Source organism: Burkholderia pulmonis, from assembly GCF_984667975.1.
On the sequence record NZ_OZ480187.1, the window covers coordinates 1588563 to 1702466 of the forward strand.

General features: G+C 68.1%; 100 protein-coding genes (1 of these 100 cut by a window edge). 35 read left to right on the forward strand and 65 right to left on the reverse strand.

The window, feature by feature from the left end:
- The 18 genes from AC5LXK_RS23875 to tssJ form a co-directional block, all read right to left on the reverse strand.
- On the reverse strand, positions 1-1883 hold the start of the coding sequence (locus tag AC5LXK_RS23875) for an RHS repeat-associated core domain-containing protein (RefSeq protein ID WP_493393937.1). It extends 2746 nt beyond the left edge of the window; 1883 of the gene's 4629 nt are visible here — the first part of the coding sequence; its start codon is at positions 1881-1883; its stop codon lies off the left edge, out of view.
- The gene (locus AC5LXK_RS23880; protein ID WP_493393938.1) at positions 1880-3178 is read right to left on the reverse strand and encodes a hypothetical protein; all 1299 of its coding nucleotides are present in this window, start codon (positions 3176-3178) and stop codon (positions 1880-1882) included. The genes AC5LXK_RS23875 and AC5LXK_RS23880 overlap by 4 nt, the downstream gene beginning before the upstream one ends.
- A gap of 16 nt (positions 3179-3194) precedes the next feature.
- A complete protein-coding gene (locus tag AC5LXK_RS23885) occupies positions 3195-3818 on the reverse strand; it encodes a hypothetical protein (protein WP_493393939.1) in 624 nt (207 codons plus the stop codon).
- A 56-nt stretch (positions 3819-3874) separates the two neighbouring features.
- Positions 3875-6148 (reverse strand): type VI secretion system Vgr family protein, encoded by a 2274-nt coding sequence (locus AC5LXK_RS23890; RefSeq protein ID WP_493393940.1) that lies wholly within the window; start codon positions 6146-6148, stop codon positions 3875-3877.
- Positions 6145-8802, reverse strand: coding sequence for a type VI secretion system ATPase TssH (gene tssH / locus AC5LXK_RS23895; protein ID WP_493393941.1), 2658 nt, complete (start codon positions 8800-8802; stop codon positions 6145-6147). Before tssH ends, AC5LXK_RS23890 begins: the two co-directional genes overlap by 4 nt.
- Before the next feature lie 12 nt (positions 8803-8814).
- Positions 8815-9918: a type VI secretion system baseplate subunit TssG gene (tssG, locus tag AC5LXK_RS23900; protein WP_493393942.1), complete on the reverse strand. Its 1104-nt coding sequence runs from the start codon at positions 9916-9918 to the stop codon at positions 8815-8817.
- Positions 9915-11786: a type VI secretion system baseplate subunit TssF gene (tssF, locus tag AC5LXK_RS23905; RefSeq protein ID WP_493393943.1), complete on the reverse strand. Its 1872-nt coding sequence runs from the start codon at positions 11784-11786 to the stop codon at positions 9915-9917. The genes tssG and tssF overlap by 4 nt, the downstream gene beginning before the upstream one ends.
- 4 nt (positions 11787-11790) lie before the next feature.
- A complete protein-coding gene (gene tssE, locus AC5LXK_RS23910; protein ID WP_493393944.1) occupies positions 11791-12339 on the reverse strand; it encodes a type VI secretion system baseplate subunit TssE in 549 nt (182 codons plus the stop codon).
- A 16-nt stretch (positions 12340-12355) separates the two neighbouring features.
- Positions 12356-12847 (reverse strand): Hcp family type VI secretion system effector, encoded by a 492-nt coding sequence (locus AC5LXK_RS23915; protein WP_027791618.1) that lies wholly within the window; start codon positions 12845-12847, stop codon positions 12356-12358.
- Between the two features lie 71 nt (positions 12848-12918).
- A complete protein-coding gene (gene tssC, locus AC5LXK_RS23920; RefSeq protein ID WP_493393945.1) occupies positions 12919-14427 on the reverse strand; it encodes a type VI secretion system contractile sheath large subunit in 1509 nt (502 codons plus the stop codon).
- The gene (gene tssB / locus AC5LXK_RS23925; RefSeq protein ID WP_493393946.1) at positions 14420-14974 is read right to left on the reverse strand and encodes a type VI secretion system contractile sheath small subunit; all 555 of its coding nucleotides are present in this window, start codon (positions 14972-14974) and stop codon (positions 14420-14422) included. The genes tssC and tssB overlap by 8 nt, the downstream gene beginning before the upstream one ends.
- Positions 14975-15047: 73 nt before the next feature.
- Positions 15048-16157, reverse strand: coding sequence for a type VI secretion system protein TssA (tssA, locus tag AC5LXK_RS23930; RefSeq protein ID WP_493393947.1), 1110 nt, complete (start codon positions 16155-16157; stop codon positions 15048-15050).
- Positions 16144-18435, reverse strand: coding sequence for a serine/threonine protein kinase (locus AC5LXK_RS23935; protein ID WP_493393948.1), 2292 nt, complete (start codon positions 18433-18435; stop codon positions 16144-16146). The genes tssA and AC5LXK_RS23935 overlap by 14 nt, the downstream gene beginning before the upstream one ends.
- Positions 18436-18504: 69 nt before the next feature.
- Positions 18505-19200, reverse strand: coding sequence for a type VI secretion system-associated protein TagF (gene tagF / locus AC5LXK_RS23940; protein WP_493393949.1), 696 nt, complete (start codon positions 19198-19200; stop codon positions 18505-18507).
- Entirely contained in the window at positions 19182-22808 is a 3627-nt protein-coding gene (gene tssM, locus AC5LXK_RS23945; RefSeq protein ID WP_493393950.1) for a type VI secretion system membrane subunit TssM, read from the reverse strand. The genes tagF and tssM overlap by 19 nt, the downstream gene beginning before the upstream one ends.
- Position 22809: 1 nt before the next feature.
- Entirely contained in the window at positions 22810-24132 is a 1323-nt protein-coding gene (locus tag AC5LXK_RS23950) for a DotU family type VI secretion system protein (protein WP_493393951.1), read from the reverse strand.
- Positions 24133-24147: 15 nt separating this feature from the next.
- Positions 24148-25554, reverse strand: coding sequence for a type VI secretion system baseplate subunit TssK (tssK, locus tag AC5LXK_RS23955; RefSeq protein ID WP_493393952.1), 1407 nt, complete (start codon positions 25552-25554; stop codon positions 24148-24150).
- Positions 25551-26066, reverse strand: a complete 516-nt coding sequence (tssJ, locus tag AC5LXK_RS23960; protein ID WP_493393953.1) for a type VI secretion system lipoprotein TssJ — start codon at positions 26064-26066, stop codon at positions 25551-25553. The genes tssK and tssJ overlap by 4 nt, the downstream gene beginning before the upstream one ends.
- Positions 26067-26696: 630 nt before the next feature.
- On the opposite strand from tssJ, the gene AC5LXK_RS23965 reads away from it, so the two are divergent.
- Both AC5LXK_RS23965 and tagH read left to right on the forward strand, forming a co-directional pair.
- The gene (locus AC5LXK_RS23965; RefSeq protein WP_493393954.1) at positions 26697-27083 is read left to right on the forward strand and encodes a TssQ family T6SS-associated lipoprotein; all 387 of its coding nucleotides are present in this window, start codon (positions 26697-26699) and stop codon (positions 27081-27083) included.
- A 48-nt stretch (positions 27084-27131) separates the two neighbouring features.
- Positions 27132-28574 (forward strand): type VI secretion system-associated FHA domain protein TagH, encoded by a 1443-nt coding sequence (tagH, locus tag AC5LXK_RS23970; RefSeq protein ID WP_493393955.1) that lies wholly within the window; start codon positions 27132-27134, stop codon positions 28572-28574.
- A gap of 58 nt (positions 28575-28632) precedes the next feature.
- On the opposite strand, the gene AC5LXK_RS23975 is transcribed toward tagH, so the two are convergent.
- The 8 genes from AC5LXK_RS23975 to AC5LXK_RS24010 form a co-directional block, all read right to left on the reverse strand.
- A complete protein-coding gene (locus AC5LXK_RS23975) occupies positions 28633-29004 on the reverse strand; it encodes a DUF4430 domain-containing protein (RefSeq protein ID WP_493393956.1) in 372 nt (123 codons plus the stop codon).
- A 346-nt stretch (positions 29005-29350) separates the two neighbouring features.
- A complete protein-coding gene (locus tag AC5LXK_RS23980) occupies positions 29351-30796 on the reverse strand; it encodes an NAD-dependent succinate-semialdehyde dehydrogenase (RefSeq protein ID WP_493393957.1) in 1446 nt (481 codons plus the stop codon).
- A 154-nt stretch (positions 30797-30950) separates the two neighbouring features.
- On the reverse strand, positions 30951-32249 hold the full coding sequence (locus AC5LXK_RS23985; RefSeq protein ID WP_493393958.1) for a c-type cytochrome: 1299 nt from the start codon (positions 32247-32249) through the stop codon (positions 30951-30953).
- A 15-nt stretch (positions 32250-32264) separates the two neighbouring features.
- Positions 32265-34484 (reverse strand): xanthine dehydrogenase family protein molybdopterin-binding subunit, encoded by a 2220-nt coding sequence (locus AC5LXK_RS23990; protein WP_493393959.1) that lies wholly within the window; start codon positions 34482-34484, stop codon positions 32265-32267.
- A 1-nt stretch (position 34485) separates the two neighbouring features.
- Positions 34486-34941, reverse strand: a complete 456-nt coding sequence (locus tag AC5LXK_RS23995; protein WP_493384351.1) for a (2Fe-2S)-binding protein — start codon at positions 34939-34941, stop codon at positions 34486-34488.
- 132 nt (positions 34942-35073) lie between these two features.
- Positions 35074-35373, reverse strand: coding sequence for a putative quinol monooxygenase (locus tag AC5LXK_RS24000; protein ID WP_006482784.1), 300 nt, complete (start codon positions 35371-35373; stop codon positions 35074-35076).
- A gap of 99 nt (positions 35374-35472) precedes the next feature.
- Positions 35473-36516: an NADPH-dependent curcumin/dihydrocurcumin reductase gene (curA, locus tag AC5LXK_RS24005; RefSeq protein WP_493393960.1), complete on the reverse strand. Its 1044-nt coding sequence runs from the start codon at positions 36514-36516 to the stop codon at positions 35473-35475.
- A gap of 235 nt (positions 36517-36751) precedes the next feature.
- Complete coding sequence (locus AC5LXK_RS24010; RefSeq protein ID WP_493393961.1) at positions 36752-37372, reverse strand: TetR/AcrR family transcriptional regulator; 621 nt, start codon at positions 37370-37372, stop codon at positions 36752-36754.
- 309 nt (positions 37373-37681) lie between these two features.
- Here AC5LXK_RS24010 and AC5LXK_RS24015 point away from each other — a divergent pair, with 309 nt between their 5' ends.
- A complete protein-coding gene (locus AC5LXK_RS24015) occupies positions 37682-39256 on the forward strand; it encodes a hypothetical protein (RefSeq protein ID WP_493393962.1) in 1575 nt (524 codons plus the stop codon).
- A 106-nt stretch (positions 39257-39362) separates the two neighbouring features.
- On the opposite strand, the gene AC5LXK_RS24020 is transcribed toward AC5LXK_RS24015, so the two are convergent.
- Both AC5LXK_RS24020 and AC5LXK_RS24025 read right to left on the reverse strand, forming a co-directional pair.
- On the reverse strand, positions 39363-40382 hold the full coding sequence (locus AC5LXK_RS24020) for a DNA-binding protein (protein ID WP_493394042.1): 1020 nt from the start codon (positions 40380-40382) through the stop codon (positions 39363-39365).
- Between the two features lie 541 nt (positions 40383-40923).
- Positions 40924-41742, reverse strand: coding sequence for a phage tail tip lysozyme (locus AC5LXK_RS24025; RefSeq protein WP_493393963.1), 819 nt, complete (start codon positions 41740-41742; stop codon positions 40924-40926).
- 308 nt (positions 41743-42050) lie between these two features.
- Between AC5LXK_RS24025 and AC5LXK_RS24030 the strand changes: the two genes are divergently transcribed.
- On the forward strand, positions 42051-42932 hold the full coding sequence (locus AC5LXK_RS24030; protein ID WP_493393964.1) for a hypothetical protein: 882 nt from the start codon (positions 42051-42053) through the stop codon (positions 42930-42932).
- A 56-nt stretch (positions 42933-42988) separates the two neighbouring features.
- Here the strand turns inward: AC5LXK_RS24030 and sctC are convergent, their stop codons facing one another.
- The 10 genes from sctC to AC5LXK_RS24080 form a co-directional block, all read right to left on the reverse strand.
- Positions 42989-44764 (reverse strand): type III secretion system outer membrane ring subunit SctC, encoded by a 1776-nt coding sequence (gene sctC / locus AC5LXK_RS24035; RefSeq protein ID WP_493393965.1) that lies wholly within the window; start codon positions 44762-44764, stop codon positions 42989-42991.
- Positions 44765-44806: 42 nt separating this feature from the next.
- Positions 44807-46270 carry a helix-turn-helix transcriptional regulator gene (locus AC5LXK_RS24040; RefSeq protein WP_493393966.1) on the reverse strand — a complete coding sequence of 488 codons (1464 nt, stop codon included), beginning with the start codon at positions 46268-46270 and terminating at the stop codon, positions 44807-44809.
- A gap of 134 nt (positions 46271-46404) precedes the next feature.
- Entirely contained in the window at positions 46405-47232 is an 828-nt protein-coding gene (gene sctT, locus AC5LXK_RS24045) for a type III secretion system export apparatus subunit SctT (protein WP_493393967.1), read from the reverse strand.
- A 6-nt stretch (positions 47233-47238) separates the two neighbouring features.
- Positions 47239-47754, reverse strand: coding sequence for a hypothetical protein (locus AC5LXK_RS24050; RefSeq protein WP_493393968.1), 516 nt, complete (start codon positions 47752-47754; stop codon positions 47239-47241).
- Positions 47754-49100, reverse strand: coding sequence for a type III secretion system ATPase SctN (gene sctN, locus AC5LXK_RS24055; RefSeq protein WP_493393969.1), 1347 nt, complete (start codon positions 49098-49100; stop codon positions 47754-47756). Before sctN ends, AC5LXK_RS24050 begins: the two co-directional genes overlap by 1 nt.
- A complete protein-coding gene (gene sctL / locus AC5LXK_RS24060; RefSeq protein ID WP_493394043.1) occupies positions 49097-49939 on the reverse strand; it encodes a type III secretion system stator protein SctL in 843 nt (280 codons plus the stop codon). The genes sctN and sctL overlap by 4 nt, the downstream gene beginning before the upstream one ends.
- A complete protein-coding gene (locus tag AC5LXK_RS24065) occupies positions 49924-50694 on the reverse strand; it encodes a type III secretion protein HrpB4 (RefSeq protein WP_493393970.1) in 771 nt (256 codons plus the stop codon). The genes sctL and AC5LXK_RS24065 overlap by 16 nt, the downstream gene beginning before the upstream one ends.
- Before the next feature lie 3 nt (positions 50695-50697).
- The gene (gene sctJ / locus AC5LXK_RS24070; protein ID WP_493393971.1) at positions 50698-51477 is read right to left on the reverse strand and encodes a type III secretion system inner membrane ring lipoprotein SctJ; all 780 of its coding nucleotides are present in this window, start codon (positions 51475-51477) and stop codon (positions 50698-50700) included.
- A gap of 70 nt (positions 51478-51547) precedes the next feature.
- Entirely contained in the window at positions 51548-51940 is a 393-nt protein-coding gene (locus AC5LXK_RS24075) for a type III secretion protein HrpB2 (protein WP_493393972.1), read from the reverse strand.
- Positions 51941-51957: 17 nt separating this feature from the next.
- Entirely contained in the window at positions 51958-52530 is a 573-nt protein-coding gene (locus tag AC5LXK_RS24080; RefSeq protein ID WP_493393973.1) for an HrpB1 family type III secretion system apparatus protein, read from the reverse strand.
- Positions 52531-52855: 325 nt separating this feature from the next.
- On the opposite strand from AC5LXK_RS24080, the gene sctU reads away from it, so the two are divergent.
- From sctU to AC5LXK_RS24135, 11 genes are all read left to right on the forward strand, one after another.
- Positions 52856-53935, forward strand: coding sequence for a type III secretion system export apparatus subunit SctU (gene sctU / locus AC5LXK_RS24085; protein ID WP_493393974.1), 1080 nt, complete (start codon positions 52856-52858; stop codon positions 53933-53935).
- 8 nt (positions 53936-53943) lie between these two features.
- Positions 53944-56037 (forward strand): type III secretion system export apparatus subunit SctV, encoded by a 2094-nt coding sequence (gene sctV, locus AC5LXK_RS24090; RefSeq protein ID WP_493393975.1) that lies wholly within the window; start codon positions 53944-53946, stop codon positions 56035-56037.
- A 13-nt stretch (positions 56038-56050) separates the two neighbouring features.
- A complete protein-coding gene (gene sctP, locus AC5LXK_RS24095) occupies positions 56051-56698 on the forward strand; it encodes a type III secretion system protein SctP (protein ID WP_493393976.1) in 648 nt (215 codons plus the stop codon).
- 69 nt (positions 56699-56767) lie between these two features.
- Entirely contained in the window at positions 56768-57934 is a 1167-nt protein-coding gene (gene sctQ, locus AC5LXK_RS24100; protein WP_493393977.1) for a type III secretion system cytoplasmic ring protein SctQ, read from the forward strand.
- On the forward strand, positions 57918-58568 hold the full coding sequence (gene sctR, locus AC5LXK_RS24105; RefSeq protein ID WP_493393978.1) for a type III secretion system export apparatus subunit SctR: 651 nt from the start codon (positions 57918-57920) through the stop codon (positions 58566-58568). The genes sctQ and sctR overlap by 17 nt, the downstream gene beginning before the upstream one ends.
- 11 nt (positions 58569-58579) lie before the next feature.
- The gene (sctS, locus tag AC5LXK_RS24110; RefSeq protein ID WP_175042150.1) at positions 58580-58843 is read left to right on the forward strand and encodes a type III secretion system export apparatus subunit SctS; all 264 of its coding nucleotides are present in this window, start codon (positions 58580-58582) and stop codon (positions 58841-58843) included.
- A 12-nt stretch (positions 58844-58855) separates the two neighbouring features.
- Positions 58856-59695: a hypothetical protein gene (locus tag AC5LXK_RS24115; RefSeq protein ID WP_493393979.1), complete on the forward strand. Its 840-nt coding sequence runs from the start codon at positions 58856-58858 to the stop codon at positions 59693-59695.
- Positions 59696-59863: 168 nt separating this feature from the next.
- Complete coding sequence (locus AC5LXK_RS24120; protein ID WP_493393980.1) at positions 59864-60979, forward strand: secretion protein; 1116 nt, start codon at positions 59864-59866, stop codon at positions 60977-60979.
- Positions 60980-61009: 30 nt separating this feature from the next.
- Positions 61010-61240 (forward strand): type III secretion protein, encoded by a 231-nt coding sequence (locus AC5LXK_RS24125; RefSeq protein WP_175042147.1) that lies wholly within the window; start codon positions 61010-61012, stop codon positions 61238-61240.
- 93 nt (positions 61241-61333) lie between these two features.
- A complete protein-coding gene (locus AC5LXK_RS24130; protein ID WP_493393981.1) occupies positions 61334-61534 on the forward strand; it encodes a hypothetical protein in 201 nt (66 codons plus the stop codon).
- Positions 61535-61655: 121 nt separating this feature from the next.
- Positions 61656-62111, forward strand: a complete 456-nt coding sequence (locus tag AC5LXK_RS24135; protein ID WP_493393982.1) for a CesT family type III secretion system chaperone — start codon at positions 61656-61658, stop codon at positions 62109-62111.
- Between the two features lie 49 nt (positions 62112-62160).
- On the opposite strand, the gene AC5LXK_RS24140 is transcribed toward AC5LXK_RS24135, so the two are convergent.
- Complete coding sequence (locus AC5LXK_RS24140; RefSeq protein ID WP_493393983.1) at positions 62161-63015, reverse strand: formyltransferase family protein; 855 nt, start codon at positions 63013-63015, stop codon at positions 62161-62163.
- A gap of 202 nt (positions 63016-63217) precedes the next feature.
- Between AC5LXK_RS24140 and AC5LXK_RS24145 the strand changes: the two genes are divergently transcribed.
- A complete protein-coding gene (locus AC5LXK_RS24145) occupies positions 63218-63847 on the forward strand; it encodes a GNAT family N-acetyltransferase (protein ID WP_493393984.1) in 630 nt (209 codons plus the stop codon).
- Positions 63848-63851: 4 nt separating this feature from the next.
- On the opposite strand, the gene AC5LXK_RS24150 is transcribed toward AC5LXK_RS24145, so the two are convergent.
- The 8 genes from AC5LXK_RS24150 to AC5LXK_RS24185 form a co-directional block, all read right to left on the reverse strand.
- On the reverse strand, positions 63852-64307 hold the full coding sequence (locus tag AC5LXK_RS24150) for an outer membrane protein assembly factor BamE (RefSeq protein WP_493393985.1): 456 nt from the start codon (positions 64305-64307) through the stop codon (positions 63852-63854).
- A gap of 52 nt (positions 64308-64359) precedes the next feature.
- Positions 64360-65634, reverse strand: a complete 1275-nt coding sequence (locus AC5LXK_RS24155) for a hypothetical protein (protein WP_493393986.1) — start codon at positions 65632-65634, stop codon at positions 64360-64362.
- Between the two features lie 61 nt (positions 65635-65695).
- On the reverse strand, positions 65696-66493 hold the full coding sequence (locus AC5LXK_RS24160; RefSeq protein ID WP_493393987.1) for a winged helix-turn-helix domain-containing protein: 798 nt from the start codon (positions 66491-66493) through the stop codon (positions 65696-65698).
- Between the two features lie 698 nt (positions 66494-67191).
- Entirely contained in the window at positions 67192-67665 is a 474-nt protein-coding gene (locus AC5LXK_RS24165) for a GNAT family N-acetyltransferase (RefSeq protein WP_493393988.1), read from the reverse strand.
- 106 nt (positions 67666-67771) lie between these two features.
- Entirely contained in the window at positions 67772-68857 is a 1086-nt protein-coding gene (locus AC5LXK_RS24170) for a hypothetical protein (protein WP_493393989.1), read from the reverse strand.
- Positions 68858-69123: 266 nt separating this feature from the next.
- Positions 69124-71793 (reverse strand): hypothetical protein, encoded by a 2670-nt coding sequence (locus AC5LXK_RS24175; RefSeq protein ID WP_493393990.1) that lies wholly within the window; start codon positions 71791-71793, stop codon positions 69124-69126.
- A 197-nt stretch (positions 71794-71990) separates the two neighbouring features.
- Complete coding sequence (locus tag AC5LXK_RS24180) at positions 71991-73376, reverse strand: hypothetical protein (protein WP_493393991.1); 1386 nt, start codon at positions 73374-73376, stop codon at positions 71991-71993.
- 123 nt (positions 73377-73499) lie between these two features.
- Positions 73500-74132 carry a CGNR zinc finger domain-containing protein gene (locus tag AC5LXK_RS24185; RefSeq protein ID WP_493393992.1) on the reverse strand — a complete coding sequence of 211 codons (633 nt, stop codon included), beginning with the start codon at positions 74130-74132 and terminating at the stop codon, positions 73500-73502.
- Positions 74133-74289: 157 nt separating this feature from the next.
- Here AC5LXK_RS24185 and AC5LXK_RS24190 point away from each other — a divergent pair, with 157 nt between their 5' ends.
- The 8 genes from AC5LXK_RS24190 to AC5LXK_RS24225 all read left to right on the forward strand — a co-directional run bounded on the left by AC5LXK_RS24190 (position 74290) and on the right by AC5LXK_RS24225 (position 81119).
- Entirely contained in the window at positions 74290-74985 is a 696-nt protein-coding gene (locus tag AC5LXK_RS24190) for an alpha/beta fold hydrolase (protein WP_493393993.1), read from the forward strand.
- 63 nt (positions 74986-75048) lie between these two features.
- Positions 75049-75903: an alpha/beta fold hydrolase gene (locus tag AC5LXK_RS24195; protein ID WP_493393994.1), complete on the forward strand. Its 855-nt coding sequence runs from the start codon at positions 75049-75051 to the stop codon at positions 75901-75903.
- Positions 75904-75954: 51 nt separating this feature from the next.
- Positions 75955-76107: a hypothetical protein gene (locus AC5LXK_RS24200; protein WP_493393995.1), complete on the forward strand. Its 153-nt coding sequence runs from the start codon at positions 75955-75957 to the stop codon at positions 76105-76107.
- Positions 76108-76191: 84 nt separating this feature from the next.
- The gene (locus AC5LXK_RS24205) at positions 76192-77658 is read left to right on the forward strand and encodes a sensor histidine kinase (protein ID WP_493393996.1); all 1467 of its coding nucleotides are present in this window, start codon (positions 76192-76194) and stop codon (positions 77656-77658) included.
- Positions 77655-78302 carry a response regulator gene (locus AC5LXK_RS24210; RefSeq protein WP_493393997.1) on the forward strand — a complete coding sequence of 216 codons (648 nt, stop codon included), beginning with the start codon at positions 77655-77657 and terminating at the stop codon, positions 78300-78302. Before AC5LXK_RS24205 ends, AC5LXK_RS24210 begins: the two co-directional genes overlap by 4 nt.
- 177 nt (positions 78303-78479) lie before the next feature.
- Positions 78480-78851 carry a DUF4156 domain-containing protein gene (locus AC5LXK_RS24215; RefSeq protein WP_493393998.1) on the forward strand — a complete coding sequence of 124 codons (372 nt, stop codon included), beginning with the start codon at positions 78480-78482 and terminating at the stop codon, positions 78849-78851.
- Between the two features lie 2 nt (positions 78852-78853).
- Positions 78854-80335, forward strand: a complete 1482-nt coding sequence (locus tag AC5LXK_RS24220; protein ID WP_493393999.1) for a S41 family peptidase — start codon at positions 78854-78856, stop codon at positions 80333-80335.
- A 118-nt stretch (positions 80336-80453) separates the two neighbouring features.
- The gene (locus AC5LXK_RS24225) at positions 80454-81119 is read left to right on the forward strand and encodes a cation diffusion facilitator family transporter (protein WP_493394000.1); all 666 of its coding nucleotides are present in this window, start codon (positions 80454-80456) and stop codon (positions 81117-81119) included.
- A 195-nt stretch (positions 81120-81314) separates the two neighbouring features.
- Here the strand turns inward: AC5LXK_RS24225 and AC5LXK_RS24230 are convergent, their stop codons facing one another.
- Complete coding sequence (locus tag AC5LXK_RS24230; RefSeq protein ID WP_493394001.1) at positions 81315-82505, reverse strand: helix-turn-helix transcriptional regulator; 1191 nt, start codon at positions 82503-82505, stop codon at positions 81315-81317.
- Positions 82506-82786: 281 nt separating this feature from the next.
- Here AC5LXK_RS24230 and AC5LXK_RS24235 point away from each other — a divergent pair, with 281 nt between their 5' ends.
- From AC5LXK_RS24235 to AC5LXK_RS24245, 3 genes are all read left to right on the forward strand, one after another.
- The gene (locus AC5LXK_RS24235; protein ID WP_493394002.1) at positions 82787-83725 is read left to right on the forward strand and encodes an alpha/beta hydrolase; all 939 of its coding nucleotides are present in this window, start codon (positions 82787-82789) and stop codon (positions 83723-83725) included.
- Positions 83722-84846 carry a bifunctional 3,4-dihydroxy-2-butanone-4-phosphate synthase/GTP cyclohydrolase II gene (gene ribBA / locus AC5LXK_RS24240; protein WP_493394003.1) on the forward strand — a complete coding sequence of 375 codons (1125 nt, stop codon included), beginning with the start codon at positions 83722-83724 and terminating at the stop codon, positions 84844-84846. Before AC5LXK_RS24235 ends, ribBA begins: the two co-directional genes overlap by 4 nt.
- A 207-nt stretch (positions 84847-85053) precedes the next feature.
- Entirely contained in the window at positions 85054-86289 is a 1236-nt protein-coding gene (locus tag AC5LXK_RS24245) for an NADH:flavin oxidoreductase (protein WP_493394004.1), read from the forward strand.
- Between the two features lie 38 nt (positions 86290-86327).
- Here the strand turns inward: AC5LXK_RS24245 and AC5LXK_RS24250 are convergent, their stop codons facing one another.
- Positions 86328-87455, reverse strand: coding sequence for a 4-hydroxyphenylpyruvate dioxygenase family protein (locus tag AC5LXK_RS24250; RefSeq protein WP_493394005.1), 1128 nt, complete (start codon positions 87453-87455; stop codon positions 86328-86330).
- Between the two features lie 357 nt (positions 87456-87812).
- Here AC5LXK_RS24250 and shiA point away from each other — a divergent pair, with 357 nt between their 5' ends.
- Positions 87813-89120 (forward strand): shikimate transporter, encoded by a 1308-nt coding sequence (gene shiA / locus AC5LXK_RS24255; protein ID WP_493394006.1) that lies wholly within the window; start codon positions 87813-87815, stop codon positions 89118-89120.
- A gap of 33 nt (positions 89121-89153) precedes the next feature.
- Here the strand turns inward: shiA and AC5LXK_RS24260 are convergent, their stop codons facing one another.
- Positions 89154-89894: an HNH endonuclease gene (locus AC5LXK_RS24260; RefSeq protein WP_493394007.1), complete on the reverse strand. Its 741-nt coding sequence runs from the start codon at positions 89892-89894 to the stop codon at positions 89154-89156.
- Between the two features lie 242 nt (positions 89895-90136).
- Here AC5LXK_RS24260 and AC5LXK_RS24265 point away from each other — a divergent pair, with 242 nt between their 5' ends.
- Positions 90137-91438, forward strand: coding sequence for a UDP-N-acetylglucosamine 1-carboxyvinyltransferase (locus AC5LXK_RS24265; protein WP_493394008.1), 1302 nt, complete (start codon positions 90137-90139; stop codon positions 91436-91438).
- 89 nt (positions 91439-91527) lie between these two features.
- Here AC5LXK_RS24265 and AC5LXK_RS24270 read toward each other — a convergent pair whose 3' ends face one another.
- A complete protein-coding gene (locus AC5LXK_RS24270) occupies positions 91528-92142 on the reverse strand; it encodes a hypothetical protein (protein ID WP_493394009.1) in 615 nt (204 codons plus the stop codon).
- Between the two features lie 116 nt (positions 92143-92258).
- Here AC5LXK_RS24270 and AC5LXK_RS24275 point away from each other — a divergent pair, with 116 nt between their 5' ends.
- Positions 92259-93029: an IclR family transcriptional regulator domain-containing protein gene (locus AC5LXK_RS24275; RefSeq protein ID WP_493394010.1), complete on the forward strand. Its 771-nt coding sequence runs from the start codon at positions 92259-92261 to the stop codon at positions 93027-93029.
- A gap of 18 nt (positions 93030-93047) precedes the next feature.
- Here AC5LXK_RS24275 and AC5LXK_RS24280 read toward each other — a convergent pair whose 3' ends face one another.
- The 5 genes from AC5LXK_RS24280 to AC5LXK_RS24300 form a co-directional block, all read right to left on the reverse strand.
- Positions 93048-95348, reverse strand: coding sequence for an ATP-dependent DNA helicase (locus tag AC5LXK_RS24280; RefSeq protein WP_493394011.1), 2301 nt, complete (start codon positions 95346-95348; stop codon positions 93048-93050).
- Positions 95345-97039 (reverse strand): VRR-NUC domain-containing protein, encoded by a 1695-nt coding sequence (locus tag AC5LXK_RS24285; RefSeq protein WP_493394012.1) that lies wholly within the window; start codon positions 97037-97039, stop codon positions 95345-95347. The genes AC5LXK_RS24280 and AC5LXK_RS24285 overlap by 4 nt, the downstream gene beginning before the upstream one ends.
- 96 nt (positions 97040-97135) lie before the next feature.
- On the reverse strand, positions 97136-98017 hold the full coding sequence (locus AC5LXK_RS24290) for a MipA/OmpV family protein (protein WP_493391239.1): 882 nt from the start codon (positions 98015-98017) through the stop codon (positions 97136-97138).
- A gap of 203 nt (positions 98018-98220) precedes the next feature.
- The gene (locus AC5LXK_RS24295; protein ID WP_493394044.1) at positions 98221-98532 is read right to left on the reverse strand and encodes an ATP-binding protein; all 312 of its coding nucleotides are present in this window, start codon (positions 98530-98532) and stop codon (positions 98221-98223) included.
- 308 nt (positions 98533-98840) lie between these two features.
- Positions 98841-99140: a hypothetical protein gene (locus tag AC5LXK_RS24300; protein WP_493391240.1), complete on the reverse strand. Its 300-nt coding sequence runs from the start codon at positions 99138-99140 to the stop codon at positions 98841-98843.
- Between the two features lie 143 nt (positions 99141-99283).
- Between AC5LXK_RS24300 and AC5LXK_RS24305 the strand changes: the two genes are divergently transcribed.
- The 3 genes from AC5LXK_RS24305 (at position 99284) to AC5LXK_RS24315 (ending at position 100867) form a co-directional block, all read left to right on the forward strand.
- Positions 99284-99532, forward strand: coding sequence for a hypothetical protein (locus AC5LXK_RS24305; protein WP_493391241.1), 249 nt, complete (start codon positions 99284-99286; stop codon positions 99530-99532).
- A gap of 339 nt (positions 99533-99871) precedes the next feature.
- Positions 99872-100303, forward strand: a complete 432-nt coding sequence (locus AC5LXK_RS24310; RefSeq protein WP_493391242.1) for a CBS domain-containing protein — start codon at positions 99872-99874, stop codon at positions 100301-100303.
- Positions 100304-100363: 60 nt separating this feature from the next.
- Positions 100364-100867, forward strand: coding sequence for a PRC-barrel domain-containing protein (locus AC5LXK_RS24315; protein ID WP_493391243.1), 504 nt, complete (start codon positions 100364-100366; stop codon positions 100865-100867).
- Positions 100868-100873: 6 nt separating this feature from the next.
- Here the strand turns inward: AC5LXK_RS24315 and AC5LXK_RS24320 are convergent, their stop codons facing one another.
- The 4 genes from AC5LXK_RS24320 to AC5LXK_RS24335 all read right to left on the reverse strand — a co-directional run bounded on the left by AC5LXK_RS24320 (position 100874) and on the right by AC5LXK_RS24335 (position 104596).
- Positions 100874-101455 carry a DUF4142 domain-containing protein gene (locus AC5LXK_RS24320; protein WP_493391244.1) on the reverse strand — a complete coding sequence of 194 codons (582 nt, stop codon included), beginning with the start codon at positions 101453-101455 and terminating at the stop codon, positions 100874-100876.
- A gap of 70 nt (positions 101456-101525) precedes the next feature.
- On the reverse strand, positions 101526-102071 hold the full coding sequence (locus tag AC5LXK_RS24325; protein WP_493391245.1) for a hypothetical protein: 546 nt from the start codon (positions 102069-102071) through the stop codon (positions 101526-101528).
- A gap of 80 nt (positions 102072-102151) precedes the next feature.
- Positions 102152-102562 carry a BON domain-containing protein gene (locus AC5LXK_RS24330; protein ID WP_493391246.1) on the reverse strand — a complete coding sequence of 137 codons (411 nt, stop codon included), beginning with the start codon at positions 102560-102562 and terminating at the stop codon, positions 102152-102154.
- Positions 102563-102610: 48 nt separating this feature from the next.
- Positions 102611-104596: a hybrid sensor histidine kinase/response regulator gene (locus tag AC5LXK_RS24335; RefSeq protein ID WP_493391247.1), complete on the reverse strand. Its 1986-nt coding sequence runs from the start codon at positions 104594-104596 to the stop codon at positions 102611-102613.
- Between the two features lie 442 nt (positions 104597-105038).
- Between AC5LXK_RS24335 and AC5LXK_RS24340 the strand changes: the two genes are divergently transcribed.
- On the forward strand, positions 105039-106013 hold the full coding sequence (locus AC5LXK_RS24340) for a sigma-54 interaction domain-containing protein (protein WP_493391248.1): 975 nt from the start codon (positions 105039-105041) through the stop codon (positions 106011-106013).
- Between the two features lie 30 nt (positions 106014-106043).
- Here the strand turns inward: AC5LXK_RS24340 and AC5LXK_RS24345 are convergent, their stop codons facing one another.
- Complete coding sequence (locus tag AC5LXK_RS24345; protein WP_493391249.1) at positions 106044-107843, reverse strand: methyl-accepting chemotaxis protein; 1800 nt, start codon at positions 107841-107843, stop codon at positions 106044-106046.
- 189 nt (positions 107844-108032) lie between these two features.
- Entirely contained in the window at positions 108033-108287 is a 255-nt protein-coding gene (locus AC5LXK_RS24350; RefSeq protein WP_493391250.1) for a DUF3562 domain-containing protein, read from the reverse strand.
- 549 nt (positions 108288-108836) lie between these two features.
- On the opposite strand from AC5LXK_RS24350, the gene AC5LXK_RS24355 reads away from it, so the two are divergent.
- On the forward strand, positions 108837-109271 hold the full coding sequence (locus AC5LXK_RS24355; RefSeq protein ID WP_493391251.1) for a hypothetical protein: 435 nt from the start codon (positions 108837-108839) through the stop codon (positions 109269-109271).
- 544 nt (positions 109272-109815) lie between these two features.
- Here AC5LXK_RS24355 and AC5LXK_RS24360 read toward each other — a convergent pair.
- From AC5LXK_RS24360 to AC5LXK_RS24370, 3 genes are all read right to left on the reverse strand, one after another.
- A complete protein-coding gene (locus AC5LXK_RS24360; RefSeq protein ID WP_493391252.1) occupies positions 109816-110751 on the reverse strand; it encodes a universal stress protein in 936 nt (311 codons plus the stop codon).
- Positions 110752-110963: 212 nt separating this feature from the next.
- Positions 110964-112346 carry an amino acid permease gene (locus AC5LXK_RS24365; RefSeq protein ID WP_493391253.1) on the reverse strand — a complete coding sequence of 461 codons (1383 nt, stop codon included), beginning with the start codon at positions 112344-112346 and terminating at the stop codon, positions 110964-110966.
- A gap of 441 nt (positions 112347-112787) precedes the next feature.
- Positions 112788-113813, reverse strand: coding sequence for a DedA family protein/thiosulfate sulfurtransferase GlpE (locus AC5LXK_RS24370; RefSeq protein WP_493391254.1), 1026 nt, complete (start codon positions 113811-113813; stop codon positions 112788-112790).
- Positions 113814-113904: the final 91 nt, after the last annotated feature.

Consider the following 113904-nt stretch of genomic DNA (forward strand, 5'->3'; position numbering starts at 1 on the left):
TCGGTCGCCCCACCATACGGATCCACAATGCGCGTCACCGTGCGCGCCTCGTTGTACAGAAACGTCCACTTGCCCCCATCGGCACGAGTCGCCACGGTGCGACCTGGCTGGTAATCGAGCGCTACGTGCCACAGCCCGTCTTGGCCACCACTCTCAACACAGCGGCCCTGGCTGTCGTATCGGTAGGAGAATGAGTAACCGTTCGCGTTTGTTTCCCGGATCATCAGGCGCCGACCGTCGTACCCGTGCGATGTCTCCGCGCCGAGGGGATCGACAAACACCGCCAGACATCCGGCCGCGTCGTAGCGGTAATGGACGATACGTTTCGTCACGCCCTGCGGGTCCGTGAGGTCAAGCTCAACGATATGGCCGCGGTCATCGTAGCGAAAGTCGATCAGTTGCCGACGACGGCCAAGGCCTTCTTCCTGGACGATGCGCATGAGCGCGCCGTTGCGGGAATATTCCAGCGTGCTCTCGACGCCGTCCCAGACATGGTTCACCGGCCTGGCCGTGCGATCGGTTTCGTTCGCGCGCTCGAAAATCATTTCACCGAGCCGGCCGTGACGGAGCACGAAGCGACACCCGTTGTGCTGCTCCAGTTCATGGCCGGCGAAGACGCCTTGATAACGGCCGGCTGCATTCCTGCGAATGGGATATTCCCGGTTGAGCGCATCGACATAGATTGCTCGCGTGCGCAGCAGACGCAACTCGTGCTGAAAGCAATGGCGAAACCCGAAGCCAAGCGCTCCATCCTGCTCACTCCAGCCGCTGCAGTAGTAGCGTTCCCACTTGAACGCTGGCGTAATCTTCGTCTCGTAGTCGACAAACTCATTCTCTGCGGTGCCTCTAACCACGTCGACGGGGTGCCCGTCCCTGCACGGGGCGACTTCTTTCTGCCTGTCTGCTCGTCGAGCTTTGACCTTCTTCCCGATCCCATGCTTGGCCCCGTGCCACATCATCTGCGAGTCCGGCAGCGGAAACCCGCCGATCAGCACCGTCGGATCACCGAGCAGCAACGTCCCCATACTCGGCTCGACACCGGGATCCTTACCCATCAGATTGCTGAGCATCATGAACACGAGATCCGCAGCCGTCTGCGCAGCCATCATTGCCGCTGCGGCAATCTCCCCTTGCGACGCGTCATCGGCCGCAGTCGCCACCCCCGACGCCGGCCCGACTGCTGCGTTACCAACCGACCAAGCCTTCCCTGCCCGCCCCAACGCTTTCGCCCGGCCGGTCACTTGCGCCGCCTCGCTCGCCACCTCCTCGCTTTTCTCGGCAGCACTCGCCGCTTCACCGCCGGACTTCCCGACATGCCCCATCGGGTTGCAGTGCCGTGTCATGTCGATGCCCATGCGCGCGGCACGCATCCCGCCGATGAACGTATTGCTCGAACCCGTCTGAATGTCGAAGTAAGGCGTCAACCCTCCGCAAGTCGGCGCATAGCCGATATCCAGCACGCGGGCGGCCGGAATTCCGCCGATCAACACGCTCAAACAACCGCTGCCGATCGTCAGGCCGACACTGGGCAACGGAAAGCCGTTGCTCGGCGGATGGGCATGCGCATGCGGCGTGCCGAGATGGGGGACCCCGATCGTCGCCGCCGGCATCCCGGGCATCTTGTCGAGCAGCGGGATTTGCGCAATACCGGTGTTGAGTAACTGCGACGGCATGCCCTGTACGGAAGCCAGCGCATTCACCGCCTCACTGACGTGGTGGAATGCGCCGCCTTCCGACGAGAACGTCTCCTTGAACGGATCGAAGGTCGACTTGACCGTACCGAGCAGCGAATCGCATGCAGTGTTCGTCTTCGATTCAGCCGACGCCGTATGGCTCTCGGCGGGTTCGGACGCACGCGTCAAACGGCTTGCCGTTTCACTCATGGTCGTACTCGCTCGTATCCAGCGGTCGCGTCGCGTATGCCCGGCGCCATGGCTCCCTGCAACCGAGCCACGTACTGCGGATCCTTTTCCAGCTCATACGCCCTCGCCTCGGTTTTCAGACCGGCGTTTCCGTAGAGCGCCACGAGTCGGTCGAGGATGGAAATGCGCTGCCGTTCGCAGCCGAACTGCTCGCACAATCCCTTCGCGGCGATCCAGCTTTTCGCGGCTTCCGCCGCCTGGCCACATGCCAGCAACGCGACACCGCCCTTCTCCATTGCCTCGATCTTCGTATGCACGAGCATCAGCCTGCCTGCCGCACCGCTCGCCAGATCGAAATAGGTCGCCGCCTTCGCATGTTCGCCAAGGGTGTTGCAACACCCACCCGTCGCCATCAGCGCATTGAGCACGACCAGCAGATTCCGGCCATCGAGTGCTGCAGGCAGTGCACGCAAGTACCAGTCCTTCGCATCGCGCGGTGATCCGTGGCGCAATGCGACGTCACCCAAACCATGCAACGCGACAGCGCAACCAGTCGAGTCCTTCCGCTCCGCATGAAATGAAAAGAGCGCGTAGTACTTGCGCTGCGCATCGGGCAGCCTGCCGTGTGCGAGGTCGATCCCGGCGATTTGCATCAAGGCACCCATGCGTTGCTCGATCGTATGGGCCGCATCGTTCGCGATGTCGACCAGATGGCGGGTTGCCTTTTCCGACGAGAAATCGACAGGAAGAATCAGCACATGCTCGGCCTTTCTATCGCGCGCAAGCGGAATCAGGCACGGATGCTTCCGGTCATCGCGGATACAAAACCGATGCCCTTCCATCCATTCCTCAAAGCCGTTCAGCGCCAGGCATTGCAACACCAGCTTCGCGAAGCCGCCGAAATCGCCAAGCGGCGACGGCAGCCATGCCCAGACGACCTTGGTGCCTTCCGGCATCAGCGTGCGAACGTGCATGACGGCATCGCGCAGCCGTGTCGCCGGCGCGCGCCTCGGGTCGGTGCAGGTCAACGGCAATGGCGGCCAGCCTGTTTCGCCGCGTTCGATACGCGCGCTGCTCGCTTCGTCGATCTGGCGTGCAAGCGCCTCCATGCATGTCTGCAAATACGCGTCGGCAGAGTCGCAAGGAAACGGAAAATTAAGGAAAACCGCATCGCCGACGCGTTCGTCAAGCGACTGCATCATCTTGAGAACCGGTACGACATCGTTGTCGGTTGCTTCGATCAACAGCGTCGGATCGTCCGGCTGATCGATGAACGCTTCGATCGACGATTCGATGGCGGAGAATTCACGATGCATGACGTCAGGCCGCCTCTCAGTTCAGACGAACGTACCGGCTGCGGACGACCGTGTCCGCTTCGGTCCGGATATCGACGCCACCTCGCCCGCCTTCCAGTTCGAGCGTCTGCGCACTCAACCTCAGCTTGCCCGCGACTTCGATGTTCACGTTCCGGTTCAACAGCGTGACGACAGGCCCGTCAGGTGATGCCCGCACCTGCAGCAGCGGGCAGCCCGTTGCATCCGCGATCTGCACGCACTTGTCGGCTTCAAGCGAAAGCGCCATCGCGGGCTCGACCACCGGTTCGACCGGTTCACCATGCCCTTTCCGCGTCAGCAACCCGGCGATCAGGTACTCGGGCCAGTTCGCCGGCGATTGCAGCAGCACGCGATCACCGATGCGGGGCTTCACGCTGTCCACGCACTCGAGCCAGCGTTCGCACTCGGTGTCGTCCTGCAAGATCCACTTCACGCGAATGAGCCCCATCGCATCGGGATGATGCGTATCGGTTACTTCGCCGATCATCGTCGACGATTCGCGGCGGTCGGCAGGTGGCGTGCGATCCGGCGTCGGATCGTTGGCGAACAACCGGCGCAATGCCTCGACCGTTTCCGCTTCGAGCGTTTCATCAACCATCATCTGATCCGATTCGTTTTCCATCGAATGTCTCCCATGCTTCGAATGCCATCGGACAGCCGGCAGGCTGCCGGTCGAAATCAATTGATGTGGGCGATCGTCCCCTGGATCGTTACGCCCGATCCGTCGAGCGTGATGGAGCCGCCGCCGGTCGACAGGACAATCCTCGTCGCGGTGACATTGACGTTGCAGCTGTCCTTGCCGTTGTCGATATTCACCGTCGGCGCCTGAAGATTGGCCGTCGACTTGCCGGAAAGATTGAGATCGTTCTCGCCGTAAATATTCACGCCCGGCGCATAGCCCGAAATGCTGACGCCTTTGCCGCGTCCGACGATGACCACACCGCCTGTCTCGCCACTGATCCCGACACCGGTATCGCTTGCGGTTCCGCCGATGGAGACGCCGATGTTGTCCTTGTTGATCGACATGCCGCTATTTCCTGCACCCATGTCGATGTAGTTGCCGGCCACCAATGACGCGACTTTGTTAACGTCCACGGAATGGTTGCCTGTATTGACCTTCGTCACATACGACCCGGTACCGACGACATGCGTGCTGTTTCCCTCGACAAAAACGTCATGCGTGCCGGTAACCACCGCCAGGTTGTGATTCCCCTTCGTCACCGTATGCGAACTGTTGCCATCGACAGACACGCTGCGATTCCCCGTCACCCCATGCGTCTCGTTCGCACCGATCTGCGACGTCCGGTTCTGCCCGATATTCAGCGTTTCGTTCTGCCCCACACTCCTCTGCCGGTTGTTCTTCACCTGCATCGTTTCGTCGTTCCCGACCGTATGCGTATGGTTGTTCCCGACGGAAAGCGTGTGATCGGCCTCCGTCTCCGCATCGAAGTTCCTTTCCGCATGCATCCACAGCTGCTCGGCGCCCTTCTTGTCCTCGAACCGGAACGCGTTCGCATGGTCGGTCGTCCCGCCTGGCGACGACCGCGACAACAACCCGCTTTGCGTCGCACTCCCCGGCAGCCCCCACGGTGGCATCTTCTCGCCGTTGTAAACCCGTCCGGTGACGATCGGTTCATCCGGATCGCCATTCAGGAAATCGACGACGACCTCATCACCTACCCGCGGAACCTGCACGCCACCGAACCCGCCGCCGGCCCACGGGCTCGACACCCGCACCCAGCACGACGAATCCTGGTTGCTCTGCCCGTACCGGTCCCAGCGAAACTGCAGCTTCACGCGCCCGTACTGATCGGTCCAGATTTCCTCACCCGGCGGTCCGACGACAGTCGCCGTCTGCGGCCCGTTGGTCCGCGGGCGCGGCGTATCTCGCGGCGACCGGTAAGGCAGGCTCGACGGTTGCACGAGCATCATCGTCTGATGTACGACGGCCTCCGCGCCCTGGTCGCTCGCATAAGCGTTCTCCTGAAACCGGTACTGGCACCGCACGATCAGGTACTCGCGGTTCTGGTCCGCTCGCGGGCAATGTGCCAGCGTGAACAGGTAACCCGGCGCAGCGCCACGCACATCGGTATCGGCACTCGCCCGCTCGTGCTCGGCCTGCTGTTCCTCGAGCCTCACGCGGCTGTAATGCGCACCGGGGGCATCGTCGCGATAGCCACCAGGCCATTCGAACGACGCAAAGCTGTCGTGGTCGTGCCCACGCGGATCGACCTTCTGCGACGAAAGATCCGCGCGCGGCTTCGTATAGTCGTAGTCGGTGGTCTGGTGCTTGCCGACGCTGACCTCCTGCGCGGGCAGCCAGCCGTCGATGTGCTCTTCGTCGGCGATCGCGGTGCGATCGCGTGCGATGTACGGAATCGTCTCGTAGCCGGGCAGCGCCGCATGCGACGACATCGCGTCGCTCAGCATCAGCGTATGCGTGTCCTCCGCATGCCGGAACCAGTAATAGATGCCCTCGAACTCCATCAACCGCGACACGAACGCGGCATCGGTCTCGTTGTACTGCACGCAGTACTCGCGCGGCACGTAGGTTTCCGCAAGGTGGTTCTCGATCGGAAAGCCGTACGTCGACAGCACTTCCTGCACGATCTCGGGCACGGTCTTGTTCTGGAAGATCCGGCAATCGGAGCGGCGGGTCGCGAGCCACAGCCACGGGCGCACGATCAGCTCGTAGCCGTAATACCGTTCGGCGCGCCGGCCGGAGAGCGATGCGCGTGCAACGATGCCGTTCAGGTAGCGCGTCGACTGGTCCTGCTGCTCGATGCTCACCGTCACGGGCTTGCCGAGCATGTCCTTCAGCGACAGGCTGTGGCTGTCCGCCAGCGCCTCGATCCGGAATTCGAACAGCCGGCCGAGTTCGTCGCTGCCGTCGAGCGTGTGGAATTTCAGGTCGTCGCCGTGCGGGCTGTCGAGGGTGAATACGCGATTCAAGTCGTGGTCTCCTCGTCGAACCGGTAGGTAAATTCGCCGTCGGCCGCGCTCACCTCGATCGACGCCAGTGCGCGCCCTTCGAGCGTGGCCTGCAGGATCGCGCGACCGATGCGCGGCATCACGGTATGTGTGAGGATCGCGTCGACCATGCGGCCGCCGGATTCGATGGTCCGGCAGCGTTCGACGATCAGCGCGGTCGCCGCATCGGTACAGTGCAGCCGGATGCCGTGATGCTGGTCGATCCGCTGCTCGATGCGCCGCAACTGCAGTGCGACGATCCGCGCGAGCGTGGCGTCGGTGAGCGGGTAGTACGGCACCACCGTCAGCCGGCCGAGCAGCGCGGCGGGAAACACGTCGAGCAGCGGCGCGCGCAGCGCATCGGCGAGCGTCTGTACGTTGGGCAGGCGCTCGGGATCGCGGCACAGCTGCATTACGCGATCGGCGCCGACATTCGACGTCAGCAGGATCACCGTATGCCGGAAATCGATGTCGCGTCCCTCGCCGTCTTCCATCCAGCCCTTGTCGAACACCTGGAAGAAAATCTCGTGCACGTCGCGGTGGGCCTTCTCGATCTCGTCGAGCAGCACGACGCTGTACGGCCGGCGGCGCACGGCCTCGGTCAGCACCCCGCCCTGTCCGTAACCGACATAGCCGGGCGGCGCGCCCTTCAGCGTCGACACGGTGTGCGCTTCCTGGAATTCGCTCATGTTGATCGTGATCGCGTTGTGCTCGCCGCCGTACAGCGTGTCGGCAAGCGCAAGCGCGGTTTCGGTCTTGCCGACGCCGGACGGCCCGCACAGCAGGAACACGCCGTGCGGCTTGGTCGGATCGTCGAGCTTCGCGCGTGCGGTCTGGATGCGTTCGGCGATCAGTTCGACTGCATGCCGCTGGCCGACGACACGTTCGCCGAGCGTATCGGCGAGCCTCAGCACGGCCTGCGTCTCGTCGCGCACCATCCGGCCGAGCGGAATGCCGGTCCAGTCGGCGACGACGGCCGCCACCGCGTGCGTGTCGACCGCGGGCAACACGAGCGGCGCATCGCCCTGCAGGTCGGCCAGCGCCTGCTGGGCGGCGGCGAGGCGCGCCTGCGCGGCGGCACGGGCGTCTGCATCGAGCGCGTGCGACGGATCATCGTCGAGCAACACGGCACGCGATTCGACGATCGACGACAGCGCATCGCGTTCGGTTTGCCAGCGCGCATCCAGCCGGTCGAGTTCCACCTGTGCAGCTGAAATCCCGGTGTCGATCGCATCGCGCCGCGCAGCATCACCTGTACCAAGCGCGCACTCGCGCCCGATCCGCTCCTGTTCGACACGCAGGCCGTCGATACGGCGGCGCGCGTCCTCGATCGGCGCGGGCACCGCGTGCTGGCTGACGGCAACACGCGCGCAGGCCGTATCGAGCAGGCTGATCGCCTTGTCCGGCAACTGGCGGGCGGGAATGTAACGGTGCGACAGCGTGACGGCAGCCTGCAGCGCATCGTCGAGCACGAGCACACGGTGGTGAGCCTCGAGCTTCGCGGCGAGGCCGCGCAGCATCGTCAGCGCGGCCGCTTCTTCCGGTTCGTGCACGTGGACGAGCTGGAAGCGCCGCGTCAGCGCGGGATCCTTCTCGATGTACTGCTTGTACTCCGACCACGTAGTTGCGCCGATCGTGCGCAGCAGGCCGCGCGCGAGCGCCGGTTTCAGCAGGTTCGCGGCGTCGCCGGTGCCGGCCGCCCCGCCCGCGCCGACGAGCGTATGCACTTCGTCGATGAAAAGGATCGCTGGCCGCTCGGCGGACATCGCTTCGTCGATCACGCCGCGCAACCGGCTCTCGAACTCGCCCTTCACGCTCGCGCCGGCCTGCAGCAGCCCGATGTCGAGCAGGTACAGCGTGACGTCGCGCAGCACCGGCGGCACGTCGCCGGCGGCGATCCGAAGCGCGAAGCCCTCCGCGACAGCCGTCTTGCCGACGCCGGCCTCGCCGACCAGCAGCGGGTTGTTCTGCCGGCGTCGCAGCAGGATGTCGACGATCTGGCGGATCTCGGCGTCGCGGCCGACGACGGGGTCGATCTCGCCGGCCCGTGCGCGGGCGGTCAGGTCGACGGCGAAGCGTGCGAGCGCGGAGCCTTCGGCGGCGGTCGTGCCGCGCGCAGTCGTGTCGCCGGCCGGTGCACGCTGCGAAGCCGGTTGCGCCTCCGGCGAACCTTCGACGATCGATTCCAGTTCGTCGGCGAGCACGTCGGGCACGATGCGCTCGAACTCGCGCGTGATCGCCACCAGCACGTTGCGCAACTGGGGGGTCTTCAGGACCGCGAGCAGCAGTACCGCGCCGCGAATGCGCGTCGCGTCGTATTTGAGCGTCGCGTAGACCCATGCGCGTTCGACGGCGTCGTCGATGTGCACGGACAGGTCCGACACGGAGCCCGCGCCGCGCGGCAGCTTGTCGAGCGCCGCGACGAGCCCTCGATCGATCGCGGCTTCTTCGATCCCGAAGCGCCGCAGTACGCGCTGCAGATCGCCGTCGGGCCGTTGCAGCAGCTGTTTGAACCAGTGCGCGAGTTCGACATAGGGATTGCCGCGCAGCCGGCAGAATCCGGTCGCCTGCTCGAGCGTCTCGTAGAGAAGCGGATTCAGTTTTCCGAACAGGTTGACGCGACCGATATCGGACATGACGGTTCCCGGTTAGGCGGTTTCGCGATGAAGGGCCGCACCGGCGCGTGGCGAGCCGCCGCGCCGCACGTCGTAGCGGACGACGAGGTCGCGCGCGGGGCCCGGTTCGAGCCGCTGCCCGAGCCATGCGGTCCGGCCGATGCCCTGCGGTGCGCCGAGCGCGGTGGCCGGCACCGCGTCGGCGGCCAGTTCGAGCTGCACGTCCCAGTCGAACTCGATGCCGACGTATTCGCGCACCCATTGCGCAAGCTGCCGCGCGTGCGGGCCGCCCGGCAGGAAGCGGCGGTACGCATCGAGCGTCAGCGGGCCGAGCACGATCCGGAAACGCGATTGCGCGTCACGCACCGCGATGCCGAGCGCGACGGCGCCGACCCGCATCGTCGGCCGCGTCGCGCGGATCGTGCAGCGCTGGGAACGCTCGATCGCGACCCATTGCGGCACATGCTCGACGATGCGCGCATCGACACCGAAGTGCCGGCGCAGGATCTGCACGAGACCTTCCGGGTTGCGCGTGTGCCGCACGAGATGGCCCGCATGGAAATAGCGCGCATGCGGTGCAAGCGTGTCGGTGTCGGCTTGCGCGGCCGGTTTGTCGCCGTGTGCCGCCCGCCCGATCAGGCTCGCGACATAACCGTCGAACCGTGCGCGTTCCGGGCGGTCGAGACTCACCGTCGGCTGTGCGTCGGCCCAGGCGCGATAGAACAGCAGGATCAGCCGGTGATGAAACAGGTCCGCGAACGCGGCAAAGGTCGGATCGTCGTGCTGCGCCGCGCGTTCGTGAGCGTATTCGGTCAGGTGCGTCGGCAGCGGCCCGTTCGGGCCGAACAGCCCGAAACCGTGGATCGCGATGCGCGGCGGAGCGGTGCCCTGGTCGTACACGCCGGCCAGCATCGACGCGGCGAACGCCAGCGACGGCTGCTGCCCGAGCCGGACGGGCTCGTCGCGCGGCCGGCTGGCCCGCCCGAGCGGCGCGCGGCCCGGCGACAGCGCATCGAGCCAGCGCAGCGCCTGGAACAGGTCGTAGCCGTGCGGCGCGGCACGCAGCCGCGCCCACCACGCATCGCGTCGCGCGGCTTCGGCGGCCGGCTGCATGCCGGGTGACGGTTCGCGTTTCATATCGCAGGCCGCCTGCCGATGCGCGCCGGCCAGTGTGCGAGCGTGCCGCGCTGCACGCTGGTCAGCACGCACTCGGCGAACGCATTGATCGACACATGGCGCGCGAAGAACTGTTCGAGCACCGCGCCGAGCAGGAACGGGCTGTCGCCGGAAAACGCGTGGTCGTCGACGGTCACGTCGACCTGCACGCCGCGCCCGAACATCAGCGGCCCGAGCGCCGGCAGCCGGCGGAACACCGGCGAGAACGCGACGCGCTGCACGCCGTCGATCTGCCGTCGCATCGCGGCGTCGGCGGGGTCCGCATGCAGGCCGAGCAGTTCGCGCAGCGCGTGCGCGCCTTCGTCGTCGTCGAGGTCGGTCAGCGTGTGGCGCGCGAGCCCGAGATGACGGATCAGCCGCCACGCGGTTTGCGCGTCGGCGATCGGCGGGCGCGGCCGCGACGGGCCGCGGATCGCGACAATGCGCTCGACCGGGGCCGACACGCGCAGCGTGAACGTATTCGCGTCGCCGGGCGGTTGCAGCAGCACGAGGTCGCGGTTCGTGCACAGCGTGTCGGCGGCGAGGTAGCGCATCGATTCGTCGTATGGCGCGCACTGGCTGTCGACGAGCGAGACGTAGGTCTCGCTGCCCACGTAGCCGGTGCGCGTGCCGTTCGCGCGGGCTTGCGCGGACACCAGCCGCGGCTCGCGCCGCACCGTGTAGTACGCGCCGTAATTGCCGTCATCGCTGGCGAACGACGCGTGAAACGGCCGGAACTCGCGCGACTGGCCGTCGTCGCGTTGCTCGCTTGCAAGCCGCTGCACCGCATAGACCTCGTAGTCGAGCGGCCGGCTGCGATCGACGACGACGTGGTGTTCGCGTGCGCCCGGCTGCAACGGAATGCGATCGGCGCGGCGCGCGAACAGGTTCACGGCCGGCGTGCAGTTCAGCGCGAGATGGCGCGCGTCGACGGCCGCTTCGAGCGCCGCGTCGTGCCGGTCGAACAGCACGGTCAGCTCGCACTCGTCGCCGGTCGCACGCGCCAGCGCGGCGCGCAGCCCGCCGATGCTGAAGAACAGGAAGCGCGCGGGAAACGCGAAATACTCGCGCAGCAGCCGGTAGCCGTGGAAGCTGCGGCCGTCGTCGGGCAGGATCGCCTGCGCGGGATCGAAACCTTCGTGGACGATCGCATCGGCGTCGAGCGTATGCAGCCAGCGCGGCGGCTGCCCCGGGTCGTGGCACACGACGCCGAGCGCATGCGCGGCGATCAGTTCGAGCAGATGCAGCGCATCGCGCTCGGGGCCGGCGAGATGGAACGTCAGCCGGTCGAGCGGCAGTTGCGACAGCTTCGCGCCGCCGCGTGCCTTCAGCCGGATGCGCAGCGCGCCGCGCACGTCCTGCCGCGCGGCGAAGGCGCCGCGCGGCAGCCACGACGGCGCGCCGGTGACGGTCGCATCGGTCAGTTCGAGCGGCCACAGCGTCAGGTCGTGCGCGGTGCGGAATTCGCACGCGGTCTGCTCGGATGCCACCGGCCGTGCGCGCAGCGCGGTGCCGGCGGGCAGCCGCCAGCCCTGCGCGAGGCTGCCCTCGTTCATCATCGGCGCGAACCGCACGATCGCCATCGACGGCAGCGGCGCGACATAGCCGGGATACACGGCATCGAGCAGCGTTTGCGTGAAGCGCGGGAATTCGGCATCCATCTTCAGCTGCACGCGCGCGGTGAGGAAGCTGAAGCCTTCGAGCAGCCGCTCGACGTACGGGTCGGGCGGCCCCGATTCATTCAGCCGCAGCCGCGCGGCGACCTTCGGGAACTGCTGCGCGAATTCGCCGCCGAGCTCGCGCAGGTACGCGAGTTCGCGGTTGTAATAGTCGAGCAGGCGCGTATCCATCGCGTCAGCCCCCCGCGACCGATTGCAGCGACATCGCGCCCGTCTCGAGATCGAGGTCGGAGCGCAGCACGAATTCGAGCGGATGCGGAATCGACCACAGCGTGCCGCGAATCTCGAACAGCAGCACGTTGTGGCGTCGCTCGCCGGCGCGGCCGCCGGGCGCATCGATCACGCTGCGGACGTCGATGCTGTCGGGTGCGATGCGCGGCTCGAAGCGGACGATCGCATCGCGGATCGACGCCTCGACCGACATCCGCTCGACGCCCGACATCGGCTTGCCGACGAGCGGCCGCATCCCGTAGTTGAGCACCGACGCCTGCGCATGCGCGAACGCCGACCAGTCGACGAAGCCGTCCTCGGCGTTGCGCGTGTTGAGCAGCCACGCGAGATCGCGCAGCACGGCCGCACGCAGCCGTTCGGTGCCGATCCATTGCGCGCCGGGCGCTTCGGCCGCGCGCTGCGGCGCGTCGTCGGTGAGCCGGTCGAGCAGCGCGGGCTGCAGCCGGTCGCGCAGGCTGCCCTCCCGGCCGTCGCGGGTTCTCGGGTCGTCCATCGTCGTCTCCGCGCCGTTACATCTCGGTGTTTTCCTTGATGTTCCAGCCGACCGTCACCTCGGCGCCCTTGCCGCCGTTGTCGTTCTGCTGCCAGTACTGCTTCTTCACCTTCGCGGCCTGGAAGCCGTAATGCATCATCAGCCGGTCGGCCACGTCGCCCGGATCGATGCCCGCGACCTGGGCGGACGTGACGAGCACTTCCTGGAGCGTCACGCGCATGAACTCGACCTGCGTGCCGCCGGTCTTGCACGCTGATATCTCGACCGACGACAGATGCTTGCCGTTCGCGCAGTTCTTGATGATCGCGGGCGCGCCTTTATCCATGTACGCGGCGACGACGAGATCGTTGAAGCTCGCCTTGCCCGCGTTGCCGCCGCTGCCGCTCGCCATCGCGCCCGGCTGGCTCGCGCCCCACGTGAACGACTGGATGTCGGTCCAGCCCTTGTGCTGCGCGTCCGCCGATTCGCCGGTCACGCCGTCCACCTTCATAAACATTGCCACGCCCATTGCCGTCTCCGTTTCGGTGCGATGTCAGGATGAATACCGCGTTGAATGCCGATCGTTGCCTGTGCCGCCGCTTACTCGTTCGTCGCCTTCGCGGTCGGCAGCCGCGAGATGAGCCGCAGCGACACGGTGAGCCCTTCGAGCTGGTAGTGCGGCCGCAGGAAGAATTTCGACGTGTAGTAGCCGGGGTTGTCCTCCACCTCGTCGACGACCACCTGCGCGGCCGCGAGCGGCTTGCGCGCCTTGGTTTCCTGCGACGAGTTGACGGGATCGCCGTCGACGTAGTTCATGATCCAGTCGTTCAGCCAGCGCTCCATGTCGTCGCGTTCGCGGAACGAGCCGATCTTGTCGCGCACGATGCACTTCAGGTAATGCGCGAAGCGGCAGCACGCGAACAGGTACGGCAGGCGGCCGGACAGCCGCGCGTTCGCGGTCGCGTCGGGATCGTGGTATTCGGCCGGCTGGTACAGCGACTGCGCGCCGATGAACGCGGCAAAATCCGAGTTCTTCCGGTGCACGAACGGCATGAAGCCGTTTTTCGCGAGCTCGGCTTCGCGGCGGTCGCTGATCGCGATCTCGGTCGGGCATTTCTGGTCGACGCCGCCGTCGTCGGTCGGGAACGTATGGCTCGGCAAGCCTTCGACCGCCCCGCCCGATTCGACGCCGCGGATCGACGAGCACCAGCCGAACTGCTTGAACGAACGGTTGATGTTCGCGGCCATCGCGTACGCCGAATTCGCCCACGTATAGCGGTCATGGTTCGCGGCGTCGGTGTCTTCCTCGAAGTCGAATTCGTCGACCGGATTGGTGCGCGCGCCGTATGGCAGCCGTGCGAGAAAGCGCGGCATCGCGAGGCCGACGTAGCGCGAATCCTCCGACTGCCGCAGGCTGCGCCACGCCGCGTATTCGGTGTTCTGGAAGATCTTCGACAGGTCGCGCGGGTTCGACAGCTCCTGCCATGAATCCATCTGCATCAGCTCCGGCGACGCACCGGCGATGAACGGCGCATGCGCGGCCGCCGCGATCTTCGACAGCTCGCCGAGCATCTCGACATCCGGCGGGCTGTGGTTGAAATGGAAATCGCCGACGAGGCAGCCGAACGGCTCGCCGCCGAACTGCCCGTATTCCTCCTCGTAGATCTTGCGGAACAGCGGGCTCTGGTCCCACGCGACGCCCTTGTAGCGCTTCAGCATCCGCGCGACCTCGTTGCGCGACGCCGGCAGCGCCTTGATCTTCAGCAGCTCGTCGGTCTCGGTGTGCGTGACGAGGTAATGCAGCCCGCGCCACGCGCCTTCGAGCGTCTGGAATTCGTTGTGGTGCAGGATCTGGTTGATCTGCTCGGACAGCTTCCGGTCGATCTCCGCGATGATCTGCTTCACGCTGCCGTATGCGTCGGTGGTCATGCCGACCGTGTGTTCGAGCGCCTGCTGCGCGAGCGTGCGCACCGCACGCTCGACCGACTCGCGCGCCTCGGCCGTCTTCGGCTTGAACTCCTTCTGCAGCAGCGCCGCGAACTCGTCGTGCGCGACGGCCGGCTGGGCGGCGTCGCGCGTATCGGCACGGGATTGGACGGGATCATTCATCGCGGGCCTCCGGTTGGGTCGCATCGCCGCCCTGCGCGGGTTCGCGCGGCTCGCGCACGAGCGTCTTCAGCAGGTCGGGGTCGTTGATCGCGCGCTCGATCAGCTGCTCGGCGCCATGCTTGCCGTCCATGTACGACAGCAGGTTCGACAGCTCGGTGCGCGCGTCCAGCAGCCGGCGCAGCGCGTCGACGTTGCGCGCGATCGCGGCCGGCGAGAAATCGTCGATCTGCTCGAACGTCATGTCGACGTTGAGCATGCCTTCGCCCGTCAGCGTGTTCGGTACCTGGAACGCGACGCGCGGCGCGACCGACTTCATCCGCTCGTCGAAGTTGTCGACGTCGATCTCGAGGAACTTGCGCTCCGGCAGGTCCGGCAACGGCTCGGCGCGCTTGCCGGCCAGGTCCGAGATCACGCCCATCACGAACGGCAGCTGCACCTTGCGTTCCGCGCCGTAGGTCTCGACGTCGTACTCGATCTGCACGCGCGGCGCCCGATTGCGTGCGATGAATTTCTGTCCGCTGCCCGCGGCCTTGGTTCTGTCCGTCATCGTCCACTCCTTCACATCGATCAGATTGCGCAGGTCGTCGCCGCCGCCCGCATGACGGCGCCGCCGGTTCGTTTCATTCGCTTCGTTCGCCGCTCAGCAGGTCCAGCTTCGGCAGGCTCTCCGGCGCGAGGTCGCGGATGATTTCGTAGAAATCGAGCGCGAGCAGCCGCTGGGCGCGCCGCAGCAGCAGCGGCGCGGGATGGCTCGGCTCGTGCAGCTCGAAATAGCGGCACATCTTGTCGAGGCCGACGCGTACGTCGTCGCGGCTCGTGACCTCGGCGTCCCGCCATGCGTGTGCGTCGTTCGGTACGGCCGACCGCACGGCCGGTGCCGCGCCGGGTTGCGGTGCGTCGCCCGACCCGGCTTGCGTCCCGGACACCGCGTCTTCCGGGACGCCTGGTCGCGGCTCGGGCAGCGGCACTTCGCGCACGATCCGCTGCAACGCCTTCTCCGTATCGCTTTCGTCGGGCGCCCATTCGCGGCCGAGCTGCCCGGTCACGCACGCACGGATCGCATCGAACGCCCGCAACGCGGCGCGCGCCGCGTCGAGCGGCGTCGTGCCGTCGTCGCGCCGGGCCGACAGCGTGGCGATCAGGCTCTCGCGGCTGCCCGTCGCCCCGCCGGTTTCGTCGCGCCCGTCGAGCAACCGTTCGGCGTCGCGCACGCTCGGGCCGCCGCCGAACAGCGGCTGGCGGCGTGCCGCGCGTGCGCAGTCGTGCGCGCCGGCAACATCGGCAAGTGCGTTCGTCCGCGGCGTCGGGTCCGGTTCGCCTTCCGCATCGAGCCGCGGGTGCAGGTCGTCCCAGCGGTGTTCGAGCAGGTGGGCGACGACCGCAAGCGCATCGGCATAGCCGGCCATGCCGTACTGCTCGGTCCAGCTGCGCGCGAGATACGCGAGGACGCGCAGGTCCTTCGTGCGGGCGGACAGCGCAAGCGCGAGCCGCTCGACCGCGTGCCAGTCCGGCGCTTCGGCCGGGATCAGGGTGTCGCCGTACTGCTGTTCGGCGCGCGGCGTCGCGCGCGCCTGCAGCTCCAGGAATTCCGCGTCGTATTCGAGGTTCGCGCCGCATGGCGCATCGGCGGCGACGTCCGCGAGCAGACGGCCGATCGGGTCGGCGCGCGGCGTCGCAGCGGAGGACGCGGCGGCGGCCAGCGCCGCCTGGCTGACGTCATTCGAATGCATAGTCGATGTTGACCGGTTTGCTGCCGAAATCGATCGCGACGGTGCGGTGCAACGGCGGCAGCGAGCCGTTGCGGATCTCGATCACGTAGACGCCCGGCGTCAGCGACACCGAGCGCAGCGGCGGGCTCGCGCCGCGTCTTGCACCGTTCACGTACACGTCGCCCCACGGCCGCACGTTGAAACGGACCTGCACGGTTTCCTGCGTCTTCGGCGGCCTCGGCACGGACTCGATCGTCGGTGCGTTGACGGCGGCGACGGCCGTCTCGGCTTCCGGCGGCGTCTTCGGCGCGTGCGCCGGCGTGGTGACTGGCGCCGCGGCAGCTTCCGACGGCGGCACGTTGACGACACGTTCCGACGCGTCGAGGCTGCCGGTGGGGGCAATGGTCGAACTGGAGCCGGCTTGCGACGGCGGCGGGTTCGTCATGGTCGTTGCGACCTGCGGCGCGGGCGTGGCGGCTTCGACGGCAGGCGCACTGGCCGGCGCAGCGGCGACGGGTGGCGGCGGAACATCCGCGGACGATCCGGCCGGCAGGCTCGACGGCGGGACGACGGTCGGTGTCGGCCCCTGCTGGGCCAGCGTGGCGCCCGGTGCGCTCGCGGGTGGCGTGCCGGCCAGCGGCTGGCTCGCGGCGGGCGGCGCTTCGTCGGCAACGCGCGCGGGACGCGACAGATAGGTCGCGGCAAGGCCGATCGCGAGCAGCGCGACGAGTGCGCCGCCGGCGTAGACGGGGATGCGCCGGTTGCGCGATCCGGCCGGTGCCGGACTGCGTTGGGCGCCGGTTGGCGTAGATGCACCGCCCGACGACGAGGCCGACGCGGCGGACGGCGGCGGGGCCGATCCGGCGGCGCCTGCCATCGCGGCCGCGCTGCCGGTATCCGCAGCTTCATGCTTGCCGATCCGGGCTTCGGCGCTTGCCGGTTGCGTGGAAGCTTGGTCGTGCGCCGGAGTGCTTGAAGCGCGTGGTGCTTGTGTTCGTTCGGCATCGCTGCCGGGCGCCCCGGATCCGGCCGGTTTCGCCGCCTGCGCCGCAGACGCTGCCAGCGTCCCCGCCGCGATGGCTGCGCCTTGTCCGCCCGCCGTTGGCGCAGACGATCCGCCAGCGTCCGGCGTGCCACGGGACGCGGCAGACGAGGCCGTCTCCGTCGGCGCCGACACCTCGTCCGTTGCCTTGCCCGAAGCGGTCCTGCCTTCGCCGATCGATGCGGCCGCGGCAGCCGATGCCGTTCCGGGCGCAGCGGAAGCCGCAGCGGCTTCGCTCTTCCCTTCCCCGCCCCTGCCCGCATCGCCGGCGGACGGCGCGACCACCGCGCCATACCCGCCCCCCGTCCGGTCGAAGTCGCGCAACCCCAGCTCCGCCGCGAACGCCGCGACCGATTCCGGCCGGTCCGCAATCCGCAGTTGCAGCGCATGATCGACCGCCGCGAGGAACGCCGGGCTGTACACCTCGCCGGCCGGCAGTTCGCGCGACGCGAGCGGCCGGTACGTGTCCTTGATGCTGCGCACGACGGCCGCGGGCGGCAGCTCGCCGGTGATCATCGCGTGCATCACCGCGCCAAGCGCATAGAGATCGGTCCACGGCCCCTGGCTGAACGCGGGGTCGTCGGTGTATTGCTCGATCGGCGCGTAGCCGGGCTTGATCATCATCGCGCCGTCGTCGACCATGTCGCCGATCCGTTTGCGCGCCGCGCCGAAGTCGAGCAGGATCGCGCTGCCGTTCGGGCGGATCAGCACGTTGTCGAGCGCCACGTCGCGATGGAAGCATTGCGCGCGATGCAGCGTATCGAGCGCGCCGAGCAGCGCGCCGACGATGTTGCGCAACTGCGTCTCGCTGATCCGCATCCCGCCGTCGAGCAACTGCTTGAGCGTGCGCCCTTCATAGAACGGCATCACCATGTACGCGGTGCCGTGGCTTTCCCAGAAGTGCAGGACCTTGACGAGCCCCGGATGGTCGAACTGCGCGAGCAGGCGCGCCTCGTTGAGGAACGCGCCGCGCCCGGCGTCGAACGCCTGCGCGAACCGTTCGGAACGCAGCGACACCGTATAGTCGCCGCCGCGCGTCGCGAGCATCGACGGCATGTATTCCTTGATCGCGACCGCGCGCCGCAGCGTGCGGTCGAACGCACGATACACGATCCCGAACCCGCCGATGCCGAGTACCTCGTCGAGTTGCAGCTCGCCGAGGCGATGGCCGAGCGGCAGCGGCCGCACCGTGAATTCGGATGCGTCGCCGCGCGTCGCGGTGTCATGCTCGTTGTCTCTCGATCCAGCGTCCTTCATCTCCACCACCTCTCGAAACTGCATGCTGTCCGCCCGCCTCGGGCGGCCCGCCGGCCTTTGCCCAGGCCGCTAGCCGCCGCCGAACAGCGTCAGGAACAGCGCGTTGTCGGGCGTGCCCGTATGCGCATGCGTGCGCAGCGGCGATCCGTCGGCGCGGTTGGTCCACCAGAAGCTGGTGCCGCCGTGCGGATCGAAATAGCCGGACAGCCCGGGCCATGCAGCCGGTGCAGGCGGCTCCGGCAGCGCCGCGGGCGTGCCGTCGACGATGTCCGCGTCCCGGCCGCCGCCCGGTGCGAGCCGCACGCGCTCGAGCGTCTGCTCGAGATCGCCCGGCGCGCGCGCATGGCGGATCGCGTCGAGCAGCGCATGACCGACCTGCCAGTAGAACGTGCCCGCGGCGTCGGGCAGCCCGTTCCAGTAATCGGCCTCGCGCATCGGCAATGTGACGATCACCGGGTAGTAGCGCCCGACGCGGTCGCAGCTCGGCGCGAGGCAGCCCGACTGCACGCACGACGCGCCCGCGCCGGCCGGGATCAGGAAATTCCATACCGGCGCGACCGTGTAGTGGCGCGCGATCTCGTCCGTGCCGCGCTGGCGCATCGCGGCCATTCCCTGCTGGAGCCAGCGTTCCCACCACTGCGCAAGCGCATGCGGCAGCCGGCTGTTCACGAAGTCGCCGGCGCCGGGGATCTTCCCGTACCAGGCCGGCGCGTCGCCATCGGCGCGCGCAAGCGGCGGTGTCGGGCTCATGGCTTCGGAGGGCATGTAAAGGACTCCATCTGGGGCAGTCGGAACGGGTTGCGGACGCTGCCCGCATTCACCTGCAGCACGATCGGTTTGCCGTCGACCGTGAAGCGCGCAATCATCTGGTCGGAGCCGCGCCCGGCGGACACGGCCGCGCGGTCGAACAGCCGGTGCAGCGCCCACGGCCCGTCGGTCGTGAAGCCGTCGGTCGCGCCGGCCTGCCCCGACACCTGCAGCCGTACCTGGTTGCTGCCGCGCGGGCCCGGCCAGTCCACCGCGCTCTGCACGAGCGGCCCGTGCGCATAGCGGACGATCTGTCCGTCGACGTCGAGCACCATCTCCGTGATCGACGGATCCATTTCGAGCGGCTGGATCTGTACCTTCAACTGCGCGGTGCGCGCGCCGCCGCCGAAATAGACGTCGCGGATCACCGCGGCCTTCTCGAACGACGCGAGCATCGCGACGGCCGACGGATCGGCGTCCGCATTGCGGTTCGCGAAGCGCCACGGGTGCGACGTCGTGTCGACGATCGACTGCAGGTTCTTCTGGAAGAAATCGTCCATCAGCCCGCCCGGCGCGAACATCTGCGCGAAATCGGCCGGCGCGACGTCGCGCGACGAGCCGCGCGCGAACGGATAGCGGCCCGCGATCGCCTGCCGGCAGAAGTCGCCGACGTTCGCGCCGGCCCGCTGCGCGACGCTGCGCTGCTCGACGGTGGCGACGCTGCCGTTCGCGACGTTCGACAGGTCGTCGAGCACTTCGCGGAACGGCGTCGGCAGGCGGCCGGCCTGAGCACGCAACCGCGCGGGCGCATCGGACGGCGGCGGTTGCGCGCCGCTTCTCAGCGCGTCGTCGGTCGCCGTCAGGTACGTGTACAGCGCGTCGATCGATTTCAGCACCGCGTCGAACGCCTGTGCCTGGTCGCCGCTGCCCGGCGCGAACGCGCGCAGCCCGGCGAAATGGCTGTCGACCACCTGTTCGGGGCTCGCGGGCGCCGCTGCCGACGGGTTCGCGTCGCTCGCCTGCCCGGCGAAGATCTGCGATAGCGAACTGCGCGCCTCGTCGACCTTGTCCTGCGCACGCGACGCGAGATTGCGCGCGCCGCCCGGCGCGTCGCCCAGCGCCGTGTCGCGCGCGAGCGCCACCATCAGCCGCGTGAGCGGCGAATCGGCAGACGACAGCGCGCGTGCGACCTGGATGCTCTGTGCGAGCGTTGCCGTGCGCTGCAGCTTGATGTCGGCGAGATAGTCGTCCCAGATCTTCAGGTAGTCGTTCAGGTAGAGCTGGCGGATGTCGCGCGCCCACGCGGCCGCATCGTTCGGCCCGGGAATCTCGGACAGCCCGAGGTTCAGCACCCACACCTCCTCGTGCCCGTACGCGTCGACCTCGCCGGCCAGGCGCGGCGCGAACACGTTGCGATAGCCGTTGCGCGTATAGAGTCCCGGTACGCCTTCCGACAGCGGCTTGCCGCTCTGGCGGCGGAACACCAGCGACGCGTCGGGGCCGACCGCGCGCGCGACGCTGAAGTCGAACGCCGCCGTCGCCGGGCGCAGCGTGCGCGTGAGCTGCCGGTACAGGCGCTGCGAGAACGGCACCTGCCGCAGCCGGTCGCGCACGTCGGCCACGAGCCGCTCGTTCATCGGATACGGCGATACCGCGACGCGGCTGCCGAACAGCGCTGCGAGATGCGCGCGCAGCGCCGAACGCTCGGCCGGCGAGAAATCGGGCGGCAGCGAGCGCTCCATTTCGAGATCGACGACGGCCTGCACGAATGCGGGATCGTAGTGCGCGCTGTCATACAGCATCAGGTACGCCTTCAGCGCCGCATACGCGTATTCGGTTTCGTCGGGCCGCGCGTCGCGCAGCGCGGCTTCCATCCGGCTCGCGGCGATCGGCAGCAGCACGTCGTCGAGCGCGCGGCGGTAAACGGCATCGACGGCCTCGTCGATCTTCTCGCCCTGGAACAGCCCCCACCGGTACGCGAGCGGCGGATGCTGCCGATCGACGCCGCCCGCGTTCGCGAGGCCGCCGAGCGCATCGAGCACGGGCAGCAGCCGCGCGATGTCGGACGCATCGGAGAATTTCGCGCCGGCGATCTGCGAATCGACGGCCGGCACGCGCGCGGCGATCTGGTCGAGATACGCGCGGTTGTTCGCATAGCTGCGCAGCCACGCGGCCAGCACGGCCACGCACACCAGCGCGAGCAGCACGTAGCCGGCGATCTGCAGCACGCGCCGCTTCTGGTGCCAGCGCAGGTCGCTGCCGGCGAGCGCGGCTTCGCGGAAGATGTGTTCCTGCAGCAGCGACTTCAGGAAGAAGCTGCGCCCGGTCGAGCCGACCTGCGCGACGGGCGGCACGCCCTCGATCTTCAGGAAGCGCTTGATGCCGCTCATCACGCGATCGAACGCGGTGCCTTCCTGCGTGCCGCTCGTCAGGTAGACGCCGCGCAGCATCGGCATCGGCTCGTAGCTCGACACGGAGAACACCTCGGCGACGAACTGGCCGAGCATGTCCTGCAGGTCGGCGATCTGCTGCGGCAGCAGGTACGTCATCTCGCGCTGGCGCGCGTCGGTCTGCGCGGCGAGCAGCTCGGGCAGCCCGTCGTTCAACCGCTGGTGCAGCAGCCGGTATTCGCGGTCGAATGCGGCACGCAGGTCGAAGCCCGGCGCTTCGCTCTGCGCGAGCGGGAACGTGAAGCCCCACACCTGCGCGCACTCCGCGCGGCCGTATGCGCCGAAATACTCGGCGAAACCGGCGAGCAGGTCGGCCTTCGTCACCAGCAGGTACACGGGAAAGCGGATGCCGAGCTGCGCGCGCAGTTCGAGCAGCCGCTTGCGCAGCACCATCGCGTGCTGCGTGCGTTCGGCTTCCGACGCGCCCAGAAGATCGGCGACGCTGATCGTCAGCATCGCGCCGTTCAGCGGCTGGCGCGTGCGGTATTTCTTCAGCAGGTCGACGAAGCCTTTCCACTCGGCTTCATCGAGCGCGCGGTTGCCTTCGTGCGTCGTGTAGCGGCCGGCGGTGTCGATCAGCACCGCGTCGTTCGTGAACCACCAGTCGCAATGACGCGTGCCGCCCACGCCGCGAATCGCCGCGCGGCCGAACTGCTCGGCGAGCGGGAAGCTGAGCCCGGAATTCACGAGCGCGGTGGTCTTGCCCGAACCCGGCGCGCCGATGAACACGTACCACGGCAACTGGTACAGGTACTGGCGCGACATCCGGTCGAACCAGCGCGGCAAGCCCTTGCGCACGGTGTCGGCCTGCCCGAAGCGGACTTTCTTCAGCAGCGTCGAGGCTTCATCGAAGCGGCTGCGCAATTCGTCGAGCTGCGCCTTCGCCGGATCGTCGGCGGTCGCCGGCCCCGGCGCGGCTTCGCGCAGCTGGTTCAGCAGTTGCGCATTGAGGCGCCCCGCGCGCCAGCTGCGCCACGCGACCCGCGCGCCCCAGGCGACGAACAGCACCGCGATCGTCAGCCCGCGCGCCCAGCCGCTTTCGAGCGGCCGGAACTCGGCGAACGCGAACAGCGGGCCCGCGAGCCAGACGAAGCACGCGAGCACGACGAGACCGGCAAAGGTCCAGATTTCCCGCGACGGCAACGGCCGGACGAAACGCGCGACAGCCTGGTTCATGTCAGTTGGCTCCCTGCGTTGCGCTGGCGGCGGTGCTGCTGCCGGGCGCCGGCAGCAGCGTGATCTCGACGCGCCGGTTCAGCGCGCGGTTCGCGGGCGAATCGTTCGGCGCGACCGGATCGAGCGTGCCGCGCCCTTCCGCCGCGAGCCGCTCGGGATGGTCGAGCCGCGCGGCGATCATGCTGCGCACGGCTTCCGCGCGTTCGCGCGACAGATCCCAGTTCGACGCGAAGCGCGCCGTGTGCACGGGGGTGTCGTCGGTATAGCCGGTCACGCGCACGTTGCCGGGCACCTTGTTCAGCGCATCGGCGACGCGCGCGAGCACTGGCGCGTAACGGTCGATCACCGACGTGGAGCCGGACTTGAACAACCCGTCGCCGCGCAGCACGATCACGCTGCGATCGGCGTCGTCGCGCACCGATACGAGGCCGGCCGCGATCTCGGGCTCGAGGAACTTCGCGATGCGCGGTGCCGGCGCCGGGCGCGGCGGCGCCTGCGCAGGCTGCAGCTTCGGCACGTGCAGCGCGTCGATCGACGCGAACAGCTGGTCCGAATGCCCGGCAAGCGCGATGCGCAGCCCGACGAACAGGCCGAAGCCGATCAGCAGCGCGAGCGCCACGCATACCCACAGCGGCACGACGAACCGGCGGGCCACATCGCTCGTGACGACGTCGCGCCAGTGCGGCGACAGCGCGGGCTCGAATTCGCCGCGCACCGAGCGGATCGTCAGCGCGAGCTGATGGCGCAGCGCGTCGAGCTGCGCATGGCCGTTGTCGAGCACGCGATAGCGGCCCTCGAAGCCGAGCGCGAGACAGAAATACAGCAGCTCGAGCAGGTCGAGATGCTGGCGCGGCTGCTGCGACAGGCGTTCGAGCAGGTGGAAGAACTTCTCGCCGCCCCATGTTTCGTTATGAAACGACACGAGCAGGCTGTGCGACGACCACACGCTGCCGCCCCACGGCGTCAGCGCGGCCGCCTCGTCGAGCGCCGTGCACAGGCAGTAGCGCGCGCCGATGATTGCCTCGGACGGCACGCCGGCTTCCTGCGCGCGCGCTTCGAACTGCCGGATCTCGACGACGAGATGCTCGCGCAACCACGCGGGATTCGGATGATGGACGGTCGAGCGGATCTGCGGCACCAGGTTGAGCAGCGGGTTCGCGGCCGCGACGAGCGGGTTCGTGCCGCTCGCGGCCCAGCGGCCGGGCCGCGGCTGCGTGGCCGTCGGCCCGGCCGCCCCCATGCTGGCGGCCGGATGCATGCCGCCCGGATTCGGCGGCACGAATCCGCCGGCGCCGGCGGAAATCGAATCGGAGGAAGAGTTCATCGCGTCGCCCCGCCCTTATCCGCGTATCGCCCAGAATTCCATCGAGAGCCCGGGGAATTCGCCGGCAAAATGAAATGCGAGACCGCCGGAGCGCGCCAGCTGCTTCCACAGGTCGCTGCCCTTGTCGATCTCGAAGTACGTATGGCCCGCGTGATACGGGATCTGTCGAGGCGCGACCGGCAGCTGGCGCATCGTGATGCCCGGCAGCTGCAACTGCACGAGATCGCGGATCCGCTCGACGGGCCCGAGCTTCGCCTGCGCGGGAAAACGCGTGCGCAGGCTGTCGGCCGGCACGTCCGCGCGCACCGCCAGCACGAAGCCCGCCGTGTCGCGCAGCGCGGGATCGGCGAGCGTCGCGACGCGAATCCCGTTGCCCGCATCACGCAGCTCGATCTGGATCGCGTTTTGTTCCAGCACGGTCGACAGCGACCGGCGCAGTTCCGTCATCAGTTCCGCGAAGCTCGTGCGCAGGTCGTCGTGCACGTACACCGCGAGCGACTGCGGGCGCCGCCCGGCCGCCGTGAACGTGCTCAGGTCGCACGCGAGCTTCAACCAGTCGCAGAACAGCGCTTCCGGATGCGTCGACACATGCTGCTGCGCATGCCAGGTCAGCGCAAGATAGCGATTCACGAGCTGCAGCAGCAGGAAATCCGCGACTTCCGACACGCCGCCGCGCCCCGGTTCCGACAGCCGTTCCCCAAGCGCCTCGCTGCGCTGCGTGAGCAGCCCGTGCAGTTCGCGCGCGTACGCGAGCAGCACGGGATCGTGCTGTGCGACGAGCCGCGGCGGAATATAGCCGTCGTCGACCAGCAGCCGTGCATCGGTGCGCCGCTCGACGATCCGCGCGACGCCGAGCGCGTGCCAGTCGCCGGTCAGCTCGGCTTCGAGCATCAGCCGCACGTTCAGGCGGCCCGTCTGCAGCAGCGCGGGTCCGAGCGCGACCGCGTTCGCATCGGCCACCTCGTATTCGCGCACCACGTAGCGTGCGACGTCCGCGTCGGCGCTTGCGCTGCCCGTCCCGCTTCCGCCGTTCGCGGCGCCTGCGCCGAACGACACTTCCTCGCCGCCGCCGCGCCACAGCGGCAGTGCGAGCACGACGAGCTGGTCTTTCGCGTCGGCCGGCACGTCGAACGGCTCCGGGAGATCGTCCGGATGCGACAGGTCGAACGGCGTGCCGTCGCGCATCACGCCCGACGCGGCACGCAGCGCGACCTTGCCGAGCGCCAGTTGCTCGCGATCGAGCTCCAGCGCGTCGAAGCCCCAGTAGAAGCCCTGCAGCGGCAGGCAGCGCAATGCGACATAGCGTTCCCAGTGCCGTTCCAGCTGCTGGAAATGCTGCGGGCGCAGGAACATCCCCTCGGTCCACACCACGCGCTGGCGGAGCGCCGCGACCGGCGTCGCGGACATCGTCGGTTCGGTCATGGGCGCCCCTGCGGAGTGTTCAGCGCGATGCCACCGTTTCTCACCGCGATCGACAGCTTCAGTTCGCCTGGCGACGTCTGCCAGAATTTGTACAGATTGAGTTGTTTCGCGCGCGGCAGCGGTACCGTCAGCCGCCAGCGGTTCTTTTCGAGCATCCGGTATTCGGCGATGACGCCGATCGCGCCGGCCTCGACATTGCCGCGATAGTGCAGCGTGCGCGATTCGCCCGGCCGCAGGATCACGCGGTCGGTGCCGAGCAGGTCCGCGCCGAGCACGTTCTCGGGCTTGTCCTGCAGCGCGAAGAAATCCGCGCTGTCGAAACTCGACGCCGCGCGAAGCTGGAACACCTTCAGCACGATCGGTGACGGCTTGCGATTCATGTCGGGATTGACGTCGGTGGCGACGTCAACCGTGATCGCATACGGGACCGCGGCCGCGTGCTCCGTCGCGCCGCACCCCGGTAACAGCAATACGCATCCCCATACGATGAACGTGCTCGACCGCCATTGCATATTTCACCCTCGCCACCCAATAGCCATCCGCCGGCTGCCGAGTTCGGAGCCGATCGACCGGATTAAAAAAGGGACAATAAATCAACCGGTAATTATGTGACTGGCATATCCTTCCATTGAAACGGGTATCGGCAAATTGTTCTTGTCTTAAGCCGGGTCAAATCATTCAGGGTTTTTGAAAGTTGATTTGGCGAGATGACAGGTAATTGAATTGAAATTGATCATTTGACGGAAAAATTAATTCGACCGGTTCGCGTGGGCGGCCCGGTTCTATTGGGTTGATGTCTTTCGGACGCTCGCGCGGGTGCGCGCCGGCCGGCCGCCTGGCAACGGGCGGGCGCGGCGCTGGCGATGTGCCAGGCTGTTCGTGTTGCCCGAACGGATGTCCCGTTTTTTTGGCATTGACACGCTCAGGCCAAACAACTGACGAATCCGAAAAACACAGCGAACTATAGGCCGTTTTTCCGGATTAACAAGCACTGAGATTCGTAGTCTATTTCCAGGCTGAAATCGAATCGGACCGGCTATATGAAACAAAACGTAACAGCCATATCGACTCCGATGATTGGCACTAGAATCCAACAGCACTTGTGCGCCCACATCCAATTACGCGAATTCTTAATTTCAATAATGAAAGGCCGTGCATCGATTGTTCTTTTCCTCGGCGCATTGCTGCTGGGGGCCGGCGGATGCAGCACGTCGCCGACGCAGTCGGCCGCGCATGCAACGGTCGACAGCGCGCGTGCCGCGTACGCGGCCGGCGATTACGGGCGCACGATCGCGCTGTTGAGCCATGCGAAGGAGGTCGACAGCGCCGACGTCGACACCCAGGTCGCGGCGCACAAGCTCCTTGCGTTCAGCTATTGCGTGACGAACCGCGTCACGCAATGCCGCGCCGAGTTCTCGAAGATTCTCGACCTCAACCCGCGCTTCGACTTGTCCCCTGCCGAGAAGGGGCATCCGATCTGGGGGCCCGCGTTCGAATTCGCGCGCCGCAGACATGCGTCGTCGTCCTGAACGAGACGACTGCCACGCAAGCGCGTCATCCACCGAGCGACGTATGACATGCAATTGATCGTGATCGAACATGCCGGCGAACCGGTCGAAAACGACTCCTACGACGCCGTCGTGTTTCATCCGCCGGGCGGCACCATCGGCCGCGCCAACGACAACCACCTGGTGCTGCACGACGACACCCGGCAGATTTCGCGGCTGCAGGCGCTGCTGCAGGTCGGCGACGATGCCTGCCTGCTGAAGAACCTGAGCAGCGTATCGACGATCGAGGTGAACCGCGAGCCGGTCGGCTATGCGCAGGAGCGCCCGCTCAACACGGGTGACATCATCCGTATCGGGCCTTATGTGTTGCGCGCGGAACGCGACGACGGCGGCGATGCGCCGGTTATCGACATTGCACCTCCTCCCGATGGGCGGGCCGACCTGCGGGACGCGCGGGCGTCAGCCGTCCCCGCGCAGCCGTCGCCTTCGCGCATCGATACGAAAGGCGCCGGCAACCGGCTGTGGGCGCTGCTCCAGGATCGTCTCGCGCCGCGCACCCGGTCGGATGCCGACACCCGGCCGGGCGGGCCTGCACGTGCGGACGCACCGCAACCTGCGCATCATGCCGCGCAGGCCGCCTCGTCCGGACCGTCGCCGCGCGACCTGAACCAGTTGTCGACCGATCCGCTCGACCTGTTCGCGCAGTCGTCGGCCGCGCCTGGTGCATCGGGTGCGGCGGCGCAACCCGGGCGCGGCAACGCGGATCGCGACGCGTCGCATGCGGCGCAGGCCGACCACGCGCCCGAGTGGACCCAGCACGTGCGCGTGCAGCCGGCGGCCGCGCGCACCGACGCACGGCCGGCCGACGAACCGGCGCCGCATGCCGCGCGAGCGACGCCTGCCCCGCCGACGCCGGATGAACTGCTGAGCGCATTCTTCGAAGGTGCGGGGCTCGACGTGGCCGCCGAATCGCACCAGTGGTCGGCCGAACAGCTGTACATCGCCGGGCAACTGCTCGCGCTGTTCGCGAACGGCACCGTCGAGCTGCTGTCGTCGCGCAGCATCCTGAAGCGCGAGGTGAAAGCGCACATGACGATGCTGCTCGATCGCGAGAACAATCCGCTGAAGCTGCTGCCCGACGGCGGCGCGGTGCTGCGGCAGATGTTCGGGCTGCCGTTGCCGGGCTTCATGTCGCCGCAGAGCGCGGTCAGCGACGCGTTCCAGGATCTGCACGCGCACCAGATCGGCATGGTCGCCGGCATGCGCGCCGCGCTGATGGATCTGCTCACGCGCTTTTCGCCGCAACGGCTGCGCGAGCGCGACGATGCGGTGCGCTGGTACGAGAAGCGCGTGCCCGCGCTGTACAAGGCAAGGATGTGGGATCGCTACGCGGCGACCCATCGCGATACGGTGTTCGCGATCGAGGACGACTTCGCGTCGGTGTTCGGCAAGGCGTTCCTGGCCGCGTACGACGCGGAAGTGGAAAGTTATCGCGGCAGCGGGCGGCATTAACCCGCGGCCCAGGCGGGAAGACGATTCGCCTTCCCGCCGGTGCCGCGCCCGTCAGCCGTCAGGCCAGCGGCGGGTGAACCGCCTGCTTCAGGCCGCTCGAATAGTGCTTGTAGTCCCAGGCCACGCTGTCGCCGGGTTTCAGGGTGTAGACGGCGCAGGAGACGTCGGGCATCTGGCCGTTGACGAAATACACCCACCAATAGCCGTTTCCGCCCTGGTTCGCTTCCACGCCGCCCAGCGCCGTCACGAACAGGCTGGCGCCTGATCCCTGCGCTTGCGGGTTGAGGGCGGGCGACACGCCGTCGGCGGTCAGGAGATCGAAGACGGTCGTCACGCCGGGCGCGATCGCGATGTTGTCGTTCGCTTGCCAGGGTGGCGCGTGAAATTCGGCCCCCCAGTCGACGAATTGATTTGCTGCGGCATTGGCCATGACGATATCTCCGTAGTGGTGGTTGACCGAACTGCTCCCGCTTCGTGTTGTGCGTTGTTCGTGGAAAGCGCAGGGTCCAGCCCCGGGTGTCGGACAGTCATGGGGCCGCGTGCCGGTCGCCCGATCACGCTCGCCGCCTTTCAGTTTTCGTACGGTCGTCGTTCTTCCGCTGCCGGCGTGCGGCTACCGTCCGGGATGGCTCGTCGCCATATTGATCAGAGGATAGGCGATGAGCCGATGCTTCGCCAGGCGTCCGGATGGCGGGCCGCGTCCGTTGCGGGCCCGAAAAAAAACCGCCGCTCCCGACGGACGCGGGAGCGGCGGCATCGCGGCGTACGGCCGGCCGTCAGACGGCCATCACCGTCACCGATTTCGTGACGAGGTACGGTTCCAGCGCTTCCGGCCCGCCTTCCGAACCGTAGCCCGAATCCTTCACGCCGCCGAACGGCATTTCCGGCCACGGCGTCGCCGGCTGGTTGATCCACAGCATGCCGACTTCCATGCGCTGCGTGAGCAGGTGCACGTTCGCGAACGAGCGCGTGAACGCGTAGCCGGCCAGACCGAACGGCAGACGGTTCGCTTCGGCGATCGCGTCCTCGAGCTTGTCGAAGCCGCGGATCGCCGCGACCGGGCCGAACGGCTCGTTGTTGAACACGTCGGCCTCGAGTGGCACGTTCGCGATCACGGTCGGGGCGAAGAAGTTGCCTTCCGAGCCGATCCGCTCGCCGCCCGTCTCGATGCTCGCGCCGACCTTGCGCGCGTTGTCGACGACCGATGCCATCGCGGTGAGGCGGCGCGGGTTCGCGAGCGCGCCGAGCGTCGTGCCTTCCTCGAGGCCGTTACCGACCTTCAGCCCTTCGGCGTGCTTGACCAGCGCACGCGTGAATTCGTCGCGGATGCTGTTGTGCACGAGGAAGCGCGTCGGCGAAATGCAGACCTGCCCCGCGTTGCGGAACTTCGCGCCGCCGGCGGCCTTCACCGCGAGCGCGACGTCGGCATCCTCGGCGACGATCACCGGCGCGTGGCCGCCCAGCTCCATCGTCGCGCGCTTCATGTGCAGGCCGGCCATCGACGCGAGCTGCTTGCCGACCGGCGTCGAACCCGTGAACGTGACCTTGCGGATCACCGGGTGCGGAATCAGGTACGACGAAATTTCGGCCGGATCGCCGAACACGAGGCCGATCACGCCGGCCGGCACGCCCGCGTCGACGAACGCGCGCAGCAGCGCGGCCGGCGATGCCGGGGTTTCTTCCGGCGCCTTCACGAGGAACGAACAGCCGGTCGCGAGCGCGGCGCTCAGCTTGCGCACGACCTGGTTGACCGGGAAATTCCACGGCGTGAACGCGGCGACCGGGCCGACCGGCTCCTTCACGACCGTCTGCTGCGCAGCGAGGTTGCGCGGCGGCACGATCCGGCCGTACACGCGGCGGCCTTCGTCCGCGAACCATTCGATGATGTCGGCCGCCGACAGCACTTCGACGCGCGCTTCGGTGAGCGGCTTGCCCTGCTCCTGCGTCATCAGCTGCGCGATCGCGTCGGCGCGCTCGCGCACCAGCGCGGCCGCCTTGCGCATCGTCGCCGCGCGTTCGTGCGCGGGCACCTTGCGCCATGCTTCGAAACCGCGTTGCGCGGCGGCGAGCGCGCGATCGAGATCGGCGATGCCCGCGTGGGCCACCTTGCCGATCGGCTTGCCCGTCGCCGGGTTCACGACGTCGATCGTCTTGCCGCTCGCGGCGTCGACCCACTCGCCGTCGATCAGCAGTTGCGTATCCGTATAAGTCACGTTAGCCATCCAGACACCCCTACATTTGCGTCGATAAAACGCGCGCTGCCGCGAACGGCCGCACGCAGGTTGACAGAAAGAGCTTTGCCGCCGGGACAGGCATGCACCCGGCGGCATCGACATCGGGCACGGCCGCCCGGCGTCGTTCCGCATCGCGCCGCGCTCAGTGCGCGGCCGCCGTTGCCTTGCGGAGTTTCGCGACGTCCGCCGCCTGCACGGCCGGCGCGCCGTTGTTCCAGCCGGCGCGCATGAACGTCAGCACGTCGGCGATCTGCCGGTCGTTCAGCTGGTTCGAGAACGCCGGCATCGGATACGCGGACGGCACGCCGCCGATCACGAGCGTGTCGCTGCCGTTCAGCGTCACGTTGATTAGCGACGACGCATCGGCCTCGAGCACGTTCGGATTGCCGGCGAGCGGCGCGAGCAGCGGCGCGTAGCCGCGCCCGTCCACCCCGTGGCAATGCAGGCAGTAAGCGTTATACACCTTCGCGCCCGGATCGGCAGCCGGCCGGCCCAGCGCCGCTTGCGTCGCCTTCGGATCGTAGCTGTAGGGCGGCGCCCCCGTGCCGCCTGCGGCCGGCAGCGATTTCAGGTAGCGCGACATCGCGGCCAGATCGTCGTCGGTCAGCCCCTGCGTGCTGTGGTTGATCACGCTCACCATCGAGCCGAACGCGGTTGCATGCCGGTTCGCGCCGGTCTTCAGGAACTGCGCGACGTCGGCGTCGCTCCAGCGGCCGAGCCCCGTGTTGTGCTCGCCGGTCAGGTTCGACGCGAACCAGTTGTCGATCGGCGCGCCCGACAGGTATGCCGCGCCGCCTTCGTCCAGCGCCTTCTCCTGGAAGCCGACGCCGCGCGGCGTGTGGCACGACCCGCAGTGCCCGAGCCCCTGCACGAGATAGGCGCCGCGGTTCCACATCGCGTCCTTCGCCGGCTTGTCGGCATAAGGCGTCGTGTCGAGGAACACCATGTTCCACAACGCGAGCGGCCAGCGCATGTTGAGCGGCCACGGGATGTCGGACGGCCGGTTCGCCTGCTTCACCGGTTCGACGCCGTGCATGAAGTACGCATACAGCGCCTTCACGTCGTCGTCCTTCAGCTTCGCATACGACGGATACGGCATCGCCGGATACAGGTTGTGACCGTCCTTCGCGACACCCTTGCGCAGCGCGCCGGCGAACTCGGCTTCCGTGTAGCCGCCGATGCCGGTTTCCGGGTCGGGCGTGATGTTGGTCGTGTAGATCGCGCCCATCGGCGTGACCATCTTCAGGCCGCCCGCGAACGGCGTGCCGCGCGGCGCGGTGTGGCACGCGATGCAGTCGCCGGCTTTCGCGAGATACGCGCCGCGCGCGACGAGCGCGCTGTCGGCCGGCACCGTTCCGGCGGCGTGGGCGGCCGTGCCGGCCAGCAGCGCGGACAGGGCCAGCAGCGAGGTGCGGAGCATGTTCAGGGTGAGGTTTTGCATGATCGTCGCCTCCCCTCAAGCCGTCTTCAGCTGGTTGCCGACCGGCAGCTTGCGCAGCCGCGTGCCGGTGGCCGCGAAGATCGCGTTCGACAGCGCCGCCGCGGTCGCGGCCGTGCCCGGCTCGCCGATCCCGCCCGGCGCTTCGCCGCTCTTCACCAGATGCACCTCGATCGGCGGCGTCTCGTTGATCCGCATCATCCGGTAGTCGGTGAAGTTGGTCTGCACGACGCGGCCGTCCTCGATCGTGATCTCGCCGTACAGCGCGCCGGTGATCCCGAAGATGATGCCGCCCTGCACCTGGGCCTCGATCGTGTTCGGATTCACGAACATCCCGCAATCGACCGCGCACACGACGCGCTTGACCTGCACCTCGCCGCCGTCCACCGCGACGTCGATGACGATCGAGAAGAAACTGCCGAACGCGTGCATCACCGATACGCCGCGCCCTTGCCCCTTCGGCAGTGACGCGCCCCAGCCGGCGGCCTTCGTCGCGACGTCGAGCACGTTGCGGGCGCGCGGCGTCTTGCCGAGCAGTGCGCGGCGGTATTGCACCGGGTCGGTCTTGGTCTGCGCGGCCAGTTCGTCGATGAAGCTCTCGACGACGAACGTGCCCCGGGTCGGCCCGACGCCGCGCCAGAACGCGGTCGGCACGTGGCGCGGCTCCTGCCGCACGTAGTCGACGAGCTGGTTCGGCAGGTCGTACGGCAGTTCGGCCGCGACCTCCACGGCATCGGGATCGATGCCGTTCTGGAACGCGGGCGGCGCGAAGCGCGCCATGATCGACGAGCCGACGATCCGGTGCTGCCACGCGACCGGCTTGCCGTTCGCGTCGAGGCCGGCCGAGATCCTGTCGTAGTAACACGGCCGGTACATGTCGTGCTGGACATCTTCCTCGCGCGTCCAGATCACCTTCACCGGTGCGTTGACCTGTTTGCCGATCTTCACGGCCTGGCCGACCATGTCCGTTTCGAGTCGCCGGCCGAACCCGCCGCCGAGCAGATGGTTGTGCACGACGATCTTGTCCGGCGACAGCCCGGTGAGCTGCTGCGCCGTGTCGCGTACCCGGGTCGGCACCTGCGTGCCGACCCAGATCTCGCAGCCGTCGCCGCGTACGTGCACGGTGCAGTTCACGGGTTCCATCGTCGCGTGCGCGAGCAACGGCTGTTCGTAGACGGCGTCGACGCGCGTCTTCGCGTTCGCGAATGCGTGGCCGACGTCGCCTTCCTTGCGGGCGACCGCGCCCTTGCCGTTCGCCGCCGCCTGCGCGAGATCCGCGAACAGATCCTTGGTCGACACCTTCGCGCCTGCGCCCTCGTTCCACTTCACGACGAGTGCCGAGGCGCCGCGTTTCGCGGCCCACGTGTGATCGCCGATCACCGCGACCGCGTTGTCGACGCGTACGACCTGGCGCACGCCGGGAATCTTCTTCGCGGCCGTGTCGTCGACGCTCGCGACCGTGCCGCCGAACACCGGGCTGTTCACGATCACCGCGTACAGCATGCCGGGCACCCGCACGTCGAGCCCGAACTGCGCGGTGCCGTCGACCTTCTCGGGCGAATCGAGGCGCTTCGCGGGCGTGCCGATCAGCTTGAAATCTTCCGGCTTCTTCAGCGCGACGTCCTTCGGTACCGGCAGCTTCGCCGCGGCGTCGGCCAGCTGGCCGTACGACGCGCGCCGGCCGCTCGGCGGATGCTGCACTTCGCCGTTCGCCGCGCGGCAGCTGGCCGGATCGACATTCCATTGCTTCGCGGCCGCCGCGACCAGCAGCGTGCGCGCCGTCGCGCCCGCACGGCGCATCGGCTCCCATGCGTAGCGTATCGACGTCGAGCCGCCGGTCAGCTGGCCGCCGAGCAGCGGATCGAGGAACAGCTTCTCGTTCGGCGGCGCGTGATCGAGCGTCACGCTCGACAGCGGCACTTCGAGTTCCTCGGCGATCAGCATCGGCAGCGACGTATAGACACCCTGCCCCATCTCGACCTTCGGCATCACCAGCGTGACCTTGCCGGCGCGGTCGATCTGCACGAACGCGTTCGGTGCGAATACGCCGGGCTGCGCGGGCTCGGTTGCGTCGCCGCCGATCACCGAGCGCCGCGCGTCGTCGCCCGCTGCCGGCAGGCTGAAGCCGAGCAGCAATCCGCCGCCCGCTGCCGCGCCGAGCGACATGCCGAGTTTCAGAAACGACCGACGCGACACGCCCGCGCCGGCCCGACCTGCTTCGATCAGTCCTCGCGACATGTCACGCCTCCTTGGCGGCTTGCTTCACGGCCGCGCGAATCCGGTTGTACGTGCCGCAGCGGCAGATGTTGCCGGCCATGGCCGCGTCGATGTCGTCGTCGCTCGGGTTCGGGTTCGACGCGATCAGCGCGGTGGCGGCCATCACCTGCCCCGACTGGCAGTAGCCGCACTGGACGACATCGAGCTCGCGCCACGCCTGCTGGACCTTGTGGCCGGCCGGCGTCGCGCCGACGGCTTCGATCGTCGTGATCTTGCGGCCCGCGACGGCCGCGACCGGCAGCACGCACGAGCGCGCGGCGACGCCGTCGAGGTGTACAGTGCACGCGCCGCATTGCGCGATCCCGCAGCCGAACTTCGTGCCGGTGAGGCCGACGACGTCGCGCAGCACCCAGAGCAGGGGCATGTCGTCGGGGGCGTCGACCGTGCGGGTTTCGCCGTTGATGTTGAGGGTGACCATTCAGCCTCCGGGCCGGTGTATTGGGGAAGCGGCGCGGACGATGCACCGCGCCGTGTTGTCATCGCCGTCGCGCGATGCGCGACGGGTGCCGCACGGCCCGGGTGGGGGCGAGCCGCGGCGGTCAAGCGGGTGTTACTCGGCCACGTCGATGCCGGACAGCACCTTGATGACCGGCGGCGCCGTGAACCAGTCGGCCGACTTCGTACGGAATTCGCCGAAATACGGGCTGGCGAGGTGTGCGTCGAACGCGGCCTGGTCGTCGTAGATCTCGTACAGGTGCAGGTTCGGCGAGCCGTCCTGTTCGCGGAACAGGTCGTAGCGACGGTTGCCCGGTTCGGTGCGCGTCTTCGCGACCATGCTGCGCAGTTCGGCCTCGGCGGCCTGCGCGTGTTCGGGTTTCAGGAACAGGGAAGCAATTACGTGAAGCGCCATCGTGTCACTCCTTTCGAAACGGAATCGGAAAAGCCGTCCGCCGGTGTCGTGCGACGCCGGCGGGCGGCCGTGTGTTGCAAGCCAGCCGGTGCCGTCGTGTCAGGCCAGTTCGTCCGGGCCCACGCGCACGACGACCTTGCCGAAATTCTTGCCGGCGAGCAAGCCGATCAGTGCGTCGGGCGCGTCGGCGAGATCGGGGATGATGTCCTCGCGCGTCTTGACCTTGCCCTGCGCGACCCATTCGCTCATGTCCTTCAGGAACGGCGCATAGCCGGTGGCATAGTGATCGAGAATGATGAACCCCTGCACGCGGATGCGCTTGCGCAGGATCGTCGACATCAGCAGCGGTACGCGATCGGGGCCGGCCGGCAGTTCGGTGTCGTTGTAGTGCGCGATGACGCCGCAGACGGGCACGCGCGCCTGCTCGTTCAGCAACGGCCACACCGCATCGAACACGGCGCCGCCGACGTTCTCGAAATAGACGTCGATGCCGTTCGGGCACGCGTCCTTCAGCTTCGCGGCAAACGCCGGATCGCGATGGTCGACGCATGCGTCGAAGCCGAGCGTGTCGGTCACGAACGCGCACTTGTCGGCCCCGCCCGCGACGCCGACCACGCGGCAGCCCTTCAGCTTCGCGATCTGGCCGACCACCGCGCCGACCGCGCCGCTCGCGGCCGCGACGACCACGGTTTCACCGGCCTTCGGTTCGCCGATCTTCAGCAGCCCGGTGTACGCGGTGAAGCCCGGCATGCCGAGCACGCCGAGCGCGTACGACGGATGCGCGAAGTCGCGGCCGAGCGGGATCAGGTCGCGGCCGTCGGACAGTGCGTAGTCCTGCCAGCCGGCACCGGCGACGACGAGATCGCCTTCGCGGAACGCGGGCAGGTTCGACGACACGACGCGGCTGACCGTGCCGCCGACCATCGGCTGGCCGAGTTCGGCCGGCGCCGCATAGGACGGCGCGTCGCTCATCCGGCCGCGCATGTACGGGTCGAGCGACAGCCAGACTGTGCGCAGCAGCACCTGGCTGGCGCCGGGCGTCGGCACGTCACCGGTTTCGGCCCGGAAGTTGTCCGGCGTCGGCGCGCCGACCGGGCGCGATTGCAGGATGATCTGGCGGTTTGCGGTCTTGCTTTGCGGCATGTAAGCCTCCGTCAACAGAAAGGGACGTGCCTCGTGGGCACGATCGGATCAGGGATGGACCAGCAGGAAGTGCGCGCCAGAGGCGGCGTCGGCGATCAGGCCGTCGCGGTCGCAGGCAGGCGGTTGGAGCAATCGGGACAGCGTAACGCGGAGCAAGGCGTTCGTCATGGGGTGATTGAGTAGACCAGTCGTCTAGAGATAGGGCAAAAACAAGGCGCGCCCAAGCGCGCCCGGATTACGACTGCGCTCCATCGTGCGCAACCGGCGGCAGGTTCAGCATGCGCCGCGTTTCGATCATCGCCCTCTCCAGCGGTTTGCGGTTGCGGTGAATCTTTTCCAGCAGCGTTGCGCCGAGCCACAGCTCGTACAGGATCGCGGCCGTGTGCGGCGGATCGTCGACCGCGCGCAGCGAGCCGTCGGCGAGCGCGGCCTCGATGCCGCCCGCAAGCCGCTCGATGATCTGGCTGGTGCCGCGCCGCAGCACCGCGCGCATCGCTTCCGACAGGTCCGACACTTCCGCGCCGAGCTTCACGGCGAGGCACTTGCCTTCCGGATCGTCCGTGCACTGCGTGTCCAGCCAGTTGCCCCAGTACGTCATCAGGCGCTCGGCGCCGGTGCCGGCCCGAGGCTTGAACAGGTTGTCGAGATGCGCGAGATAGCCTTCGAAATACGATTCGAGCAGCGCTTCGCCGAATGCCTCTTTCGAGCCGAAGTAATGGTAGAACGAGCCCTTCGGGATGCCCGCCGCGGCGAGAATCTCGTTCAGACCGACCGCCGAAAACCCCTTGAGGAGCATGATCGGCTTCGCGATATTCAGGATGTGCTGGCGGACTTCCGCGCCTGAAGATGCATTCATGATGGCGTATGGTAGCAACGATTAGACCGGTCGTCTAGTAACGTCGGACCGGCAGGTTGAGCGGCACTTTACCCGATCCCCGTCGCGCGCCCAATGCCTGGCCGGCGATCCCCCTCGCCTGCGCGTGCACGACTGCGGGCGCGGCGTCACATCAATGCCTCGGTTTCGTCGCAGGCATTTCACCGATCTCCCGCATAAATACGTGCGGCGCACGCGTCGGCGAACGCCGAAACGCAGCTGCCGTTGCACACGTGTGCAATACTCCAGACCGTCGTTGCCTCCTCCCGAACCCGTGACCAGGAACGCCCCATGACCGCTTCGAAACCCACCCGCCCGGCCGCGCCGAATCGCCGCCGCTTCATCCAGCGCGGCGCCGCGCTGACCCTGTCGCCGCTCGTCGGCACGCTGGCCGCCTGCGGCGGCGACGGCAATACGACGACGTCCGCATCGTCGTTCGCCGCGACCGGCGCCGCGAATACGTCCGCGCGCAGCTACGGCATCGCCGATCGCTCGATCACGATCAACGTCGTCAATGCGATCCCGTCGTCGACGCTCGCGTTCGGCAGCGCGGCGAGCCAGAGCGGCTCGACGCCGCAAGCGTCGCAAGCGCTGATCGCGACCGGGCAGTCGACAGCCGTCAGTGCGTCGAACAGCTGGGGCGATTGCACGGGATCGTTCAACCTCGCCGGCGGCGACGCGTCGTTTGCGATTGCGTACACGCATCCGTTCGGATCGCAACCGACCACCGTCAGCGTCACGCCGTCGGCCGGCTACGTATCGGGCGCCGACGCCGCGACGTTTCCCGGCCACGACTCGGTCGCGAATCTCAACCTGTATCGCGGCGTCGCGACCGCGAACGGCGCGTGGGTCGTCCCGCTCGCGCAGCTCGCGACGCCGCCGGCCAACAACTGCCAGGATTTCGCGAACAGCATGTTCGGCAGCAACGTGCGCACGGCCGCGGCGATTCAGTCCGCTTACCAGAGCACGGGTACGCTCGGTTACGTGCCGCCCGCCGATTTCACCGGCGGCCAGCTCGCGAGTTTCGTCGCGCAATGGGTGCGGCGCTGGCAGAACGGCGCGTCGTACACCGTGTTGCCCGGCGCCGATGCGCAACTCATCGATGCACTGAAGCAGTACGTCTCGAGCGCATCGAACGCGGGCCCGCTGACAATGTGGGTGCCGCAGATCGCGTGGCAGGCCGGCACGGACCCGGCAGTCTTCGCGCTGACGGGCTATCGCGCGTTTCCGTTCGTCGATGCGCAAGGCAACTGGGTGGCGGCGACGCTGTCCGCATTCCTGACGCTGCTGGCAGCCGGCTCGCACCTCGTCGCCATCAGCGCGACCAGCGACCTGCCCGCAGGTGTCACGATGCAGGCTTTCGACAGTTTCATGGGGGCGAGCGGGCTGACGACGTCGACGGATATCGGCAACTCGCACTACGCATCGGTGCTGAACACGACGGGCCGCTATTACCTGAGCGTCGGCAGCGATTTCGCGCCGGCGAACTGCGGGCTGATCCTGTCGTTCCTGTACGGGCGCACGGTGAACAACCTGCTCGCGGGCGCCGGTACGTACAACACGTTCATCCAGCTCGAAGGCTGGCAGGCCGGCGGCTCGCGTCACAACGCCGACTATGCGACGTATCAGCAGACGTTGTGGAACATCTCGACGTACGGCGCATCCGCATACAGCGAGAAGCGCGCGACGTCGATTTTCCTCGCACCGGCCGGCTGGACGCCGCAGGTCTATCAGACGACGCGGATGATGCCGTACGTCGGTGCGTATGCGCAGTCGAACGGGACACCGCAGGGCTGGCTGAATACGTCGCTCGTGACGATTCCGGCGGATGCGCCGCCGCTGCCTTCGCGATACGTGCTGAGCTGAGTCGAACCGGCAGGCGGGCATTCCGGCGCGCGGCATCTCGCCGGCACGGTTGCCTGCCCTGCTTCTCGCGTGCGTTGCCGGTTGACGCACGCTTTCGATTTTGTTGTCAGCGCGACGCTTCGTCGGCGCGCTTTCTCGTGCGCGCGCGGCGCTCGCTCCGTTCGGCAGCCGGCGCCGTCCTGGCGCCGCGCAACGGTGGCCGCCGCACGAGCGCCGTCATCTCCCGCCGCAGCGCATCGAGTTCCTTGCCGCGCGCGGCATCGGTCGCCAGCGCGCCGTCGAGTTGCCCCTGAAGCACGCCGCATCGATGCAGCGCGTCGCCGAGCTGGGCCTGCAGCGCGGTCGTGTCCTTGCGCTGCTGCGCATCGCGTTGTTCCGCGCGCGAGGTCGTCGCGTCGAATTCCTTTTGCAATCGCGTGGCCGCGAGCCGCTCGCGATCGATTTCCTGAAGCGCCCGTTTCTCCGATGCGCGCAAGCGCTCCTCGGCACGGCCCGCGTCGTCGCGCAGCCGGTCGAGCTGGGTGGTGAAATCCGCGCGGGCCTGAGCGAGTGCGCGGTCGCCTTCCGCGTTGTCGGCGTTCAGGCGCTCGATGTCCGCTTGCAGTGCTTGCCGCGACGCTTCGTCGGCCGCTCTTGCCTGCTCCAGCTCCTGAATGCGGACCTGCGCGGCCAGCAGTGCGGCCGTACGTTGCTCCAGCGCGGTTTCGGTGCGGGCCAGTTCGGCCTGCAGCGCGGCCACCGACGCTTGCGCCGCTGCCCGCTCGGCTTCGACTTCCGCACGCAACGCATCGAGTGCGGCGGCCGCGTCGGTGCTCGACCGGTTCCACAGCGCCGCGACCAGTTCGCCGGCCGCCGCCTGTAGATCGGCCGGCAGGTCGGGATGCTCGATGCGCACGCGGCTCTTTTCCCGCAGCTCGGCCCAGAACTCGCCGAGGACGGCCGTCGGCGTGCTCATGCTGCCCTTGCGAACGAGCTGGTACAGGCGGTTCGCCGTAGGCGTGATGCCGAAGCGGAAGAACAGCAGCGCGCAGGCTTCGCGGTACAGCTCGCGGGTTTTCGGGAAGTCGGCCTTGAGGCGCTCGATTTCCGCGGTCAGGCGGGGTTCGTCGGCAGCGAGATCGGACATGGCGGGTTTCGTCGGTAATTTCGAAAATAATATAACGTAAACCGTTAAATTTCCTATCATCCGAATCTTATGATTTGACATTATTTCTATAATGTTGAATCTGGAGTGCCCTCGGAGCCCCGCCCGTCGTTTGTGATGGTTGAGGTCGACCCAACAGGAACAGGCTCGTGGAATGGAATGCTCTTGCCGTAGCAAAAGGCATGTCAGCCAACGGGAAATGTCGGACGGTGCGACAGCTGGAAGCCCTGTCGCATTGCCGAATGGCACCGCTGCGACGGGTATGCGTCCCGTCGTTGTTGAACGGGCGCGTGTCACGCCCCTAGGCGGTCCGGCTGGGCGCCGCCGCTCTATCGGAGGATGCGGACGATGTCCCGTGTGGCGCCCGTGTGCCGCCTGGCGTCACACCGCAGGCCGGCTGGGCCGTCGCCGGTCACGATTGCGGCGGGTGTGCCGCCGCGGCAATCGCGGCTCGGGCCGAACTGACGTTGGGCGGATAAACGGGCCGCCACCCTGCTCCGGTGCACCGAACGGCGAATACGGCTCAGAGGCCTTCTTTCAGGAAGTTCTGCGCGTACTGGAGCCGGTTGTCCATCTGCGGATCGGTCGCCTGCTCGTAGTCGGTGTCCCAGACCTGGGCGGCCTGCGATACGCTCGTCGAATTCTTCAGGTCCGTGATCGTCCTGCTGTACGGGCCGTCGAGCTCCTGGTTCATGTAGCCGATGTTCGCGTCGAGGCTGCCCGGATCGAGGTTGTGCTGCTTCGCATACGCGATCTCGCCCTGCTTGCGTGTACCGCCCCATTGCGCGAGGCCCCAGCCGTTCGCGTTGTCGTCCGCGAAGTTGCCCGACGGCGCGCCTTCGGTGCCGCCCTGGTTGACGTTCGACTTCAGTCCGCTTTCCTGCTGCAGGTTGCCGAGCACGCCCGCGATCTGGGTGTCGTTCAATCCGTAGCGGCTGCGCAGGTCGTCCGCGATCGCGTTCGCCGCGCTGCCGCCGGTGTTCGCGGGTTGGGTCGACGCGTGTTGAACCGGCGGTTGCTGGCCGCCGGGTTGCCCGTTGTTTTGGACGGGCGGCGCATCGGTATTGGCCGGCGGCGCATTGACCGCGTTCATCGTGAACGGAAGCGGTGAATTGCCGTCTCCGCTGCTGTCGTCGTTCCCGAACGACAGCGGCGGGTTCGTGTTCCCGCTGCCCGCCGACTGCGTACCGTCCACGGCTGATGACTGCTTGATCGCGGCGAACACCGCCTGCAGGATCTGCTCGAGCTGGGCCAGCACCTGCATGATTTCAGCGCGATTCGAGCCGGAATCCTGCGCCGGGTCGATACTCGTCGAGCCGTTGAAACTCACTGACAAGGACATGACAGCCTCCCTCCGGGGATCGCGTGACCGGTTGTTCCCGAGCACTATAGGCAGGCGCCGCGACGACGCGCGCGAACGATGCGAAGTGCGTGACGGCTTTCCGAATCGGGATGGCCCGGCTCGCGACCGCGCGGCGCTTCGCGTCGCGTGCCGGCGTTTCGTGTCGCGCGGCCTGCGCGCGGTCGCGACGCATACAGTGGAACGATCGCCGGCGCCTGCCGCCGGCATACGGGACCGGCCGGGTTCGGCCGGTGCACACGGCGACGCGGCGGCAACGGCCGCGCCTACAACCTGTGGACACGGCGATCATGATCACCATCACACTCCAGGGGAATGCCCCGACCGGCCAGGCGGACCCGACGCGCGACACGTCGTCGGCGGATAACCCAGCGTCGCAGCAGATCGCGCAGATCATCCAGGAGCTGATGGCGGCGCTCAAGAGCATCCTGTCCGGGCAGAGCGGCGACGATTCGTCGTCCTCCCCGCCCGTGGGCCGCACCGGCCAGTCGGCGCCGCCGTTGGCCGACTACAGCGCGCAGCCTCAGTCCCAGCCATCCAATGGCCAGAACGTGCCGGTTGACCAGAACACGCAGAATCAAGACACCGGGAATCCGCCTGCCGACGGCGTACCCGCAGGCACGTCGGCCAAACGGTCCACGAACCCGGGCGGCGTGGCGCAGGCCGGCGCGATCGACGGCACCGATCCGGCGTCGACGAAGGTCGTCAACACGGGCACGGGCAATGACAAGACCTTCAACGTCACCAACAACACGAACCGGCCCGAGTCGTTCACCTACTCCGTGCAAGGCCAGAACAAGGCGACCGTCACGCTCGCGCCGGGCCAGACCGGAACCTTCGTCGCCGGCTCGCATGACATCGGCGTGCGGATTTCGCCGTCCGACGCGAACGGCAACACGCATCCGGACGAAGTGCTGTACGAGGACGGCGGCGCCGACAACGGCCAGGCGTCCGGCGCCGGCAATCCGGACGTCAGCAAGGTGGACGGCGACAAGGATTTCGCCGGCAACGACGAGAACATGACGGTGACGCTGTCCGACGGCCGCACCGCCGGCGACGGCGACGCGATCCGGCCGTACATGTATTCGACCGACGACGCGGCCGCGATGGGCCTGGCGGGCGATCCGAGCAAGACGGTCAACATCGTGATGTCCGACCGGAACAAGGCCTGACGAGCGCCCGCCGCGGGGCGCCGCCTGCATCGACGGCGCCGCGCGTATCCGCCGGGTCAGAAGCGGATGATCCGCGGCGTCAGCAGGAACACGCGTTCCATGTGCTTGTGCGACCGGTCGGTATTCCGGAACAGCGCACCGAGCAGCGGGATCTTCGACACCCACGGCACCTGTGCGACGCCGTTCGAATCGTTGTCGGTGCTGTAGCCGGCGATCAGCAGGCTCTCCCCCTCGCCGACGAACGCCTGCGTGTTGATCTCGCTGCTGGTGATCACCGGCAGCGTATCCACCTTGTCGCCGGTGAGCTGGCCGTCCTCGATGTGCACGTCGAGCTTGATCCGCGTCGTGCCGTCGTTCTTGTCATGCACGACCATCGGCAGCACGCGCAGCGACACGCCGGTCGACACCGAATAGAGATCGCCGGACGTATAGCCCTGCACGCGCACGAAGAAGCGCGTCTTGTTGTCCATCACCGCCTCGACGTTGTCGAGCGTTGCGACCTTCGGGCTCGAGTCGATCCGCGCTTGCGACGTCGATTCCATCGCCGTGATCCGCGCGAGCAGATAGCGTCCCGCGTTGCCGAGCACCGCCGTGATCGCACCGCCGACCGGCGTGGCCGAAACGGCCGTGGTGCCGTCGGACAGTGTCGTCACGCCGAAGTTGGGATTGATGTTGCCGTTGTAGCCGTTCTGCTGCAGCGTGCCGGAGCCGGTCTGCAGGTCGACGTGGCTGTTGTGCGCGCGCCAGTCCACGCCGATCTGCCGCAGCAGGTCGTCGTCGATCTCGATGATGTGCGCCTCGATCTCGATCAGGTTGGGACGCGCGTCGAGCTTCTCGATCAGCGGCGCATACATCCCGATGCGCTGCGGCGTGTCGCGCACCAGCACGGAATTGGTCGTCGGGTCGGCTTCCACGACGGGCAGGCTCTGGTCGCCCGGCCCGGGATCCGCCGCACCGCCCGGCGTGCCGTCGGACACTGCGCCGTTCTTGCCGCTGCCCGACTGGCCGCCGCCGAGCAGCCCGCTGACCAGGCTGCGCGACGCGTCGCCGCCGGCCATGCCCGGCGGCAGCGGCGGCATCGGCGAACCGCCGGTGGTGCCGCCGCTCGCGTCGGCCATCGGTGACAGCCGCTGCATGCCGCCGATCGTCTGCGGCGACAGGTTGCCCGTCGAGCCGCCCTGCTGGGGGTGATAGAGATTCGACACGACCGTCGCCACGCCCGGCACGACGACGTTCTTGCCGTCGAGCTGGACCTTGTGGTCGGCCGCCCACGCGCTGCTCAGCTTGAACGCGCGCACGACCGTCCCGTTCGAGCGCTGCATGTTCTCGTCGAGATGCTTCGCGACGCCGGCCACCATCTGCACGTACTGCGGCGGGCCGCTGATGATCACGGTCCGCGCACCGCTGTCGTAGGTCAGCGGATAGCGCTTGTCGTCGAGGCGCATGCCGCGCAGCGTCGTATTGAGATCGCTGATCGACGCGTTGTCGAGCCGGATGATCTGCCGCGTGACGTCGTTCGCATTGCTGATCGACATCACGCTGCCGTCGTAGAACCACACGAAGCCGAAGGTCGCGGCGAGCGTGTCGAGAATGCGTTGGGGCGGCATGTCGAAGCGCCCGGTCACGGTTCCGGTGACGTTGTCGGCGATCGATGCCGTCACGCCCTGGCTCGCGAGCAGGTCGCGCAGCACGTCCTTCAGGTCCTTGCCTTCGGCCGTGACGTGCGCGACGCTGCTGCGCCAGCGCACCGCGTCCGCATGCGCCGCCGCCGTCGCGCCCATGCCGATCACCCACACGGCCCACGCCGCGCAAAATATCGCCTTCGATCTCATCGCTGTCGCGCACCCCGTCGTTGAAGGAAAAAATCCGTCTGTTTATCGTTCGAGCGTGTGGGACGGCGCTTCGTCGAACTGCTTCCGATAGCCGTTGATCAGCGTCGAGCGGTTTTGCACGCCCCAGCGGCTCGCGGTGGCGAGTACGCCGCCGTCGGACGCCGAGCCGTCCACCAGCTCGGAACGGATGCGTTCCATGCGCTGGCGGCGAATCAGCTCGGTCGGGGACATGTTGAGGAATTTCTTGAACGCGCTCTGCAGCGCGCGTTCGGTCACGCCGACTTCGGCGGCGATGTCGCGCACGGACAGATCCGCGTGTTCGAGGTTGTCGAGCAGGAAGCTGTACGCGCGGCGGTAGCGCGCGGGCAGTCGCGCGCTGATGTCGTCGAGCTGCGACGTCTCGCGGATCTTGCGTTCGAGAAACGGCACGCGTGCCGACAGCGCCTCGCGCAGGCATTCCATCGAAGTCAGCGCGTAACGGCTGTAGAACTGCTGCGCATCCTTCATCCGGCCCTGTGCCTGGCGCGTCTTGGCCACGCAATACAGGTATTCGATCTGCCGGTGCCCGGCGACGCCGGCCTGCGCCGCGCCGTACAGCGGCTCGAGGATCATGTCGGCGGCCTGCGCGGCGTCGCACGCGAGCATCGCGAGCGCGATCTCGAGCCGCAGCGTGCGCTGGTAGTCGTGCAGGTGGTGGTCGCGCGCCCAGTTCACGTGCTTGAGCAGCGCGTCGACCGCGCTCCGGTCGGCGCCGGTCGCGCTGCGCAGCCGGGCCAGGTAGTCGATGCGGGCGCGCAGTACCGGCGTGTGCACGCACGCGGCGTCGATGCCGCTTTGTTCGCTGTCCAGGTACGCGTGCACCGACGCGCGCGCGGCGCGGCCGTGCATCGAGCCGGACTGCCAGTAGACGTGATCCTGCAGCGGCGCGGACGAGCGCAGCGCGCACTGCATCGCGATGTCGAGTTTCAGCGCGGCGAGCAGCTCGTGCCATTCCGGCGGCGTCGGCTCCGGTGCATGGCGGGCCAGCTCGCGCAACTCGTCCAGTTCGTCCAGTGCCTCGATCACGCGCCCCAGTTCGTAGAGCACGCATACGATGCCGACGCGCACCTCGATCACGCGGTTGACCGGAATGTCGTCCTCGTCCGCCGCACGGCCGAAGCACGCGAGCGCGGTGTTGAGCCGGTGACGGAAGAATGCCTGCCATGCCGTGTTGCGGCAGGATTCCGCGCGCATGGCCTGGCGCGATGCGCCGCTCAGGCGCTGCGCGGCGCGATAGGCCTCCTCGGCCTCCACGTCGCCGCCCGTGAGCAACTGCATGTCGGCGTGCAGTTGAAGGCCGTGCGGCGAATGGTCCGGCGTATCGGCCCCGTCCGCCCAGCGGCTCGCGAGCTGCCGGGCGACGCCGATGTCGCCGTTGAAAAGCATTGCGCCAAAACGCTCCCGTCCCGACGCGAAATCCGGGGTACCCAGATACGCGGCGAGCGGGAAATACAGTGTCGAGAACATGTCGTGCTCCAGTGCGTGCCGGCTCGTCGGGCCGCGTTGGAGAACAGCGTAACGGAATGAAATATGAAGAAACTCAATTAATCTAATATTTGCGGTTTCTTTGAGAAACTTTGAGTATGAAATGCATTCGTAAACTAATGGTTATCTGATTTCCCACGATTTGAGAAAATTCCATTCCACTGCGCCTCGAGCGAATTCAGGGCCAGCTGGCCGTGCACCTGATCGACGAACAGCCCGATGAAGGTCGCCAGCATCGCGATCGCGACCGCCGCCTTCACCGGCTGGCTCAGGCTGGAGATGTCCAGCTTCGAAGCCGATTTCGACACGAAACCGAACGCGATGTCGACCAGCACGAGGATGAACAGCAGCGGCGCGGCGAGCTTCGCGATCGACTGCATCAGCGTATCCGTCTGCTGCAGCACGAAAGCTTCCACGATCGCACCGGTGATCGGCGCACCTTTCGATATCGGCCACCATTCATACGATTCGTAAAGCGTCCCGAGCAGGAACGTCATCCCGCCGAGCGACCAGAACGCCATGATTGCGACCTGCTGCAACAGCGTGCCGACCGGCGTGCTCTGCTCCTGGCTGGCCGGGTTGGTGATCTGAATGTTGTTGTGCCCGGTCAGGTCGTCGATATAGACGCCCACGCTTTCCGCGACCCAGAACACCGTCGACGCCGCATAGCCGAGCACCAGCCCGATCGCCGCCTCGCGCAGCGCCACTTCGGCGAGGAACAGGCCGTGCAGCGATTCGACGAACGAGATCGGCTGGCCGACCGCGACGTACGCGCTGAACACGATCGCGATCGCGTTGCGCACCGTGCCCTGGATCACGCCGTCGGCGGTCGGCGGAAACACGAACATCAGCACGAACAGCCGCAGCGCGCAGACGGACGTCACCGTCAGGTAACCGATGAAGAGGCTGTGCAGGTCGACGAGCGGCCCGAGGTTCTGGATCATCCCGCGTTACCCCTGAGTGGCGCGTGCGCGGATGAACCGGGACGTCGCCGTTTCTTCGTTTTCCTCGTCCTGCGCATCCTCGCGGGCGAGTTCGATCGTGCGCCGGATCGCCGCGATCCGTTCGTTGCATTGGTCGATGCGCTGCGTGTCGATCGCGATGTCGCGCTGAATCCGCGCGATCGCCTGCTCGATGCCCGCGATCTCGCCGTCCAGTTGCGCGAGCTTCGCCATCATTCCCCGCCGGCGGTCGGTCACGACGCCGATATAGCGCACGCACTGGTTGAACGCGTCGATCGAGAAGCCTTCGCTGCCCCCCGTCATGCGCGCGACGCGTTCCTCGTAGCCCGCGATCACGCGCGACTCGCCGTCGATCTGCTCGACCGCCGCCGCGCGGCGCGCGAGCAGCCCGGCCCGTTCGTCGTGCCGCGCGCTCAGCTGGACCCGCGCCGCATCGATCATGCGGGTGCGACGCGCATTCGCATGTGCGAGGGCGGCGATCCGGAGCCGGTTCGCGTCGGCCATCAGGCGCCGGTCAGCGCGTGCAGCCGCGCTTCGGTATCGGCGAGTGCGACGATCTCGTCGGTGCGCTGCGACAGGAACGCCTTGATCGCGTCGTGCCGCGCGATCGCCTCGTCGGCGAGCGCGTTCGCGCCCGGCTTGTACTCGCCGATCTGCAGCAGCATCTCGATCTCGCGGTACTTCGCCATCAGCGCGCGCACCCGCGCGGCCGCATCGACGTACGGCGCGGGCATGACCTGCGACATCACGCGCGACAGGCTGCCGAGCACGTCGATGGCCGGATACTGGTTGCGCGCGGCGATCTCGCGCGACAGGATCATGTGCCCGTCGAGAATCCCGCGCACTTCCTCCGCGATCGGATCGCTGCCGCTCTCGTCCTCGGCGAGCACCGTGTAGAGCGCGGTGATCGAGCCATGCGCGCCCATCCCGGCGCGCTCCAGCAGGCGCGGCAGCTCCGCGAAGATCGACGGCGGGAAGCCGCGCCGCGCCGGCGGCTCGCCCGCGGCCAGGCCGATCTCGCGGCCGGCGCGGGCGAAGCGCGTGAGCGAATCCATCATCAGCAGCACGCGCAGGCCGCGATCGCGAAAGTATTCGGCGATCGCCGTCGCGACGTAGGCCGCCTTCGCGCGCTCCATCGACGAGCGGTCGGACGTCGCGCACACGACGACCGAGCGCGCCATGCCGTCCGGCCCGAGTATCAGCTCGACGAATTCGCGCACTTCGCGGCCGCGTTCGCCGATCAGCGCGATCACGTTGATGTCGCAGTCGGTGCCGCGCGCGAACATGCCGAGCAGCGTGCTCTTGCCGACGCCCGCCGGCGCGAAGATGCCCATCCGCTGCCCTTCGGCGAGCGTCATCATCGCGTCCACCACGCGCACGCCGGTGGCCATCGGCGTGTCGATCATCCGCCGGCTCATCGGCTCGGGCGGTGACGCGAATACCGGCTGCAGCTCGTCGGATTCGATCGCGGGGCCGCCGTCGACGGGGTTGCCGAGGCTGTCGATCACACGGCCGAGCAGCATGTCGCCGACCTTGACCGACAGCGAGCGCCCGAGCCCGATCACCTGGGTCGAGCGCGAGATGTCCGTCAACCGCGAAAACGGCGACAACAGCGCGCAGTCGCGCGTGAAGCCGATCACTTCCGCATGCTGCAGCAGCGCGCCGGCCGGCGTGCGCAGCTCGCACAGCTCGCCCAGCGACACGTCGAGGCCGCCGACCTTGACCAGCGTGCCGATCACCTCGATCACCTTGCCGGTGCGCAGCACGCCCGGCCGCGCGAGGATCTCGCGCTCGATTTCGTCGGTCAGGCGCTCGAAGCCGAGCGTCCGGTCGAACCACTCGCTCTTCATCGCGACACCTCGACCGCCGCCGCGTCGCCGGCCTCGGCGCCGTCGTCATCGTCGTCCTCGGCTGTGTCGCGCGCCGGCTTCCCTGCGTCGCCTGCTTCGGCCTGATCCAGGTAGATCGAGCGCTTCAGCGCGCGAGAGACGGCACTGCGCATCGCGCGCAGCTGCGTTTTCAGGCTTGCGTCGACCGAACCGAAATCGGTCTCGCACACGCATGCGCCCGGTTCGAGCTGCCGGTCGGCCGTGATCGACACCGGAATCGGCCGGCCGAGATCGCGCCATTTCGCGGCAAGCTGGTCGAACGCGGCGCGTGCGGCCTCGTAATCCTGTGGGTTTACCGCGACGCGCAGGTAGGTGGCGTTGTCGATGATCCGGTCGACGGTCGACAGCGCGCGGGCGAACAGCGCCTCGCGATCCATGCTGTGCACGATGCTCTCGACCGCCGACGCGATGATGTCCGCCAGCCGTTCGCGCATGCGGATCTGCAGGCGGTTCTGCGCGTCGGTGGCATCGGCAAGCCGCTCCATCCATTCCGTCAGCGCGCGGTTCGAGCCTTCCCGGTAGCCGCGTCGCGCGGCCGTCTCGTAGGTTTCGGCGGCCGCGTCGAGCAACGCTTCCGCCTGCGCTTCGCCCTCCGCGATGATCGCGGCGGCTTCCGCGTGCGCCTGTTCGAGCAGGAGCGCACGGTCGGCCTGGAGCTGCGCGTACGCGTCCGCGATCGACAGCAGGTTGCCGAACGTCTCTCGCCGGACCACGTCCGCATGCACGCCGAACCGCACGTCCGGTTCGTCCGGGCCTTCGCCGCCTGCCGTCAGCCGGCTGCTGTTCAACCAAATAACCATGCCCACTCCCGAAGCAATTCCGGCAGACGACGAAACAGCCGGATCGTGCCCGCTTCGTCGTGCTGCGCCGGCAGCGCGTTCAGCCATGCCGGCACGTCCACGTTGCGCGGCAGCGCGAGCCGCGACAGCGGAAACGGCAGTCCGTCCGCGCCCCTCAGGTCGCGCAGCACCAGCAGCATCCCTTCGACTGCGAGCGAATCCGCGTCCAGCGACGCGAGCGGCGGTAGCGCGACGGCGGCCAGCCGCGCGGCATCGTTCGCGCTGCCCGTGTCCGGGCCGCTCATCAGCACGTCCACGTCGAGCCCGGTCCAGTCGGACAGCCGGCGCTGCGCGTGACGATCGATCAGCCGCCGCACTTCGCCGCGCCGCAGCAGCAGCGCGCGCATCCGCCAGATCCGCAGCGTCAGCGGCGCAGGCACGACGTCCAGCAGGCATGCGTTCGGCTGCGACGCGCCGGTCGCGGCGGCGCGCGTGAAGCCGCCCTGCGACAGGCCGGAGAAACCGGGCGGCGTCACGCCGAGCGCGCGCACCAGCGCGCGCGAGCACCGGGCGGCGGCGCCGGCCGGCGCACCCGCCAGCAACGGGCGCCAGCCCTGCAACAGCGCTTCGGGCACGCCGAGCGACGCGGCGATCCAGGACGGATGCACCCAGTCGGCGACGGCATCCACGTTGCGCCGGTAGCAGTCGAGTGCCGTCGCGATCCGGACGGCCGGCACACCGGCGTCGAGCCCGGCCGGTGCTGCGAGCCCCGTCATCGCTTACGGCTCCTTGCGGGCCGGCCGGAAGCGTCCGGCGAACGTGTCGATCCAGCCTTGCAGCGATGCGCCGCGCCGGGCGCCGAACCGGTACGCGGCGAAACCGGCGGCGGCCAGCAGCGCGACGAGCGCGGCGACGAGCGCCACCGTCGACCACGGGTTCGTGGCCGGCGCCGTGTACTTCGACAGCTCGACGGGATCGGCCGCGACGGTCGTGACGCTCACGTGGTCGTAGGTCAGCCCTTCGACGCTGTGCATCACGAGCGTCTTGATCTGCGGGATCAGCGTGTTGATGTCCGCGTCCGGGCGATACTTGATGAACACGGCGGCGGACGACGGCTTCACGTTCTGCGCAAGCGGATCGTTGTTCGGCAGCACGATCTGCACGCGCGCGACGAGCACGCCGTCGATCTTCGACAGCGTCGACGACAGCTCCTGGGAAATGCCGTAGACGAACCGCACGCGCTCCTCGGTCGGCGTCGACACGAGGCCGTCCTTCTTGAACAGCTCACCGAGGTCGTTGAACTTGCTGTGCGGCAGCCCGTGTGCGCGCAGCACTTCCATCGCGCGCACCAGTTGCCCGTCGTCGACGTCGAGCGTCCAGGTCTTGCCGCCGTCCGCGCTGCCCTTGCTCGCCGTGACGCCCTGCTCCAGCAGCGCGACGAGCATCTCGTTCGCGTCCTGTTCGGTGAGATTGCCGTACAGCTCCTTCTTGCATCCGCCGAGCAAGACGATGCAAAGCGCGACCACCGCCACGCGTGCGATGCGACGATTCGACCTCATGGATTTGCCATCCGCCCTCAAGCACTGCCTTTTGCGACGCTGCGCTCCGCACGCCGGCGGAGCACGGCACTCATTGGTTCTTCATCAGGGTCTGGATCGACGACTTCGACGATTCCGCGAGGCTCATCTTGACCTGCATGTTCATCTGCATGCTCGTCATCTCGAACATCATCTGGATGGTGCGATCGGTCATCTCGGTCATCGACAGGCCGGGAATGTCGGCGGACAGCTTGCCGATATCGGCGATCGCGTGCTGGAACTGCGCGTCCTGCGCCTCGACGGCTTTCGCGACGGTGGACGACAGGTGACTGTTCGCCTGCTCGGGCGGCGCCATCGGCGCATGTGCCATCAGCGCGCTGAACTTGTCGCCCAGCCGGGCCGTGTCGGTGGAGGCGGCCGGCGCGGCTGCCGCCGTCGCGTCGAGTGCGGCGGGCGCGAGCTGGCTGACGGGATCGATGGCCATGTCGGATCCTCCCGTCGTCAGGCGCGCAGGAACGCGCCGCCCTGGAACATCTCGGCCGCGGGCGCGGTGTCGCGCGGCGCGGAGCTGTCGGACCCTTCGGCATTCGCGTCGGCTTCCTGCAGCGACGCGGGCGCGACGAACGGCTGGCCCGGCCGGTGGTCGCGGATCGCGCGGTCCACTTCGTCCTTCACTTCGAGCGCCCGCACCAGCGCGCGCGTGTCCTTGTTGTCCGGATCGTCGGCGAGCGCCTCGTTGGCGATCTGCCGCCACGAAGGATCGCCCATCGACGACAGCGAGAACGCGAGCAGCGCCTTCGCATAGCCGAACTGCGGGCGCATCTCGATCACGCGCAGCAGGATCTGGTTGGCTTCCTGCCACTGCCCCTTCGCCATGCGCATGAGGCCGTCCAGCGCGTCGATCTCGACCACGCGCGGACGCAGCAGCCGCAGCGCGTCGATCACCTGCTCGATGTCGAACAGGTCGACCTGCGTGTTCGGGAAGTTGTCCAGCAGCGCCACGGAGACGGTCTCGATGAGCCCGCCAATGAATTCCGGGCTGCAATTCAGGTACTCCGGCGTGTCTACGGTCATGGCTACGCGCTCCTGCGATGAATTGGAATCGGGGCCGGCCGGCCGCGCGACGGACGGCGGCGCCGCCGGATGGAGACCGACGCCCCCGACCATAGCAATTCCGCTTCGGTTGCCGCCGCCTCATGCGAAGCCAGCGCGCGCGAGGCGAAGCATGGTGCGCGCACGGCCGGCGCCGCGCGCTCGCTTCGGCGCACGCCGCGCCGCTTCGCATCGCCGCCGCCCGCCGCACCCGACGGGCGCTAAGGTCGTCGCAGCGGCGCGAATGCGGCATGCCGGTTCGCCCCCCTTTCGATTCGATCCGGCCGAGCAACGCCGCGGGCCCTCCATGAGCGACGAAAAAACCGAACAGCCCACCGACAAGAAACTCGAGGACGCGCGCAAGGACGGCGAGGCGGCGCGCAGCACCGATTTTTCCGACGCGCTGTCGATGACGGGCGCGCTGATCGCGCTGGTCGCGACGGTGCCGCTCTTTCGCGACGGGCTGCACGAGATCGTGTCGGTGCCGCTGTCGTTCGTCGGCAAGGACCGCACGCTGCAGCAGGTTCACGTCGACCTGTTCAGGATCGGCGCGGCCGCGCTGAAGATGATCCTGCCGTGCGTGCTGGCCGCCGCGCTGGCGTCGACCGCGGGCTCCATCGCGCAGGTGGGCTTCCGGATCGCCACCAAGCCGGTCGTCCCCAACATGCAGACGGTCAATCCGGCGAGCGGCATCAAGCGGATCTTCTCCGTGAAAAGCCTGATCGACTGCGCGAAGATGGTCGTCAAGGCGATCATCCTCGGCTGGGTGATGTGGCAATCGATCAAATGGCTGTTTCCGCTCGTGGTCGGGTCGATCTACCAGCCGCTCGACGGGCTGTCGCTGATGTTCTGGAACATGCTCGCGAAACTCGGCGCGATCTCGGTCGGCATCTTCGTGCTGGTCGGCGCGATCGACATCAAGCTGCAGGGCTTCCTGTTCATCAAGAAGATGAAGATGAGCAAGGACGAAGTGAAGCGCGAGCACAAGGAGCAGGAAGGCAGCCCCGAGCTCAAGGGCGAGCGCCGCCGCCTCGCGCGCGAACTGGCCACGACGGCGCCGAAGCCGCGGATCGGCCTGGCCAACGTGCTGGTCGTCAATCCGACCCACTTCGCGGTCGCGCTGCGCTATGCGCCCGACGAGCATCCGCTGCCCGTGGTGATCGCGAAAGGCATGGACGCCGATGCGGCGACGCTGCGGCACGCCGCACGCGAAGCCGGCGTGCCGATCATCGGCAACCCGCCCGTCGCGCGCGCGCTCTACAAGGTCACGCTGAACCACCCGGTGCCGGAAGAGCTGTTCGAGACGGTCGCCGCGATCCTGCGCTGGGTCGACGCGATCGGCGCGAGCCGTCCGCCCGAGCGGCCCTCCCACTCCCTTCCCCGCTGAGCGTATCGATGTTCAAGGCCCTCAAGTTTCCGGCCGGCGGCGAAATCGGCATCGCGTTGCTGGTGACCGCGATCATTTCGCTGATGATCCTGCCGCTGCCGCCCGAGCTGATCGACATCCTGCTCGCGATCAACATCACGATCAGCGTGACGCTGCTGATGGTGACGATGTACGTGCCCGACATCGTGTCGCTGTCCGCGTTTCCGTCGCTGCTGCTGTTCACGACGCTGTACCGGCTGTCGCTGAACATCGCGTCGACCAAGTCGATCCTGCTGCACGCCGAGGCCGGCAACATCATCGACAGCTTCGGCAAGCTGGTGGTGGGCGGCAACCTCGTGGTCGGGCTGGTGGTGTTCATCATCATCACGACCGTGCAGTTCATCGTGATCGCGAAAGGCTCGGAGCGGGTCGCGGAGGTCGGCGCGCGCTTCACGCTCGACGCGATGCCGGGCAAGCAGATGAGCATCGACGCCGATCTGCGCGCGAACCTGCTGAGCCCGGAGGAAGCCCGCCACCGGCGCGCGACGCTGGCGATCGAGAGCCAGCTGCATGGCGGGATGGACGGCGCGATGAAGTTCGTGAAAGGCGACGCGATCGCCGGCCTGCTGATCACGACCATCAACATCGTCGCGGGCATCGCGGTGGGCGTCGCCTATCACGGGATGACCGCGGGCGAGGCGGCGAACCGCTTCTCGGTGCTGTCGGTCGGCGATGCGATGGTGTCGCAGATTCCGTCGCTGCTGCTGTCGGTCGCGGCCGGCGTGATGATCACGCGCGTCGCGGACGAGCGCAGCCACAAGCCGCGTTCGCTCGGCGAGGAAATCGGGCGGCAGCTCGGCTCGAGCGCGCGCGCGCTGTATTTCGCCGCGCTGCTGCTGCTCGGCTTCGCGCTGGTGCCCGGCTTCCCGGTCGTGCTGTTCCTGCTGCTCTCCGGCCTGCTCGCCTTCATCGCCTACAAGCTGAGCGGCACCAAGCCGCAGAGCGGGCCGGCGCCGGACGGCCTGCAGGCGATGCAGCGCTCGGGCGCGAAGGCCGACACGCCCGCGATCATGACGCGCGCGCCGCAGTTCGCCTGCCCGATCGGCGTGCGCGTCGCGCCCGACCTGATGCAGCGGCTGGCGCTGCCGGTGCTCGACCGCTCGTTCGGCGCCGAGCGCGCGCGCTTGCAGGAAGAACTGGGGCTGCCGTTTCCGGGCATCACGATGTGGACGCATCCGGGCCTGCTTTCGATGCATGCCGAGATCCTGATTCACGACGTGCCGCACCTGCTGATCGAACTGCCGGCCGGCCTCGTGATGCTGCCGGAGCCCGAGCGCGTCGCGGCGGGCGCCCCGCTGTCGGACGAGGACATCGGGCAGCGCGACGCGCTGGTCGCGAAATGCGAGCCGCGCGCGCCGATCGACGCCGGCGGCCGGCCGACGTATTGGGTCGAGGCCCGCGAGGTGCCGGCACGCGTTCCGGCGTGGGGCCCCGAACAGGTCATCGCGCACGCGTCGGTCGCGCTGATGCGCCAGCATGCGACGCAGTTCCTCGGCATCCAGGAGGTGCAGTGGATCCTGGAGCAGCTCGGCGAGGATCATCCCGGGCTCGTCGCGGAAGTGCAGAAGGTGCTGCCGCCGCAACGGATCGCCGACGTGCTGCGGCGCCTGCTCGAGGAGCAGATCTCGATTCGCAACGTGCGCACCATCATGGAAAGCCTCATCGCGTGGGGGCCGAAGGAAAAGGACATGCTGATGCTGACCGAATACGTGCGGGGCGACCTGTCGCGCTTTCTCGCGCATCGCGCGACGCGCGGCAAGCGCACGCTGCCCGCCGTGCTGCTCGACCTGCCGATCGAGCAGCACATCCGGCAGGCGATCAAGCAGACCCCGACCGGCAATTTCCTGGCGCTCGCCCCGGACGAGATCGGCCTGCTGATCGACAAGATCCAGGCGGTCGTCGGGCCGCAGCCGACGGAAGGCGTCGCGCTCGTCACGTCGATGGACATCCGCCGCTACGTGCGCCGGATGATCGAGGCGAAGCTCGGCTGGCTGGCCGTGTATTCGTACCAGGAACTGGGCGAGCACGTCGACCTGCGCCCGATCGGGCGCATCACCGTCTGACGCCCGCGCCGACGTGACCCGCATCGACACCCGCGACGCGCGCCCGCAGCCGGCCCAGGACGACGCAGGCCCGCCGTCCGTGCGCGGCGCGCGCCGGTTCGACTATGCGGCGCTGCTGGCCGCCCGCCGCACGGTGGTGCGCCCGGTGTCCGACGCACCGCCCGCGTCGCGCCAGCCGGACGATCCCGCCGGCCCCGGCGACGCGACCGCAGGATCCGACAGCTATCCGCTGATGTCGAACGAGCGCGACGCGCGCCCGCACGAGCGCGAACCCACCCCCGCCGAGCTGGCCGAATGCCGCGCGATCGCCGCGCGGATTTCGCACGCGGCCGCGCCGATCGCGGCGGTCGCGCTGCAGGAACAGCGCGATCACCTGGGCCTGCTCGGTGTGCTGTCGCGCGAGATCGCGGCGTTCTGCGGCGACGCCGCGGTCGCGGCCGGCGGCCCGTGGGAAGCGCATGTCGTGCTGAACGACCGGATCCTGCCCGCCACCGAGCTGCACGTATCGCTTTCGCATTTCGACCTGCAGCTTCGGTTCGACGCGCAGGACCGCGATGCGCGGCAGTTACTCTTGGGCCACAGCATGGTGCTCGAACGCGAGCTCGACGCGATGCTGCGTGCGTGGGGGCAGCCGAAGACCGTCCGTATCACGGTGTGGTAGCCGGCCCCGCGCATCCCGCTTCGCGCGCAACGGCATGCGCGGGCCAACGACGGTACTTTCCGGCAAGGGTTGAAACTGATTCGGCATTCGATCATTCCTGGCGGCGCATCCTGCGCACCGTTCGCGCCTCCCCCGCTCGATGCGGCGAGCGCGCACGCGTCGCGGCGGCTGTTCGACGCCCGCCTGCCGGCATTCCTGCGCGACACGCTCGACGCGGGCGAATTCCGCTGCGCTTTCGCGACCGGCGCGCCCGACTACGCGGATCCGGCGATCGCCGAATTGCGGATCGACACGCCGGCCGGCCCGGTGAGCGCGCACCTGTCGGTCGATCTCGAACGCTATCCGGCGCTCGCGGTGTGCGCGTGGTCGGAAGCGCAAGCCGCGGACCGGCGGACGAGCCCCGAACTGACGCTGCGCAACGCCGTCGCGAACGTGCTGTGCGGGCCGCTGCTGCAAGGTCTCGACACGCTCGGCCTGCCCGGCGTGCAGGTTGTCGCGGTCCGGCGCGGCGTCTTGCCGCCCGCGTCGCCGGGCAACGTGACCGTCGCGCTGTCGCTCGTGCTGCACGGGCAGCGCCACGACGCGCGCCTCCGGCTGCCGGGCCGCTGCATCGAGTGGCTGGACGCGTGCGTGGCGCGCACCGCACGGCCCGTGCGGTTCGATGCGTCGCTGCGCGTGCCGGGCAGCCTCGTGCTCGGCACCAAGCCGCTGTCGGTCGACACGCTGCAAAGCCTGCGCGGCGGCGACATCCTGATGCGCGCGCTCGATCCGGCGCTCGACGCCGCGTGGCTGCGCCACGCGGACGACGGGCCGGCCGCCGCGTCGTCGCCTGTCGCGCTCGCCGCATGGGGCAGCGCCGGGCTGGCGCGCTGTCATGCGGCGGTCGCCGTGCATCCCCGAACGATCACCTTGTTGAAGGAACCCGTGATGACGGAAAGCACCGTCCTGGGCGCGCAGGAAGCCGGTCCGGATCTCCGGGCCGACGAGCGCGCCGTCGAAGTGGGCGAACTCGAGCTGCCGGTGCAGTTCGTCGCCGATACCGTCGCGCTGACGATCGACGAGGTGTCGTCGCTCGCGCCCGGCTACGTGATCGAGTTGCCGACCGCGATCGCGGACCTGACGCTCAAGCTGGTCGCGCACGGACAGGTGATCGGCCATGGCGAACTGGTCGGCATCGGCGAGCACGTCGGCATCCGCATTCTCCGCATGGCGCACGAACATGATCCAGTACAGTGACCTGTCCGGCCTGCTGCTGATCGTCGTCGCGATCGGCCTGCTGCCGTTCGTCGCGATGGTCGTGACGTCGTACGCGAAGGTCGTCGTCGTGCTCGGCCTGTTGCGCAACGCGCTCGGCGTGCAGCAGGTGCCGCCGAACATGGTGCTGAACGGCATCGCGATCCTAGTGTCGGTCTACGTGATGGCGCCGATCGGCATGATGGCCGCGAAGACGCTGAGCGGCCAGACGATCTCGCCGCAGTCGTCGCAGGCCGTGATCCAGGCGGCCGACGCGGCGCGCGAGCCGTTCCGCCAGTTCCTCATCAAGCACACGCAGGAACGGGAAAAGCGCTTCTTCCTGCGCTCCGCGTCGATCGTGTGGCCGAAGGAGCAAGCGCAGTCGCTGCAGGAGAACGACCTGATCGTGCTCGCGCCCGCGTTCACGCTGACCGAGCTGACCGACGCCTTCAAGATCGGCTTCTTGCTGTACGTGACCTTCATCGTGATCGACCTGATCATCGCCAACGTGCTGCTGTCGATGGGGCTCAACCAGGTGTCGCCGACCAACGTCGCGATCCCGTTCAAGCTGCTGCTGTTCGTCGTGATGGACGGATGGTCGACGCTGATCCACGGGCTCGTGCTGACCTACAAGTGACGGGAGCCGCCATGGATGTCGATTCGCTGGTCCACGCCGCCACCCAGGGCATGCTGCTGTGCCTGACCGTGTCGCTGCCCGTCGTGATCGCGGCCGCCGCGGTCGGCCTCGCCGTGTCGTTCGTCCAGGCGATCACGTCGCTGCAGGACCAGGCGCTGCCGTTCGCGATCAAGCTGATCGCCGTGACCATCGTGCTGGTGATCGTCGCGCCGCTGTCGTGCGCGGCGATCCTGCATTTCGCGAACGAGATGATGCGCACGGCGTTTCCCACCTGACGCGGGGCCGACATGACACGCATCTCATCCCATTCGGCGGAGATCGCCCGGCAAGCGGCCGCGGCGGCGCACAAGAAAAGCGCGAAGCCGCGGCGCGCGCGACCCAGCGGGCAATTCGCGACGCTGTATCGCGGCACGCGATTCGCGCACGGCGGCCCGCAGGCGCAACCGGGCACCGCCCAGGCGCAGCGTTCGAAGAAAATGGCGGCGCGGCTCGCGCGCCGGCGCCGTGCCGCACGCGGCAAGCGCGGGGCGGGCTCGACCGAAGGCGCGGACAGTGCGGACGGCGCGGACGATCAACCGGACTTCGACGTCGTCGACGGCGAACAGGAGCGCCGTGGCGGACACGGTGGCGGCCGCGGCGGGCACGGCGACGATCAGGAAGACCCGCACGACGCGGAACCTGCCGCCGTCACGTTCAAGAGCGGCCGCCGTTACCAGGCGGTTGCCCCGCTTGCTGCGCCGCTGGCGGAGGTTCCGCTGGCCGCCCCCGATCGCGGCATCGATCCGCGTGCTCTGCGCGAAGCCTGCACACGCGAATTGCTGGCGCTGCAAAGCGAGCTGGCCGCGCAGCCGGGCGCCGGTTTCAGCGCGCGCGTGCATGCATGGGCGGCGCGCTGGCTGGGCGTGCAGCAAGCCGGCGTGACGCTGCCCGAAGCCGATCCGGAGGCGTTGCGCTCGCACGCGCCGTCGCGCCCGAACGCTGCCGGCGCCGCGACTCCCCTGCCCGATTCCGCGCGCGATTTCAACCTGCTGGCCGGCCTGCTGCTGCGCCAGTTCGACCGTCGTCGGACGCCGCGCCAGAGTGCCGTCGCGCTGGATACCCTGCGCGCGCTGCGCCGCGCGCCGTAGCGCACCGGTGCCATGCGAATGCTTCGTTCGGCACGCGAAGTCTTCGCATCGCGGGCCGGCAGCGCGCGTTTAGCCTCTACATTGACAGCGAGACGGACGATCCGCGCGCGTCGTGCGCGGCGCCGCGGATTCGGCATACGGACCTGATATCGATTGAACGCCTCTGCGATGAAACAGCTACGGATACTGACGGGATTCCACGCGGGCGCGATGCTGCAGCTCGTGCCGGGTCGGCATCGGGTTCATGGCGGCGCCGATGCGGACATCCGGCTGACGGACTGGACCGGTGCCGACGTGGCGCTCGACGTCGATCCGTCGGGCGTCGTCCGTGCCGTGACGCGCGCGGAAGGCCCGGCCGGCGAGCCGGCGGACGCCGCCGTCGCGGTGGCGGACGAAACCGTGATCCTGGTCGACTTCGTGCCGATGCGGTTCGGCGACACGATCCTGTGCGTGGGCCCCGACGATACGCCGTGGCCGTCGGATCTCGATCTGCTGTCGACGCTGCTGACCGGCCCCGCCGACGCGCAGGCCGATGCCGGCCGGCGCAAGCGGCGCCGCTATTACGGCGCCCTCGCCGCCTGCGTCGCGCTCGGCATCGCGGCCGGTGTCGTCGTGCTGCTGACCACCGCGCCCGACAGCGAGGCCGCGCTGCGGCACGGCGCCGACTACCGGACCACGCGCATCCAGGAAGCGCTCGCGGCGGCGCACATGAACGAATTGCAGGTGCGCTCGGTGGGCAACACGAGCGTGGTGACGGGCATGGTCGCCAATCTCTCCGACGACCAGCTCGTGCGCTCGACGCTGGAGAAGATCGCGTCGAAGGACATCGTGCGCAGCTACGACGTCGCGCAGAACGCGGTGCACAGCATCGAGGATTCGCTCGGCATAGCCGGCGTGCGCGTCACGTACCTGGGCAACGGCGCATTCGCGATCGCGGGCACCGTCGACAGCAAGGACGCGCTCGACAAGGCCGTCACGCGCGTGCGCGCGGATCTCGACTCGAACATCCGGCGGCTCGTCGTGCAGGCGGTCGAGAACCCCGGGCACGCCGCGCCCGTCACCGGTCAATACTCGGAAATCGTGTCGTCCGACACGGTGCAGTACACGCAGACGCCCGACGGCATCAAACACATCTACATGACCGACGAACCGGCGGAGCCCGCGCCGGCCTCCGGCGTGCCGGTTGCGTCGGGTGCGGCGATGCCGTCCGTCGACGACAGCACGATCGCGCGCAGCGCCGGACAGGCGCATGCGGCGCCCGCCCCGGCCGCACCGGACTCCTGAATTTCCACCGACCTCGACAGGACTATCGACATGTACGAACCGATCACGCCCTACGCCCAGCAGTTCGACAACCTTTCCGCGATCGTCAGGAACCCGGACGCCGCGCCGCTGGTCGAGAAGATCCAGCGCGCGCTCGCCGAGGTCGCCGAAAACGTGAACAACGCCCCGCCGGGCTCCGATTCCGACAACCGCAATCGCGCGACGCTCTACCGCGGCTTGCTGGCGGCTTCGCGCGTCATCCAGCACATCCGGCAGGTGTAACGGTATCCGCTTCCGTTCTGTTCCATCGCGGCCAGCGCCGCTCGAGAACGGTTTATCCCGCAGTAGCTTCCTTACTTCTCCAGGAGAAACAACATGGGTGCAATGGTAGGTGCAGCCGATGCCGTCAAGAGCATCACCGAATCGACGGCGGCACAGAGCATGATCACGCAGGCGAGCTCGCACGCAGCCACCATTCAGGCGGCGAACAACGCGCAGTTGAATGCGGCGACGGCAACCGCCAACGCCACCAACTCGGCAACGGGCTCGCTGAAGGACATCGCGAAGAACCAGTAACGCGAATCGCACGCCGTACCGCGGCGCCACCGCCGGCGCGACAGGCCAGCCCGACCCGGTCATTCCGTGGGCACCGTCGCGCCGGCCTCTCCCTTTCCGTTTTCGTCGCGTCTTCACGCTCATGAGCGATCCCCGCTATCTCGCGCTCGTCGCGCAGTTCTGCGCGGTCGTCGGCCTTCCCGATGTCGACTACGTGCAGGAAACCGGCTCGGTCGAGGTCGAAGGCTTCGAGGTGCGACTCGAGCACGTCGAGCGCGACGAGGACGCGATCTATGCGAACTTCCATTTCGGCACCGTGACGGCGGGCCGCACCCTGAACATTTTTCGCCTGATGCTGGAAGCCAACCTGCTGATTTACGCGCAGGATCAGGCGCAGCTCGGTATCGACGCGGACACGGGTTCGATCGTGCTGATCCTGCGGCTGCCGTTCGAGCCGGACTTCAGCGGCGCGGAGCTCGCGGACCTGCTGGTTCACTACGCCGATCACGGCCGCTACTGGCGGCAGAACATCATCGAGTCGAGCGACGAAATGTTCGAAGGCATCGCCTCCGGCGAATTCTTCTGGCTGCGGGCGTGACCCCGTGATCGGCCGATTGGCGCCGCACGGGCGCGCCGTGCGGCGTGGTTCAAGGCCCGATGTCGGCGCGTACGGACAGGCTCACCGCGCTCCATTCGAGCAGGGCGACGAAGCCGTCCGGCACCGCGACAACGGTCCAGCGGCGACAGGTATGCGCGATCGAGCCCGGCGCATACGCATGCCGTTCGTGCCAGCCGACCGCGCGCCGCACGTAGCGCACGCCGCCGGCCACGTGTGCGATGCATTCGTGCAGCCCGTTGGCCCGGACACGGGTCATCACGTCGTCCACCGGCCGCGTGAAATCGAGCGTCCGGTCGGCTTCGACCGGCTTCGGCCAGTAGCTGCCGCCCGTCTGCGGCACGCGCGCGGCCCACAGCGCGTCGAAGCGATACGCGACCTGCCGCGCCAGCCGGCAGCCGGCCATCTGCACCTTGAGCTGCAGGCTTTCGTGGCACTCGTCGGCGGCGAGCGCGAAGCGTTCCCGCGCGAGGATCTCCCCGGTATCGAAGTCCGGCGCGATCCGGTGGCAGGTCACGGCCCACTCGCGGCGACCGTCCAGGATCGCGCGCATCTGCGGATAAGGGCCGCGCGCGTCCGGCAGCGGCGCCGGATGGAAATTGATCGCGTGCTTCACGTAAGGCGTCCAGTCCGGAATCCGCCAGGGGTAACCGGCGACCACCAGCACGTCGCAGTCGAGGTCGCGCAGCGCGCGCAACGCGGCTTCGTCGATCCGCGACAGTTGCAGCGGCACGCCGTGACGGGTCGCGTACGACACGATTTCCGTATTCGAATTCACCTGGCCGTCGGTCACGACGCTGAACAGCGACACGGGTGTCCATCCCGTGCTCGCGAATGTCTCCAGCACGCCATGAAACAGATCGAATCCTGCGAGGGCGAAACGCATGCGGTATCTCCGTCGGCGCGCAGCGACGGGCCGCGCATGCGCCAGCATGTCATGCGGCGTGGCGGGGCCCGCCAGGCGCGGCGAAGACGAAGATGCGCACGCGAAGACGTTCCGCGAATGACGTGCGGGTTCGCGCTTCCGGACCGCCGTTCCGCAACGCCTCATGCACACTGACAAGACCGATCGATGACGAGCGATCCTCATGCGACTGCCCCTGTTGACCCATCTCGAAACCGAATGGCTGATCCTTCGCCCGCTGGCGCCGGACGATGCGCCCGCGCTCTTCGAGCAGATGTTGAGCGACCCGGAGACGATGAAGTATCTGCCGATCCTGCGCCACGCCGATCTCGCGCAAACCCATGCGTACATCGACGAGGCCCGCCGCGGCGGGCTCGACGGCACGCTGATCCGCTATGCATGCGAATGCCGCGCCACGGGGCAGCTTGCCGGCGTGATCGAACTCACGCCCGATCTGCCGCGCGTGCGCCTGTCGGTGATGATCGCGAAGCGCGGCGGCACGCGGCGCCGGCGCGCATGCCTGATGGCATTGCAGGAACTGCTCGCACGACTGCTCGCCCGGCGCGGCGTGGGCCTGATCTACGCGTATTGCGTGGCCGGCGGCCCGGCCGGCGACTGCATCGAGCGTCTCGGCTTCCGGTGCGAGGCGCTGCTCAGGCGCCACGAGCAGCAGCCGAATCGCGACGTGCCGGCGGCGGATTGCCGCCTCTACGTGCTGACGCCGCATGCGGCGGCGTCCGCGCCGGCGTCGGATGCCGGCACGTGGCTACGCGACCTGCTCGGCGATTCGCGCGGCGGCCGGGCGCGGCTGTGATCCGTCATTGCGCCGGCGGTTCGTCCACCAGCACCGGCACCGGCATCGTCTGGGATGCCGACACGCGCGGCGTGACGTATTGCGCGCATGCCGGATCCTTCCAGTAGGTCGCCTCGACCCGTTGGTGCTGGTCGAATCGCACCTGGTACTGGCAGGTCACGAATTCGTTGCCGCGCCCGGTGCGGAACCGGAACACGTAGTTCCACGCGCGCACGCCGTACGTCCCTTCGCTGAAATGCGGCTCGTGAATCAGCAGGTACACCTGATTCTCGGTGATGCCCGGCACGACCTGCCGCAGCCGGCCCGGATCGGCGACAGTGCCGTCGGCCACCCAGGCCGTGCCCGGATCGGGGAACACCGGTGCGCCGTTCGCGTCGGTCTGCGGCGTCGTGCTGCAGCCTGCGAGCAGCAGGCCGCCCAGCAGCGCGATCGCCGCGCCGCCCATCGTGTCGATTCTCATGTCTGGTCCGGGGAGGTTTCGAGGATTGAAAAGGATGGGCGCGGTGTCGCGCTCATGCGCCGCGCCGTCTGCATCCCGCGCGGCAGGCGCGCAGGCAGCGCAGGCTGCGGCGATGCGGGCAGCCGTCCGATGGCGCGGACGGGCGCCGTGCGTCCAGCCATTCGAGCGCCTGCGCTGCGAATCGCACGACGTTCACGATGCCCGCGGCTTCGTTGCCCGACGCGACCGATGCCGGATCGGTCGCGTCCGCACCGGCGTTGCCGATTGCGCCGGACGCGCCGTCGTCGTCCGCCGAACGGGCCTGCCGCGTCATCCAGCCGCGTTCGACGAGGTTCGTTTCGATCGCCCGCCAGCCGGGCAGCGCCGCGCCGCGCTCGGACAATGCGCGGCCCGCCGTGGACGCGAGCGTGCCGGCCCGGCGTGCAGTCGCGCTCGCGTAGCGGCCGACCGAACCCGCCGCGTCGGCCATCGCATCGCGCATCGAACGGGCCGGCAGCGGGCCATCGCCTCGCGGAAGTGGCTGCATCGACGAACCGGTTGCCACGTGCGGCGATGTCGCCGGCGTGGCGGTATGCGTCGACGGGTCGGCCGCCGCAACGCGCGCCCTGGGTTCGGGATCGCGCGCCGGCGTTCCGCTGCGCGACGCTGCGTCGGCAAAGACGGCCGTTACGGCAAGTGCCGTCGTTTCGGCGCGCGGGTTTCCGGGCGCGTGCATCTGCATCGTGTCGCCCGGCGGGAGGTCGACGTCCGTTTCGATGGCCTGCCGGTTTTCCGTGAGCGGCGTCGCCGGTGCATCGGCGGCGGCCCCCGGTATCTCGCGGGCCGCGGGCAAGACGACGGGACCGGACGAAAGTATCGGACCGAGCGGCACCGCGCTTCCGAACGCAGCCGGGATCGCATCCGTATCGGGTCCGGCAGGGTCTTCCGGCGTATCGCCCGATGCGGTATCGCCGCCGGACGGCCGATCGCCGACGATCCCCTGCACGCCGTCCGGCGTCGCCGGCGCGGTGCCTGCCGTCGTCGGCGTCGAGAGTGTCGTCACGCCGCCGTCACGCATCCCCGCCGCGCCCGATGCCGATCTCCGCAACGGCGGGCCTGCCTGCGCTGCGGTCTCCGCGTTCGTGCCCTGCACCGGCGCGGCACCAGCCGCGTCCTTGAGTTCCGCCCCGCCGCCGATCAATGCGCGCAGGATCTGCACGACGTCGCCGCCGGGCCGCGCCGCTTCCCCGGTCACGCCGGCATCGGTGGACGGGGTGTCCGGCCCGGATGCGCGGTCGGCCGGCGCGCGGTCAGTGCCGGCGCGGGCGGGGGGAATCGACGAATGCATGGGCGTGCGCGGGACAGTGGCGATCGCGGCCGGCGGCCGGCATGCGCGACGGCGTCATCCGTTACCGGCCGCTTGCCGCATGCTGGGCGATCGGCACGTCGCCGTCGTCGGCATACGCGGGCAACGGCATCGCCGCGCGCCGGCGCGCCGGCGTGGCGCCATGCGACGGCGGCTGGATGAAGATGCGGTAGCCGACGGCATACATCGTCCGCAGGTACGTGCCGTGAATGCCGTTGAGGCTCAGCTTCTTGCGCAGCTTGTAGATGTGCTGTTCGAGCGAACGGCTCACGATGTCTTCCGGGCTGCCCCACACTGCCCGCGCGATCTCGCCTCGCGCGACGTACTTGTCCAGCTGCGAGAACAGCATCCACGCGATCGCGAATTCACGCGAGGTCAGCCGGATCACGTCGCCCGCGACGCTCACCGTCGATGCATGGCGATCCAGCCGGTACGGGCCGCACGTCAGCAGTTCGCGGTCCACATTGCTGCGCGTGCGTTGCAGGCGATGGCTGGTCAGGCGCAGGCGCAGGAGCAGTTCCGGCAGGTTGACCGGCGCGAGCACGATCTCGTCCGTCTCGTAGTCGAGCAGATCCACGGCGTCCATGCTGTCGCGCGGCGAGCAGATCAGGATCAACGGCGCGCGCTGGACCCCGTGGCACGCGCGATGAACGAGCACGGGATGCTGCTGGTCGATGCCCGATTCCATGCTGATCAGGATCGCGTCGAACTCGCGACGGGTGAGTGCGCGGGCGAAGGTCGTTTCATCGTCGAACCGGTCGACGGCGATGCCGTTCGCGGCGAGATGGCTGCAGATCGCGTCGCGCCGCGTCATGTCTTTGGAGAAAACCGCGAGATTCATTATCAGCTCGTTCCCTGTTTGAGCAGGCAGGAAAGGCGTCGTCCATGCCGGCCGGCGGGCGGCGTCATGCGAGGAGCGATGTCATGGTTCCGACTGCGGCAACTGGATGCTCCGGCTACGACGACGGGCTGCGTCGTCGACGGCGGATGCGATGAATGCTACCTACGACTCCAGGCCAAGTGGCCCGGATCGGTAAATGGAAAATGTCGGGTGAAATCAGCGGAATACGCGGTAGCTATAGGCAAATAGCGTCATCTGACAGTCTGCCGTATAGGGACCATCGCGATTGATTGTCAATGTCCCCTCCTTCATGAAATTGGCTTGAATTTGTTTAGCGTAATCCGTAAACAAATTAGTGAAAAATGAATTAATTGTGTCGCGCGTTTCCTATGCGGACCCCATGAAAACCGCAACAATCCGATTATGCGTCATCCGAGAATCCTTCGTATTGCGGTTATCTGTAACGAATTGTCAGCGAGCCATTCCTCGCAAATTTTGATTTGATTTGTTTAGTTTTACACGTAAACAAATTAATATCGTCCAATTCAGTTGATGGCAATCTTTTATGTCGATTCGATAAAAGCAACAATGATTTTATTGTGTCGATTTATGCCGATTTTTCATGATGCATTCTTTCCATTCATCACTCGCCGATTGATGGTATCGGTTCACCCGCAAATGGAATCGGTTCACCCGTTTCACGGCGCGACCGCTTCCTGTTCGGCGAGGTCGCGGTTCATCGCGGCCAGATAGCGGCCGTCGAGGAAGCGGCATTCGTGCTTCAGCATTCCGTAGAGGATGAAGTCGGTCCGGTCCGACGCGCCCTCGCGGATCACCCCTTCGCGCCGGAAGCCGAGATTCTCGTCGAGCTGCTGGGCAGCGAGGTTGTCGGCGCGGACATAGCCGCTGATCCGGTTGCAGCGCAGGAGAATGAACGGGAAGCGAAACGCCGCGCAGACGAACCCGGGCGTGATCACGTGCGGGGAGCCTTCCACGGCGAAATGCATCGCCACGTTGGGGCCGTTGTAGGCCTGGTACACGACGCCGGCCACCAGCCGCCCGTCTTTCTCGAGGCCGATCGCGTCGTCGTAGTTGGGGTAGCGCGCTTCCCCCGTCAAGGACGCAACGAACTTCATCACGTCCTCGCTTCGATCCAGAATGAGCCGTCTCATGCCGATTGCAGATGCGATGCGGCCGGGCGCGTCGCGCCCGCCGCGATGTCAGTTTCCTATCCGGGCCGATCGTCCGCTGTCGCGGGCGCGATCGTACCGGCCCGCGTCAGACCGTGACCGTCTGGCCCTGCGGGTCGACCGGGAGCCCGGTCTGGCTGAGCTTCTCGACCTGGCTGCCGACGGCGGCATCCTCTGCTTCGCCCTGGCTGCCGCGGAGATCGCCCGCCGATTTGCTGACCTTCGAGCCGTCGATCGAGACGAGCCCCTGCGGCTGGTGCTTGCCGTTCGTCGAACCGGTGTCGAGCACCTCCGCGGCGGCGCTGGTGCCGCTGTCGAACTTGTACTGGTCGGTCGCCTGGTCGTACTTGCCGATACTCTTGCCGCTCTTGTCGTACATGTTGCCCTGGCTGTCCATCTGCACCTGAACCGTGCCCTTGTCCGTGCTCAGCTTCACGTTGTGCAGGCCCTGTCCGGCCGCGTTCAGGCCGCCGGGCGGCTGCTCGCCGCCCGGCGAACGCGTCGCCGGCTGCGAGCCGTCGGCGGGCGACGTGCCGTCGCCCAGCGTGATCGTGATGGTCTGGCCGCCGGTCGGCGACTGGCCCAGGTTGACGTTCTCGTTGCCGCCGGGCGGGTTGGAGGCGCCGGTGTTCTGCGGATAGTTGCCGTTCTGCTGGTAGCTCACGGGAATCGCCGAGCCCGTATCGCCGCCGTCGCCATCATTGCTGCCGTTGCCGTTCGGGCCACGAAGATCGCCGGCGGACATGCTGATGTCGGACGCGTCCATCTTTTCACGGCCTTGCGGCTGGTGCTTGCCGTTCGTCGAGCCGGTGGCGAGGATCTCGGCTTCCGGGCTCTTGCCGCTGTCCCATTCGTACTTCCCGCTTGCCTGGTCGTACTTGCCGATGCTCTTGCCGCTCTTGTCGTACATGTTGCCGTTGCTGTCCATCTGCACCTGCACCGTGCCCTTGTCCGAACTCAGCTTCACGTTGTGCAACCCTTGCCCGTCGGCAGCCAGGCCGCCCTGGCGGTTGTTGCTGCCCAACGACTGCTTCATGAGCGCGGCCAGCGAACCGGCGTCCAGCGTGACATTCAGCGGCTGGTTCGCGGACGACGAGCCGTTGGCCGGAGCGTTGCCGAAATCGGTCGGCGTGGTGTTCGACGGACTGACGGTGATGGTGATATTCGCGGCCATTTCGGACACTCCTGTTCTGGATTGGAAGTATTTACCCGGCTTGCATCCTGTGCAGTCAATATAGGGGAGTGGCTGGCGCGGTATCGGAACCCGCGCGTATCGACGCGCATAAATACGAAGCAAAATACGCAATGCGATGCGTCACAATTACCTGCCTCGCACGTTCAAACAAGAAAAAATGACTGCGCCGCCGGTAATCGCGCGCTTCTGCGTCGATCGTCGGCAATTGCCGGAATCGCGCTTCGCGCGCACCGTGCGGCCGATCGCTAGCGCCGCCCCATCGCGGAACCGATCGCCGATTCCAGACGCTCCCCCGGCGACAACGCCATCTCGCGCACGATCGGATCGGCGTCGTCCTTCATCCGCTTCTTCTGATCGTCGTCGATTTTCTGTTTCGCGAAGCTGCCGCCCGTCGCGGTCCGCAGGTGCGAGATCGCCTCCATCTTCGACATGCCGAGATCCCGCATCAGTTGCAACGACGCGGCAATGTCGCTGCCGCCGTCTTCCCGCCTGTCGACCTCGACCGCTTCGCGATAGAACTGCTTCAGCTCCTTCTTGCGTACGCCGCTGTTGTCCCGATAGACGCGTTCCAGCGAGTGCCGGTTGTTGCATTCGTCGATGGCGCCGGCCACGCGCGCGGCGGCGTGCTTCTTCACGAGATCGACTTCCTGCTTCTTGTTGTCCGTCGATTTTTTCTCGTCGAACGTCTTGTACTTGACCGGCAGGAAACGCTTGATGCGCTGCTGGTTCACGCCGTTGCGCACGTTGTCCCAGTTGGCCTTTTCGGCTTCGCCGGGCTCGCCTTCGAGGTGGTTTTCCACGCGGTAGCGCATGGCGTCATCGATGATCGCGGCCATCTTCTTGTCGCGATAATGCTGCTTCAGCGAATGCGCGGCCTTGCGGTTGTCGAGCAGGTCGCGGCTCGACAGGATCGCGCCACCCGCGATCGCCGCCGCAACCGAGCCGCCGTGCGTGGCCACCGCGAGGCCGGCCCCGGCCCCGACGCCCGTCACGGCCGCGGCCGTCCTGAGCGCGGCGCGCACGACGCGGTTCTTGCCCTGGACCTCGGCGATGTAGCGCCCCGTCAGCACGTCGAGCATCGCTTCACGCTCGGGCGCCTCTTCCGGTCGAGCCAGGATCGCGACCTTGAGGTCGTAGCGCGACTGGAAGTCGGTTTTTTTCGCGACTTCCGAGAGCGGCACGTCCGCGCCGTCCGTCCGGATCGTCGGTTCGCTGTCCGACGCCGGCCATTGAGACAGCATCTTCTGGTAGCGGCTCTTGCGCATCGCGGACGAGCCGAGCTCCTGCGCCGCGTAGACCGTGTTCACGCCTTCGTGCGCCAGTTGCAGGCCCGACGGCACCATGGTTCCCATGTGCGCCTTGGACAAGCCCTGCACGATGCCGCCCTCCGGCTTCGTCCGGTTCAGTAGCTGGGGCACGGCATTCTCGTTGTCGACCCTGATCCAGCGGCCGAACCGCCGGAACGCCTTCGCGCCCCTGGACGGGTTCGGCACGAGTCGCGTCAATGCTTCGCCGTGCGGCCGCGTCGACGCGCCGTCCGGTTTTTTTTCCGGTTGCTTGTCGTCGATCTTGCTCTTGTCCAGATAGGTCGGCAGCGATGCGGACCGTTGCCGCGTCGTGTTGCGCCCGGTGTCCGCCGCCTTCTTCCCTTCCTCGTTCTGCGTCTTCGTCTTCGTTGCGGTGACCGGCTTCGTGTCCTGCGGAGTCGACGTCGTGCCCTTGCCGTCCGACAGCGGTGCGGCTTTCTGCTTCGCCACGTCGCTGTCGGTTTCAACCGCTTTTTCTTCCTGCTTGCCGATGATCGCCTCGAAGTGCCCCTGCTTGTCCCATACGGCGACCCGAAGCTGCTGCGCGTGTTCGGGCGGCGGCGCGCTGCCGCGGAACCGGCTGATCGCCGTAAACGAATGCCCTTCTTCGATGCCGGGCTGTATCACGCCGACCTGCATGTCGACGCCGCACGTTTCGTTCACGAGCGACACGAGTTCCGGACCATGCCCGCCGCCGTTCGAGTCGAGCAACAGCATATGGCCTGTCTCGTTGGGGTGGTTGCGGTCGAAACGCGCGCGGATCCGGCCGACCGTGTCGTCCAGTGCCTTCCCCTTCAGGGTCGGCGCCGCGCACTGCACCAGCGAATAGATCGCACAGTTGTTGCCTTTCCCGCTGTTCTCGATCGGCTCCATCGCGTTGTCGCCGAGCCATCGTCCGAGGTCCTGATTGGCGCCGCTCAACTGCTTGCGCTGCTCGAGGTGCGCCTCATGCGGAACGTCGGCGACGCGCGGCGTGTTCGCCGTCAGGGCCGGCGGCGGCTCGGCTGGCGGCGTGTCGACCTCCGTGTCGTGCGTATCGTGCGTGTCGGCCTCGGGGAAGAACGTGTCGAACGCACGGCCAAGGGCTTCCACGTGATCGCTCGGCAACGGCGTGCCGGTGGTGTCGGCTGTCTTGGCCGTCTTGGCGACCGGCGCGTGCTCGGTCTTGTGCAGCGTCGGCGTCGCGACGACAGCCGGCACGTGAGGAATCTCCGGCGTGTCGGGCTGTTTCGTCTTGCCCGTGAGCGACTTCGGGAGGGGCTTCGGCTTCGACGTGTCGAGCGGCGTAGCCGGACGGCCGGGCGGCTGCTTGGTAACGGTAAAGCCCGCGACGCGTGCGGTATCGGATTTCACGCCCTGCCGCCCCACGCTTTCCAGTGCGGCGCGCAGCTCCGTGCCCCATTCGGACGGCGGCCCGGACGGGCTTTCCGTCGACTTGTCCGTCGACTGCCGGGGCGAAAGGGCCTCCAGCCCGGCGAGCGGAAGCGACGGCGCCGCCTGCAGCGAGCGCAGCTTGATGGTCTCGGGTTTCTTGTCGTCGACGGTCGACGACGTCGTGTGCTCGCGCTGCCGCAGCTGGAGCACCGTGTCGGTGAGTTTTCGGAACATGACGATCTCGCGGCAGGCGCGTATTCAACGCAACGGCCACTACGTTGTCATACCGCGGGGCCATATCCTGCAGCGACGCGAAGCGATCGACATCGCCACGAACCGTGGTGCATCGTTCGAAACTTCGTCCACGCGCGTCGCAACGTATTTGTTCGGACGGATTGCGTCAGCGGCTGCCGGCCCATCGGCGCGCGCGATCAGCCGTCGGATCTGGCAGGACTGCTGGCTTCACTGCTGCCGTCTTCGTCACGATAGAAAATGCCGGTTGCCGTGGACATGACGGCAACCGAACGCGCTCGCTGGTTTTCGAGTTCATTTCCGTGCTCGTCGAATGCCAGCGTCGTCGTATGCAATCGTGCGGCACGAACAGGAATGTTCAATCTGAGCGACTCGGCGAGCAATTCCCGCTCGCGCGTGATCGTGTTGGCGTCATCCCCGCCTCCGGGCGAAAACTGACCGCCGACGATCATGAAATGCCGCGGTTGTGCCGGCATTCCGCCCATCTTTTGCGCATCGCGCATGTGTCCGGCCATTTTCGTCAGGACGTTGTCGTCGCCACCGTCGTGATAACTCATCATGACCATCTCGCCGGTCTCGGTTTCTCCGTAGAGCGTAATGCTGTGGCACGTTGCAACACCTTCGGTCAGTAGTGCTTCCTCTCCGGTCTCGATGGTCACGCAGACGAATTCCGCGTCGCCGACATCGTCCACGTCCTCTATGCTTTTGACGTCGTGCGTATCATAAAAAGCGTCGAATTCACGATAATCCACCTTGTCGATACCGGCGGCGGCGCAAACGGCACGGTTCTCGAATTCGAATTTTTCGCAGGCCGAAATATCCCTGTCCCGTTGCGTGACGAGATACTCGCTGGGCGAACCATAGGCTTCGGCACGCTCGGCTGAAAAGCGCGGGTCGGCTTCGTCCGGTGTGGAATCGGAATGTGTGCCGCTCCACCGAATCGACAGGTCGCGCGGATCGGTGCCCGGAACATGTTCGCCGTGCTCGTCATAGGCGGCCGCTTTCATCAGCGGCGCAATGAGCAACTTCCCGTCACCGCGCGGCGTTGCGGTGAAGCGCGCCGGCCCGCCGTCCGGATTCACGACCAGATGAACACCCGGCTTTCCGGGATAGTCCCGCAGCGCGACCGTCATCGGCGGGCCGTCGGGATCGGTAACGGGAAAGGCTTGCCGCATGGTGACGGGCGCGGGGGCTGTCCGTACGTGTTCCACCGCGACGGCCTGCCCGATGAGCGCGGGTGAGCGCCGCGCAGCGAAGCCCGCTGCAGCGGCGTCATGGCTGTCCGCGACACCCGACGCCTTGGGCTTCGTCGGAAACGAGCGGCGCTGGGTCGCGGGATCGGCCGGACCGGGCGAACTGCCCGGGACCGGACGCGTTCCGAGTCGTGCCAACGCGGCAGGCATGACCGTGCGTTCGCCCGTGTCGCGCTGGCCGGTCGTCGTCGGCTTCGGCTTCGACGTGGAATCCGTCGCCGATTCCCCGACCTGGGGTACGCGTGCCGAAAAACCGGAAATATCGTTTCTGCCCATGGTGCTTCCCTTGCCCCGATTCGCTTCGTCGATCATAGCGGCCTCGTCTCGACGCACCGGGTAGCGGGTGCGAAGACAAGGTTCGCGAGACGAAGCGCGGGCCGGCTACCGTGATCGCGGCGACACCCCGCCGATCACCGAACCGCCGAAACCAGTCTGCTAATCGCCCCCCTGTTCCTTGAGCCGTTTCCGGTGCGCCGCGACCTTGGCCCGATTGCCGCAGATCGCCATGCTGCACCAGCGTCGCGCGTGGCCTCGCGTGTGATCGGCAAACAGCAGCGTGCAGCGCGGCCCTTCGCATGCCTTGACATGCGTGAAATCCTCTTCGCACACCAGTTTCGCCAACGCTTCCGCAATCGGCATCAGCAATGATTCCGGCGATGTCCAGCGCCGGTTCACCCGCCACCCGAACGGCGCTGCGCCGCCAGCTGAATCCGCGACGATTTCTCCATAACGCTCGTCCCGTTCGAGCAACCGGTTCAGCTGTTCGAGCACGCCCAGATCCCCTGCCGCCAGCGGCTGCCCCTTCCGGCTTCGGACGAATTCCCTGAACCATTCACGCAACGCACGCGCATCGCCGGCCACGGTGTCGAAGTCGGCGGACGGAAACCGGGCCCGCAATTCGTCGAGCGCCGCGGACGGGATCATCCCCGCCTGCTCCAGCCACGACAGCAAGCCTGCGCCGTCGCCGATCCAGTCGACGGGCTCGTCGGCTGGCGTGGCGATCGAGTTCAGAAAATCGAGGCCTGGCGCATCGGCCAGGAATATCGCGGGGGCCCGGCGGTAGTCCATCTCTATGACCCGTGTTGAGGAGGATGACTTTACTGTAACCGTCAAAATACGGCTTGACAAGTTACATTCGTGATTTGTAACCTTGTTTATATCATCAAGAAGGTTACGAAGGTGGGCGTCTGTTGCGGGAATCACTTTTTCTTCACGGGAGCAGGACATGTCTGCAAACAAGGTAAGCGTGGTGCTGGCGCACGGCGCATGGGCCGACGGATCGAGCTGGAGCAAGGTGATCGAGCGCCTGAACGCCAACGGTATCGATGCGGTCGCGACACCGCTGCCGCTGACATCGCTGGACGACGACGTGGCCGCGCTCGACCGGACGCTCGAACGGATAGACGGCCCGGTCGTGCTGGTCGCGCATGCGTATGCCGGTGCGGTGATCGGCGCGACGCGCGCAGTCAACGTCGCTGCGCTGGTGTATGTCGCCGCGCTGGCGCCCGATGAAGGTGAAACCGTGGCCGATGTGTTCTATCGCGGCGAGCGGCATCCGCAGGCGCCGCAGCTCGCCCCCGACCGCCATGGCGCGATCTGGCTGCCGCGGGACGCATTTGCCGCCGCGTTTGCGCAACATGCAACGGCGCGCGAGTGGGCGGTGCTTGCCGCGATCCAGCGCCCGATCGCAACGCCGTGCATCAGCGAACCGGTTGGCCGCCCGCTCTGGAAAGACAAGCCGAGCTGGTTCCTGGTCGCCGGCCAGGACCGGATGATCCCGCCGGACACGCAGCGCTTCATGGCCGGGCGGATGAATGCGCAGGTGCGGTCGTCGGAGGCCGACCACACGCCGTCCGTCACCGCGCCCGACCTGGTGACCGAGATCATCGACGACGCGATCCGGGCGATTTCCGCTCGCTGACCGCGCGAACCTGCCCGGTCCGGCCTCTTCACCCGTGTCCACACTTTCGCATCGAGGGAAATCATGACTGCCGTTACCTATCATCACGCCGACGTCGACGGTTTCAACATCTTCTACCGCCAGGCCGGCCCGGCGCACGCGCCGAAGCTCCTGCTGTTGCACGGCTTCCCGAGTTCGAGCCACATGTTTCGCGACCTGATGCCGAAGCTGGCCGACCGCTTCCAGATCGTCGCACCCGATCTGCCCGGGTTCGGTCAGTCCGACCGGCCGGCGCACGACCGTTTCGCGTACACGTTCGACCGCATCGCGGACATCATCGACCGTTTTACCGAGGTCATCGGTTTCGACCGCTTCGCGGTCTATGTCTTCGACTACGGCGCGCCGACCGGTTTCCGGCTGGCGCTCAAGCACCCGGAGCGGATCACCGCGATCGTTTCGCAGAACGGTAACGCGTACCAGGAAGGGCTGAGCGACGGCTGGAACCCGATCCGCAACTATTGGCAGGACGCGTCGCCCGCGAATCGCGAGGCGCTGCGCGCGCTACTGACTCCCGAAACGACCGTGTGGCAATACACGCACGGCGTAGCCGATCCGGCGTCCGTGTCGCCGGATGGCTACACGCTCGACAATTTCTATCTCGGCCGGCCCGGCATGGACGACATCCAGCTCGACCTGTTCCGCGACTATCGAAACAACGTCGCGCTGTACCCGGCATTCCAGGACTATTTCCGCACGTATCAGCCGCCGCTTCTCGCGGTGTGGGGAAAGCACGATCCGTTCTTCCTGCCGGCGGGGGCCGAGGCATTCAAGCGCGACCTGCCCGATGCGGTGGTGTGCTTCGTCGATACCGGCCACTTCGCGCTCGAAACGCATGCGGCGGAAATCGCCGATGCGATCCGCGATTTTCTTCCTCGCTGAACGTCGACCGCCGCCCGTTGCGGCTTTCCGCATTCGATGAAGATGGTGAACATGTCGAACAAAATCACCATCGTCATCGACGCAAGCCTGTGTATCGGCCGCGCCACCGCCTGCCGGTTGGCGCGTGCGTTCAGCCCGGTCGCGGTCGTTGCGCGCACCCGGCAAAACCCCGCTGCAACCGCTACGAAAAACCGTCACCATTGAGCGCCTGAAAGAAAGCCGGCCGCCCTGCTTCGCCGCGTCGCCGGCGTCCGGTCGTCACGTTGGTAAAAACGAGAGGAGCCCGCGTTGCGCAAATTCCGGATCGGCCCGCGCGGCCTGTTCGTCAAGCTCGTGCCGACGTTCATCGTCGTGGGGTTCGTCGCGATGCTGCTGTCGTCGGTGCTGACGAGCGTGCTGTGGCGCGCGCATGCCGAAAGCGACATTCGCCGCTTTCTCGGCAACCTCGACCGCCCTGCACTGGTCGCCGCGACCGGCGCCGTCGACTGGCGCGACCCGGCTGCCTGTCGCGCCGCGGCCGACGCGATGTTCTGGCAGATCGCGCGCATCGGTGCGCGCGACGTGATGGATTTCGCACCGATGATGGGCTTCTTCGGCGCCGGGCGGCTACAGGTGCGCATTGCGCGGCCCGGCGGCGCCGGATGCGAAACGTCGCCGGCCGCATCGCCGCTGTTGGCCGACACGTTCGCGGCGACACCGGCCGATCCCGCCGCACCCGACACGATGCTGCATCGTGACGGCGACTGGGCCATCGTCACGCACATCGCGCTGGCCGGCGGCGCGATCGCCCGGATCGGCGTGCATTACTGGCCGGGCTGGCAACTCCACTACGAGATCGCGGACGATGCATCGGCCTACGATCTGATGCGTACCGTGCTGTATCTCGGCGCGATGGGCGCGAGCTTCGCGGGCTTGCTCGTCTGGTTGCTGGTGCGCCGCGTGCGGCGGATGACGGCCGCGGCCGACCGCTGGGCGGCCGGCGACCTGTCGGCGCGCATCGCCGATACGTCGCGCGACGAGCTCGGCGCGCTGGCCGCGCATTTCAACCGGATGGCCGATGCGCTCGCGCGTGCGTTCGGCACCCAGAAGGCGCTCGCGGTGTCGGTCGAGCGCACGCGCATCGCGCGCGATTTGCACGACACCGCGAAGCAGCGCAGCTTCGTGCTCGGCCTCAAGCTGACCGAGCTGGAATACGAGGCGAAGCGCCATCCCGACCTGTTGCCGACCGTCGGCGCGGCGCGGCGCCTGGCCGATCACCTGCAGCAGGATCTCGACAACGTGGTGACCGGCTTCAGCCTGCCCGCGATTGCCGAGGACGGCCTGCACGCGGCCGTGTCGCACGCGGTGCACGACCTGCTGGCCGGTTCGGGCATCGACTGGTCGCTCGACCTGCCGGACGCGGCCGCGCGCACGCTCGATGCCCATCCGGCGGCTGCGCACGAGCTGCTGATGATCACGCACGAGGCGGCTGCGAATGCGCTGCGCCACAGCGGCTGCCGCCGTATCGACATCGCGTGCGAACCGGGCGGCGGCGTGCCGGCCGCGACGGGTTCGCCGCCGGCACGCTGGCGGTGGACCGTGCGCGACGACGGCACCGGCTTCGACCCGGCCGCCGTGCCCGTCGGCATGGGGCTCGGCAACCTGCGCTGGCGCGCCGATGCACTGCCCGGCGGCATGCTCGACATTGCGTCGGGCGCGGACGGCACCTGCGTGACGGTCCATTTCAATCCGGTCCATTCGATGGAGACGGCATGACCACCATCCTCATTGCCGACGATCACGCGGTCGTGCGCGAAGGCATCCGCGGGTTGTTGCGGCTCGATGCGTCGTTCGAGATCGTCGCGGAAACCGACGACGGCGCATCGACGATCGAGCAGGTCCGCGTGCATCGTCCGGACGTGCTGCTGCTCGACCTGATGATGCCTGGCATGGGCCACGCCGGCGTGCCGGCCGTCATCCGTGCGATTCGCGCGGCCAGCGACGCGACGCACATCATGGTGCTGACGTCGTCCGACGACGATGCGCTGGCGCTTGCCGCGATCGACGCCGGCGCCGATTCGTTCCTGCTGAAATCGATGCGCGGCGAGCGTCTGCTGCAGGCGATCCACGCGGCCGTCCACGGCGAGCCGACGCTGCATCCCGGCCTCGCGCAACGCATGATCGGCGCGTTGCGCAAGCCGGCGCGCAACCCGTTCGCCGCGCTGACCGCGCGCGAACTGGAGGTCCTGCGCTGCCTGGCCGAAGGCGGCAGCAATGCGCGCATCGCGGCGACGCTCGGCATCACGGAAAAGACCGTCAAGACGCATCTCGGCAACGTGATGTCGAAGCTGGACCTGTCGGACCGCACGCAGGCCGTCGCGCTGGCATGGCGGGAGGGGCTGATGGCGCCGAGATCCTGAGATTCGCCATCCGCATGCCGCCACGCCGGCAGCCTTTCCCGCGCGCGCCTGCCGCCTCTACGACTTTGGTCGTATTCATTCCCCCGCAACAACCCGACCTTCGCCCGATGTGCGGCGCGAGCGGCGTCCCTAAAGTGGCGCTGTCGCGCGATCGAGCGCATTCGTTACGGCGAAAACATGAGACCTGCCTGGTTGCTGCCCCTTTCCGTCGCGCTGGCGGCGTGCGCGCCGCTCGAGCCTTCCGCTGCCGCCCGCGACGTGCGCATCGTCATGCACGACCCTGGCGACAGTTGCCGCCACCTCGGCGACGTGACGGGCAGCCGCGGCAACTTCCTGATCGGCGGCTTCATCCCGGACGCGACGCTCGAGACCGATGCGCGCAACGACCTGAAAAACCGCGCGGCCGCGCTCGGCGGCAACGTTGTGGTGCTGCTCACGCAGCGCGGCGTGCAAAGCGGCAGCTTCGACGGCAACGACGGCGGCTATCTGCGGCAGACCGGCGTCACGCTGACCGGCAGCGTCTATCGCTGTCCGGGCGCCGGAGCGTGACGATGCGCCTCTTCGCGACCCTGATATGGAGCCTCGGCATCTCCGGCTGGCTGCCCGGCTGCGGCGGTGACGGCAACGATCCCGTCGTGCAGGGCGGCCTGCCGCCGGCGCCGCGCGAAATGCTGCACGCCGCGTTGCAGGACGACGCGTTCGTGCCGCAGACACACGGCATCTGGGCACTCGCCGGCACCGGCGCCATCGCCGAAATCGGGCCGCGCGGCGCCGTCATCTACAACACGACGCGCACCGGCAACCTGTGCTGGCGCGATCCCGCCTACAACGCGAGCACGACGGCCGCGGCCAACCTGATCGGGATGTATGCGCACTGGCGCGGCGACATGATCTTCACCGATTCGCCCGACGGCATGCAGTTGCATGCGCGCCGGCTGGCTGCGCTGCCCGACGCTTGCCGCACGTCCGGCGACGCTGCGCCGTCGCCGCTTGCGACCTATGACGCCGTGGCCGCGTTGCTGCTCGATTTCCATTCGTTCGCGGCCGACTACGGCATCGACTGGCCCGCGCGCATCGCGCAGTTGCGCCCCCAGGCGGCCGCGGCCGGCAACGATGCGGCGCTCGCGCCCGTGCTCGACACGCTGCTCGGCGCGCCGGTCGATGCGCATACCAGCATCGGCGACGAAAGCGATTCGTTCACGCTCGGCTGGCGCGCCGAAAACGCGCCGCAGCAGACGTTCCGTCGCTTGCGGCACGCATGGGCGCGGGAAGCGCCCGGCACGCCGTTTCCGGCCTGGCTCGGGGTGTGGCACGCGCGGCAGACGCAGGCGCGGCTCGACTTGCTGCGCGCCGACGTGCGCGGCATCGAATTCGACGGCAGTCTGGTGTGGGGCGTACTCGACGGCAATATCGGCTATCTCGCGATCGACCGGATGGGCGGCTTCGCGGGCGGACCGATCGCCAGCATCGAGCAGGATCGGGCCCGGCTCGCCGGCAAGCTCGATGTCGTGCTCGAGCGGCTCCGGGGAACCCGCGCGCTCGTGCTCGACCTCGCCTTCAACCAGGGTGGCGCGGCGCAGATCGCGCACGACATCGCCGCCCGTTTCGCCGATCGCAGGCGGCTCGCCTATACGCGCGCGCTGCCGCAGGCGGCCGGCATCGCGCCGCAACCGTTTCACGTCGAACCAGGCGGCGCCGTGCGCTATGCGAAGCCCGTCGTCGTGCTGACGAGCGACGTCACCGTCAGCGCCGGCGAATACCTGGTGCTGATGATGCGCACGCTGCCGCACGCGATCCAGGCCGGACAGACCACGCAGGGGGCGCTGTCCGGCGGCTTCGGCAAAGGGTTGCCGAACGGCTGGATGATGGGCATCGCCAATCATGTGACGCGCGATGCGGCCGGCGTGTCGTACGAGGCACGGGGAATCCCGCCCGACGTGGGATTCGACGTGATCCCGGGCGATGCGCCGGAGTCGGGTTATGTCCGCGCGGTGACGCGCGCCGCGACGCTTGCGGCGCAGCGGGTGAAGTAACGCGCAGGTCCAGGGGCCGCGCCGACAGGTCATGCCGCATCCATTGACTGTCATGGATCTGCCACCGTCGACCGGTAGCGTTCGGGGTTGACCCACGCTATCGACAGACGAATCCGCCATGCAGCGCACGTCGCGCGCCACTCCCCACGTATACGCGGCCACCACCCGCGCCCTCGCCGTCAGCCTCGCGATCAACCTGCTGCTGCTTGCCGTCGAAACGGCCGCGGCCTGGTCCGCGCATTCGTCGGGGCTGCTCGCGGACGTCGCACACGCGGCGATCGATCTCGCGGCCGATGCGCTGATCCTCGTCGCCTGCCGGCTCGATGCCCGCCTGCCGCCGGAGCGGCGCCCGACCTACGAACCGCTCGCGCTCGCGGGGCTCGGCGCATTGCTGGTCGCGACCGGCGCGCAGATGATCTGGCATGCGGCGAACCGGTTCGATACGCCGCCCGTCGTGCAGCCGGGCGCGACGGCGCTCGCGCTCGTCGCCGTCACGCTCGCCGGCAAGGCCGTGCTGTCGCACTGGATGCTGCGCAAGGCGCGCGAGACCGGTTCCGCGCTGCTCGAGGCGAGCGGCTGGCACGTGCGTACCGATGCGCTGTCGTCGTTGCTCGCGGCGCTCGCGATGAGTGCGGCACTGGTCGGCTTCGGCCGTCTCGACGATCTGGCCGCGCTCGCGATCGGCGCGCTCGTGATCCGCACGGGTGTCGGTTTCGTCCGGCGCGGCTGCGCGCAATGGCCGGCGCTGGCCGCATGGGCCGGTCGCTCGACGCGCGGGTCGTGAACGCGGGCGGTCGCCTCGCCCATCGGCGACCCGATACGCGTCGTCGGTCGCGCTGAACGAAAAAGAGGCTCGCACGGCGCGAGCCTCTTTTGCATGATGTCGTCATCGCCGTGCGGCGCGTGACGTATCGGCCGATGCCGATGTATTGCCTGACGAATGCATCCGTGGCCGACGAGCCGGCATCGGGCCTGCCGCTTACCCCAGCGGCACGACACTCCCGAGCAGGATCCGCACGAGCGTCGCCTGGCGCGTGACGCCCGTCTTCGAGAAGATCGCACGCAGATGCGTGCGCGCCGTGTTCTTGCTGATCCCCGACTCCTCCGCCGCTTCCTCGAGCGTCAGCCCGTTGGTCAGCAACAGCGCGAGCGACGTCTCGGCCGGCGTCAGGTCGAACAGCTTGCGGATGATTTCCTGCGCACCCTGCGGCTTGCGGTCGGGGTCGCGCAGGAACAGCGTGACGGCCGGCCGCCGCTTGTTGTCTTCCGACCAGTCGGACAGCAGCACCGTGCGCACCAGCAGCCCGAGGCGCGGCTTGTCGAAGCTGCGCGTGATCGGCATCGCCTCGACGGTTGCCGCGGCCGTGCCGTGGTGGCCCATCACCGCGTGGCGGATCAGCCGCTTCAGCGTGCGGTTCTCCTGCGCGTCGGTCGCCTCGATCGTGCCGCGCGCAATCGTCAGACCGTTGTTCTGCTTGAGGATCTCGTCGGCCACGCTGTTCATGTCGATGATCGTGCCGTTCTCGTCGAGCGCGATCGTGCCGACCTGCATGCGATCGATCGCATTCGCGTAGATCGAGCGCTCGACCTCGGCCGAGTCGAGCCGCGAATGCAGTTCGACCGCGCGCTTCAGGTGCGGCAGCAGCAGCGCGCAGATCGCCTTGTCGCGTGCCGAGAACTGCTTCGACGCATGGTTGCGGCACACGCGGAACCGGCATTCGACGCCCGACGGCGTGCGCAGGTCCGCGCCGAGGATATAGCGCACGTCCTGCGGCTTCAGGAACTGCTTGTACAGTTCGCTCGACAGCCAGCCCGTATCGCCGAACACGTCGTCGACCGTGACCACGCGATCGGCCGGCAGGCCGACGAACGGGTCGAGCGAATAGTAGTAGTTGTTGTACGACGCCTCGCCGTCGCCCGGGACGACCGGGCCGAATTCCGATGCGTGCACGGACAGCGGCGCGCGGCGATCGCTCGCGGCCGCGCGCAGGATCAGCGTCACGTAGCTCGCCTGCAGCCAGCGACGGACGAGCTCGAGCGCACCGGCCCACGGCGGCGTCTCCAGCGGCCCCTGGTAAATGCGTGCCATCAGCTCGCTGAAATCCGCGACGCCGATCTCGGCCTCGTCACTGGTTGCCTGGCTCTCTTGCGGAGCCCATCTCGTCTCCATCAGCACGCTCCATCCTCCATACGACATGTTTTCGGCGCGACCCGGTCGCGCCGCCATGATTAAGACGCGTCTAAATTCCGGCGTCATCGGGAGATTCACTGAATGGTGAGAATTGGCCATCCGCGCGTGCGAACCATCGTCCAATCGGATGATGTGGCGCCCTGCCCGCTGCGCTGGAATGCCCGTCAGGCCGTGCCGGCAAGCGTCCGGCGCGGACTCAGGGAAAACCGCGACACGGGTTTACCTGATTCAGACCGCATCCGATTCAGACAGGAGTTCCCATGCCGCTCGACCCTCAGGCGCAGGCGCTGCTTGCCGCATTCGCCCAGGCCCCCGCGATCGACTTCGCACAGCTCACCGTTCCCGCCTACCGCGCGAGTCTCGCCGCGGGTGGCGCCTTCGCATCCGGCGATGCCGTCGCCGCCGAGGAGGACTGGCAGATCCCCGCATCGGGCCGCCCGTTGTCCGCACGGCTGTATCGGCCCGACGCCGACGGGCCGTTGCCGCTGACCGTGTTTTTCCACGGCGGCGGCTTCGTGTCGTGCGGCATCGACTCGCACGCGAACCTGTGCCGCAGCCTTGCCCGGCGGGCGCGCACGCTCGTGCTGTCGGTCGACTACCGGCTCGCACCCGAAGCGCGCTTCCCGGCCGCCGCACACGACGCATGCGACGCCGTGCGCTGGGCCGCCGCCAGTGCGCGCGATCTCGGTGCGCGTACCGGCGCGGTGGCCGTGGCCGGCGACAGCGCGGGCGGCAATCTCGCGGCGGTCGCCGCGCTGCAACTGCGTGGCTCGGGCATCGCGATCGCACACCAGTTGCTGCTGTATCCGGTCGTCGATTGCGCGACCGAGCATCCGTCGTACGAATCGCTTGGCGAAGGCTATTTCCTGACGGCCGACATGATGCGCTGGTTCAAGCACCACTACTTCGACGACGGTGCCGATCGTGCGTCGCCGCTCGCGAGCCCGCTCGCCGCGCCGGACCTCGCGGGCGTCGCGCCGGCGACGATCGTCAGCGCCGAATTCGACCCGCTGCGCGACGAAGCCGAAGCGTACGCGCTGCGGCTCGCGCAGGCCGGCACGCCGGTGACGCTCGTGCGCTGGCCGGGCCAATTGCACGGTTTCGCGAGCATGCTCGGCGCCGTCGACGCGGCCGATCGCGTGCTGACGTTCGGCGCCGCTGCGTTGCGCCGCGCGTTCGACGCGAAGGAGGCGCAATGACGCTCGCCGGCACGCTCGAGATCGTCGACGAGCTTCGCGCGGGCCGCATGGTCCTGCTCGTCGATGAAGAGGATCGCGAAAACGAAGGCGATCTCGTGATCGCCGCCGATCACGTGACGCCCGACGCGATCAATTTCATGGCGCGCTTCGGGCGCGGGCTGATCTGCCTGACGCTGACCGCCGAGCGCTGCGAGCAACTGCGCCTGCCGCCGATGGCCGACCACAACGGCACGCCGTTCGGCACGGCATTCACCGTCAGCATCGAGGCGGCCGAAGGCGTGACGACCGGCATTTCGGCAGCCGATCGTGCGCATACGATCCGCACGGCGGTGCGTGCGGAAGCGCGCCACGACGATCTCGTTCAACCCGGCCACGTGTTCCCGATCGCCGCGCGCCCGGGCGGCGTGCTCGTCCGCGCCGGGCACACCGAGGCCGGCTGCGATCTCGCGGCGCTCGCCGGGCTCACGCCGGCGTCGGTGATCTGCGAAGTAATGAACGACGACGGCACGATGGCGCGGCTGCCGGAGCTGAAGGCGTTCGCCGCGCATCACGGGCTGAAGATCGGCACGATCGCCGACCTGATCCACTATCGCCGCGAGCACGAGTCGCTCGTCGAGCGCGTCGGCGAACGGCCGCTGCATACGCCGTGGGGGCCGTTTCGCGCGATCGAGTATCGCGACACCGTGCACGGCGCGCCGCATCTGGCGCTCGTGCGCGGCGAACCCGATGCGGCGACGCCCGTGCTGACGCGCGTGCACGAATGCCATTCGCTGCTCGACCTGCTCGACGCCGAGCCGTCCGCGCATTCGTGGCCGCTGCACGCCGCGCTGCAACGCATCGACGCGGCCGGTTGCGGGGTGGCGGTGCTGCTCGACTGCGACATGCGCGGCGACGCGATGCGGGTGCCGGCCGGCACGGCGCGCCGCGACGGGCGCGTGGCGGGAATCGGGTCGCAGATCCTGCGCGACGTCGGCGTGCGGCGGCTGAACGTGCTGTCGAGCCCGTTCCGGTTGCCGGCGCTGTCGGGACACGACCTGGAGATCATGGCGTTCATCCCGCTCGGGGACGACGATCCGGAAAGCGCACGAGGTGCGCATGCGAATCCGCTTCGGGCGGCGTGAGGTGCGGGCGCCCCGGGCTTCGGCACGGCAAAGTTGCGCACGCGAAATATGGCTCCCTGTTTGTATTTCACCGGGGCATGTCACCGCTCACGTCCAACGGGATGCGATTTGCCGCCGCCCAACGGCACGGCTCATCCAGCCGGACGATGCGCGCCCGCACCACCGCCGCACAATGGTCGCCGTGCCCCTTCCCGACGCCCACGCCTCATGGAATCCGCCGACCTCACGACCGCATTCAGCCCGCTGCAGATCGGCCCGCTGACGCTGCGCAACCGCCTGATCAAGTCCGCCACCAACGAGGGCATGACGCCGAACGGCGTGCCGTCGCGCGCGCTGGTCCGCTTTCACGAACGCATTGCCGAAGGCGGTGCCGCGCTGACCACCGTCGCGTACTGCGCGGTCAGCGACGACGGCCGCACGTTCGTCGACCAGGCGCGGCTCGACGCGCCGACGGTCCGCCAGTTCCGCGCACTGACCGACGCCGTCCACCGTCACGGCGCGGCGGCGTCCGCGCAGATCACGCACGGCGGCTGCTTCACGTTCCTGCCGTCGCTGTCGACGAAACGGCCGTTGAGTGCGTCCGGCGGCTTCAACAAGGTCGGCGTGATGAGCGGCCGCTTCCTGAAGCAGGCGATGACGCGCGACCAGATGACGACGGTCGCCGACGAATTCGCGCAGGCGGCCCGGCATGCGCGCGATGCCGGCTTCGACGCGGTCGAGATCCACATGGGGCACGGCTATCTGCTGAGCCAGTTCCTGTCGCCGCTGTACAACCGCCGCCGCGATGCGTACGGCGGCGACGCGGCGCGCCGGGCTGCATTCCCGGTCGAGGTGCTGCGCCGCGTGCTCGATGCGGTGGGACGGGATCTCGCCGTCGTCTGCAAGATCGGCGTGACCGAGGGCGTGCGCGGCGGCGGCACGGCCGACGACGCATGCGAGATCGCGCGGCGGCTCGAAGCCGAAGGCGCGCACCTGCTGGTGCTGAGCGGCGGGATGAACGTCGAATCGGTGTGGCAGTTGTTCGGCAGCCCGCTGCCCGGCGACGCGCGTGCGAACGCCGACAATGCGATCGTGCGCGCCGCGATGATGCTGCAGAAGCTCACCGAGCCGAAGATGGGCGCGTTTCGCGAGATGTATTTCCTCGAACATTCGAAACAGGTGCGCGCGGCGGTCAGGATGCCGCTCGCGTACCTGGGCGGCGTGCGTTCGCGCGGGAACGTCGAGCAGGCGATGCGCGAAGGATTCGACGCGGTTGCGCTGGCACGGGCGCTCGTGTTCGAGCCGGGTTTCGTCAACGGGCTGCGTGACGGCCGGCACACGCAGTCGGGCTGCACGTCGTGCAACCGCTGCGTCGTGTCGATGTACACGCCCGGTGGCACCGCATGCGTGCTGCGCGAGCCGAACGACCCCTCACCGAACCGCGTGCCGGCCGCGGGCGCCTGACGACCCGATGCGGCGCGTGACGCGGCGGCCCTGACCGTTCAGCCGGCGTCGCGCGCGCGGGCGAGTGCCGCGAGGTTGCCTTCCCCGAACCCGTGGTGCCCTTTGCGTTGCACGATTTCGAAGAAGATCTCGCCGGGCCGGCGCTTGACGAAGGTCTGGAAGAACAGCTTCGGCACGCCGTCGCTGCCGATCTCGCCGTCGACCAATACCGCGCAACGGCGCAGCGCGTCGAGATCGACGCCGTGCCCCGGCAGCCGCGCATCGACGTCGTCGTAATAGCGTGCCGGCGGCTCGATGAATTCGACGCCGTTCGCGCGCAGCGCATCGACGCACGACAGGATGTCGTCGGTGGCGAGTGCGACGTGCTGCACGCCCTCGCCCGGGTGATCGGGCAGGTAAGCGTGCATCAGCTCGGTGCGCCGCGTACCTTCCTCGTAGACCGGAATCCGCACCGCACCGCACGGCGACACCATCACGCGCGATTCCTCCGACACGTGCCAGTGCGCGTCGATTTCGTGGATCTCGCGAAAATGCAGCAGGTCGTGGTAGAAATCCAGCCACTCCTGCATGCGCCCTGCACCGACGGTCTGCGTGAAATGGTCGACCTGCTGCAGCCCGACGCCCGGGCAGTCGAGATCGGTATGCGCGGTCGCGATGTCGATCGGCCGGAAATCGACGTCGAAGATCGAGATGTCGCCGACGCCGCCGCGCTGCCCGTTCCGCCCGCGCCAGCGGTCGATGAAGTACAGGTGGGAATCGCCGATGCCCTGGATCGCCGGGATCTTCAGCTCGCCCACGCCGAGCTTTTCGCCCTCGAACGCCCACGCGCCGAGCTCGATCGCCCGCTCGAACGCGCGCCGGGCGCTCGCCACGCGCAACCCGATCGCGCAGACCCCCATCCCGTATTCCTCCGCGTAGCGCGCGGCGAACGAATCGGGCTCGGCATTGATCAGGAAGTGCATCTGCCCCTGCCGGTACAGCGTGACATTCTTGCTGACGTGCCGTGCGATCGCCTTGAACCCGAACTGCTCGAAGCGCTGTGCGAGCGCCTCCGGCACGGGCGCCGCGAATTCGACGAATTCGAGGCCGGCCATGCCGAGCGGATTGGCGGCCGGATCGGCGACGGGCGGCGTATCGCTGGACAGGGGGTGGGTATTGCCGGGCATTCCAGTCTCCGGGGGCATGCGGTCGATGGGGATGAGGCCCGTCGCGTGCGGCGTGCGCGGCCGGCGTGGCGACCGCACACCCGCCCCGAACGGGCGAGTTGTCGATGCTGCAGATTTTAACCAGATCGTTCATGGCGGCACACCCTGGCCGAACGGGATATCGCGACGCCGCCTAGTGCAAACCCGGAAAGCGTTCGATAATCGCACGAACTTGAACGATAATCGCGCACTTTGTCCGATTGGCCAATTGCCGCCGTGCGGCGCGCGCCCTATTCTCCGTTCACCCTTCGACTTCAATGCAGCATCGGACGCGGCGCCGCCACGATTCCACGATGCGCCGTGCCAGGAGACACCGCGATGACCCCAACCTTCGACACCCTCGACGCCGCCGCCGGCGCCCGCGCGCGCAGCCAGGCCCGCAAGGCCGCGATCGGCAGCTTCGTCGGCGCCGTCGTCGACTGGTACGACTTCCTGTTGTACGGGATCGTCGCCGCGCTGGTCTTCAATTCCGAGTTCTTCCCGAAAGTCAGCCCGACGATGGGCACGCTCGCGGCGTTCGCCACGTTCGGCGTCGGCTTCCTGTTCCGGCCGCTCGGCGGCGTCGTGTTCGGCCACTACGGCGACCGGCTCGGCCGCAAGCGGATGCTCGTGCTGACCGTGATGCTGATGGGGCTGTCGACGGTCGCGATCGGCCTGCTGCCGGCGTTCTCGACGATCGGCTGGTGGGCACCGGTGCTGCTGGTGCTGATGCGCGCGATCCAGGGTTTCGCGGTCGGCGGCGAATGGGGCGGCGCGGCGCTGATGGCCGTGGAGAGCGCGCCGAAGCAGAAGAAGGCGTTCTACAGCAGCGGCGTGCAGGTCGGCTACGGCGTCGGCCTCGTGCTGGCCACCGGCATCGTCTCGATCCTGAGCCACACGCTCGGCGAGGCCGCGTTCAAGTCGTGGGGCTGGCGCCTGCCGTTCCTGTTCAGCATCGTGCTGGTGCTGATCGGCCTGTGGGTGCGCAAGAACATGGACGAATCGCAGGAATTCGTCGAGAAGGTCGAGCACGGCAACCGCAAGCTGCGCCTGCCGGTGCTCGAAGCGCTCACGCGTCATCCGAAGGCGTTCCTGCTGATCATCGCGCTGCGGCTCGCCGAACTGTTCACGATGTACATCGTCACCGCGTTCGCGCTCAGCTATTCGACGACGAACCTCGGCATGTCGCGCGACCTGTTCCTGAACATCGGCCTGCTGGTCGGCGCGGTGAGCTGCGTGACGATCCCGTGCTTCGCGTGGCTGGCCGACCGCTACGGCCTGCGCCGCATCTACCTGGTCGGTGCGCTGATCGGCGTCGCGTCCGCGGTGCCGTTCTTCGTCGCGCTGGAAGCACGATCGATCGCGTGGATCGTGATCTTCTCGATCCTGCTGGCGAACGCCGCGCACGACATGGTCGTGAGCGTCCAGCAGCCGCTGTTCACCGAGCTGTTCGGCGCCGAATACCGCTACAGCGGCGCGGGTGTCGGCTACCAGTTCGCGAGTGTCGTCGGCGGCGGGTTCACGCCGTTCATCGCGGTGGGCCTCGTCAGCGTGGCCGGCGGTTCGTGGCACCTCGTCGCCGGCTACCTGGCGGTCGGCTGCCTGATTTCGCTGGTGGTCGCCGCTCGGATGCGGGCAGCGCAGTGACGGAACGAGTGCGTGGCCGGCGAGTGTCGCCGGTTACGCGCGAACGAGGCGCGGCAGCCGTGCGTAGAGGCGTTCGACGAGTTGCCGGGCGCTCTCGCCGTAATGCAGTTCGCGGTGGCAGTTCGGGCAAACGGCCACCGTGTTCGACACGAGATCGGGGCCCCGCTCCGCCAGCTTGCGGACGTGGTGCACCTCCAGATACGGCAGCCCGTCGGCGCCCTTGAACGGCGCGGGCTCGCTACAGCATTCGCATGTCCCGTTCGCTTGCGCCAACACCCAAGCCTTGACCGACGGATCGCGGCGAATTTGAGTCACGGTTGCACTGGTCACCGTCGGACTCGCGTTGCCAGGCGGCGGCACAGTCTGGGGCTTTTTCAACGCGTCGCGCACGTCGAGCTCAAATTTCACGATCGGCGCGGTCGACTGCTGATCGAGTTCATTGATGAATTGCTCGATCAGCACGCCATTCGAGCCGACGTTTTTTGCGGGCTTGAGCCCGGGAAGCCATTGACGGCCCATCAGCGCGAGCACGTAGGAGATGTTTTGCATCCGGTACTCAAATGCTTTCGCCGTGCGATTGAACTGCCCGGCCAGCCTGTCGTACACCGCTTTCTTGACGTAGCTCTGCCCCGAACGCTCGCTTTCGAGCATTTTGAGATACTCGCCGACCGATGAACGGAGTTCGTCGTGCGTCCACGGACGGCCGTCGGTATTGGGCGAAACGCCGTCGGTTAAGAGGGATTTAGGTGTCGGTGTTGACATGAAGAGCCGCATTCGGAAGTCCAGTCTCGATTTTACGAGATAAGAAACCGACCCGATCCCAGTAACGACTGGTTGGCCATTTTCATTTTTGGCGTGTCGATTTCCCCGTTGGGCTACCGATATACCCGCGTCCAGCGTCAAACACCGTCAATTGCCCTCGCCGAATCCCCCTTTTCCCCTCTGAACATTCCACGCCGCCCGCCGACCAATGGCATCATATGGGCCTACGTCAGTCACCGATACGCCCCCATATCATGTCGAATCTCATCGTCCACGGCGGCACTCCGCTGCGCGGGGACATCAAGCCGTCCGCGAACAAGAACGCCGTCCTGCCGATTCTGTGCGCCACCCTGTTGACCGATCAGCCGCTGCGCCTCGTCGGCGTGCCGGACATCACCGACGTGCGCAAGATCCTCGACATCTTCCGCACGCTCGGCAGCGACGTATCGGTCGACTTCACGACGGGTCTGCTCGAACTGCACCACCGCAACACGACGTTCGATCCGGCCGTCCACCGGCTGCCCGAGGCGATGCGCTCGTCGATCATGCTGATTCCGCCGCTGCTCGCGCGTTTCGGCGTCGCTCGCCTCGAGAACGACGTGAAAGGCTGCACGCTCGGCGTGCGCGAGATCGATCCGCACGTCGAGGTGTTCGAGCGTTTCGGCGCGCACATCGCGCGCACGCCCGATTCGCTGATTGTTCGCACGGACGGCCCGCTGACGGCCAACGATCACTGGCTCGACTATGCGTCGGTGACGACCACCGAGAACTTCGCGCTGTGCGCGACGACCGCGAACGGTACGTCGACGCTGATGAACGCGGCGTCCGAGCCGCACGTGCAGGAGTTCTGCCAGTTCCTCGCGATGATCGGCGTCGCGATCGACGGCATCGGCACGTCGCGGCTGTGCGTGACGGGCGGCGGCAAGCTCGGCGGCGGCGAGTTCCGCTTCGCCGAGGATTTCCACGAGATCGCGACGTTCCTCGCACTCGGCGCGATCACGGGTGGCGACATCTCGGTGCGCAACTCGTCGCCCGAGCATTTCCCGCTGATCGACCGCACGTTCGCGAAGTTCGGCGTCAACGTCACGCACCGCGACGGCTGGTCGCGCGCGGAACGCGACGGCCCGCTGCGCGTGCGCCGACCGTTCACGCAGAACATCCTGACCAAGGTCGAGGCCGCGCCGTGGCCGTACCTGCCCGTCGACCTGCTGCCGATCTTCATCGCGCTCGGCGTGCGCGCGGAAGGCAGCGCGATGTTCTGGAACAAGGTCTATGACGGCGCGCTCGGCTGGTCCGGCGAACTGTCGAAGTTCGGCGCCCACGTGCTGTTGTCCGATCCGCACCGGCTGATCACGTTCGGCGGGCTGCAGCTGACGCCGGCACGCGTCGAGAGCCCGTACATCATCCGCGTCGCGATCGCGCTGCTGATGGTGGCCGCGAGCATCGAAGGCCGCTCGGAAATCATGAACGCGCTGCCGATCCGCCGCGCGCATCCGCATTTCGTCGAGAACCTGCGTTCGGTCGGCGCGAACGTCGAGTGGACGAGCAGCGAGTAAATCCCTGACGGGGCGTGCACGTGACGCAAGCGTCGCGCGCCTCGCAATCGGCCGGCCATTCCGCCGGCCGCTCCCTCCCGCCTCCTGCGTTACCCGCCTTCCCCGCAATCGACGTCGCCGGCCCCCATATGGTCGAACCCGTCGAGCATCACGGCAGTCGTACCGCGTGACGGGTCACTCGGGCGCTTCGCGAGGCCTTCGTCGAGCGGGGCCGTCGGATACTGCACGCTGGTGTCCATCAGGTTGGCCGGCTGCGACCGCAGTTCCGCTTCGGTCAGCTTGCTCCCCTCCGCACGCGGCAACCCGAACGCCTTGCGCACGTCGGCCGCGTTCCACGTTCCCTTCAGCGTGACGGTGACCGACTGCAGTTCGCCGTGCTCCCAGTCGAGATCGACCTTCGTCGCGAGCGGATGCACGCTGGCCGCGAGCCGGTCGGGGAACGCCGGGCCTTCGTAATACGCCTTCGTGTTCTTGCACGCGTCGCCGGTGTTCCGGTACTTCTTCAGCGCGCAATTGAATCGCTTGTCGCGGTAGCCGAACGTCGTTTCGACGTAGCAGCCGAATTTGGGCGACGCCATGCGCGGCCACGCACGGATATCGACGGTCGGTTTGGGAAGTGTTGCGCCGGTGGTCGCAGGATTCGCCGCGGCAAGCAGCGGCACGGCCGCGACGAGCGCGGCCAGGATGGATTCTCGGATTCTCATTCTTGTCGGTTCCAGTCGGACCCGCGATTCTAGCGTGGCTTCGCCAGCGCGGTTGATCTGCGCGATAATCGCCCAATTCCGCGCGTTTACCGCACATCAGCCTTCCGCATCCGACGATGAAAAAGCCCGAACTCGACCGACGCGACTGGATTGCCGGCCTCGAAAAAGGCCTGATGATCCTGGAAGCGTTCGACAGCCAGCACGCGCGCATGACGCCCACGCAGGCCGCCGCGCGCACCGGCCTCACGCGCACGGCCGCGCGGCGCTACCTGCTGACGCTCGAATCGCTCGGCTACGTGTACACCGACGGCAAGCTGTACGGCCTCACACCGCGCGTGCTGCGGGTCGGCTGGTCGTACTTCGATTCGGCGCGCCTGCCGCGCACGGTCCAGCCGTATCTGCAGCAACTGAGCGCGTCGCTGAACGAATCGGCGTATGTGAGCGTGCTGGACGGCTGGGAACTCGTGTTCATCGCGCGCAACGGCGTGTCGCGGGTGATGACGACGGGCTTCGTGCTCGGCGCACGCGTGCCCGCGCCGCTCACGTCGCCGGGGGTCGTGCTGCTCGCCCACCATCCCGACCGCGAAGCCGTGCGCACGTGGCTCGACGACACCGAGCTGCCGCCGTTCACGCCGCACACGATCACCAACAAGGCACGCCTGCTCGAGCAGGTCGACCAGGCGCGCGACGCCGGTTTCGCGGCGATCGAGCAGCAATTGCAGGTTGGTGTGCGCGGGATCGCGGTCCCGCTGAAGAACCGTCACGGCGAAGTGGTCGCCGCGCTGAGCACGAACATGCCGATCGGCGCGGAGACGGCCGACGCGGCCGTGCGGCGCGTGCTGCCGCATCTGCAGGAAGCCGCACTCGCGATGCTCAACGTGCTGTAGCGGCTCGCGGCTTCGACGTCACCCGATCCGCCACCAACGCGGCAGCAGGTCGCGCACTTCGCGCCGCCGGTATCGGTCGTCGATCAGGTGCACGACGCCTTCGTCGTGCTCGGTGCGGATCACGCGCCCGGCCGCCTGTACGACCTTCTGCAACCCCGGATACAGGTACATGTAGTCGTAGCCGTTGCCGAAGCGCGCCTCCATCGCGCGCCGCATCTGCTCGTTGACGTCGTTGACCTGCGGCAGCCCGAGCGTCGCGATGAACGCGCCGATCAGCCGCTCGCCGACCAGGTCCACGCCCTCCGAGAAAGCCCCGCCCAGCACCGCAAAGCCGACGCCCCGCCCGCCCGCGTCGAAGCGCGCGAGAAACGCGTCGCGCTCGCTTTCGGCCATGCCGGGGGCCTGCGCCCATACCGGCACGTCCGGGTGGCGCGCCTGCATCAGCGCGACCACGCGCCCGAGGTAGTCGAAGCTGCTGAGGAACCCGAGGTAGTTGCCGGGCCGCGTCGCGTACTGTGCGGCGATCAGGTCCGCAATCGGTTCGAGCGACCGGTCCCGGTCGCGCCAGCGCGTCGACACGTGGCTCGCGACGCGCACCGTCAGTTGCTCGGCGCGGAACGGCCCGTCGACGTCGAGCCAGCCGGTATCGCCGGGCAGCCCGAGCGTGTCGCGGTAGAAATGGAACGGGCTCAGCGTGCCCGAAAACAGCACGGTTGCACGAGCGGCTTCATAGCGTGGCGCCAGGAAACCGGCCGGGATCACGTTGCGCACGCACAGCGTCGCCTGGACCCGGCGCCGGCGGCCGGCCGACCCGACGCCGTCGAGCGCAGGCTGGCGCGGCATCGGCTCGCCGACCAGCGTCGCGTCGAAGATCGACGCGCTGTCGAACGCCTCGGCCAGCACGCCGAACTGGATCGCCTCGAAATGAAATCGCAGCAGCGCGTCGCCGTTCGCGCGCGGCGCATCGGTCAGGTGTTCGCCGATCGCCGCGACGAGGTTCTGCACGGCCGATACGATCGGGCCCGGCACGTCGGGATAGGCGGCATAGCGCTCGGTCTGCGCGCGATTGACCGTACCCCATGCGCGGGCGAGCCGGTCGAACGCCTTGCGCAGCGCCGCCGGCGCGGCTTCGCGGGCCGCCGCGAACGCGAACGGATCGAGCGATGCGCTGTACATCTTGCGCGCGCGGTCGAGCAGGTTGTGCGCTTCGTCGACGAGCACGCCGACGCGCCACTGGTTCTGCTGCGCGAGCGTGTGCAGCATCGCGCTGCCGTCGTAGTAGTAGTTGTAGTCGCCGATCATCATGTCCGACCAGCGCGCGAGCTCTTGCGACAGGTAGTACGGACAGACGTCGTGCGCGAGCGCGGCCTTGCGCACGGTATCGCGATCGAGCAGCCCGGTCTCGATCGCCGCGTCGCGCGCGGCCGGCAGCCGGTCGTAGAAGCCTTTCGCGAGCGGGCAGGATTCGCCGTGGCACGCGCTGTCCGGATGCTCGCACGCCTTGTCGCGCGCGACGAGTTCCAGTACGCGCAGCGGCAGTGCGGGCGTGCCGGCGCCCAGCATCGTCGCCGCTTCGAGCGCGAGTGCGCGGCCGGGCGTTTTTGCGGTGAGGAAGAACACGTGATCGAGCTCGCCCTCGCCGCAGGCCTTCAGCATCGGGAACACAGTGCCGAGCGTCTTGCCGATGCCGGTCGGCGCCTGCGCCATCAGGCAGTGTTCGTCGCGCGCCGCGCGATAGACCGAGACCGCCAGCTCGCGCTGGCCGCTGCGGAACTGCCCGTGCGGAAACGCGAGCGCGCGCAGCGCCGCATCGCGCGCCGCGCGATGGGCCGTCTCGCGCTCGACCCAGCCGACAAAGCACGCGCACTGCTCGGCGAAGAACGTCGCGAGCGTGCCCGCATCCAGCGTTTCCGTCAGCCGGGTCTCGCGCTCGGACACGATGTCGAAGTACACGAGCGCGACGTCGATTTCCTCGAGGCCGCGCGCGTCGCACATCAGGTGCGCATAGACCTTCGCCTGCGCCCAGTGCAGCGCGCGGTGGTTGTCCGGCATCGCGTCGAGGCTACCGCGATAGGTCTTGATTTCCTCGAGACGGTTCGCCACCGGGTCGTAGCCGTCCGCACGGCCGCGCACGGTCAGCGTGCCCCAGGTGCCCGTCAGCGCGATCTCGGTTTCGTAGCGTGCACCGCGTTTCGACGTGACCGCGCCGTGGCCGGCGATGCCTTCGAGCGCGGTCGGCGCGGGTGTGAAGCGCAGGTCGAGATCGCCGCGCCGCGCGGTGAACTCGCACATCGCCCGCACCGCGACGACGTAGCTCATGCGGACAGCCCTGCCGCTTCGGCGTGCGCGACGCCCTCGCCGGCCCATTCGACGTCGACGACGCGCACCGGCATGCCGTGCGCGATGCAGTACGCGAGCCAGCGCGTCTGGTTGTCCTGCAGCCGGTCGCCGGGGCCCTTCACCTCGATCAGCTCGTAGCGGCGCTCGTCGGGCCAGAAGCGGACGAGATCGGGCAGTCCCGAACGGTTGCTGCGGATGTCCGCAAGCAGGCGCGTGAACCACAGCCGCAAGTGCTCGGGCGGCAGGCAGGCGAGCGCTTCCTCGAGCAGCTCGTCGGTCAGCACGCCCCAGAACACGAATGGCGACTGCAGCCCCGCCTTCGTCGCGAAATGCCGGCGGATCGTGTCGCGGTACGTGCCCGAATCGAGCTGCGTGAAGCACGCGTCGAATGCCGCCGCGCGGCGCACCGCGAAATCGGGTGCGTGCAGGTCGGCCGGGCCGCGCTGGAACGGGTGGAAGAATGCGCCGGGCACGGCCGCGAACACCGGCTCCCAGCACAGCAGCCCGAACAGTGAATTGATCAGCGTGTTTTCGACGTAATGAACCGGCGAAGCCGGCTGCGCAAGATGATCGCGCACCGCGAATTCGACGCTGACGAATGCATCGGGGCGTGCGAGCACGAGGGTCTCGCGCGGCACGTCGGCCGCGGCGGCCGCACGTTCGACGCGCAGGCCGGCGCGACGCTGCAGGCGCGGCAGCATGCGCTCGACGCGCTGGCGCTCCTCGTCGCTCTCGAAGCCGCTGCGCGCGTCGAGCGCCAGCGCGAGCGCGTCGCCGTCGCGTCCGCCGCGTTCGAGCACGCGGATGCGGCGATGGCGACTGCCGGGCCACGCGCTGCGCGCGTACGCGTCGAGCGCCGCCTCCCAGTCGGCGCGGCGCTCGCAGGTCTGCCCGATCGCGAACAGCAGCTTCGCGCGACGCGTCGCGAGCCACGGCTGTGCGCAGCCGACCGCGTCGATCGCATGCATCAGGTCGTCGAACGGCTGATCGTCGGGCCACCCGTCCAGCGCGTCGCGGCACGTCTGCAGCGCGAGATACGCGTCGACGTCGCTGCGCTGCTGGAACGCGCGCGACGACGGCGCGATCGCCACGCTCTCGTAATGGAACACGCCGAGATCGGCGAGCACGAATTCGCTCCAGTCCTGATGCAGATTGCCGAAGAACATCAGCCGCAGCCGGTCGCACAGTACGCCGACGGCCACGCGCAGCACACGGTCGCCTGCCTGCGCGCACCACGCATCGAGCGGTTGCGCGACGTCGTGCGCGGGCCGCAGCCGGTCGAGCCATTCGGGCTTGCGTTCGCCAGCATGCGCGGCAAGCGACGGGAAGATGCGCAGCAGATCGGCCTTGGTCGACAGCGCGAACAGCTCGTCGAGCGTGAGCGCAGGCGCCGGATCGACCCAGCCGAGTGCGACGAGCGGCGCGGCCGCGTCGAGCGTGCAGCCGATCTCGTCGTACACGAGCTTGCTCGCGCGGAAGTCGGACCCGCTGCGCATCAGCATCCGCACGAGCAGCGCGCGCGACGCCTGCGGCAACGACGCGAACTGCCGCACGAACGCATGCTCGTGCGCGTCGAACAGGTCGTCGTAACGCTCGCTGAGCCAGGTCAGCGCGCGTTCGAAATTGGTCAGGTAGTAAAACGCCGGGGGCGTCGGCGAAGCAGGCGTCACGGAGATCGATCACTGTACGTTTGTACAGGTCGGAATCATATCAAATGTGACGGGAAATGCCGCACGCGGCATCGCCCTGCTGCTGCCCGGCCCCGGTCAGAACTGGTAATTCACCGACATGTCCAACACGCCGTTGGTCGACTGCTGCGTGATCGGGCTGCGCGCCGCGCGGCCGACGAGCTGCTCGAGCGCGCCGTCGATCGTGACGAACCAGTGCTTGTTCACGAACCATGCCACCGTCATGCCCACGCCGGCCGACTTTATCCCGGCACCCGACGAATAAGCGGGCAGCCCCGAGCGCGCGGCGGCGCCCTGGCTCACGCCGAACCAGCTGTTCATGTAGCGCGAATCGGCGAACGATACCGTCGGCCCCGCGAACCAGAAAAAGTGGTCGTTGCTGCCCGGCAACGGCATGTAGGCGGAGAAATCGCCGACCCAGCCGTTCGAGCCGCCGATGCTGCGCCGGACGTCCGCCCGCAGCACGAGCGGGAATTCCTTCGAGATCACGTAATCGGCCGCCAGCTTCATCACGGGCGCCGCGTTGATGTTGTCGAGGCCGTTCAGGTGGCCGAGATTGTCGGCCGACCGGCGCCCGAGGTCATAGCCGACCGACATGCTCACGCGCCAGTTCGGCCCGCGCAGCACGTTCGCGCCGAGGCCCTCGCCCGTCGACAGGAAAAACAGGTCGCGGTAGCGGACGTCGAAATTCGGGCCGCCCATCACGTGATAGCGGTCGGCGCCGGGATAGCGCGGCTGCAGCGTCATCGCGGCGCCGACGCTGACTTCCCAGGTGGAAATGTTCGGGTCGAACAGCTTCTCGAGCGGCACGCCCGCCGAGTATTGCCACTCGCCGAGCGGCGAAGGGGTCTGGGCCGACGCATCGCGGGCGCCTGCCGTGGCCAGCGCGGCGAATGCCGACAGGCCGGATACGAACCGGCGTGCGCCGGGTGACAGCAGCGGGCGAGCAACTGTGGTCAAGATGGTCTCCGTCGGTTGCGCACATCGAACCTGATGGAAAGCGTGCCGCGCTTTGCGGGCTGCAATTGCCGGCAGCCGGCCGCGCGAACGTAGCGTACGCTGAATTAAGGGACATCGTACGCGACACGCGCACAGACGCAAAGCGCCCGTTGGATGCGGGCACTTTGCCGGGTTCCGGTACGAACCGGTCGTTGATTGCGGAATCAGAAACGCTCGACGTGATAGTCGCCGGCCAGCGCGGCCGGACTGCGCGTCGACATCATCCGCGAGAAGCCGTCGGCGAGCCGTCCGAGCGCGAGCTGCTTCTGGCTGGCGTCCCAGTGCGTATAGGTGTCGTACGCGGCATCGTCGAACGAAACGGTGACGGCGACCGGGCGGCCGCTGGCGCGAAAGCCGATCTCCAGCACGCCGCCCGGCAACTCCTCGATGTGATAGCGCAGCGAACGCGATTCGAAATAGCGGCCCAGCACCTGAGCGATCGCGCGCTTGTCCGGCGATTGCACGTGAATGTCCATGACGGTCCTCCTTTTCAGTGTTCGTGCGGCCGGTCGTGGCGCACCGCCCCCGCCCGGCATCCGCATCGGCGGCGGGTTCGATGGCGGATCGCCCTGCGGCAGCCCGTCGGGCACGGGCGGATCGACCGGATCGTCGTGTCCGGGCGGCGGCGGATCCGGATCGACGTCGGGTGTCGTCGGTTCTGGGCGGTGCAGCGTGAATGGCGTGTTCATGTCACTCCTGCGCGACGGCGCGCGCCTCTCGATGGCGAGGCGAGCGTGCGCAAGCGCCGTGCCCGCTGCCGCCCGCCGAACATCCGCCGTCCCGCTCAGTCGTCGTAGGCCGCCATCACGAGCCACACCGTGCGCCCTTCGGTGGCCAGCTGCACCGCGAGCGCGAACGGATCGGACGGCGCGCATTGCGCAACGAGCGCCCGCTGTGCGCGCTCCTGGCCGTCGTAGACGGTGTCGTTCAGTTCGCGTACCTCGTCCCTGCCGTCGAACATGCGCCGCTCGGGCCGATAGACCCGCGATTCGCGCTTCCACGTGTCGAAGCGTTCGCGTACATGGCCGAAATCGCCGCCGCATACGTTCGCGTCGTAACGTATCCTTTCCCTGGATGCATTCATCACGATGTCCTCTCGTCCATGCCGACGGTACGCGGTCCATGGCCTGCGCACCGGTCCGGCGCCCCCGGCGCGCAAGCGTCGTGCCGCTGGTGCCTCACGGGCACGGCGCTTGCGCCTGAAGTCACGACCAAGGAGGTTCGACCATGACCGCTTACGCCACCGGCCGCCACGACGCCGTGTCACCGGCCGCCGGACTGCTCCGGTTCGCCACGTCGCGCCCGCCGCCCGAAGACAGGACGGAGGAGCGCATCGACGAAGGGCTCGAGGAGACGTTTCCGGCCAGCGACCCGCCCGCCGTGGGCGGCGCGACCCGTATCGATCCTGCCAAACCGTCCGGCGAGCACGAACGTCGTGCGCCGCACGTCCCTTCACCGCCCCGCGATCACGGCTGACGGCGGCACCCGGCCTGCCATGCGCGGCGGCGCACGAGCGCGCCGGGACAATCCGGAGAGATCTGATGAAACGCCTTGAACACAGATGGCACGAAATCAGCGGCGCCGCCGGCGTCGCTGCGCTGGCCGCCATCGAGAGTACCGTGGTGCTGGCCATCGTCGTGATGACGGGCATCGGCCACTGACGTCCCGCGCCGCCCGCCCACGGCTATCGCCGTGGAAGATGTACAAGCGGGCTGGCAAATTTCTCCATCGCCCGGCCGTCGAGGCCCGGCGTGCACGGAGCGCGCGCGGCACGCTATCTGCTCCCAAGTCGTCTCGCTCACAAAGGAGGCGCTCATGTATCGCGTCAACGAGATCATGTCGCGCGACGTGGTGTGCGTCGCGCCGACCGACACGATTCGCCATGCGGCCGAATTGATGCAGCGCTTCGATATCGGCGTGCTGCCCGTTTGCGACGGCGCCGAACTCGTCGCGATCGTGACCGACCGCGACCTCGCGATACGCGGGCTGTCGCACGGCCATTCGTCCGATACCCCCGTCCTGGCCGTCGCGTCCACGCCCGTGCAGTGGTGCGTCGAGGATGACGGTGTCGGCGACGTCCAGCAGCGGATGGCGGACGTGCAGCTGCATCGCCTGCCCGTGCTCGACCGCAACCTGCGGCTCGTCGGCATCGTGTCGCTCGGCGACATCGCGACGCGCGCAGGCGGCCCCGAGCGCGACGAACTGGCCAATACGCTCGAGGACGTGTCGCTGCCGCGGCGGCGCTGACCGGCGTCCCGCCCGTTTCGCGCGGCCCGCGCCGGTGCCGCTTCGACCAGGAGGTTTTCGATGACAACGGACAGACTGCCGCGCGACGACGCGCGCATCGTCGGCGGCCATCGCCGCGCGACCGGCGGGGGCCCCGGGCCCGACGTGATGGCCGCCCGCACGCTCGCGGGCGATCGTGTGCTGACGATGGACGGCGACGACGTCGGCACGGTCGCCGACATCATGCTCGACGTGCGATCCGGCCGGATCGCGTATGCAGTGGTGGCGTCGGGCGGGGTGCGCGGGCTCGGCGACAAGCTGCTCGCGGTGCCCTGGAACGTGCTCGTGCTCGACGTCGAGCGCAAATGCTTCGTGCTGCCGGTCGGGACCGCACGCGTGCGCGACGCGCCCGGCTTCGACCGCGATCGCTGGCCGGCGATGGCCGATCCGGACTGGGCCGAGGCGCTGCATGCGTACTATGGCAGTTCGCCCTACTGGATGATCGAGGAAGGCGAAACCGCGCTCGACTCGCCGCCGTACGAAGCGTCGCCGGACGGTCCCGAAGGCGGCACGCGGCAACGTTGACGCGGGTCAGTGCGCGGCCGCCACCGTCCGCGCGAGTTGCCGCGCGGCGGCCAGATGCGCGTTCAGCGTCGGCAGCGTGCCGGCCGCGAACGCACGCAGCTGCGGATCGCGGCCGTTTCGCGCTTCGTCTTCGTAGAGCCGGATCGCCGATTCATGCGCGCGCGGCCCGGCCAGCGCGACGTAGGCCGTGTCGAACGCATGGCCCTCCTTCGTTCGCAACGCCGTCACCGCCGGATCGACCAGCATCCGCGCCTGGACCGGCACGCCCTTTTGTGCGCCAAGCTGCCGCAACTCGCCGGCGATGCGGGCGTGATCGTCGACGATCCGTCGCGCGAACGCCTTCACGTCCGGGTTCGACGAGCGGTCGAGCGCGAACTGGCCGGCCTGCCGTTCGACCTTGTCGAGCATGCCCGCCTTGTCGACGAATTCGGCGTCGATGCCGGTCGGCCGCTGCGTCATGCCGGCCTCGTCGGCGGTCGTGCCGGGGCGGACGATGCCGGGCGCGACCTGCGCCGACGAAGCGGGCGGCGTCTGCGCGCGGGCGAACGCCAGCCCCCCGACGAGGGCGGCAAATACGATTGCCGCCATCGGGTACCGGCCCCGCATCATGCGGACCGCCGGATGTCGCGACGGAGCGGGCCGGCCATCCGGGTTGCCGTCACGCGGGGCGACGGGACGACGAGAAGAAATCGGTCCACGCGCCGTTGCTCCATGCGCCCTCGGTACGCTCCACCGACAGCGCACCGGCCGCGAGCATCGTCCGCTCCGCGAATGCGATCGTGCGCCGCGTCACGTGCGCCGCGAGCACGACGCCGTTCTCGCACTGCTTCAGTGCTCCATGGCCCTCCGGTGCATCGCCGCGCATCTTGCCGAGCGCGCCGCACAACGCGCCGACATAACCGCCGACCAGCGGCACGCCGATCCACGCGAGCGGCGAATGCAGCCCGCCCAGGTAGAGCAGCGCGGCCCCGGCGAGCCCGACGACCGCACCGATGGCCACGCCTTCCAGCGCACCGATGGCGCCCGGCCGCGCGGCGGAATCCGCATAGGTATCGCCGCCGAGCCAGAACAGCGCGTGCTGTCCGGGTGGATTGAGAAAGAAGACCTTTACGTCGTCGCGATGCATGGCGTGGCCGCGCAGTTGCTCCGCGCAGCGTTCCGCCTGCTCGAGCCGCGAGAAACGGCCCGCGATGATGGTGTCCATGTCGAACCCTCCTGCCCGGTGACACGCAGGGCCGCGGGCGCGCGACGCCCGATCGGCCCGGCGCTGGCCCGTGCATCACGTTACTTCCGGCGGATCTGCAGCCTGTCGCGCACGCCGCTCACGCCGTCGATGTCGTGCGCGACGCGGATCGCGGTAGCGCGTTGCCGTTCGTCGGGCACGCTGCCCGTCAGGTCGGCCACGCGATGGTGAACCTGGACGTCGATGTCGCCGGATGCCAGCCCGCGTTCAGCGACGAGCGCCGCCCTGACGCGGGAGGCGAGCGTCGCATCGCGGATCTGGCCGCCGACGGCCGACGCCTGGCTCGCCAGCTTCGCACCGACGCCCTCCTCGGCCGATACGCAGCGGGGTGTCGCGATCCAGGCACACGACAGCAACAGTATGCTCGCGATCCGCATGAGCGGCGGCATGCGCCTGCGTCGTGCCGGCCTGCCGCCCGTGCCGGTGCGCCATGTGCGTTCCGTGGTGTCCATCGTGCCTCCTTTCCTCGTGAGCGACCGCGTGAACGCCGCCGCCCGCTGTTACCGGTGGCGCCCTTTCCCGCCGGGCGCGTCGTCCGGCGCGACGTCGACGATCACGCTCGCCAGCGTCGGCATGTCGACCGGCTTGCACAGATACGCGTCGAAGCCGGCAGCCATCACGCGGTGGCGATCGGCCTTGCCGGCATGCGCGGTGACGGCGACGACGGGCAGATGCGCGCCGCCTCCCGGCAAGTGACGGATGCGGTCGAGCAGCCAGAAGCCGTCGCCGTCCGGCATCGCGAGATCCGACAGCACGACGCTCGGCGGGTGCCGTTCCACCGCATCGAGCGCGTCGTGTCCCGATTGCGCGGTCGACACCTGCGCGCCCATCGTCTCCAGTGCCGCGGCGAGGCTGGCGCGCGAGGTGGCGTCGTCGTCGACGACGAGTACGCGCTGGCCGTCGAGCGCCACCGTGTCAGACGCGCCTGCGGGGCGCGCCGGATTCCCGGCCGGATCGTCCAGGTCCCACCCGGCCGGCAACACGACCGTCACCGTGGTGCCGCGTCCGGCGCCGTCGCTCGTCGCGACGACCTCGCCGCCATGCAGTTGCGCGATGTTGCGCACGATCGACAGGCCGAGCCCGAGGCCGCGCTTCGGTGACGCGAACGCGCCTTCCGGCCGGCTGAACGTCTCGAACAGGTGCGGCAGGTATTCCGGCGCGATGCCCTGCCCGGAATCGGCGACCGACAGCCGCACCCGCTCGCCCGCACGCGTCAGCGACACGACGATGCGCCCGCCCGGCGGCGTGAACTTGATCGCGTTCGACAGCAGATTGGACAGCACCTGGCGCACGCGCTCGTCGTCGGCCGGAATCACGCAGGTCGGCATCGCGTACTCCGTCGACAGCGCGAGCCCGTTCGCCTGTGCCGTCGCATCGAGTTCGCGCGTGGCGTCGCGCACGACCCGCACGAGATCGACCGGCACGCGCTCGAGGCGCAGCCGGCCCGTCGCGAGCGACGACGCATCGAGCAGGTCGGCGACCATGTGCGACAGCGACCGCGCGCTGCGATCGATCGCGTCGACCGCCTGTTCGGCGAGCCCGTGACCGTCGAGGTTGCGCAACACCGCGACCCAGCCGTAGATCACGTTCAGCGGCGTGCGCAGTTCGTGCGACACCGTGGCCAGCAACTCGTCCTTCAGCCGGTTCGACGTGTCGGCCTGGGCGCGCGCATCGCGTGCGCCGCGCAGCGAGCGCAGGTCGCGCCGTTCGCCTCGACGGCGTTCGCGCGCTTCGCGCAGCGTCATCGACAGGCCCGTGCAGTTGCCGTACGCATCGACGATCGGCGACGCGGCGAAGGTTGCGCGAAAACGGCCTCCGTCGCGGCGCACGCACAGCACGTCGAGCGGCCCGATCGGCGCCTGCATGCCCGCGAACGACACCGGCACCGGATACCGCTGCAGCCAGCGCGGCACGATCATCGCGGTGACGTCGCGCCCGGCGGCCTGCGCCGCGTCGATGCCGAAGATCCTCCGGGCGGCCGGATTCCAGCTCGTGATCCGCCGCGCGGCATCGACGCCGACGATCGCATCGGGCGACGCGTCGACCACCCGGCGCAGCAGGCTGTCGTCCGGCGCGCGGGCGGCCGGCACGGGTTCGCGATGCGGCGCGCGGGCAGCGTCGTCGCCATCGTCATCGACGGCGTGCAGGCGATCGTTCGCCAGCAGCGGCCTCACGGCCATCACGAGCACGCACTCGGCGAAGCCGATCGCGACGAACGTGCCGGCCTGCGCGAGCAGCGCGGCCGGCGGCATGTCGCGCCACCACAGCGTGCCGATCACGGCCACGCTCGCCGCGGTCGCGGCCAGGCCGCCGCCGAACGACGTCAGCCATGCGGCAGCCGCCACGCCTGCATAGAAAGGCAGCGGCGCAAACGGCGCGTGCTCGCCGACGGCGCGAATCGCCCACGCCTGCAGCGCGGACGCCAGCGCGACGGCCAACACGACCCATACGCCCTGCCGTAACAGCTCACGGGTCAGGGTCCTCATTGCATCCTTGCCTCGCGCCGGCTCCCGTCGCGCGGCATCGTGCCGCTTGTCGGCTATCCGGCGTGCCGTCGAGCGTGCCGGGCGGGCGTGGTGGCGGCAGCAAGCGGCATGCCCGGCGCGGGCGAAAGACGGCCGTACGGCTGTCCGGCGGCTCGTGGCCGGCCGACGCCGGTCGTCGGCATCGGCCGCCCCGGCGCCATGCGGCGACAACCGGCTTTTTCATCGGGTTTCTGTAAAAAAGCACGGATGCAACTGTCGGTCGCGCTGCCGCTTCCCGACAGGCGAACAGATCGATGGATTCAACCTTCTGTCCCCGCCGCACACATTGGAAATTTCTATTCAGCGGCACCTTCACTGCCGTTTCGCTGTCGATGATAAATATTGCAATCAACGGAACGGGCGATGCCGATTTTCAAAACGGCCCGCCATTCCCCCGATACCGATGGGTGAAACCGCAAACCGGTCGAAGCAGCGTGCAGACGGCCGCCGGCTGTCCGGCCGGTCCGCCGCGATGCGCACGCTGCTCGGCCGCATCGAGAAGATCGCACCGACCCGCGCCAGCGTGATGATTGCCGGCGAAAGCGGGGTCGGCAAGGATATCGTCGCGCGCCGTCTGCACGATCTCAGCGCACGGCGCGACGGCCCGTTCGTGCCCGTGAACTGCGGCGCGATTCCGCCCGACATCGCCGAATCGCAGCTGTTCGGGCACGAGAAAGGCAGTTTCACCGGCGCGATCGCGCAGCGGGAAGGTTTCTTCGAAGCCGCGCGCGGCGGCACGCTGCTGCTCGACGAGATCGCGGAAATGCCCGCGGCGCTGCAGGTGAAGCTGCTGCGGGCGATCGAGTCGAATTCGATTGTGCGGGTGGGCGGCACCGAGCCGATTCCGCTCGACGTGCGCTTCGTGTCGGCCACGCGCCACAACCCGGCGGAAGCCGTGCGCGACGGCCGGCTGCGCGAGGACCTGTTCTACCGGCTCGCCGCGTTCGCGCTGTACGTGCCGCCGCTGCGCCGGCGCGACGGCGACGTCGAGACGATTGCGCGGGAATTCGTCGAATCGCTCAACGCGCGGCACCGCTCGCACAAGCGGCTGACCGATGCGGCGATCACCGCGTTGCGCGCATACTCGTGGCCCGGCAACGTGCGCGAGCTGCACAACACGATCGAGCGTGCTTACATCCTGTCGGACGAAGGCATCGACATCGTGCTGCCGAAACAGGCGATCCTGCCCGATCGCACGTCGGAGAGCGCGATGGCGCTGCCGCTCGGCGCGACACTGCATCATGCGCAGCAGCGCTTCATCGCGGCGACGCTGCGCCATTTCGACGGCAACAAGCCGCGCGCGGCGAAGGCGCTCGGCATCAGCCTGAAGACCCTCTACAACCGGCTCGCGCTGATGCGCGACGGCGGCCGCTCCTGAGCGGCGCGGCCGCCTCCCTGCCGGGCCGCGTTACGCGACCTTGAACTGCCCGACCGTCGTCGCCAGTGCATTCGCCTGCGACTGCAGCGCCGTGGCGGCAGCGGTCGACTGTTCGACGAGCGCCGCATTCTGCTGCACCATTTCGTCGAGCTGCGTGACTGCGCGATTCACTTCCTGGATGCCGCGCGTCTGCTCGTTCGCCGCATGCGTGATCTCGGAGATGATGGTCGTCACGTTCGACACGTTGGACACGATCTCGCGCATCGTGTCGCCGGCCTGGCGTACCTGCCCGGACCCGGCCGACACGCTCGCGACCGTCGATTCGACGAGTACCTTCACTTCGCGCGCGGCCTGCGCGCTGCGCTGTGCGAGGCTGCGCACTTCCTGGGCGACGACCGCGAAGCCGCGGCCCTGTTCGCCCGCACGTGCCGCTTCGACCGCCGCGTTCAGTGCAAGGATGTTGGTCTGGAACGCGATCCCGTCGATCACGCCGATGATGTCGCCGATCCGGCCCGATGCCTGCTCGATCTTCTCCATCGTCGCGACGACGTCCGACACGACCACGCCGCCGTGCGACGCGATCCGCGACGCGGCGGCCGCACGTTCGTCGGCCTGGCCGGCGGCTGCCGCCGACTGGCCGACGGTCGCGGTGATCTCTTCCATCGACGCGGCCGTTTCCTCGAGGCTCGCCGCGGCCGACTCGGTACGCGACGACAAATCCTGGTTGCCTGCGGCGATCTCGTTCGCGGCCGTGCGCACCGATTCGCTCGCGTCGCGGATCTGCCGCATCACGTCGTTCAGCTTGTCGACGAAGCTGTTGAACGAGCGCGCGATGTCGGCGACTTCGTCGCGGCCGTCGGCCGGCAGGCGGTGCGTCAGGTCGCCGGCGCCCGAGCCGATTTCGGCCATCGCCTGGCGCACCTGCGACAGGCGGCGGAACGAGGTCGCGGTGATCGCGCCGATGATCAGCGACGCGATGCCGACGATCACGACCAGCGTGATCAGCGAAGCGGTCAGCAGCGAGCGCATCCCGGCCGTCGCCTCGTTCTTGTCGAGCAGCACCAGCGCGTACCAGTCGGTGCCCGGCACGGGTTTCGCGCGCACCAGCTTCGCGTCGCCGCCGACGCTCACCTCGACCGGCGCGCTCGCGGCCGCGATCGAGGCGGCGCCCATCGTGCCGAGTTCGGGCGACACGTCGGCGACCGGCTTCAGCGTGAGCTTCGCGTCCGGGTGCGCGACGACGTGCCCGGTGCTGTCGACCAGCATCCCGAAGCTCGCCGGCGTCGGGCGGATCGACTTCACGTTGGCGATCACGGTGTCCATCGAGACGTCCGCGGCGACGACGCCCTTCAGCGCGCCGTCCTTCAGGATCGGCACCGCGAACGTGACGACGAGGTTGCCCGTGCCGGCATCGACGTAAGGCGGCGTGACGACCGGCTTGCCGGCCTGCGCGGCCTGCTTGTACCACGGGCGGCCGGTCGGGTCGTAGTCGGGCGGGATCCCGGTCGGGTCGGAGAAGTGGAACGCCTTGTCCGCGTAGCCCGCATAGACGTTCGTGAAGCCGCCGGCCGCGGCCATCTGCTTGAACACCGGCAGCGGATCGGGCGCGAGCGCCGCATCCTGCAGCGACTCGATCATCCGGCTGCGGGTGGCGACCCAGTCTGCGATCCCGACCACGTGGCCGCTCGCGACGGAGGTCAGGTTGCGGTCGATCGCGTCGTCGTTGTACGAGTGCGCGATGAAATAGTTGATCAGCGTGGTGGCGACCAGCGCGAATACGACGATGGCGACGCACGCGGCGAGGATGCGGGCGCGAATGGACGAGAACATGGCAACGACTCGGTAAGGGAGCGCGAACGCCCGGTGGACGAATTCACCGGGTAAACGGCAATCGCGCCGCTTACTTGAGGTCGTTGTGACAATTCAATGAAACATATGACGAAAGGCGTTGACGGCCGTCAGCGGATCGTCAGGATGGCCGGATCCGGCGGGCGTCGTGCGCACCCCGGCCATCGCCCTTCACAGACGGTGGCTCGGGCGCGGATCGGCATCCGCCGACGCCGCATCGGGCCGGGTGTCGCGGTCGAAATCGTCCCGCCGGCGCATCCGTTCGCGCAGGTTCCGGATCGCGAACACGTGGATGTAGTCGTGCACGCGCGCACCGGACGACAGCACACGCACTTCGTCGTCGAGCATCGCGCGCAACTGATCCGCGTCGATCGCGCGCTGTTCGGCGGCTTCCTTGAGTGAATCGAGCAAATTGTCCTTGGACATCGACGGACTCCTGACGGTCGAGGAACGAAAAAGATGACGGTACCGGAAGCTTAAAGACTGGTCGGCCGCGCGGCGTGCGATGCGCCGGCGCGTGTTTGCGCGCGATCAACGACACGTTGCGTGCCGCCTTGCCGATCCGTCCCCGAACCGGCCGCGCATGATTCGCGGCGCAAACTGCCCGCGAACGTGACTGGAGGCCCTGCCGCGCCACCCCGGCGGCGCGGCACCGGCGGCGGGCGGCAGATGGCCTGCCGGGCGTCGTCGATGCAGTCGGGAACTTAGACCGGCCGAAATCATGCGTCAAGCGACGCCCGTCGCGCGCCGCTCATTCGTCGGAACGAATGCACCGGGCCGGCCGGTCTGCCGCCGCGCGTGTCAGCGGATTCCGATACGCACCGCGCATTTTCCTGACAGCGACTTCAGCGCGCGCCGCTTGGCAGCGCGTCGCCGCCACACGATACTGATCACATGAACGAGAAGTTCATACCGGGACATCGCTCAGCCGGCCACCGAGCCGGCACGCGGGATCTCTGGCGCAGGAGACCAACCATGACACATCGCAACCTCTCCGGCCGGGACGGCCAGCGGCGCGCGTCGGGCAACGCGCGCGCCCTGCCCGCCCGGACCGGGTCGGCCGGCAACCGCCCGCCCGACGATCTCGACACCTTGCTCGCGCTCGCACGCGAGGCCGGGTTGCTCGTCACGCTCGACGGGCAAATCGGCCGCGAAAAGTACCAGAGCGTCGCGGGGTCGGTCCTCGCATTGCAGCGGTTCGCGGCGGCACTCCGCGCGCGAAACGCTGCCGACGCGCCGGACGTGTCGGAGCCGCGCCGCAAGGCGCGTCCCGGCTGGCCGCATGCGAACCGTCTGCGCAGCCGCACGTGCAACGCATGCGCGCCGCTCCATGTCGTGCGCCCGCGTTCGCGGGTACGGCGCGGCGCGGGCCGGCGACACGACCTCCGGTCGATTCTTCGACCACTCTGAACGCGCAGGCAGCCATCGCGCGGCACGGGGGCCGTACGATGGCCGCGCGCGCCGAGACACTGCCGCCATGCACGGCCGCTGCCGTGCGCATGCGCACCGGCACGCATGCGTGCACCCTCTCCGCGGTTCGTATCGAAACGACCGCGCGTCATGACGCGCCGCGCGACGCGGCCGCATTCAAGAAATCATTCCTGCGGGGAAGTCAATTCGACGGGGCCAGCCAGGCGGAAAGCGGACGGGGTGACTTGCACCCCGCCCGTCCTCCAAGGCAGCCTGTCGGCTGCCTACCCTCGTGCCAGAGAGTTCCCGGTCGGATGACACGCCGGAAGAACACACGGCGCGGCTCCTGAATTTGATGTGACGGCGGCGAATGCGGCAGTGTTCGCCGCCCGCCTGCATGCGCGGTTGTCGCCTTGCATGCACGACAGACCATTCGCGTCGCCGGATGTTCCCTCACTGTCTCACGCGATGCGCATGGCGTTTCTGATGCAGGTCAATCGAAACCCGCTTCGATCGCAACCACGCGCGATTCACGACGCGTTATTCACTCGGCGCCGCGCACGAGCAGCACGGGCACCTGCGCGAGGTGCGCCACGCGTCGCGCGACGCTGCCGATCAGCCAGGCCGCGATGCCGCGCCGGCCATGCGTGCCGACCACCAGCAGCTCCGCACGCCAGTGCATGGCATCGCGCATCAGCGTATGGGCCACGTCGTCGCTGGTCGGACGCGTTTCGACGACGCCGCGCTTGGTCGGATTCCCGGTCGCATGGAACAGCGGGCCGACCTTCGCGAGCGCATCCTCGCCCTCCGCGCGGTACGCATCCTCGAGCGCGCGCACCGGCACGACATCGGTCAGACGAACCGCGCGATCGATCACGTACGCCGCATACAGCAGCGTCGTCGGCGCGGCGAAGCCGAGCCCGACGCGCACCGCGTGCAGCGACGGCTCGCTGCCGTCGACCGCGAACATCAGCCGCTGCAGCGTCCCGTCCGACGGCCGTGCATAGACGGCCGGCACGATCAGCAGCGCGCAGCGCGCGCGTTTCGTCAGCGTGTCCGACATCGCGCCTTCGACGAGCCGCAGCAGCCCGTGATGCGGATTCGCCCCGACCGCCAGCACGTCCGCGTGCCACGTCGACGTGTCGTTCACCAGCGCGTCGGCAACCGTGCCGCCCGTGACCGACGTATCGACGATGGCCTGCTCGATCTCGATGCCGCTGTCGCCGAACAGCGCCGCGATACGCTCGCAGGTCGCCTGCGCTTCGCGCATCATGTCCTCGCGTGCGGACGTCAGCAGCGCATCGATACGCGGAATGTCGGGCAGGACCAGACGCGGGTTGTCGATCGCGCAGACGATGCGCAATCGCATGCCGGGGCGCAGCAGCGTGCGCACGTAGCGCGCGGCGGACAGGGATTCGGGCGTCGGATCGACGGCCAGCGCGATCCGCGCGAGCGTCGGGATGGACTGGGCAGGCTGCATGGCGAAGGCCTCCGTGCGTACGCGTCGTCGCCGGACGACGACGGGAGCTTCGCGCGGAAGCGGCGCGCGGCGGCCAGACAGCCACCGCGGTCGCAGGGATCGGCGGGGTGCCACGCGAAGCGCGGACAAGCGATGCGTTCGTTCAGCATAGGTCGTCCGGCCCGCGCGTGCATGATCGCGATCAACGACCGCACGGCCCCTGCCCGTCCCGCTTACGACTTCGTCGACACCGATGCGGCCGGACGGTTCGCATAGAACAACGCGTACGCGATGCCGAGCAGCACGATCCACACCGGCCCGATCACCAGCGCGACGCGCGTATCGGGCGTGAACGCCATCAGCACGACGACCAGCGCGAGAAAGCCGAGCGCGACGAACGAACCGAGCGGATAGAACGGCACGCGGATCGGCAGGCGCGCGACCTGGTCGGCCGACAGCGTGCGGCGAAAGCGCATCTGCGCGATCAGGATCACGCACCACGTCCAGATCGCACCGAACGTCGACACCGACGTGAGCCACGTGAACACGTGCTGCGGCGCGAGATAGTTGAGCAGCACGCCGATCAGCAGCAGCGCGACCGACACGATCACGCCGTACACGGGCACGCCGTTGCGGTTCACGCGACCGAGTTTGGCCGGCGCCTGGCCCTGCTGCGCGAGGTTGTAGAGCATCCGCGCGGTGCTGAACAGGCCGCTGTTGCACGACGACAGCGCCGCGGTCAGCACGACGAAGTTGATGATGCCGGCGGCGGCCGGAATGCCGAGCCGCGAGAACGTCATCACGAACGGGCTGCCCTGCGTGCCGATCTGGTCCCACGGATAGAGCGACATGATCACGAACAGCGCGCCGATGTAGAAAATCAGCACGCGCCAGAACACCGAGTTCACGGCCTTCGTCAGCGACTTTTCCGGGTTGCGCGCTTCGCCGGCCGTGAGGCCGAGCATCTCGACGCCGAGATACGCGAACATCACGATCGGCAGCGCGGCGATCACGCCGTTGATCCCGTTCGGCGCGAAGCCGCCGTGCGACCACAGATTCGAGATGCCGGTCGCGACACCGCCGTTGCCGATGCCGAACGCGATCATCAGCCCGCCGCCGATGATCATCAGCACGATCGTGACGATCTTGATCAGCGCGAACCAGAACTCGAATTCACCGTACAGCTTGACCGCGATGAAGTTCACCGAGCCCATCGCGGTGAGCGCCGCGAGCGCCCAGATCCAGTTCGGTACGCCGGGAATCCACATGTGCATGTAGACGCCGACCGCCGTGATTTCCGCCATGCAGGTGACGATCCACACGAACCAGTAGGTCCAGCCGGTCAGGTAGCCGGCGAGCGGGCCGAGGTAATCGCGCGCATAGCGGCTGAATGCGCCGGCGACCGGATTGGTGATCGCCATCTCGCCGAGCGCACGCATGATCAGGAAGATCGCGATGCCGCCCAGCAGGTAGGTCAGCAGAATGGCCGGGCCGGCCGTGCGGATCGCGGTGGCAGAACCGAGGAACAGGCCGACGCCGATCGTCGCGCCAAGCGCCATCAGGTTGATGTGCCGTTCCTCCAGCCCGCGGTGCAACTGGTCTTCTGGTTGTTTCAAGTCCGTCTCCTGGCAGCCGCGCGCGGGCCGCCGTCATTGTGTCGATGTCAATGCGCGACCGTTCATGCCGATTTCGGTTGTCGAAAACGAAATAATCCCCGCTGTCGATTTCCGAATGGGAAACGACATGGATATTGCGTCAATCCGATGGGAATCGCCGCGGATTATCCGCACATTCCGGAACAATCCGGAAAACGGATCGGGCCTTTCACGGAATACGCCCGAGCGGCCCGTGCGACGCGGCTGTGCGCGTGGCGAGCGGCAACGGGATCAATCGCTTTCGGCGTGAACGATCACGCGTCGAAGGTGCGCAATCAAGCGCACGCATTATGCAGGCGGGATTATAGGGAGGATCAGACAATTCACGCCAGCCGATTTTCGTAAAAATCGCGGCGCTTGAAATTCGCGGCCCAATTCGAATGCGCGCGACGCCGCGCGCATTTATTTCGACAGCGTCGCGCGCACCGTATATTCGCCTTCGACTGCGCCGTGTTCAGGACGTACGAAATAGCGAGATGCATCGAGATCGGCCGGCAGCGGCTCGACCGGGAAGCCGTGCTTTTCCCACGCATCGAGACCGCCCTTCAGCGCACGGATGTTGTGGATCATCTTCTTGCGCTGCATCTTCGCGATCAGGCGCTTCGCCGTGGCCTCGTTAGGGCACACGCAGTAGACGACAATCGGCCGTTTCAGCATTTCCGGGTCGAGCAGGTCCGGCGAATCGAGATCGACCGGCACCGCGCCGGCAATCCGGTACGGCTCGCGCTCGCGGATCGCTTTCGGCCGCGCGTCGAAGATCAGCGGCGGTTCGTCCGACGTCATCATCTCGACGAGCTGCGGCGGCGAGATGCGCACCTGCGCGAGATAGCGGCGGAACTGCACGCGGCGTACCCAGCGGTACAGCAGGAACGTGATGAAGATCGCGAGGAACGCGTCGAGGATCGTGCCGCCGCTCGCGCGTACCCACAGCACGAACTGGACGATCTGGTCGTGAATCGCGGCACCGCCGATCAGCCAGAACGCGGCCCACAGCGACGCGCCGGCCAGATCCCAGAACAGGAACACGCCGATGCCGATCGCGGTCGTGCCGAGCAGCGGCGCCGACACGAGCCCGAGGCCCGGCAGGAATTTCGACAGCACGAGCAGCGGCGCGCCGTACCTTTCGAATACGTTACGGGCGAAGCGCAGCGTCGTGTCGAGCGACAGCGAGAAGCGCACGAGCCCGTTCAGCAGGCGCCGGCCGCGCGTGCGGCCCATGAAGAACCACAGCGAATCGGCGAGCATCGTCGCGCCGATCGCCGCCGCGAACATGCTGACCCACGACGCCTGCCCCATTGCCGCCATCGTGCCGCCGAGAATCAGCATCGGCACGGCCGGCACCGGCACGCCGAGTTGCGTGATCAACACGCTGGCGAACACGGCCCACGGGCCGAGCGACGATGGAATTGCAATCGGAAAGTGCCACACGGCGGCGCTCCTGGAAGACATGCGGGCCGAGCGACGGGGCCGTCGGTACGGCTGCGCATCGGCCGCCGCGGTATGCCGCGATCGACCGGTG

Excerpts from the sequence above, each read along its gene's own strand:
- AC5LXK_RS23880 (WP_493393938.1), bottom strand. The coding sequence starts at position 3,178 with ATGCATCGTGAATTCTCCGCCATCGAATCGTCGATCGAAGCGTTCATC.
- AC5LXK_RS23885 (WP_493393939.1), bottom strand. The coding sequence starts at position 3,818 with ATGGAAAACGAATCGGATCAGATGATGGTTGATGAAACGCTCGAAGCG.
- tssH (WP_493393941.1), bottom strand. The coding sequence starts at position 8,802 with ATGTCCGATATCGGTCGCGTCAACCTGTTCGGAAAACTGAATCCGCTT.
- tssG (WP_493393942.1), bottom strand. The coding sequence starts at position 9,918 with ATGAAACGCGAACCGTCACCCGGCATGCAGCCGGCCGCCGAAGCCGCG.
- tssF (WP_493393943.1), bottom strand. The coding sequence starts at position 11,786 with ATGGATACGCGCCTGCTCGACTATTACAACCGCGAACTCGCGTACCTG.
- tssE (WP_493393944.1), bottom strand. The coding sequence starts at position 12,339 with ATGGACGACCCGAGAACCCGCGACGGCCGGGAGGGCAGCCTGCGCGAC.
- AC5LXK_RS23915 (WP_027791618.1), bottom strand. The coding sequence starts at position 12,847 with ATGGGCGTGGCAATGTTTATGAAGGTGGACGGCGTGACCGGCGAATCG.
- tssC (WP_493393945.1), bottom strand. The coding sequence starts at position 14,427 with ATGAATGATCCCGTCCAATCCCGTGCCGATACGCGCGACGCCGCCCAG.
- tssB (WP_493393946.1), bottom strand. The coding sequence starts at position 14,974 with ATGACGGACAGAACCAAGGCCGCGGGCAGCGGACAGAAATTCATCGCA.
- tssA (WP_493393947.1), bottom strand. The coding sequence starts at position 16,157 with ATGCATTCGAATGACGTCAGCCAGGCGGCGCTGGCCGCCGCCGCGTCC.
- AC5LXK_RS23935 (WP_493393948.1), bottom strand. The coding sequence starts at position 18,435 with ATGAAGGACGCTGGATCGAGAGACAACGAGCATGACACCGCGACGCGC.
- tagF (WP_493393949.1), bottom strand. The coding sequence starts at position 19,200 with ATGCCCTCCGAAGCCATGAGCCCGACACCGCCGCTTGCGCGCGCCGAT.
- tssM (WP_493393950.1), bottom strand. The coding sequence starts at position 22,808 with ATGAACCAGGCTGTCGCGCGTTTCGTCCGGCCGTTGCCGTCGCGGGAA.
- AC5LXK_RS23950 (WP_493393951.1), bottom strand. The coding sequence starts at position 24,132 with ATGAACTCTTCCTCCGATTCGATTTCCGCCGGCGCCGGCGGATTCGTG.
- tssK (WP_493393952.1), bottom strand. The coding sequence starts at position 25,554 with ATGACCGAACCGACGATGTCCGCGACGCCGGTCGCGGCGCTCCGCCAG.
- tssJ (WP_493393953.1), bottom strand. The coding sequence starts at position 26,066 with ATGCAATGGCGGTCGAGCACGTTCATCGTATGGGGATGCGTATTGCTG.
- AC5LXK_RS23965 (WP_493393954.1), top strand. The coding sequence starts at position 26,697 with ATGAAAGGCCGTGCATCGATTGTTCTTTTCCTCGGCGCATTGCTGCTG.
- tagH (WP_493393955.1), top strand. The coding sequence starts at position 27,132 with ATGCAATTGATCGTGATCGAACATGCCGGCGAACCGGTCGAAAACGAC.
- AC5LXK_RS23975 (WP_493393956.1), bottom strand. The coding sequence starts at position 29,004 with ATGGCCAATGCCGCAGCAAATCAATTCGTCGACTGGGGGGCCGAATTT.
- AC5LXK_RS23980 (WP_493393957.1), bottom strand. The coding sequence starts at position 30,796 with ATGGCTAACGTGACTTATACGGATACGCAACTGCTGATCGACGGCGAG.
- AC5LXK_RS23985 (WP_493393958.1), bottom strand. The coding sequence starts at position 32,249 with ATGCAAAACCTCACCCTGAACATGCTCCGCACCTCGCTGCTGGCCCTG.
- AC5LXK_RS23990 (WP_493393959.1), bottom strand. The coding sequence starts at position 34,484 with ATGTCGCGAGGACTGATCGAAGCAGGTCGGGCCGGCGCGGGCGTGTCG.
- AC5LXK_RS23995 (WP_493384351.1), bottom strand. The coding sequence starts at position 34,941 with ATGGTCACCCTCAACATCAACGGCGAAACCCGCACGGTCGACGCCCCC.
- AC5LXK_RS24000 (WP_006482784.1), bottom strand. The coding sequence starts at position 35,373 with ATGGCGCTTCACGTAATTGCTTCCCTGTTCCTGAAACCCGAACACGCG.
- curA (WP_493393960.1), bottom strand. The coding sequence starts at position 36,516 with ATGCCGCAAAGCAAGACCGCAAACCGCCAGATCATCCTGCAATCGCGC.
- AC5LXK_RS24010 (WP_493393961.1), bottom strand. The coding sequence starts at position 37,372 with ATGAATGCATCTTCAGGCGCGGAAGTCCGCCAGCACATCCTGAATATC.
- AC5LXK_RS24015 (WP_493393962.1), top strand. The coding sequence starts at position 37,682 with ATGACCGCTTCGAAACCCACCCGCCCGGCCGCGCCGAATCGCCGCCGC.
- AC5LXK_RS24020 (WP_493394042.1), bottom strand. The coding sequence starts at position 40,382 with ATGTCCGATCTCGCTGCCGACGAACCCCGCCTGACCGCGGAAATCGAG.
- AC5LXK_RS24025 (WP_493393963.1), bottom strand. The coding sequence starts at position 41,742 with ATGTCCTTGTCAGTGAGTTTCAACGGCTCGACGAGTATCGACCCGGCG.
- AC5LXK_RS24030 (WP_493393964.1), top strand. The coding sequence starts at position 42,051 with ATGATCACCATCACACTCCAGGGGAATGCCCCGACCGGCCAGGCGGAC.
- sctC (WP_493393965.1), bottom strand. The coding sequence starts at position 44,764 with ATGAGATCGAAGGCGATATTTTGCGCGGCGTGGGCCGTGTGGGTGATC.
- AC5LXK_RS24040 (WP_493393966.1), bottom strand. The coding sequence starts at position 46,270 with ATGTTCTCGACACTGTATTTCCCGCTCGCCGCGTATCTGGGTACCCCG.
- sctT (WP_493393967.1), bottom strand. The coding sequence starts at position 47,232 with ATGATCCAGAACCTCGGGCCGCTCGTCGACCTGCACAGCCTCTTCATC.
- AC5LXK_RS24050 (WP_493393968.1), bottom strand. The coding sequence starts at position 47,754 with ATGGCCGACGCGAACCGGCTCCGGATCGCCGCCCTCGCACATGCGAAT.
- sctN (WP_493393969.1), bottom strand. The coding sequence starts at position 49,100 with ATGAAGAGCGAGTGGTTCGACCGGACGCTCGGCTTCGAGCGCCTGACC.
- sctL (WP_493394043.1), bottom strand. The coding sequence starts at position 49,939 with ATGGTTATTTGGTTGAACAGCAGCCGGCTGACGGCAGGCGGCGAAGGC.
- AC5LXK_RS24065 (WP_493393970.1), bottom strand. The coding sequence starts at position 50,694 with ATGACGGGGCTCGCAGCACCGGCCGGGCTCGACGCCGGTGTGCCGGCC.
- sctJ (WP_493393971.1), bottom strand. The coding sequence starts at position 51,477 with ATGAGGTCGAATCGTCGCATCGCACGCGTGGCGGTGGTCGCGCTTTGC.
- AC5LXK_RS24075 (WP_493393972.1), bottom strand. The coding sequence starts at position 51,940 with ATGGCCATCGATCCCGTCAGCCAGCTCGCGCCCGCCGCACTCGACGCG.
- AC5LXK_RS24080 (WP_493393973.1), bottom strand. The coding sequence starts at position 52,530 with ATGACCGTAGACACGCCGGAGTACCTGAATTGCAGCCCGGAATTCATT.
- sctU (WP_493393974.1), top strand. The coding sequence starts at position 52,856 with ATGAGCGACGAAAAAACCGAACAGCCCACCGACAAGAAACTCGAGGAC.
- sctV (WP_493393975.1), top strand. The coding sequence starts at position 53,944 with ATGTTCAAGGCCCTCAAGTTTCCGGCCGGCGGCGAAATCGGCATCGCG.
- sctR (WP_493393978.1), top strand. The coding sequence starts at position 57,918 with ATGATCCAGTACAGTGACCTGTCCGGCCTGCTGCTGATCGTCGTCGCG.
- sctS (WP_175042150.1), top strand. The coding sequence starts at position 58,580 with ATGGATGTCGATTCGCTGGTCCACGCCGCCACCCAGGGCATGCTGCTG.
- AC5LXK_RS24115 (WP_493393979.1), top strand. The coding sequence starts at position 58,856 with ATGACACGCATCTCATCCCATTCGGCGGAGATCGCCCGGCAAGCGGCC.
- AC5LXK_RS24120 (WP_493393980.1), top strand. The coding sequence starts at position 59,864 with ATGAAACAGCTACGGATACTGACGGGATTCCACGCGGGCGCGATGCTG.
- AC5LXK_RS24125 (WP_175042147.1), top strand. The coding sequence starts at position 61,010 with ATGTACGAACCGATCACGCCCTACGCCCAGCAGTTCGACAACCTTTCC.
- AC5LXK_RS24130 (WP_493393981.1), top strand. The coding sequence starts at position 61,334 with ATGGGTGCAATGGTAGGTGCAGCCGATGCCGTCAAGAGCATCACCGAA.
- AC5LXK_RS24135 (WP_493393982.1), top strand. The coding sequence starts at position 61,656 with ATGAGCGATCCCCGCTATCTCGCGCTCGTCGCGCAGTTCTGCGCGGTC.
- AC5LXK_RS24140 (WP_493393983.1), bottom strand. The coding sequence starts at position 63,015 with ATGCGTTTCGCCCTCGCAGGATTCGATCTGTTTCATGGCGTGCTGGAG.
- AC5LXK_RS24145 (WP_493393984.1), top strand. The coding sequence starts at position 63,218 with ATGCGACTGCCCCTGTTGACCCATCTCGAAACCGAATGGCTGATCCTT.
- AC5LXK_RS24150 (WP_493393985.1), bottom strand. The coding sequence starts at position 64,307 with ATGAGAATCGACACGATGGGCGGCGCGGCGATCGCGCTGCTGGGCGGC.
- AC5LXK_RS24155 (WP_493393986.1), bottom strand. The coding sequence starts at position 65,634 with ATGCATTCGTCGATTCCCCCCGCCCGCGCCGGCACTGACCGCGCGCCG.
- AC5LXK_RS24160 (WP_493393987.1), bottom strand. The coding sequence starts at position 66,493 with ATGAATCTCGCGGTTTTCTCCAAAGACATGACGCGGCGCGACGCGATC.
- AC5LXK_RS24165 (WP_493393988.1), bottom strand. The coding sequence starts at position 67,665 with ATGAGACGGCTCATTCTGGATCGAAGCGAGGACGTGATGAAGTTCGTT.
- AC5LXK_RS24170 (WP_493393989.1), bottom strand. The coding sequence starts at position 68,857 with ATGGCCGCGAATATCACCATCACCGTCAGTCCGTCGAACACCACGCCG.
- AC5LXK_RS24175 (WP_493393990.1), bottom strand. The coding sequence starts at position 71,793 with ATGTTCCGAAAACTCACCGACACGGTGCTCCAGCTGCGGCAGCGCGAG.
- AC5LXK_RS24180 (WP_493393991.1), bottom strand. The coding sequence starts at position 73,376 with ATGATCGACGAAGCGAATCGGGGCAAGGGAAGCACCATGGGCAGAAAC.
- AC5LXK_RS24185 (WP_493393992.1), bottom strand. The coding sequence starts at position 74,132 with ATGGACTACCGCCGGGCCCCCGCGATATTCCTGGCCGATGCGCCAGGC.
- AC5LXK_RS24190 (WP_493393993.1), top strand. The coding sequence starts at position 74,290 with ATGTCTGCAAACAAGGTAAGCGTGGTGCTGGCGCACGGCGCATGGGCC.
- AC5LXK_RS24195 (WP_493393994.1), top strand. The coding sequence starts at position 75,049 with ATGACTGCCGTTACCTATCATCACGCCGACGTCGACGGTTTCAACATC.
- AC5LXK_RS24200 (WP_493393995.1), top strand. The coding sequence starts at position 75,955 with ATGTCGAACAAAATCACCATCGTCATCGACGCAAGCCTGTGTATCGGC.
- AC5LXK_RS24210 (WP_493393997.1), top strand. The coding sequence starts at position 77,655 with ATGACCACCATCCTCATTGCCGACGATCACGCGGTCGTGCGCGAAGGC.
- AC5LXK_RS24215 (WP_493393998.1), top strand. The coding sequence starts at position 78,480 with ATGAGACCTGCCTGGTTGCTGCCCCTTTCCGTCGCGCTGGCGGCGTGC.
- AC5LXK_RS24220 (WP_493393999.1), top strand. The coding sequence starts at position 78,854 with ATGCGCCTCTTCGCGACCCTGATATGGAGCCTCGGCATCTCCGGCTGG.
- AC5LXK_RS24225 (WP_493394000.1), top strand. The coding sequence starts at position 80,454 with ATGCAGCGCACGTCGCGCGCCACTCCCCACGTATACGCGGCCACCACC.
- AC5LXK_RS24230 (WP_493394001.1), bottom strand. The coding sequence starts at position 82,505 with ATGGAGACGAGATGGGCTCCGCAAGAGAGCCAGGCAACCAGTGACGAG.
- AC5LXK_RS24235 (WP_493394002.1), top strand. The coding sequence starts at position 82,787 with ATGCCGCTCGACCCTCAGGCGCAGGCGCTGCTTGCCGCATTCGCCCAG.
- ribBA (WP_493394003.1), top strand. The coding sequence starts at position 83,722 with ATGACGCTCGCCGGCACGCTCGAGATCGTCGACGAGCTTCGCGCGGGC.
- AC5LXK_RS24245 (WP_493394004.1), top strand. The coding sequence starts at position 85,054 with ATGGAATCCGCCGACCTCACGACCGCATTCAGCCCGCTGCAGATCGGC.
- AC5LXK_RS24250 (WP_493394005.1), bottom strand. The coding sequence starts at position 87,455 with ATGCCCGGCAATACCCACCCCCTGTCCAGCGATACGCCGCCCGTCGCC.
- shiA (WP_493394006.1), top strand. The coding sequence starts at position 87,813 with ATGACCCCAACCTTCGACACCCTCGACGCCGCCGCCGGCGCCCGCGCG.
- AC5LXK_RS24260 (WP_493394007.1), bottom strand. The coding sequence starts at position 89,894 with ATGCGGCTCTTCATGTCAACACCGACACCTAAATCCCTCTTAACCGAC.
- AC5LXK_RS24265 (WP_493394008.1), top strand. The coding sequence starts at position 90,137 with ATGTCGAATCTCATCGTCCACGGCGGCACTCCGCTGCGCGGGGACATC.
- AC5LXK_RS24270 (WP_493394009.1), bottom strand. The coding sequence starts at position 92,142 with ATGAGAATCCGAGAATCCATCCTGGCCGCGCTCGTCGCGGCCGTGCCG.
- AC5LXK_RS24275 (WP_493394010.1), top strand. The coding sequence starts at position 92,259 with ATGAAAAAGCCCGAACTCGACCGACGCGACTGGATTGCCGGCCTCGAA.
- AC5LXK_RS24280 (WP_493394011.1), bottom strand. The coding sequence starts at position 95,348 with ATGAGCTACGTCGTCGCGGTGCGGGCGATGTGCGAGTTCACCGCGCGG.
- AC5LXK_RS24295 (WP_493394044.1), bottom strand. The coding sequence starts at position 98,532 with ATGGACATTCACGTGCAATCGCCGGACAAGCGCGCGATCGCTCAGGTG.
- AC5LXK_RS24300 (WP_493391240.1), bottom strand. The coding sequence starts at position 99,140 with ATGAATGCATCCAGGGAAAGGATACGTTACGACGCGAACGTATGCGGC.
- AC5LXK_RS24305 (WP_493391241.1), top strand. The coding sequence starts at position 99,284 with ATGACCGCTTACGCCACCGGCCGCCACGACGCCGTGTCACCGGCCGCC.
- AC5LXK_RS24310 (WP_493391242.1), top strand. The coding sequence starts at position 99,872 with ATGTATCGCGTCAACGAGATCATGTCGCGCGACGTGGTGTGCGTCGCG.
- AC5LXK_RS24315 (WP_493391243.1), top strand. The coding sequence starts at position 100,364 with ATGACAACGGACAGACTGCCGCGCGACGACGCGCGCATCGTCGGCGGC.
- AC5LXK_RS24320 (WP_493391244.1), bottom strand. The coding sequence starts at position 101,455 with ATGGCGGCAATCGTATTTGCCGCCCTCGTCGGGGGGCTGGCGTTCGCC.
- AC5LXK_RS24325 (WP_493391245.1), bottom strand. The coding sequence starts at position 102,071 with ATGGACACCATCATCGCGGGCCGTTTCTCGCGGCTCGAGCAGGCGGAA.
- AC5LXK_RS24330 (WP_493391246.1), bottom strand. The coding sequence starts at position 102,562 with ATGGACACCACGGAACGCACATGGCGCACCGGCACGGGCGGCAGGCCG.
- AC5LXK_RS24335 (WP_493391247.1), bottom strand. The coding sequence starts at position 104,596 with ATGAGGACCCTGACCCGTGAGCTGTTACGGCAGGGCGTATGGGTCGTG.
- AC5LXK_RS24340 (WP_493391248.1), top strand. The coding sequence starts at position 105,039 with ATGGGTGAAACCGCAAACCGGTCGAAGCAGCGTGCAGACGGCCGCCGG.
- AC5LXK_RS24345 (WP_493391249.1), bottom strand. The coding sequence starts at position 107,843 with ATGTTCTCGTCCATTCGCGCCCGCATCCTCGCCGCGTGCGTCGCCATC.
- AC5LXK_RS24350 (WP_493391250.1), bottom strand. The coding sequence starts at position 108,287 with ATGTCCAAGGACAATTTGCTCGATTCACTCAAGGAAGCCGCCGAACAG.
- AC5LXK_RS24355 (WP_493391251.1), top strand. The coding sequence starts at position 108,837 with ATGACACATCGCAACCTCTCCGGCCGGGACGGCCAGCGGCGCGCGTCG.
- AC5LXK_RS24360 (WP_493391252.1), bottom strand. The coding sequence starts at position 110,751 with ATGCAGCCTGCCCAGTCCATCCCGACGCTCGCGCGGATCGCGCTGGCC.